Origin of the sequence: Enterobacter sp. A8 (genome assembly GCF_004296595.1) — a bacterium.
GTDB lineage: Bacteria > Pseudomonadota > Gammaproteobacteria > Enterobacterales > Enterobacteriaceae > Enterobacter > Enterobacter cloacae.
This window is the reverse complement of record NZ_SCMF01000002.1, coordinates 344371-459713: the sequence shown is the minus strand read 5'-3', so window position 1 is coordinate 459713 and position 115343 is coordinate 344371. Positions and strand designations below refer to the sequence as shown.

The window sequence follows — 115343 nt, the reverse complement described above, 5'->3', positions numbered from 1 at the left end:
CGCAGGAGGTAATCTTCTCCCCTGCGATCAACTGTTCAACCAGATACGAAGGCAGTTCGGCATCGCAGCATTCCCGCAGCCGCTTTAGCGCAGCCAGCAATCGCTTACAGAGTGTGGCAAACGTCACCGCGTCGTCAGTTTCCACCAGCACGCTAACATACGCAGTGCAGGCATCAGCCAGTTCGAAGAGATCCGCAGAATCGGAATGTTGCAGGTGGAGATGATGATAAACAATGCCTTCTTCAGAAAGCGCGTAAGACAGGGAAGGGATAGTTGTCATGTGATGATTTCCTTTTTAAATTTACTCCAGACCACCACATAAGTTCCTACGCTCATGGGTGGTAGCGCTGACGGAGGTAGGAATGCCGCACATGACATAACGGCCAACCTTTCGGTTGCTCCGCCAGCGCGACCGTATTTTAACGGGATGAGCGCCGTCGCGACAAAAATAATTGCCGTGTCATGTTATGCGGGTTCCTACGCCCGGTTGCGGATGTGCCGCAACGCAGGCACTTTACGGCGGCAAAAAAAGGAAGAAAAGGGATGCCCATGAATTACATAAGGTTGCTTGCAGGTTTGCGAGGCGGCTTCCAGAAGGGCATTGCCGGATGGCGGTTACGCCTTATCCGGCCTACAAAAACTACCAACCAAACCGGCCGCTACTCCTCGCTTATCATCGTCAAGAACCGCCTCACCGTCCGCGAGCGTTCAAACCGCCGCCAGCAGAGCGCGATATCGGTATAAAGCTCGGGTGAGCTCAGCGCGTGGTAGGTGACATTCGGCGGAGAGATGGCCGCCATCGATTTCGGCACCAGCGCGAATCCACCGCCTGCAGAGACCATGCTCAGGGAGGACGAAAGTTGAGACGACTGCAGCGCGTGCTGTACGTCTATTCCGGCCCGTTCGCAACAGCTGTAAACCCGGTCGAACAGGCCGGGCGCGACCTCCTGCGGGAACAACACCACTGGCGTATCCCGGAGTTGCTCCAGCGCCAGATCGCCGCTTGTTGCGAGCGGATGGTCGCGATGCAGTGCCACCACCATCGGCTCCCGGTCGAGGATTTTTAACTCGAATGCCTTGCTGCTCTCACACGGCAGCCGCACGAAGGCGATATCCAGTTCCCCCTCCGCCAGCATCGCCGTCAGAGAAGACATATTGGCCTCCACCTGGTGTACCTGCACCGCCATGTTCTGTACCTGAAACTGACGAATGAGCGCGAAAATTTTGGGATGAAAAGCATCTGAACTGGTGATGCCAATCGACAGGTTGCCGTTCAGACCGCGCGCGATGCCGCGGGCTTTCTCCAGCGCGGCGTCGCTCAGCGCCAGGATCTTACAGGCGTCCTCGTAGAAGGCTTCTCCCGCTTCGGTTAGCTCCACACCTCTCGTCAGACGCCTGAACAGCGGCGTGCCCACTTCCTCTTCGAGCCGTTTGATCTGCTGACTCAGAGGAGGCTGTGAAATACCCAGCGCTTTGGCCGCCCTGGTGAAGTGTCGCTCGCGTGCAACCGCGACAAAATACCGCAGATAACGAAGTTCCATATCTAAAACGTCTCAAACCAGCATGGATTCTATATTGGAACTCTCTGCTGAATCGGGTCAACATTTATTTAACCTTTATAAATAAAGTTGAAGAGGACGAGCATGATGATGCACTCATCTGCCTGCGACTGTGAGGCGAGCTTATGCGAGACCCTGCGCGGGTTCTCCGCTAAGCATCCTGACAGCGTGATCTATCAGACATCGCTAATGAGCGCCCTGCTAAGCGGCGTCTACGAGGGGGACACCACCATCGCCGATCTGCTGGCACATGGTGATTTTGGTCTGGGCACCTTCAACGAGCTGGACGGCGAAATGATTGCCTTCAGCAGCCAGGTGTACCAGCTGCGCGCCGACGGCAGCGCACGCGCCGCGAAGCCAGAGCAGAAAACGCCGTTCGCGGTGATGACCTGGTTCCAGCCGCAGTACCGCAAAACCTTTGATGCGCCGGTCAGCCGTCAGCAGATCCACGACGTGATCGACCAGCAAATTCCCTCGGATAACCTGTTCTGCGCGCTGCGCATCGACGGCAACTTCCGCCACGCCCACACCCGTACCGTACCGCGTCAGACGCCGCCATACCGCGCGATGACCGACGTGCTGGACGACCAGCCGGTGTTCCGCTTTAACCAGCGCGAAGGGGTGCTGGTTGGGTTCCGCACGCCGCAGCATATGCAGGGCATCAACGTGGCCGGCTATCACGAACATTTCATTACCGACGACCGTCAGGGCGGGGGACATCTGCTGGATTACCAGCTGGAGAGCGGCGTGCTCACCTTTGGCGAAATACACAAGCTAATGATTGACCTGCCCGCCGACAGCGCGTTTTTACAGGCCAACCTTCACCCCAGCAACCTTGATGCAGCGATCCGTTCCGTCGAAAACTAACAGGAGAACTACCGTGAACAGTGAGAAACAGTCACGTCAGTGGGCGCACGGCGCCGATATGGTTGTCGGCCAGCTGGAAGCGCAGGGCGTGAAGCAGGTGTTCGGGATCCCGGGGGCGAAAATCGACAAAGTCTTTGACTCCCTGCTGGACTCGTCCATCGAAATCATCCCGGTACGCCACGAGGCGAATGCGGCGTTCATGGCGGCGGCGGTAGGGCGTCTGACCGGCAAGGCAGGGGTGGCGCTGGTTACCTCCGGGCCGGGCTGTTCCAACCTGATCACCGGCATTGCCACCGCCAACAGCGAAGGCGACCCGGTGGTGGCGCTGGGCGGAGCGGTGAAGCGGGCGGATAAAGCCAAACTGGTGCACCAGAGCATGGACACGGTTGCCATGTTCAGCCCGGTCACCAAATACGCAGTGGAAGTCAGCTCTCCGGATGCGATTGCTGAAGTGGTATCGAATGCGTTTCGTGCCGCCGAGCACGGCAGGCCGGGGGGCGCGTTCGTCAGCCTGCCGCAGGATATTGTTGACCAGCCCGCCACGGGCGCGATTTTACCGGCCAGCGGCCCGGCGCTGATGGGCCCGGCTCCCGAATCGGCCATTAACGATGTGGCGAAGCTCATCGACAAAGCCAAAAACCCGGTGATCCTGCTGGGGCTGATGGCGAGCCAGCCTGCCAACAGCGCGGCGCTGCGTAAGCTGCTGGAGAAAAGCCGTATTCCGGTCACCAGCACCTATCAGGCCGCCGGGGCGGTGAACCAGGAGCACTTCACTCGCTTTGCCGGACGCGTCGGTCTGTTCAATAACCAGGCGGGCGACAGGCTGCTGCATCTGGCGGATCTGATTATCTGCATCGGCTACAGCCCGGTGGAGTATGAGCCTTCCATGTGGAACAGCGGCGACGCCACGCTGGTACACATTGACGTGCTGCCGGCCTATGAAGAACGCAATTATGTACCGGATCTGGAGCTGGTGGGGGATATCGCTGAAACGCTGAACCTGCTCGCTAACCGGATCGATCACAAGCTGGAGCTGAGCCAGCGTGCGTCAGAGATCCTGGTCGATCGCCAGCATCAGCGCGATCTGCTCGATCGCCGCGGTGCCTCGCTCAACCAGTTTGCCCTGCATCCGCTGCGTATCGTGCGGGCCATGCAGGACATCGTGAATAACGACGTGACCCTGACCGTCGACATGGGCAGCTTCCACATCTGGATCGCCCGCTACCTCTACAGCTTCCGGGCGCGTCAGGTGATGATCTCCAACGGTCAGCAGACCATGGGCGTTGCGCTGCCGTGGGCCATTGGCGCGTGGCTGGTCAACCCCGGGCGCAAAGTGGTCTCGGTGTCCGGCGACGGCGGCTTCCTGCAGTCAAGCATGGAGTTGGAAACCGCCGTGCGTCTTAACGCCAACGTGCTGCACATCATCTGGGTGGATAACGGCTACAACATGGTCGCCATTCAGGAAGAGAAAAAATACCAGCGCCTTTCCGGCGTGGAGTTCGGCCCGGTCGATTTCAAAGCCTATGCCGATGCCTTTGGCGCCAGGGGCTTTGCCGTGGAGAGCGCCGATGCCCTTGAACCGACGCTGCGTGCGGCGATGGATGTGAATGGCCCGGCCGTGGTGGCCATTCCCGTTGACTACAGCGATAACCCGCTGCTGATGGGCCAGCTCCATCTCAGCCAGATTTTGTGACTCACTATAAGGACAGAGAAATGCAAAAAGTTGCTCTCGTAACCGGCTCAGGCCAGGGGATTGGTAAAGCGATTGCGCTGCGCCTGGTGAAAGATGGCTTTGCTGTCGCTATCGCCGACTATAACGATGAGACGGCGCGAGCCGTTGCCGATGAAATCATCCGTAACGGCGGTAACGCCATCGCCGTGAAGGTGGATGTCTCTGACCGTGACCAGGTGTTTGCGGCGGTTGAGAAAGCCCGCACCGCGCTGGGCGGTTTCAACGTGATTGTGAATAATGCCGGGATTGCGCCGTCTACGCCCATCGAATCCATCACGCCGGAGATTGTCGACAAGGTCTACAACATCAACGTCAAAGGGGTGATCTGGGGCATGCAGGCCGCGATTGACGCGTTTCGCAAAGAGGGACACGGCGGCAAGATCATCAATGCCTGCTCCCAGGCGGGCCATACCGGTAACCCCGAACTGGCGGTATACAGCTCCAGTAAATTCGCGGTTCGTGGCTTAACCCAGACCGCAGCACGGGATCTCGCGCCGCTGGGGATCACCGTTAACGCCTACTGCCCGGGCATCGTGAAAACGCCAATGTGGGCGGAGATTGACCGCCAGGTGTCAGAGGCGGCAGGTAAACCGCTTGGCTATGGCACCGAAACCTTTGCCAAACGTATTACGCTTGGCCGCCTGTCCGAACCGGAAGATGTCGCCGCCTGCGTTTCGTATCTCGCCGGGCCAGATTCCGACTACATGACCGGCCAGTCTCTGTTAATCGATGGTGGGATGGTGTTCAACTAAAAACGTAATACTAATAAGCTCTGACATGAGTTTTCCCCTGCCCCCGTGCAGGGGCTTTTTTTTGTCTCCTCCGCCATTGTGCATTACACTGCGCGCTGCAAAACTTTAGTCATGACGATTTGACAGGCGGTAACAGCGATGAACGGTACAATCACAACGTGGTTTAAAGATAAAGGCTTTGGATTTATCAAAGATGAAAACGGTGACAACCGCTATTTTCATGTGATTAAGGTCGCCAACCCTGATCTGATCAAGAAAGATGCGGCGGTGACTTTTGAGCCAACCACCAATAACAAAGGCCTTTCCGCCTATGCGGTGAAGGTGATCCCGGAAAGTAAATACCTCTATATTGCAGGCGAGCGCGTGAAGCTCACCTCCATCAAATCCTTCGTTGTGTTTAGCGAAGAAGAGCCTGCGGATACGGGCATCGACAAAGAGAACGCGGTGCTGTCTGTCGGGCTGCTGATGAATAACATCAAACCGAAAACCGACAAAAAGCCGGGCGAAATGCGCACGGTGAAGAAGCTGGCGATCACCACCTTCCAGAACACCACGCTGATCTTTACCGAAGATGAAATCGATATCGACGCTACGGTTAAGCTGCTGAAGTAATCTGTTGCCGGGTGGCGTTTCGTGCATTCTGACCCTCTTCCCTGAAGAGAAGAGGGTAAAATGGTTGCCTGTTCAGGCGATCCACATCATTCCCGCAGGGGTTATTTCTCGATCATCTGAACAATTTGGTCGCGGTTGATGGCATGTTCATTTCCGGCAACATCTTCATAGGTAATTAAACCGTTATCATCATCAACTTCTGGTTTTCCATGCGTAATAATCATCTCACCATTTTTCTTCTGTAAGACATAGTCACTTGAACATCCTGCAAGGGTAAGTGACAGAAATACCAGACTAAAAACTGCAACTAACTTCTTCATCTTCATACCTGATTTAAAAAAGCCACGACGGGCCGAAAGACGTTACTGATAATCCAGTCATTAAAATTGAGTCATCAGTAACACTGCATAGATTATGAATATAAAAATGAGCGAGCCTATGACGGCGCGGCGTTCAAGTGGCGTGACAACTTTTTCCTGTTTGTCATGGGGTTTCGTTAACATTCTTTTCTCTCCGTTATCCAGCCAGCGTACCCGAGACGTTCACCGTCAGGTGATAGTGCCCGGCAATATGCAGGAAGCGATCGACATTGGCGGAATGGCAATTCCAGCCGTAATCCCTGCTGAGTAATTTATATTTCCCTGTCCCGAAGCGGTGGTAGGGCAATAACTCGACACCCAGAAAATTGCGCCGTCCGTGGGTCAGTGAAGCAATTAACGCCAGTAACTTCGCCGCCTGATCCGATGCGTCATTAAATCCAGGGATCACCGGGATGCGGATAATGATCTGCTGATCTCCCTGTAATAACCGGGCAAGATTGCGGACAATCGTTTTATTGCTGACGCCGGTAAAACGTTTATGCAGCGTGTCGTCTGCACTTTTTAAATCGTACATAATCAGATTGCAGCCAGCGGACGCCTGATGAAGCGCATGCCAGGAGGCATAGCCAGCAGTTTCAAGGGTGATATGAATATCCTCGGTCTTCAGTCGATCAATAAGCGCCCGGGCAAAATTGGGCTGGGTAGCCACTTCGCCGCCGCTCAGCGTGACGCCGCCGCCGGACTGCCGGAACCAAATCTCGTCCGCCATCACCCGTTCAAAGACCGTCCCTGCGCTAACATGCTCACCAACTACGCCGATCGCGGCGGTGGGGCAGTGTGCTTCGCACAGGCCACAGCCTGTACAGCTACGGTCGCGTTCCAGGGTGTGAATATTCTCCATCCGCCGATGAAGCCCTGTCGGGCACAACGCCGCGCATTTGCCGCAGTGCAGGCAGCGGTCAGCGTGGTAAAAGAGCTCCCTGCCGGGGGTTATTCCCTCCGGGTTGGCGCACCAGGCGCAGCGCATCTGGCAACCTTTGAAAAAGACAATACTGCGGATCCCTGGCCCATCATGTAACGAAAACCGCTGAATGTTGGAGATCCAGCCGGACACCTGATCAGAAGGATCGCTGAGTGGTTCTGCTGATAATCTCATCCTGGACCTCTTTACTTAATTCAACGAAGAACGCGCTGTATCCCGCTACCCGAATCATCAGGTTGCGATAGTCGGCGGGATTTTGCTGGGCCTTACGCAGCGTCTCATCGTCCACGTAGCTGAACTGCAGCTGGGCATTTCCCAGAACGCTGGCGGTGCGCAGCAGGTGGATCAGGCTGTTCTGCCCCTCTGTCGTTTCCAGCATGCCGTACATCAGCTTGATGTTATGCACCATGCCAATGTCCATCTCTTCAACGTTAATCCGGCTGACGGAGTTGATAATGGCGGTAGGACCGAGGTAATCCGTTTGCTGAGCCGGGCTTATCCCGTCCGCGAGCGGTTTACCTGCCAGACGCCCGGAGGGCAGTGCGCCGGTGATAAGCCCGAACGGCGTGTTATTAGAGATAGAGAGCGTGCCGAAGGCGAACGGCGCATACAGCATCCGGTACCGGCGGTGCTCCTGCTCAAGAAAACGCACCAGCTCCCGTGCGATCTCGTCCACGGCCAGAATGTCGTTACCGTACTTCGGTGCCCGCAGACAGGCGGTCTGGATCTCGTCGTAGCCGACAAAATTGTGGTCGAGTGCTTCTACGATCTCCGGCAACGTGAAGCGGGAGGTTTCATAGACCAGAGTTTTGATCGCCATCAGCGAGTTCACGCAATCGGCGAGGCCGGTCCAAATCAGGCCCGGTCCGGCATTCAGGGAGGCGCCGCCCTGGGTGACATCTTTTGCCTTCGCCATACACCCGTCGATAAAGCATGACATCAGGGGCTTACGGGCATGCTCGGCGTGCAGTTTCTGTACAACCCGCGTGGCCTGTGCCGCGTTGCGAACGATGGCGGAGAGCTGGCTTCGCACCGCCTGTTCTACCTCTTCATACGTGGTAAATTGCGTCACATCGCCGGTTGCCGGGCCGCACGGCTTTCCGGCACGATTGTGGCCGTTGCGCAGCGCCAGCTCGATGGCGGCCGTAAAGGTGGTGTAACCCACCGAGGTCCACTGGTACATTTTTCCTGACTTCTGCGGCTCGACGCAGCCCATCAGACAGTAGTCGCGGGCGTCTTCGTAGCTGAAGCCTTTATGTAGCATCATCCTGATATGCGCATCGTCAAAGTGGCAGGCCGGGAATCCCATCCCGCTGCGCACGACGTCGACCACTTTGCGCATAAACGGCTGGGGAGACTGGTTGTGGATACGTACCGCCAGCCCGGGCTGGTAGATTTTTAATTGTGCCGAGCAGTCCATGATCATCAGGGTCAAGGGGTTGGTGGCGTCGCCGCCTTCGCGTTTCTGCCCACCCACCACAAGATTGATAAAAGGCTGGTAACCCGCAAAATACATGGCCGTCGGTTCACTGCAGATCCACAGGGTTTCGGCCATTTTGATCATCCAGCAGCAGAGCAGCTCTTCTGCCTGCTGCCGTGTGAGCGTACCGTCGTTGAGATCGCGCGCCAGCAGCGGCCAGAGATATTGATCGACGCGGCCAAGAGAGATGCCGGTCTGGTTCTCCTCCAGCATAAAGAGAGAGTGAACGAACCAGATAGCCTGTAGCGCATCGTGAAAATGGCGCGGCGGATGTTCCGGTACGTGACGACAAATGTCGGCAAGCTGCAGCAGCTCGTCCCTGCGCAGAGGGTCATTTTCCGTTTCGGCAAGCTGCGCCAGGTAGCGCGAGTAGCGTTGTGCATAGGTCACTACACCGTCGCAGGTATGCAGCATGGCGGTGTAAAAATTAAAGGCGTCGCTATAGTCGGGCGTAGTCGCATCGAGCGCAGCCAGACGTGCCGATGCTTCGTCCCGAATCCCTTTTATGCCTTTGCCAAGCAGGAGCGTGTCGTAGCCCGGGCAGGAGTCGCCACCGCCGTTTTGGGTTTTGATGGTGACATCGCAGATCCCGTCGTCGTGGCACCACTCCCATAGCCCGAGCGTCGTGAGCCGGGTTTGCGCCATCTCGTCCAGCGAGCGACCTTCCCAGTAAGGAAACACCTCTTCCCGCAGCAAACGCCGTGTTTCATCATCAATCTGGTACGGGTCCTGCGCGCGATGGGGGAGGTTATCCAGCTCCCCGGCCACCCAGCGCCAGCTTATTTCAGGCGAGACTTCGCCGCCCCGTGCGCCCCCGGCCGGATGGCTGACGATCAGTTCATTATCGGCCACATACAGGGGAGCCTTTTCACAGGCGCGGCGGAAGGCCAGCGCCCTTAACAGGGTGTTATCCATCCCGGGGTTTTCTTTATACACTTCGGTGACGCTGACGGCCCGGCGTGCAGAGATAAAAGGCTTTGCCTGCAGGTACTTATCACGAAGCTGTATCACTCGCAGGGAAAGATGTTCTGTGTTCATGCTGTCTCTCCTCAAATGGCGATGACGATCAGTCCTGCCACAATGCAGCAGATCCCAACTTTTTCGAGAATGCTGCTGCGCAACTGGTAAAACAGGCTGCTCATAAGCGTAATCATGACTATCCCCATACCTGACCAGAGGGCGTAGGCCGCTACGGGTGAAATGGCTCCCATAAGCATCGACAGGGCATAAAATGAAATGACGTAGCACACCAGACATTGAATGGTTAGCGGGATATTTTTAAAGTTATCCGTTTTAGGGAGCAGAAGCGTGCCGATAACTTCCATCGTGACTGAAATAATCAGCCAAAACAGATAGGTTAATAGAGTAAACATAATTGTTCGCTGTGTTATTTATTTTGCTTAATCGCCAGGTTTAATATGATTATTCCGCTGATGACCAGGCATAAACCCATCCATGCATTCTGCCCGAGCGTAAAATGAAAAATACGCGTCTGAATATAGCTAATGCTGAATATGCCGAACGCAGACCAAATTGCGTACGCCACGCCAATATGAATTCTGCGTAATGCGAGGGATAAAAAATAATAACTGATTCCGTAGCATATTATCGCAGCGGTTCCCACAGCAGGACGCTGAAAACTGTTTGAGAGCGATAATAATGTTGTGGCAATCACTTCAATGGATACCGCCGCAATCAGTGCGGTAACGCTTTTGGATAACGTCATTGAATTATTCTCACAAAATAAAATAGTACGTGGGGATTACAATAAAACCGATGCCGTGTGTTCACCTCCTGGAAATGAATAATTTAAATATAAGAAATTAAACACACATCCGTGTGCTTACAGAATAAAGGTCCCTTCAATAATCAGACACGCTTCACCCGTCAGCGCGATACGCTCGTTATCCTTAATATGGCAAATCAGCTCTCCTTTACGGCATCCCCCCTGTTGGGCATGCAGCGTTTTCTTGCCCAGCTTTTCACTCCACAGCGGTGCCAGAAAGGTATGCGCGGAGCCCGTCACCGGATCTTCGTCCACACCTACCTGAGGGCCAAACCAGCGAGAACGAAAATCATAGGTGCGTGATGCAGCGGTAACGACCACGCCACGCGTGTTAAAAGTATTCAGGGCGGCAAAGTCAGGGTTAAGGGTGTCTAACTGTGCTTCGTCATCAATCACCACGATGAGATCGGCGGCTTGCCAGATTTCGCCTGTCCCTTCTTCCAGCCCCAGCGCGCTAAGCAACCCCTGCGGAGCCTCAATGAGAGAGGGGATGGACTGTGGAAAATCGAGCGTGAATTTGCCGCCGTTTGAGGTTACCGTCAGTTCACCGCTGCGCGAGAAGAAGCGAATGCTGTCGCCAGCACTTTCGTCACCTAACAGAACGCTGGCCGCCGCGAGCGTTGCATGGCCGCAGAGATCCACTTCCACCGCAGGCGTAAACCAGCGGATCCTGAAACCGTCGTCCTGTTTAACCACGAACGCAGTCTCAGAAAGGTTATTTTCTGTGGCGATATGCTGGAGAACAGAGTCTTCTGGCCAGGCGTCCAGCAGGCAGACTGCTGCTGGGTTGCCGGTAAAGGGGCCGTCAGAGAAGGCGTCAACCTGGTAAAACGGGATGCGCCGGGGGCTGTTATTTTTCACCCATCACCTCAAGATCGTTATAGACCGTATAGCGGGTCACTCCCAGGGCCTGCGCCGCGTGCTGGACACCGCCTCGCATTTTGAAAATGCCTTTAGCATGCATTTCCGCAACAATTTTTAGCCGCTGTGCTTTCTGGACTTTTTTACCCGGGACCGAATGCTTATCAATAATTTCCTGGATTGACTGCTCGATGATACCTCCCAGGTTCATATCCTGCGGGTCCGTCTCTGCAAGCGGGCTGACCGCTATCGCGTCCAGGTACTTGCGCATTTGCTCATAAGGGGAGGTATCGACATTGATGCAAAAGGCCATTAACGGTACCCCTTCATCACTGTAGTAAATGGTTGAGGCGCTGTTCAGGATCTTCCCGGATGCAGTGACGGTTTTATAATTTTTGACTGTAACCGGGGTGCTGTCCTGGCTGTTTTTCAGCAGCAGAGCAAAGCCTTTGTCCTTTTCAGGACCGGATAAGAGATTGTCACCCGCCTTTCTACCGCTCACATGCCCGTTGATAATTTTTACAACGGACTGTTCAGGTGTGGTCAGGTTATGTAACACAATCTCCTGGTTCGCCGACAACGTACCTGCCAGTGCTTCCATTGCCGCTTCCAGTGGCCCGGAAATCAGTTCAATATGTTTCGCGTAATCTGATTTCATTCGTGTTCCTCTCTATCCGGCATGGTCAGATGTTCTGTTTAATCGCTCGTTTTCATTTCCGTCCCTTGCCATTCCTGGCTGAGACGGCCTCTCCGTAGCGTCAAATTATACCTGTTATGTTTAAATATCAACAAAAAGTTGATGTTGGTGTTATGTGCGCGTAGATTCCAGGGCTCACCGTACGGTTAAAGAGACCGGAACAGCATAATTTTAAGGAATACGATGAAGATCCTGAGCGTAATGGTGGCCGTAGTGCTGCTGACAGCATGCCAGCTGGTACGGCCTTTTGGCGAGGCTACGACCTATCAACCCTTCACTGTTTCTGCCCATCCCGGGCTGGATGGGCGCTATCACTGTATGCGAAGCGCACTCGTCGCGGACGGCTACGACGTGGAGCTGATTTTCCCTGAGCGGGATACCCCCAACTTTTTTGATATTGCTAAAGGGGACAGGCTGATTGCCCAGATCGATATGTCTCATACAACAGGAGCAAACTTTATCGATATTACCCTCATCTCTGGCGCAAAACAGACCAATGAAGAACTTGCTCGGGTGTTAACACCCTGTGTTGGCTGGTGATTGCCGGAATCGTGGGATATGTGGGTGGTTCCCCTTCCCGTATCGTCCGCGTAACTGAAAAGCCATAATTCAACAAAAAGTTGATTATTACTCATTGTGTTTATAATATACCCCCACTGGCATCCGTTAAGGGGGGTATATGAACAGCGATCGTCAAAAGAACACCAGCTGGAGCAAATGGTCAGAGCGAGGCTTCGTTTATGCCGTCGTTCTGCTTTGCATCATCAACTACGTTTACCAGCTCTTTCGCATATTTTCTGCCTGAGGTTCGCCGCCTTATGTCTGACGGGTGAGAAAGAGACATTCCCCCCTGACAAAAATAAATGAAGCATTGGTTAAGCTGTTATTACTTTTCGTAATCAGTATAAATCGCTAAAAAAAATAGTTTTTCAGACAAAAAACCTCACAAATTTAGTGGTAATTACAATTCAACATTATCATTTATAAACTGTGGAATTATAAATTGGAGTGGTTTTTTGCTTTGTTTTTCTTTCTTTTGCTGGTGTGTTTGACTGCCTTTTTGCATTTTATGTGGTTAAAGGGGTTGGTTTTTTCACTGATTGACACATTTATCGTTACTAAACACAATATAACCTCACAGTGATAGTGGTATTAATCCTGAAGCCAGTTTTAGGGAGGTATTCGTATAAAAAAGAATAGGGATCTTGTCGCCTGTCAGGCAGTGTGTAGCGGTTATATTGTGGAATTTAATAATGGCTCCCGCCTCTGGATAAACCGGGAAACATTGCTTGTCGGATGGATTGATAATTCGCAGGCACCCCGAAAAGGAGGGATGCGCTTTCAGAAGACAAAGATGAATCTTTTTGCCTATCTTCTGGAGCACGCAGTCCGAAAAGAGATCAGCCGTGATGAATTATTACATCAGGTATGGGAAAAGTACGGCCTTAAGTCATCCAGCAGGCAATTGTGGCATGCAATAGGCCAGCTGAAACTCAGCCTGTTTACATTGGGTATCCCTTACGAATTTATTTCGTCAAATAAAGGGAAGACCTATTCGCTCGAAAAAGTGAAGGTCTTCTTTATTACCCAGGCTGAGATTAATGATGAAGCATTTTAAGAATGCATAAGCAACTTAACTTTTTTTAAATGAGATTGTAAGGATGTCTAATCAATTTAAGATATTTCTGGCGGTATGCACTTATGCCATCACCAGCACTCTGGTTTATGCCGCGAGTTCTGGCACGATCACCTTTACCGGTTCGGTAAACAGTGAGACCTGTGCGGCGGTGGTAAATAATGGTAGTGCTGATGGCACGGTATCTTTACCCGCCGTACCGACCTCAGCATTAAGTGCAGCAGGAGCGACAGCGGGGGCAACCGCGTTCACCATTAATTTGACCGGTTGTGACCCTGCAAATACTAAAACCCGCGCTTTTTTTGAAGCGGGGGGACAGGTTAACAGCGCCGGGCGCTTAAACAACTCGGATACCGCCGGGGCAACAAACGTGGAGCTGGAATTGCTTGATGTGGATGACAACAGCTCCGTCATTATGGCGGGTGACTATGCTTCACAGTCCACGTCCGGAACCACGATTGATGCGTCGTCAACAACCGGCACGCTGAATTATGCCGTCCGTTATTATGCGACCGGGGCGGCGACATCCGGGGCAGTAGCCAGCTCTGTGACGTACAGTATTATTTATCTCTGATTTAATCGCACAGTACGGATATAACAATAATTAAACAAGGAGTGTGTTCTTCTTGAGGTCTGTCGTCGGCCTGAGGAATCAGGCCGTTTTTTACCAGAATGGAAAAATATGAAATTAAAATTTATCGGTACGTTTATTTTATTCTGTTTTTTTAACCATATCGCTGCGGCAGCGATCTCTCTTTCCGGAACGCGCGTTATCTATCCGCAGGGAAAAAAAGAGATAGCGCTGGAAATTAAAAATCATGGCTCACAGCCGGTGCTGACCCAAAACTGGATAGATGACGGAAACAGTGAGGCATCACCCGACAAATTAAATACGCCTTTTGTAATTACGCCGCCTATCGCCAGAATTAATCCGGAACAGGGGCAGTCATTGCGTATATCTGCTGTGGAAAATACGCTACCCCGGGACCGGGAATCGGTTTTCTGGATCAATGTACTGGAAATTCCGGCGGTCAATAAAACGGCGGTAAATAAACTGCAAATGGCTTTCCGGACACGCATTAAATTATTTTATCGCCCTGAAGGCCTTGCCGGAACACCTGAAAAAGCCGCGCAGCAGCTCAGCTGGCGAAAAGTATCTGCCACGCAGCTGGAAGCAATCAATAACACGCCCTGGAGCGTTTCTCTGGCAGGGGTGGCATCCGGCAACTGGAAGACGGTGGGGGATGTCGTGCCTGCCTGGGGTAAAAAAACGTTCACGATAAAACGCGGACATGCTCTCGCCTCCGGCGGAGATATCACCTGGACATATATCAATGATTATGGTGCTGAGCGTTCCGCAAATGGTCTCCTGAAAAATTAATTCACAGGACTCGGATGTTATGAAGAAGGGATTATCGGTATGGCCACCGCTTTCAGGCGTGGCTTGCGGGGTGATTTCTGCGCTGTTTTTCTCTTCCGGCGTTCAGGCTGACGATGACATACAGTTTGACAGTAATTTTTTGCGCATCTCACATCCGGAAAAAGTCGACCTGTCGGCGTATATGAAAAACGGACTGCCGGCGGGCCGGTACCGGGCGGATATTTACCTGAATAATAAGCTGGTCATGATCGATGATATTCGCATTAGCGGAAAAGAGACTGACTCGCAGAGAATTCTGTTGTCGCCAGCGACCATCGCAGGATTACAGTTAAAACAGAACAGACTGTGTGTAAATAACGACGGGCAATGGTGCGATCTGCAGGCTGTCCTGCCAGAAAGTCATCTGGAATTTAACGGCGGCAGACAGCGGCTCGATGTCAGTATTCCCCAAGCCATGCTGCAGCATGCCGCGCGCGGCCAGGTAAGCCCGGCGCTCTGGGATGTCGGGATCCCTGCGCTATTACTGGGTTATAACGTGAATGGCTACCGTAGCGAGAATAGCGGCGGAGAATATAACAACCTCTATGCGGCGCTGAACGGTGGGCTGAATATCGGCTCCTGGTATTTTCGCCATAACGGGACGTTAAGCTGGCAGCAGCAGAATGGCACGCAGCAGAAAAAATATACCGTGCTCAACAGCTACGTGCAGCATCCACTGGCGGGTATTGAGGGAAACCTGACGTTAGGGGAATCGAACACCTCCGGGCAGCTATTTGACTCTGTGGCGTTTACGGGGGCATCGGTCGCCAGCGATGACCGGATGCTGCCCGCCTCCCGGCGAGGCTACGCGCCGGAGATCCGTGGCGTGGCGCAAACTAACGCGAAAGTGATGGTTCATCAGAACGGTAAACTCATTTACGAGACGTCTGTTTCGCCCGGGGCCTTTGTTATCAACGATCTGTATCCGAGCGGTTATGGCGGCGATCTGAACGTCACGGTACGTGAGGCGGACGGCTCACAACATTTTTTTGACGTTCCCTATGCATCGGTTGCGCAGTTGCTGCGTCCGGGAACACACCGTTACAGCGCGACGGGGGGCAGGCTGAGGGGGGATTATCTCAGTGAACGTCCGGCATTTGGTGAAGTGACCTATCAGCGGGGGCTGACGAACCGCCTGACCGGCTCAGGAGGGATACAGGCGACGTCATTTTATCAGGCCATGCAGGCCGGCTTTGCGGTGGGAACGCCTGTTGGCGCGGTGTCATTCGATACCACCTGGTCGCAAACCCGTCTAAGAGAACAGACGCTGCGGGGAGAAAGCATCCGGCTGAGTTACAGCAAATTTATTCCGGCGAGCCAGACGCAGTTTTCCCTGGCTACCTGGCGATACTCGACGGGAAATTATCTTTCTCTGATGGATGCCGCCCTTTTACATCAGCAGCGGCCCGGTGAGGGAACAGACGGACGGACAGGTAAAACCCGCAATCGTATGACGCTGACCCTCAACCAGGGGTTACCCGATAAATGGGGACAGCTGTATGTGACGGGTATTCTGCAGGACTACTGGGGTCGAAAAGGCCACGACCAGCAGTATCAGGCGGGCTACACCCTGACCACGGGCAGGGTGAACTGGAATCTGGGGGTTAACCGCAGCCGCACGGCCGGGGGCGATTTTCAGAATATCTGGACACTGAGTTTCAACATGCCGCTGGGAGGGATCTCCTCGCCGCTGCTTACCGGGCAGATGTCGCGTGACGGTCAGGGACATTTCAGCGAGCAGGTTGCGCTTTCCGGCAGTGCAGGTGAACGACAGCAGTTCAGCTGGAATGCCGGGGCATCGCATCAGCATCAGTCGGGAGATGCCGGGCAAATTGGCGGAACGTGGACCGGGCCGGTTTCCACCCTCACGGCAAACTATGCCCAGGGTCAGGCGTGGAAAAGTGGCTCTCTGGGAATGAGCGGTACCGCAGTCGCGCATTCCGGCGGAGTGACTTTCTCTCCCTGGACCGGCAACACCTTCGCGCTGGTGGAGGCGAAAGGTGCTGAAGGGGCTGAAATACCGGGCTACGCCGGAACGCGCGTTAACCGTGCTGGTTATGCGCTGGTGCCAAATCTGATGCCCTATCAGAAAAACAGCGTGTCGATAGATCCCACCTCGGTAGAGGATGACCTGGATCTCGACAGCACCAGCCAGCAGGTGATCCCGTACGCGGGTGCCGTGGTGAAAGTGAAATATCGTGCCGCTGAAGGCGTGCCCGTACTGGTGACGGTACGTCGGAGCAACGGAGAAGGTGTGCCTTTCTCGGCTCGTGCCATTGATGCCAGTCAACAGACAGTGGGATATGTCGGGCAGGGGGGGCGCCTGTATGCCCGTCTGGCGCAGCAAAGCGGAGTACTGGAACTTCGCTGGGCAGATGACGCAGCGTCCCGCTGCAAAATGAAGTATTCGCTCCCGTCCACGGCGGGAAAAAAATTGCTGACCTTCGACGCAATCTGTAATTAATACGACGTAACAACGTCAGGACGCTAATGAAAGTTTTAGTTTGTGTATTTACTGATAATGAATTTTTCTTTTCAGCCATGGTGGAACTGATCGCCTCGCATCCACTTTTAGCGAAAAAATATACGCTGTGTAAAATCCGTTCAGATGAGACGGGGGCGTGGATGCGGACAGCCAATAATGAACATATGATTATTGCAGGGCCGGACATGGAATCGCTGGTCAGAATTTTTTGTCTGGAAAAACAATGGGATTATTTGACCGCGCGTTACAATGCCCGCGAAATGCAGGAGTTTCTGTCCCGGAGAATAAACCGACAGCATGAAGCAAAAAAACACCTTGTACGAACAAGAACACACTTAAAACTTTCAACGCAGGAGTTACGCGTACTGTCATGGTTTATTCTTGGGATATCGCCGCATAACATGTCCAGACACTATGGTTTATCAATTAAAACGATCAGCACCTATAAGCGGCGCCTGATGGATAAACTGTATATTAAATCTGATGCCGAGCTGTTTAAGGTGGGCTTGATGTATCAAACATACCGTAACCATTTTGGCTGATTGATGAGGGTTGAATGAACATTTCCGTAAAGGCAGGGGTGGTGATATTTCTGTTTCTGATGGTAATTTCAAAAGCGGTAATGGCTGTAACCTGCTCGCTCGACAGTTCATCCGTTTTTAAAACGGCCAGTAGCGTAACAATGCCGCTTAATTTATCAACCATTTCGGTGAGTAATGATATTCCGGACGGTACTATCCTTTATCAACAGAGATATACTCCTGGCTATGCAAGTGCTACGGTTAATTGTGATAATAATGATACCTGGTTATATGTTACATCTTTGCCAAACGTTCCTATGCCACTCTCTTCCTGGACCGGTAGCATAATATCCCCTGAAGAATGGAAAGGGTCCGATTCCTGGGACGGGCATATATACGAAACAGGTGTTGCTGGTATTGGTGTGACAATAACGATGATGAGTTCTCGTACACCTGCTCCGGGCATTGTTGGGACCAACTGTGCAGCAAGTAATAAAAAGTGTACCGACCTCGGTGGAGATGCCCGGGCATATATTGCACTGGTAAAAACGGGCCCAATTAGTGCAGGGGTAATTAACGCCGGTAATTTCCCTACCTTTTCGGCCGCTCTGGGCAGGCAAGAGAGTAATATTCTCCTCTATACACTGAATTTTTCGGGATCGATGAACGTGACCCTGCCAACCTGCACGACCCCTGATTTCAGCGTTTCATTAGGACAATGGCCAACAGAGCGCTTTACCGGTAAGGGGATTGCCACGCCATGGATTGCAGCAAACATTACGTTGACTAACTGTGGAACATTTAGTGGGAGTAATGTCAGTGCTGCCAAAAATTATTGGTCAGATGATAATAGTTCGGACTCCTCAACCATGCAGTGGAATACTTGGTCAGTGTCATTATCTCCCGTCACTTCGATAGTGGATGCAGCCAACGGAATTATGTCTGTCGATACCAGTGATGCCTCTGCTGCAACGGGAATCGGTATTCAACTCAGTTCCGGCGAAACAACTTCAGCAGATTCATACATTATTGACTTCAGCAGCAGTTTTTCCGGTACTTTCACCTCTGATGGTGCCAGCAGCGTAATTATTCCGCTATCAGCGAGATATATTCAAACTGAAGATAGTGTCACGGCAGGTACAGCGAACGGTAAGCTGGTTTATACTGTGAGTTATTTTTAAAAAATTAACGAAAGCAACGGGTATTTGTACGATGATATGATCTGCTAGCTCCAGGGAGCAACGCTTATTGTCATCGCGGGAACCATTCAGGGACGGTAATTCCACTCTGTTAAAACATTCCCCTCTTAACATAAAATAATAACATTAGCGCCCAAAAAAGCCTCTGCTAAAAGAGGCTCAGGCAATCCTTTCTCACTGTTATGGCGTTAAGCGTGTTTTGCCGTGAGGGCAGGTTTTGAAAATGCATCGTGTTGTTGAAGCGCAATACGGGGTTTCAGGCTCTCTGTCACCCGGGCAGCTGGACATGTTGTGCATGACTCGCCAGAGTGTCGGACTGTATTTATCAATTTGTATAATGTTTACGGCACGTAATTTTTCGGAAATAATAAAACCGTTGTTGTTAACCGTAATTTTATCACCCGGTTTGATAAGATAATCACCTTTATACCACAGCAAATATTTATGATTATGTTGCGTGATTATTTTGGTAAAGAAGGTGCCTGTGATGGGACTGACAATAGTGCCTAATGAAATCCATAATTTTGTTATTTCCACTCATCTACCTTTTTTAACAAATAAAATACTCTATAAATACAGTTTAGCCACCTCAGTAGAGAGTACATAATAGTTATTGCCTATTCATAAGATTAACGCTGATAAGCATCTGATAAATCTGCTGTCAAATATACGACAATACTTTACATTGATAAAACATCACGTTGAATTTTTAACAAAAGTAATAATATGTTTGTGTTGCGGCGGTAATAAATGTTTAAATATTAAACGACAGTCCGGATTTAATGTTCCTCCCACAAAGATAACACCTCCTCAACGTTTCTTACGCCATCGCGAAAATAATTAACATGGCGTTTTTCGATAAAAAAGACTTCAAGGGATAAGAGGAGGAACAGCAACACCACAAAAATAACGAGAAAATTTTTGATCATAATTTGTACCGTATGACGTAAAACCAGGCGGGATAGCGCTTTTCAATGACCTGATGAATTTGAAAACAGGTTTATCACTACCACGCCCGCAATGATCAGCCCTATCCCTGCCAGGGCGGCCATATCCAGTTTTTGGCCATAAACAACCCATCCCACCAGACTAATCAGGACAATTCCGGCTCCTGACCATATCGCATAGATAATGCCCGTCGGTATGGTTCGCATGGGAATGGTTAACGACCAAAACGCAAGAAGGTAGAAAAGAACCGTAACGGTGGCAGGCCATAGCCGGGTAAAGCTGTCGGATAATTTTAATGCTGTTGTTGCAATAACTTCACAAACAATTGATATAAAAAGAAAAAGGTAGCTATTCATATAAAGGCCTGTCACAACATACTTCTGTATCACCCAAATCGGGTGGAAAAACAATATCAACATTTAGTTGTAAATTAAACTTGGTGTTTAATTTTGTGTGAGCCAGCGCACCTTCTCAGGCCAGCTTAAAAACGGAAAATTTCCTTGTTATCGGCGCTATCGCTTCCGTATCCCCGTAGAGCGCAATGGCGACAAATTCCAGTGCTTCAAGCGTGGTTTCTTTCGTTGCCTGAATCTGGGCTTCAGAGGAGGGGCCAAGCATCGTCGTCGTAAAGAAATTAAACGGGATCCCCGCTTCCTGAGATTTCAGTGCCGCGGTTTTTAACTGATTGCTGTTTTTGGCCTGCAGGATCACGACCGGGTAATGGCTAAGATAAGCGTTCAGCCCGCTTTCAGCGTTTGGGTAGTCATGGAAGAGGACATCATCCGCCTTGCGCATGATCCCGGCGGCCAGGTGGGCCGTGGCATTCAGCAGCAACGCCGGATCCTGCGTGCGGTTAACAACGACATAGAGTTTTTTATGATTGTCTTCAAACATCTCGATTCCTCAGTGATTTTTTGATTTATACCGTAGCTGGTCATTCACGAACGTTACGCAAAGTATGCCGGCAGCAGGAAGCAGCCAGGCCAAACCCTGATTATGTAGCGGCATCCTGGCACTGAGCGTTGTCAGCCATAAGGGGCCGCCCGCGGCGCTAAGTGCCTCAGCCAGACCAAACAGAAAGGTGACGAATGCCGCAGGGACAATGACCCGCGCTGGTGAGTGGAAGGTTGTCCGCATGAAAAAGGTCACGATAAGTACAACAAACACCGGATAAATCGCCGTCAGAACCGGCACCGATAACGCAATCAATTGGGTCAACCCGATATTTGATATCAGCATGGAGACGATGGCAAAAAACCAGATGCAGGTTCGATAGCTAAAGCGGGTATGGTCGCTGAACCAGGCGCCACAGGCCGATGTCAGCCCGACAGCGGTAACCAGGCAGGCAAGGGTCATCAACACCCCCAGAAAAATGTCGCCGCCAGGTCCATAGCTAAAGTGGACATAAGCACTGAGCACCTGAGCGCCGTTTGTTGCCCCATCAATCAGCCCGCTGCTACTTAGCCCAAGCCGGAACAGGCCTGCATAAACCACGACAAGGCCCACGCCTGCAATCAGGCCGGAACAGAACGCATAACGAGTAATAAGGCGGGGAGAGGTTACCCCTCTGGATTGAATCGCTCTGACAATCACCAGCCCAAAGACCAGGGCTGCCAGCGTATCCATCGTCAGATAACCATTGGTGATCCCCTGAGAAAAAGGGGAGGTGGCATACAGACCCTGTGGAGGCAGGGGAGCCCCAGCTGGAACGAGCATCGCCGTGATTGTCAGTACCAGAAGCGCCACGATTTTCAAAGGCGACAGGAACTTGCCTACCGTATCGAGAAGGCGGCCGGGATGAAGGGAGATCAGAACGACCAGCGCGAAAAAGCTCAGGCTCCACCAGGCTAAGCCATACGCGCCAGGATGATAATGTTGTAATGCCAGCTCGTACGAGACGGTGGCGGTTCGCGGAATGGCGAACAGCGGTCCGATACAAAGATAACAGGCAATAGTCAGGACCAGACTGCAGAGGCGTCCGGTGGGCTGGGTTATTGCCTGCAGCGATCCGCCGGCTTTAGCCATGGCAATGGCGGTCATCACCGGCAACCCGACACCCGTCAATAAAAAGCCCATTGCGGCATACCAGACGGATGTTCCTGCCTGTAAGCCGATCAGGGGCGGAAAAATGATATTACCGGCCCCAACAAACAAGGCGAAGTTGAGAAACCCCAGGATAAAAATGTCTCTGACGCGGAAAGTTGTCATGTGGATATCGTCTTCACTCTGGTTGTCGGCAGCGCCAGGGGTTAATTATAAAACACGCCCTGAAACCGGGCGTGCCAGCCGTGCATGGGGATCAACGATGGCTGTGATGCCCATGAAAATCATGCCAGCCATGTGCATGGGAAGGATCATGGTGCCAGTGATGATGATCCGGATGATGGCGATCGGTGGAGTGATGATCCCTGATCACGCAGCCGCTGAGCATCAGGCTCAGGATAACCAGGGAGACATTCAGGCATAACTTACTGTTCGGCATACTGCCATCCTCTCAAGAGTGCTTAATGAGTTGAGGGCAATGATATAGATTAAACAAAAAGTTGTAATTTCAACATTTGTTGTATGTTGAAATTAAAGGTAACAAAATTATTCAATGCGTAAAATCTTATGAAAATAAAATTACAATTTAACTTATTGTTTTTTCGGTTGTTTTGTTTTGATGGACTTGTATGGCTGTATAAAAATCGGCCTTTTCTTTCACTTCTGTAAAAAGCGTAATAATAAGTAATGGAGATTGTCACGCAGCGGAATAAAACGGATAGTGCGCCCCACAGGAACAAAACCACATAAGGAAAATGGTTATGAAAACGTTACTCTCTCTTGCTGCACTTCTCGGTCTTGCCTCGTCTTCTGCTTTTGCTGCCACTGCACAGGACTGTGTAAAGGCAGATAACCCGCAAATTGAAGCACTCTTTGACAGATGGAATGCCTCATTACAAACAGGCGATGCCCATAAAGTGGCGGAAAATTATCTGAGTGATGCGGTTCTGCTGCCGACAATTTCAAATCAGGTGCGACTGACCGATCAGGAGCGCGTGGATTACTTCCAGGATTTTCTTAAGAAGAAGCCTTACGGGAAAATTGATAGCCGCACCATTCGTCTGGGCTGCAATAAAGCCATTGATACCGGAACGTATACCTTTACTTTCGCCGATAAATCGACCGTGACTGCCCGCTATACCTTCACCTATGCGTGGGACGGAAAAGAGTGGAAAATTTCCTCCCATCACTCTTCCGCAATGCCTGAAGGATAAGATCTGTCCCCTCTCCCTTTGGGGAGAGGGGGAACCACTCAGCGTCTTACCGGCGCTCCGTTCGCCACGTAATATGCCGCTGTACTCTTCGCCAGCGGCTCGCGCCCGCGAATGGCATCAGCAATTTTCTCACCGATCATAATGGTGGTGGCGTTCAGGTTGCCGGTGATGATCTGCGGCATGATCGACGCATCCACCACGCGTAACCCTTCCAGCCCGTGAACGCGGCCTTCGCCATCAACTACCGCCATCTCGTCATAGCCCATTTTGCAGCTTCCACACGGGTGGAAGGCGGTTTCGGCGTGGTTGCGCACAAACTCGTCCAGCTGTTCGTCGGTCTGGCACTCAACCCCCGGGCTGATTTCGCGGCCACGGTATTTGTCCAGCGCGGGCTGATGCATGATTTCGCGGGTGATGCGGATCGCATCGCGGAATTCCTGCCAGTCCTGCTCGTGGGACATATAGTTGAACAGGATTGCCGGATGCTGGTGCGGATCGCGCGATTTAATACGCACGTGCCCACGGCTTGGTGAGCGCATCGACCCAACGTGACACTGGAAGCCGTGCTCTTTCACCGCGTTGGAGCCGTTGTAGTTAATCGCCACCGGCAGGAAGTGATACTGAATGTTCGGCCACTCGAACTCCTCGCGGCTGCGGATAAACCCACCTGCCTCGAAGTGGTTGCTCGCCCCCACGCCGGTGCCGCCAAACAGCCACTCGGCGCCAATCTTCGGCTGGTTCCACCACTGCAGGGCAGGGTAGAGGGAGACCGGCTCTTTGCATTCGTACTGGAGATACATCTCCAGGTGATCCTGCAGGTTTTCGCCCACGCCGGGCAGGTCATGCACCAGCGGAATATCAAACTGCTTCAGCAGTTCCGCGTTGCCCACGCCGGAGCGTTGCAGGATCTGCGGAGAGGCAATCGCCCCGGCGCACAGCAGCACCTCTTTGTTTGCCGATGCTTTGGACGGGATGGTGCTTTCGCCTTCCAGCCACTCAACGCCCACGGCGCGCTTGCCGTCAAAGAGAATGCGATCGGTCATGGCGTGGGTGCAGATGGTCAGGTTCGGGCGCTGCTTCGCCTGATCCAGATAGCCGCGCGCGGTGCTGGCGCGTCGGCCCTGTGGCGTAACCGTTCTGTCCATCGGGCCGAAGCCTTCCTGCTGATAGCCGTTGAGATCGTCCGTGCGCGGGTAGCCCGCCTGTACGCCCGCTTCCACCATTGCCTCAAACAGCGGGTTCACGCCCGGTTTGGAGGTGGTGACGCTCACCGGGCCGTCGCCGCCGTGGTAGTCGTTTGGACCCACGTCGCGGGTTTCAGCCTTACGGTAGTAGGGCAGGCAGTTGAGGTAGCTCCAGTGGTCCAGACCTGGCTCTTTTGCCCAGTTGTCCAGATCCATCGCGTTGCCGCGCACGTAGCACATGCCGTTGATGAGCGATGACCCGCCCAGCCCTTTACCGCGTCCGCATTCCATGCGGCGGTTATTCATATAGGGCTCTGGCTCGGTTTCGTACGCCCAGTTGTAGCGCTTGCCCTGCAGCGGGAATGCCAGTGCGGCAGGCATCTGGGTGCGGAAGTCAAAGCGGTAATCCGGGCCGCCCGCTTCAAGCAGCAGAACGGTTGTATTCGGATCTTCAGTCAGTCGTGTTGCCAGAACGTTGCCGGCAGAGCCGGCACCAATAATGATGTAGTCAAATTGCAAAAAAACCTCCCGGTTAAAATATGGACTGGAATTTACCCATCTCAACCTGGATGGACTTCACCTGGGTGTAACTCTGGAGCGTCATCACGCCGTTTTCGCGGCCGATACCGGAGTGTTTGTAGCCTCCAACTGGCATCTCTGCCGGGGATTCACCCCAGGTGTTGATCCAGCAAATACCCGCCTCAAGCTGATGAATAGCGCGATGGGCCCGGTTCAGATCGGCCGTCACGATGCCTGCCGCCAGCCCGTAGTCGGTATCGTTGGCGCGGCGAATGGCTTCTTCATCGGTTTCGTAGGTGAGAATGGACATCACCGGCCCGAAGATCTCTTCGCGCACAATGGTCATCTCGTCGGTGCAGTCGGTGAACACGGTCGGGGCGACCCACGCGCCGTTGTCAAAGCCTTCACCCTTCAGCACGTCACCGCCGCACAGCACGCGCGCGCCTTCCTCTTTGCCTTTGGCGATATAGCGCAGCACATTGTCGCGGTGCGGGAAGCTGACCAGCGGGCCAAAGTTGGTGTTTTCATCGAACAGATCGCCCGCGCGGATGCGGCCCACGCGCTCAACAATTTTCTGCTCAAACGCGGCCTTGAACTTCGCGGGTACGAACACGCGGGTGCCGTTGGTGCAGACCTGGCCGGAGCTGAAGAAGTTGGCCATCATCGCGATGTCGGCAGCGAGATCGAGATCCGCATCGTCAAATACAATCAGCGGGGATTTGCCGCCCAGCTCCATCGTCACCTCTTTCAGGGACGAGGCCGCCGAGTTCGCCATCACCTTTTTGCCGCTGGCGACGCCGCCGGTGAAGGAGACTTTCGCGATGCCCGGGTGTTCGGTCAGGTACTGGCCGGTCTCCGCGCCCACGCCCGGCAGAACGTTAAATACGCCGTCCGGCAGGCCCGCTTCGGTGTAGATTTCCGCAAGCTTCAGGGCGGTGAGGGGGGTGACTTCGCTCGGCTTGAAGATCATCGCGTTGCCCGCCGCCAGCGCCGGGGCGGATTTCCACAGGGCGATCTGGATCGGGTAGTTCCACGCGCCAATACCCGCCACCACGCCCAGCGGCTCGCGACGGGTGTAGACGAAAGAGGTATCGCGCAGTGGGATCTGGCTGCCTTCCAGCGCCGGGATCAGCCCCGCGTAGTACTCCAGCACGTCCGCACCGGTGACGATATCCACGGTTGAGGTTTCCGAATACGCTTTACCGGTGTCGAGGGTTTCCAGCTTCGCCAGTTCGTCGTTCCGCTCGCGCAGGATATCGACGGCGCGACGCAGAATGCGCGAGCGCTCCATGGCGGTCATTGCCGCCCAGATTTTTTGCCCTTGCCGGGCACTCTGGACGGCGCGATCGACATCTTCGCGCCCGGCGGCCTGTACGGTCGCCAGAACGTCGCCGTTAGCCGGGTTAATGGTCTCGAAGGTGCGACCGCTGGTGGCGGATGTATAACCACCATTGATATAAAGCTGCTGTTCTGCCATTCGGGACATAAATTCTCCTCGGTTATTCGGTCGGTAAATGCTGGCTGATAAAGTGGCTGGTGAGCGACTGGGCTACGTTTTTATCCAGCGGTTTGCCGCTTAGCGCGGCGCGCAGCCACAGCCCGTCGATCAGCGCTGCAAGCCCGTAACCCGCCTCCTGCGCCTGTTCACGCGGCAGTTCGCGGCGGAATTCGTACACCAGGTTTGAAAGCAAACGGCGGCTGCTTACCTGTTGCAACCGGTAGAGCATCGGCTGATGCATGCTGCTCGCCCAGAAGGCCAGCCAGGCTTTCATTGCCGCGCTGCTGATCTGGGTTTCATCAAAGTTGCCGCCGACAATCGCCTGCAATCGTTGCTCTGCGCTGCCATCCGGCAGGGCATGCAGGCGGCTCAGAACCGCGTCGCGCAGCTGGCCGGTGATGTCGCGCATGGTCGCTTCCAGCAGGCCATTTTTATCTTTGAAGTAGTGACTGATGATCCCGGTTGAGACTCCCGCCCGACGGGCGATCTGCGCGATGGTTGCGTCATGCATTCCCACTTCATTTATTGCTTCCAGCGTGGCGTCGATCAGTTGCCTGCGCCGGATCGGCTGCATCCCCACTTTGGGCATTTTTGCCACTCCATTCATCAGCGTTGGTTAACCATTAAAGCGGTTTTTGATTGGACGTTCAATATAAAATGTGTCTTAATTGTTGCGGATTTGGATTTTAATAGTTACAAAAACAGTGGGGATACTGGATGACAGATCTTTCGCAAGACAGAGAAAAGGACAAAATCAATCCGGTTGTTTTTTATACATCCGCAGGACTGATTTTGTTGTTTTCCCTGATGACGATCTTCTTTAGCGACTTCTCTGCCGAGTGGATTGGGCGCACCCTGAACTGGGTGTCGAAGACCTTCGGCTGGTACTATTTGCTGGCGGCGACGCTCTATATTGTCTTTGTTGTCTGCATTGCCTGTTCGCGCTTTGGCTCGGTGAAGCTCGGGCCCGAGCAGTCAAAACCCGAGTTTAGTCTGTTAAGCTGGGCGGCGATGCTGTTTGCCGCCGGTATCGGCATCGACCTGATGTTCTTCTCCGTGGCCGAACCGGTCACGCAATATATGCAGCCGCCGGAAGGGGCAGGGCAGACGATGGAGGCCGCGCGCCAGGCGATGGTCTGGACGCTGTTCCACTACGGACTGACCGGCTGGTCGATGTACGCCCTGATGGGCATGGCGCTCGGATACTTTAGCTATCGTTATAATTTACCCCTCACCATTCGCTCTGCGCTGTACCCCATTTTCGGTAAAAAGATTAACGGCCCGATAGGACATAGCGTCGATATTGCGGCGGTGATCGGCACCATCTTCGGTATTGCCACCACGCTTGGCATTGGCGTGGTGCAGCTCAACTACGGGCTGAGCGTGCTGTTTGATATCCCGGATTCGCTTGCGGCGAAAGCCGCGCTGATCGCGCTGTCGGTGATTATCGCCACCATCTCGGTCACTGCCGGCGTGGATAAGGGGATCCGCGTGCTCTCCGAGCTGAACGTCGCGCTGGCGCTGGGGCTGATTTTGTTTGTGCTGTTTGTGGGCGACACTTCGTTCCTGCTCAATGCCTTAGTGCTGAACGTGGGTGACTACGTGAACCGCTTTATGGGCATGACGCTGAACAGCTTCGCCTTTGACCGCCCGGTGGAGTGGATGAACAACTGGACGCTGTTCTTCTGGGCGTGGTGGGTGGCGTGGTCGCCGTTTGTCGGCCTGTTCCTGGCGCGTATTTCACGTGGTCGCACCATCCGCCAGTTTGTGATGGGCACGCTGATCATTCCGTTCACCTTTACCCTGCTGTGGCTGTCGGTCTTTGGCAACAGTGCGCTGCATGAGATCATCCACGGCGACGCGGGGTTTGCGCAGGAGGCGATGGCGCACCCGGAGCGCGGATTTTACAGCCTGCTGGCGCAATATCCGGCGTTCACCTTTAGCGCCTCCGTGGCCACCATTACCGGTCTGCTGTTTTACGTCACCTCGGCGGATTCCGGTGCGCTGGTGCTGGGGAACTTCACCTCGAAGCTGAAGGACATCAACAGCGATGCGCCAAACTGGCTGCGTATCTTCTGGTCCGTCGCCATCGGCCTGCTGACGCTCGGCATGCTGATGACCAACGGGATTTCCGCCCTGCAGAACACCACGGTAATCATGGGTCTGCCGTTCAGCTTTGTGATCTTCTTTGTGATGGCCGGGCTGTATAAATCGCTCAAGGTGGAAGACTACCGTCGCGTCAGCGCCAGCCGCGATACCGCGCCGCGCCCGTTGGGCGCCCAGGACAGACTGAGCTGGAAGAAGCGTCTCTCGCGCCTGATGAACTACCCGGGCACTCGCTACACCAGCCAGATGATGGAGACGGTCTGCTTCCCGGCAATGGAAGAGGTGGCGCAGGAGTTGCGATTACGCGGTGCCTACGTGGAGCTGAAAAACCTGCCGCCGGAAGAGGGCGAGACCCTGGGGCACCTGGATCTGCTGGTGCATATGGGCGACGAGCAGAACTTTGTCTATCAGATCTGGCCGCAGCAGTATTCGGTGCCCGGGTTTACCTACCGCGCGCGCAGCGGCAAATCGACCTACTACCGGCTGGAGACCTTCCTGCTGGAAGGCAGCCAGGGGAATGATTTGATGGACTACAGCAAGGAGCAGGTGATTACGGATATTCTGGACCAGTATGAACGGCACCTGAACTTTATCCATCTGCACCGGGAAGCGCCGGGGAATAGCGTGATGTTCCCGGATGTGTAAGCGAATCGCATTCTAAATTGATGCCGGGTGGCGGCTTCGCCTTACCCGGCCTACCGCGAGCCAACTTTGTAGGCCTGATAAGCGAAGCGCCATTAGGCTTGTAGCAGCGTCAACACGCTGTCATCCCTTTTGTGCCAGAAGAGGGTGAAACGTGTGCCCTCCGCATATTCTCCAGCCGGGCGCGAAAGCACCAGCACAAGGGTTTTATCATCTAACGCTGCGACTCTCGCACAGTCAAAACCCATGTAAATCTTTACCTGCGGAAACAGCGCTTTAAACAAACTTTCTTTCGCGCTAAACGCGAGCGTCAGCGCCTGTGCAAAAGGGTAGCCTGAACGCGTTAAACACGCCGCTTCCTGCGCATTGATGATACCGTCCTGGATTTCATGGGCTTCACGGTCGGAAAGGATCGCCTCTGTATCGATACCTACAAGGGCATGAGGATGGTGAACCACAACCGCCATCGCCTGCGTGCCGCTGTGAGTGATGCTACCCGAAACCCCGTGCGGCCAGAGCGGTTCGCCGCTGGGGCCGATGCCGGGAACGGCGTGGCCAGGTAAGGCATGCGCGGCGGCGATGCGGCCCGCCAGATGTTCGGCTTTGCGTTTGCGTCCGGCGTCAGCCAGCTGTGCGTGATGGGGGAGCCAGAGGAGATCGGCGTCGGTGAAGGTGGTGGGGTCGAAGGTGATGCGGTGAACGGTGAGGCTGGCGAGAACGAACGTGCTGTGGGTTGTGTGCATGGTTTTCCCTTCAGAATTGTGCGGCCTGTTGCCCTCACCCCGGCCCTCTCCCACAGGGAGAGGGTGGAAGTCACTGCCTGTATCAGAATCGGGTATTCACGCTCATATACCACGTGCGGCCTGGCTCATTATAGGTATAAGCCCCCGCGCCGTACATATAGGCACCCGTCGAGGTATTCCCGGTGGTCTGGGCATTACCCGCACGCCACTGGCGTTTGTCGAAGACGTTATCCACGCCGCCGGTCAGGCTGACGTTTTTGGTCACGTCCCACGTCGCGCTCAGGCCAAGGATGCTATACGGGCTGACCTCGTCTTTCTCTGACCCGGTCACCGGCTGACCTTTGTAGTTGTACTTCTTCGGCTGCTGCTTGCCGTACCAGGTGAAGGTCGACTGGAGCGACACATCCTGATGCACCTGCCAGCTCAGGGTAGAGTTCAGTGTGTACTCCGGGATGATCGACAGACGGTCGCCGGTCTCCTTGTTCTTGCTCTGCAGCATGTAGGTAATGTTGTTGGTCCAGTTGATGGTATCGCTGACCGGCACGTTCAGGGAACCTTCCAGGCCTTCAACCACTGCCTTCGGCACGTTCTCCCACTGGTAGATATCGGTGGTGACTTTGCTGGTGGAGGTCTGGCCGATTGGCGCATAGCCCGCTTCAATCTTGTTGCGATAGTCGTTGCGGAACCAGGTCACGCCCGCCAGCCAGCCGTCGCGTTTCCACTCCAGACCAATCTCTTTGTTGATGCTGGTTTCGGCTTTCAAATCGTCGTTACCCATCATGTAGCAGCCCACGCCGTCAGAGCTGGCGTAGCAGCCCTGGCCCTTGCTGTATAACAGGTAGTTCGGGTTGGTCTGGTACAGGCTCGGTGCTTTGTAGGCACGCGCAATACCCATCTTCAGGGTGAAATCATCCCCCAGACCCTGCGACAGGTTCAGGGACGGGCTCCAGTTGTTACCCACGATGGTGTGATGGTCGAAGCGCAGCGCCGGGGTCAGCATGGTGCTGTCGGTCAGCTCCATATTGTTTTCCGCAAACAGGGAGAAAATCTCTGCGGAGGTATAGGGGCTGCGATCGTCGCTCATCCCTGGAATGGTCCCGCCCTGCAGGGTTTGCGAGAAGGAAGTGGAATCCTTCATGCGCTGCTGGTTCCACTCGGTGCCCAGCGTCAGGTTCTGGTTGACGATGAAATCAATCGGCAGGTTGATCTCACTGTGCAGCATGACGTCGGCCAGGTCGGTATCGGTGAATTTATCGCTGTTGAATAGCCCTTCGGTTCCTCCGGCCAGCCCTTCACCCAGACGCGAGTTGCGGGTGTGTTCGTACTGCGCCCAGTTGCTGGTGGTAATGCCGTTATCCCAGCCGCCGTTCCACGTGACGGCGAAGTTCTGACGATAGATACGGTTGGTCTCTTTACCGTAGTTCTTCTTCACCAGCGCATTGTCGTTGTTGGTGTTCTGGGTATCCCCGGCGTAGAGGTTGTTCTGGCGACTGTAGCCCGCTTCAAACTCCAGAGACTGCATTGGCGCAAAGTCCCAACGCACCACGCCATTGATGTCTTTGTTTTCTACCCCTTCACGGCCTGCAGGCAGGGTGTTGGCATAGGCGCCGGTACGCTCGGACTGATGGCCCTGGTTGATGTCCCACGCATCGGCCTGGGTTTTGTCAAGGTTACCGTACATGCGGAAGCTGAAGTCGCCGCCCAGCGGGCCGCTCAGGCTGAAGTTGGTGCGTTTTGTGGAACCTTCATCCTTGTGTTCAGGCGCGTTCAGATAGGTGTTCCAGGAGCCGTGCCACTGGTCATCGAATTTTTTGGTGATGATATTCACCACGCCACCTGCCGCACCGTTGCCGTAACGCGCGGCGGCCGGGCCACGGATCACTTCAATACGCTCGATCATCTCAGGCGGCACCCAGCCGGTATCACCGCGGGTGTCGCGCTCGCCGCGCCAGCCCAGACGAATCGAGTTACGGCTGGTGACCGGCTTGCCGTCGATCAGGATCAGGGTGTTTTCCGGGCCCATACCGCGGATATCAATCTGGCGGTTGTTACCGCGCTGGCCGCTGGTGGAGTTACCGGTCAGGTTAACGCCCGGCATGGTGCGGATGATTTCAGACACGTCACGCGCGGGCGGATTTTTACGGATCTCATCCGCGGTAATGGTGGAAACCCCCGGCGCCTGCAAATTCTGCTCGGCGGCGGTGATCACCATGGTGTCTTCATGCTGCGCGGAGGCGGTGTTGTCGTCTGCCATGGCAGGCAGCGCGACGCCATAAATCCCTAAATTGACCAGCAAGGCCAGAGAGTGAATCTTCTTATTCATTGGATGTCCCGCTTTTATGGTTTCTTATGAACGCGCTTCCCACAGCGCGGGCATTACGCTATTGCAAATGCAAATAGTTATCAATAATATTATCAATAAAATTTTTCCTGAAACAAAAAAGACTGTTAAACATGAGGTTAGAAGGGTGACGGTGTTAACAACGGGAAGTGAAGCCTGGTGGCAGTCGAAAAACGGCCCGGAATGGGTGCGTGAACAGGGGAAATATCGGGTCACCTTCTGGTGGCGCGATCCGGCGGGAACGCAACAGACGTCGGCGGTGAAACGCGTCTGGCTGTATATCACCGGCGTAACCGATCACCATAAAAATGCCCGCCCACAATCCCTCGAACGCATCCCGGATACCGACGTCTGGCAATGGCAGGGCGAGTTCAGCCCCCAGTGGCGTGGCAGCTACTGCTTTATCCCCTCAGAGAATACAGACGATTTTGCGCCCGATGTGTTTCACGGTGAGCAGCCGGATCGCCTGGCGCTGCGCGAAGGCTGGCGCAAGCTGCTGCCGCAGGCAATGTCCGACCCGCTTAATACCCAGAGCTGGCGAGGCGGGAGGGGACATGATGTCTCTGCACTGGAGATGCCCGACGCTCCGGTGCAGCCCGGCTGGGATCGCCCCAATACGCCATACCGGCAGCCGGTCTGCATTGACTGGCAGAGCAAGCGGCTGGGTAACCGTCGTCGCGTCTGGATATTTACCACCGGCGATGACGAGCCGGAACGCCCGCTGGCGGTGCTGCTCGACGGCCAGTTCTGGGCCGAGAGCATGCCCGTCTGGCCAGCGCTGACGGCGCTAACCCTCGGACGTAAACTGCCGCCTGCCGTCTACGTTTTAATCGATGTGATAGATATGGCGCATCGCAATAACGAATTGCCCTGTAACCCCGATTTCTGGCTGGCGGTGCAGGAAGAACTTCTCCCTCTTGTAAAACAACGCACGCCATTCAGCGACCGCGCAGACCGTACGGTGGTCGCAGGCCAGAGCTTCGGCGGTCTCTCCTCGCTTTATGCCGCACTAAACTGGCCGCAGCGTTTTGGCTGCGTGCTGAGCCAGTCCGGCTCTTACTGGTGGCCGCATCGCGGCGGGCAGCAGGAAGGGCTGCTTATCGCGCAACTGAAAGCGGGTGAAAAAACCGCACGCGGCCTGCGCATCGTCCTTGAGGCCGGGCGCAACGAGCCGCTGATTTACCGCGCGAATCAGGCCATTTACGACGAACTGCACACACAGCAGCAGGTTTACTGGCGTCAGGTTGACGGCGGACACGACGCGCTTTGCTGGCGCGGTGGGCTGACGCAGGGGCTGATGACCCTCTGGCAGCCGCTTATTCACTAACGGAGTCTGTATGGAATTCAGCAATCCTTTCGATAATCCGCAGGGGCAGTTTGCTATTTTGCGTAACGATCAGGGGCAGTACAGCCTGTGGCCGCAGCAGTGCGAATTGCCCGCAGGCTGGCGCGTGGTATGCGAAGCGCAATCGCAGGACGCATGCCAGCAGTGGCTGGCCGAACACTGGCAGACGCTCAGCCCCTCTAATTATACGGGGGAGCATGCATGAACCGTCTGCCGCTTGTTGCCGCCCAGCCGGGCATCTGGATGGCGGAGCAGCTTTCCAGCCTGCCGAACGCCTGGAGCGTGGCACACTACACCGAACTGAAAGGCGATATTGACGCACCGCTGCTGGCAAAAGCCATTGCCGAAGGCATGATGCAGGCCGACACGCTGCGCATGCGCTTCACCGAGGATAACGGTGAGGTGTGGCAGTGGGTGGATGCATCAATGACGCTGCCTGAACCGGAAATCGTGAATGCCGGTTCCCATGACGCCGCCGTGGCGCTGATGGACGCCGACCTTAATCAGAACCTTCGTGTCGACAGCGGTCAGCCCCTGGCGTTTCACCTGCTGATTCAGATCGGTCCGCAACACTGGTACTGGTATCAGCGCTATCACCATTTAGTGGTCGATGGCTTCAGCTTCCCGGCGATTACCCGCCAGATCGCCGCGATTTATGCCGCGTGGAAGAGGGGCGAGCCCACGCCTGACTCCCCGTTTACGCCGTTCGCCGGGGTGGTGGAGGAGTATCAGCGCTACCGCGACAGCGAGGCGTATCAGCGCGACGGTGCTTTCTGGGCTGAGCAGCGCAAACAGCTTCCTTCTCCGGTCTCGCTTTCCTCTGCGCCGCTGCCGGGGCGTGCCGCCACCACCGACATCCTGCGCCTGAAAATCGCCGCCGATGGCCGCGCCTTCAGCCAGCTTGCGCAGGCCGCAGGACAGGTACAGCGCACCGATCTGGCGCTTGCGCTGGTGGCGCTGTGGCTGGGCCGTCTCACCGGACGGCTGGACTACGCCGCCGGGTTTATCTTTATGCGCCGCATGGGCTCCGCTGCGCTGACCGCGACCGGCCCGGTGCTCAACGTGCTGCCGCTGGCGGTGAACATTCATCCGCACGAGAGCCTGCCGGAACTGGCGCAGCGCCTGGCAAACCAGCTGAAAAAAATGCGTCGCCACCAGCGCTACGACGCCGAGCAGATCGTGCGCGACAGCGGGCGTGCCGCGGGTGATGAAGCCCTGTTCGGCCCGGTGCTCAATGTCAAGGTATTCGATTATCAACTGGACATCGACGGCGTGGAGGCCACCACCCACACGCTGGCCACCGGCCCGGTGAACGATCTGGAGCTGGCATTGTTCCCGGACGAGCAGGGGGGGCTGAGCATTGAGATCCTCGCCAATAAACAGCGCTACGATGAAACCACGCTGGCCCGTCACGTGGCGCGCCTGAATGCGATGTTGACGCAATTTGCCGCTAACCCGGACCTGCGCTGCGGCGAGGTTGAAACGGTCTCAGAGCAGGAATACCAGCAGCTTACACGCATCAACGATACCGGGCTGGCGCTACCGTCCACCACGCTTGCGGAACTGGTGGCGGAACAGGCGAGCAAAACGCCGGACGCGCCCGCACTGGCGGATGCGCACATCGAGCTCAGCTATCGCCAGATGCGCGAGCAGGTGGTGGCACTGGCGCATCTGTTGCGTGAGCGCGGCGTGAAACCGGGCGACAGCGTGGCGGTGGCGCTGCCGCGCTCGGTATTCCTGACGTTAGCACTGCACGGCATTGTGGAGGCGGGGGCCGCGTGGTTGCCGCTGGATACCGGCTACCCGGACGATCGTCTGCGGATGATGCTGGAGGACGCGAAGCCGTCGCTGCTTATCACCACCGACGAACAGCGTCCGCGCTTTAGCGATCTGTCCATTGGGACGTTTAGTTACAACACACTATTACCGGCTGCGGATGCTGAACCGCTGCGGCTGGCGAAGCCGGAGCAGACGGCGTACATCATCTTTACGTCGGGCTCGACAGGGCGTCCGAAGGGGGTAATGGTCGGGCATACTGCCATCGTTAACCGTCTTAAATGGATGCAGGATCACTACCCGCTGACGGCGTGCGACGTGGTGGCACAAAAAACGCCGTGCAGCTTTGACGTGTCGGTCTGGGAGTTCTGGTGGCCGTTTATCGCCGGGGCGAAGCTGGTGATGGCCGAGCCGGACGCGCACCGTGATCCTCAGGCCATGCAGCAATTCTTTGCGCACTATGGCGTCACCACCACCCACTTTGTGCCGTCGATGCTGGCGGCGTTTGTCGCCTCGCTGACGCCGGAAAACGCCGACTGCTGTAAGAGCCTCAGGCAGGTATTCTGCAGCGGGGAAGCACTGCCGACGGAACTTTGTCGCGAATGGGAGCAGCTCACCCACGTGCCGCTGCATAACCTCTATGGCCCGACGGAAGCGGCGGTGGACGTTAGCTGGTATCCGGCATTTGGACCAGAGCTGGCGGCAGTTGTAGGTAACAGCGTGCCGATCGGTTTCCCGGTATGGAACACTGGGTTGCGGATCCTGGATGCGATGATGCGCCCGGTACCGTTTGGCGTGGCGGGCGATCTCTATCTCACCGGTATTCAGCTGGCGCAGGGGTATCTGGGGCGTCCGGATCTCACCGCCTGCCGCTTTATTGCCGATCCGTTCGCGCCGGGCGAGCGGATGTACCGTACCGGTGACGTCGCCCGCTGGCTGGACAACGGCGCGGTGGAGTATTTAGGCCGCAGCGACGACCAGCTGAAAATTCGCGGCCAGCGCATCGAGCTTGGCGAAATCGACCGGGCTATGCTGTCGCTGCCCGACGTGGCTCAGGCGGTGGCGCACGCCTGCGTGTTCAACCAGGCGGCGGCCACGGGCGGCGATGCCCGTCAACTGGTGGGATATGTGGTTTCTGAATCCGGTTTACCGCTGGATCGCGACGCGCTGCTTGCCTCACTCAGATCGCAGCTGCCGCCGCATATGGTGCCGGTGGTGTTACTGCAAATCAGCGCGCTGCCGTTAAGCGCAAACGGCAAACTGGATCGCAAGGCGCTGCCGCTGCCGGAGCTGACCAGCAAAACCATCGGACGCGCACCGGAAAGTGCAACCGAAATTGCCGTCTCGCAGGCGTTTGCGTCTTTGCTGGGCTGCGCGGTAAACGACATCGAAGCCGATTTCTTTGCCCTCGGCGGCCACTCGCTGCTGGCGATGCGCCTGGCCGCACAACTCAGCCGTACGTTCGCCCGCAAGGTGACGCCGGGGCAGATAATGGTCGCCTCTACGGTCAGCAGGCTGAGTGCTCTGCTGGATTCGCCGATAAGCGACGAGCAGGCACAGCGTCTGGGTTATGAAACCTTGCTGCCGCTGCGCGTAAGCGACGGCCCGACGCTGTTCTGCTTCCATCCGGCTTCCGGTTTTGCCTGGCAGTTCAGCGTGCTGGCGCGCTACCTTAGCCCGCGCTGGTCCATTACCGGAATTCAGTCGCCGCGCCCGGAGGGGCCGATGCAGCAGTGTGCGGATCTGGATGGGGTGATTGAACATCATCTGACTACGTTACGTGGCCGGCAGCCCCACGGGCCGTATTACCTGTTCGGCTACTCGCTTGGCGGTACGCTGGCGCAGGGGATTGCTGCGCGTCTGCGTGAACAGGGCGAAACCGTCGCCTTCCTGGGTCTGCTGGATACCTGGCCACCGGAAACCCAGAACTGGGCGGAAAAAGAGGCCAACGGACTCGACCCGGCGGTGTTGGCCGAAATTGAGCGCGAGCGTCAGGCGTTTATCGCCGCCCAGCAGGGGCAGGGCTCCAGCGCGCTATTCAACGCCATTGAAGGTAACTACGCCGACGCGGTGCGGCTGCTCACCACGGCGCACAGCTCGCGGTTTGACGGGAAAGCAACGCTGTTTGTTGCCGAGCGCACGCGAACGATGGATCCGCAGGTGGCGTGGTCGCCGTGGGTAAATGAACTGGAGGTATACAGCCAGGATTGCGCCCACGTGGACATCATTTCGCCGCAGGCGTTTGAGAAGATTGGGCCGGTGTTGCAGAAGATGTTGGGGGAGTGATTTCCCCTCACCCTAACCCTCTCCCACGGGGAGAGGGGATGGTTTGCTCCCTCTCCCTGTGGGTGAGGACATCAGCGCGCACGCTTTCCAAGCGGCACCACCAGCGGCGTGCCCGCCACCGGGTCGTCAATAATTATGCAGCGCATGCCGTAGATCCGCTCGATAAGCGCTGGCGTCACAATCTCCTTCGGCGCGCCCTGCGCCACAATTTCGCCGTCGCGCAGTGCAATTAAATGCGTGGCATAGCGGCAGGCCTGATTCAAATCATGCAGCACCGCCGCCAGGGTGTAACCCTGCGTGCGGTTGAGCTCGCTCAGCAACTCGAGCAGATCGATCTGATGGCTGATATCAAGCCAGGTCGTCGGTTCATCCAGCAGCATAATGGAGGTCTCCTGCGCCAGCACCATCGCGATCCACGCCCGTTGACGCTGGCCGCCGGAAAGCGTGTCCACGCTCTGCCGGGCGAGGTCCGTAATGCCCGTAGCCTGCATCGCGCGGTTTACCGCGTCTTCATCTTCCTTGCGCCAGCGGGTAAACAGCGGCTGGTGTGGATAGCGTCCGCGTGAGACCAGCTCCTGCACCGTGATGTCTCCCGGCGTGGTGGCGTTTTGCGCCAGCAGCCCGATGCGCCTGGCCACCTCTTTACTGGCAAAGCGCTGGATCTGCTCGCCGTCGAGGAATACGTGGCCTTCGACCGGTGTCATCAGGCGACTGAGGGTGCGCAACAGGGTCGACTTGCCGCAGCCGTTCGGGCCGATAATCGCCGTGAAATGGCCGTCAGGAATGTTGACGGTTAAGTCATGGGCAACGATTTTTTTGCCGTAACCGAGAGTAAGGCTTTCGCCGCGCAAGCGGGGGGTTGAATCGGTCATTTCTTGCGTGACTCCTGAACGAGCAAGACGATGAGGTAAATCCCGCCAAGGCTGACGGTGACAACGCCCACCGGAAGTTGATAAGGCATAAACAGCCGCTGGGCGCAGAGATCGGCGGCCAACAGTAACATTGAGCCGCACAGCGCCGCCTGGGTTAAGCCCCAGCGGGCCGTACCGCTAAGACGACGCGCAATGTGAGGGGCAACAAGGGCGATAAAGGAGATGGGGCCGGCAATCGCAGTGGAGGCCGCGGTGAGCAACACGGCGACCAGCATCAGCATCAGGCGCGAACGCTCAACGCCGACCCCCAGCGCACAGGCGCTGTCGTCACCCATCTCCAGCAGCCGCATGCGCCGCACCAGCAGCAGCGCGGCGATAAACATCAGCAGAATCAATGGCGCGGCAGGCCAGACTTTGCCCCAGGTCAGGCCGTTGAGGGAACCGGCATACCACAGCCCGGCCGACAGCGCCGTTTCCAGCGAAGCCTGCAAGAGCAGCCAGGTATTGAACGCCATCAGCATGGCACGCACGCCGATACCGATAATGATCAGGCGGAAAGTGTCGATACCGTTGCGCCAGGCGAGCAGCCAGATCACCAGCGCGGTCAGTATCCCGCCGGTCATCGCCGTCACGGTGATGGCCGTCAGATGCTGACCAAACAGCACCATCGCGACCAGCACGCCGCTCCAGGCACCGGTGTTGAGACCCATTACATCCGGGCTGCCGAGCGGATTGCGCATCAGCGACTGGAAAATCGCGCCGCTGACGCCAAGCGCGGCACCCACCAGCATCGCCATTGCCACGCGCGGCAGTCGCCACTCCGTCACCACCATCGTGACAGCGCGCGGGGCGCTGCCGGTGAGCGCGTTAAACACCTGGGCGAGATCGAGCGTCACCGCGCCGCTGCACAGGCTTGCGATCGCCAGCATCAGAATGGCGATAACCAGCAGCGAAACGCTGAGGATCAAACGACGAGAGGGGGCCATCATGCGTCACCTCCGCGTTTACGTCGTACCAGGAAGATCAGGACCGGCGCGCCGATAAAGGCGCTTACCACCGAAACGCGCAGTTCGCCGGGAACCAGAAGACGCCCGACAACATCAGCGAACAAGAGCAGGGCCGGGGTGGCCAGCAGCGTCACCGGCAGCGACCAGCGGTGATCGGCCCCCACCAGCCAGCGCGACAGATGCGGCATCATCAGCCCGATAAAGGCAATCGGGCCGACCACTGCCGTCGCACTGCCGCACAGCACGGTGATGACCACTAATCCCGTCAACTGGGTTCGCGCCACGCGGTTGCCGAGCGCGGTGGCGGTGTCGCTGCCAAGGCTCAGGCTGTTCAGCGCCCGGCTTAAACCGAGTGCCACGGCGGCGGCAATCATCACCGGGATGACCACCACCTTAAGCGTCTCCAGCGTGCGGATATCCAGCGAACCGGCCTGCCAGAAGCGGAGCTGGTCGTAAACATCCGGGTTAAGCAGGGCGATGCCGTTAGATAACCCTTCCAGCACGGCGGCAAGCGCCACGCCCGCCAGCGTCAGACGTACCGGGCTAAGCTGCCCGCCGCCCTGGCTGCCGGTAAAGGCGACAATCAGCGAGGCCGCCAGCGCGCCGCAAAAGGCCATTACCAGTTGTTCTGAGGGAGAGGTAAACCCGAACAGCGCCGCACCAAGCACAATGGCAAAGCTGGCACCGCTATTCACGCCAAGAATGCCGGGGTCAGCTAGCGGGTTGCGGGTGAGGGTTTGCATAAGTGCCCCCGCAAGCCCCAGTGCGCCACCGGCAAGTAATCCGGCCAGGGTACGGGGCAGGCGGGCATCCAGCACGATGGTGCAGTCGGCGCTCTGACAGGTACCAAAGAGCGCATCAACAATCACGGAGGCGGGCAGCGGTTTCGCACCAACCAGCAGACTGAGCGCCATCGCAAGGATTAACAGCAGCAATAACACGGGCACGGCAACGGCGCGCACCGCAGAAGAAGAGGAAAACGACATAGCAACATCCATGATTTGATAATGATAGTGATTATCGTTATCTATCTTATTTGGCTATGTTAGCATGTGCGCCCATGGAATGGGTAGAAATAGACTCAAGGTCTTGTCATGAATCAAAAATCCTGGCTGATTAACCTCAGCCTGCTGAAGACGCACCCGGCGTATCGCGCCGTGTTTATCGCGCGTTTTATCTCCATTTTGTCCCTCGGCCTGCTCGGCGTTGCCGTCCCGGTACAGATCCAGACGTTGACGCACTCCAGCTGGCTGGTCGGGCTGTCGGTCACCTTAACCGGCGGGGCGATGTTTATCGGTCTGATGATCGGCGGCGTGCTGGCCGACAGGTACGAACGCAAGAAGCTGATCCTGCTGGCACGCGGCACCTGCGGGGTGGGGTTTGTCGGATTGTGCCTGAACGCGATGCTGCCGGAACCCTCCTTACTCGCCATTTACGCCCTCGGGCTGTGGGATGGTTTCTTTGCTTCGTTAGGCGTGACGGCGCTGCTGGCCGCCACACCCGCGCTGGTAGGGCGCGAGAATCTGATGCAGGCGGGGGCAATTACCATGCTTACCGTCCGTCTTGGCTCGGTGATATCGCCGATGGTGGGCGGCCTGCTGCTGGCCACCGGTAACGTGGCGTGGAACTACGGCCTCGCGGCGGCGGGGACGTTTATCACCACCTTAACCCTGCTGCGTCTGCCGCTTCTGCCACCGCCACCGCAGCCGCGTGAGCATCCGCTGAAATCGCTGATGGCGGCGATCCGGTTTCTGTTCAGCAACCCGCTGATTGGTGGTATTGCGCTGCTCGGTGGCCTGCTGACGATGGCGAGCGCCGTACGCGTGCTGTACCCGGCGCTGGCGGGGGTGTGGCAGATAAGCGCCTCAGAGATTGGCGTGCTGTACGCCGCCATTCCGCTCGGCGCGGCGTGTGGTGCGCTAACCAGCGGCAGGCTGGCGCAGAGCGCGCGTCCAGGGTTGATTATGCTGTTGACGACACTGGCATCGTTTATCGCGATGGGGTTCTTCAGCCTGATGCCGGTCTGGGCGCTGGGTGTGCTGTGTCTGGTGCTCTTCGGCTGGCTGAGCGCCATCAGTTCTCTGTTGCAGTACACCCTGATCCAGACTCAGACGCCGGAGGGGATGCTCGGGCGCATCAACGGCCTGTGGACCGCGCAAAACGTGACGGGCGATGCCATTGGCGCGGCGATCCTCGGTGGGCTGGGGGCCGTCATGACGCCGGTGGCTTCGGCGAGCACCAGCGGGTTTGCGTTAGCCGTTGTAGGTGGGATCCTGTTAATGGTATTAGCAGAATTGCGCCGGTTCAGGCAGGAGGTTGTATTGAACGACGGTGCGGCCTGATGCCCTCACCCCGCCCCTCTCCCACGGGGAGAGGGAGGGAAAATGCCTACTTAAACAATGCATTTAATCTCTCTAACACCAGCATCGCGCTGTAATAATCCAGGCGGAACGTCTCCGTTCCCAGTGCCCACACGCGTTTATTCTTCACCGCAGGCAGGTGAGCCAGCAGCGGGTTGGCGTAAATCGCCTCGACGTCTTTTTGATCGCCGGCAAACAGGAACAGGCCTTCACCGTTCAGCCCGGTAGCCAGATTTTCACCGCCTAACTGGATGATGTCGTGACGTTTGCCCTGACTTTTTGATGTGTGCAGCCCGGCAGGCAGTTCGGCCAGGGTAAAGCCTAACTGGTGCAACAGCTGGCCCTGGGCAGACTCCGCGGTCCACAGGTTAGCGCTGTGCGCGGCAGCGGTGTAAACAATGGCGTTCACCGGCTGCGGCGGCAGCGTCATCTGCTGTTTCACCTGCGCGAGTTGTTTATCGAATGCTGCAATGCGTTCGGCGGCCTGTTTTTCCTGTCCGGTTATCGTGCCTAACTGCTTCAGCAGTTCCTGCCAGCTTTTGTCGTCGTAGTTGATGATGAGCGTCGGCGCGATGGCGGAGAGCTGATCGTACAACGCCAGGGCCGAATCTCCGCCGGTCGCGCTAATCAGAATCAGATCCGGCATCTGCGCCGCCACCGCTTCCGCACTCGGCTCGCCAATGTACAGGCGCGCCACGTTGCGCTGTTTCGCAATATCACCCCACTGACGTAAAAAGCCCTGCGCATCCGCCACGCGGTTATTGGGCGTGGTCGCCCCGCTGGCCACTACCGGAGCGTCAATCGCCAGCAATGAGCCGGTCAGGGTCACGCTGGTGGAGACAATGCGCGTGGGTTTGCTCTCCAGGGTATGCACGCCGCGGCTGTCGGTTACCTGACGCGGCCAGTCGGCGGCGATGGCTGAGGTTAGTCCTAAAACAAAACATCCCGTTAAAAGAAGGGCATTACGGCAAACGGCGGGGAATTTCACAACGCGGCATCCTGTTCTCTTTGAAGTTAATGCTTCTCATTTTCATGATTGCGGCGAGGGGATGCAAGCGATACTCGCACAAGATGTTCGCTCTGCGGTTGACACCGGCGCGATGTGGGATTAGGTTAGCCAACGAAAATATAAATGATAATCATTATTGCTTCTTTTATCATTTTATGGAGGATGATATGGATACGTCCCTGGCTGAGGAAGTTCAGCACACCGCGACCACGCTGCCATCAGACAGCTTTTTCTTTATGTCGCCTTACCGCAGTTTTACCACGTCAGGCTGTTTTTCCCGTTTCTCTGAACCCGCCGAGGGCGGTGATAACCCGTCGGGGGCCTTCCAGCAGAAACTGGCTCAGGCTTTCCGCAACGCGAAGGCCAGCGGCATTGCCCATCCCGTGATGGTGGGAGCCATCCCGTTCGATACCCGCAAGCCCTCATCCCTGTTTATTCCGCAGCACTGGCAGACCTTTTCGCGCCCGGCGCGTCAGCAGTCCGCGCGCTATTTTTCCGCTTCCCAGGCGTTGAGCGTGGAAACCCGCACTGAGATCCCGCCGCAGCCCGTGTTTGAAGAGATGGTTGCCCGTGCGGCAGCGCTCACCGCCACGCCACAGGTGAACAAAGTGGTGCTGTCGAGGCTGATTGATATTGCGACGGATAAAAAGATTGATAGCGGCGCGCTGATGGAGCGACTGATCGCCCAGAATCCGGCCAGCTTCAACTTCCATGTGCCGCTGGAAGATGGCGGCGTGCTGCTGGGCGCGAGCCCGGAACTGCTGCTGCGTAAAGAGGGGACACACTTTAGCTCTCTGCCGCTGGCGGGCTCTGCGCGTCGTCAGCCGGATGACGTGCTGGATCGCGAGGCGGGTAATAAGCTGCTGGCCTCCGAGAAGGATCGCCACGAGCACGATCTGGTGACCCAGGCGATGAAAGCCATTCTGGCACCGCGCAGCCATCATCTCAGCATGCCAGCTTCCCCGCAGCTGATCACCACCCCAACGCTCTGGCATCTGGCGACGCCGGTGGAAGGGGAGGCCCGTGAAAATGAGAACGCCCTGACTCTGGCCTGTCTGCTGCACCCGACGCCTGCGCTGAGCGGTTTCCCGCATCAGGCGGCAAAAGAGCTGATTGCCGGGCTGGAGCCGTTCGACCGCGAACTGTTTGGCGGCATCGTTGGCTGGTGTGACAGCGAAGGCAACGGCGAGTGGGTGGTGACCATCCGCTGCGCGCGTTTGCTTAAAAATCGCGTTCGCCTGTTTGCCGGTGCGGGCATTGTGCCAGCCTCCTCCCCGGTGGGCGAGTGGCGCGAAACCGGGGTGAAGCTCTCCACCATGCTCAACGTTTTTGGTTTGCACTGAGGAATCATCATGACCATCCCCTTTACCCGTTGGCCTGAGGAGTTTGCCCGGCGCTACCGTGAAAAAGGCTACTGGCAGGATCTGCCGCTGACTCACATTCTGACCGACCACGCGGAGAAAGATACCGTCGCCATTATTGACGGTGAACGTCACCTGACCTGGCGCGCGTTCAACCAGGCGGTGAATAACCTGGCCTCCGTCCTGCAGGGGCAGGGCGTGCGTCGTGGCGAGACCGCGCTGGTTCAGCTCGGCAACGTGGCTGAGTTTTACATCACCTTTTTCGCGCTTCTGCAGGTGGGTGTGGCTCCGGTGAACGCGCTTTTCAGCCACCAACGTAACGAGCTGAACGCCTACGCCGCACAGATCAAACCCGCGCTGCTGATTGCCGACCGCGAGCATGCCCTGTTTGCGGGCGATGATTTCCTGAACCGTTTTGTGGATGAACATCGCTCTGTGCGTGTTGTCCTGCTGCGTGGCGATAACGGCGCACATGCCCTGGAGGCGGCCATCGCCCACCCGGCGGATCATTTCATCCCCAACCCCACGCCCGCCGACGAAGTGGCGTTCTTTCAGCTTTCAGGCGGCAGTACCGGCACGCCAAAGCTGATCCCGCGTACGCATAACGATTACGACTACAGCATTCGTCGCAGCAACGAAATTTGCGGCATTACCGCGGATACCCGCTATCTGAATGCGCTACCGGCGGCCCATAACTACGCCATGAGTTCCCCGGGTTCGTTAGGGGTATTCATGGCTGGTGGCTGCGTGGTGCTGGCGCACGATCCGAGCGCCACGATCTGCTTCCCGCTGATTGAACGCCATCAAATTAACGTCACCTCGTTGGTACCCCCGGCGGTCAGCCTGTGGTTGCAGGCGATTGCCGACGGCGCGGGCAATGCGCAGCTTAAATCGCTGAAGCTGCTGCAGGTGGGGGGCGCACGCCTCTCCGCCACGCTTGCCGCGCGTATTCCGGCGGAAATTGGCTGCCAGCTACAGCAGGTGTTCGGCATGGCGGAAGGGCTGGTGAATTACACCGCTCTCGACGATACCCCGGAGCGCATCATCCACACCCAGGGCCGTCCGATGTGCCCGGATGACGAAGTATGGGTGGCGGACGAGCAAGGCAACCCGCTGCCGCGTGGCGAAACAGGGCGTCTGATGACCCGTGGGCCGTACACCTTCCGCGGCTATTTCAACAGCCCGGAACACAACGCCAGCGCCTTTGATGCCAACGGGTTTTACTGCTCCGGCGATCTGATTGCCATCGACGAGCAGGGGTACATCACCGTGCAGGGGCGCGAGAAAGATCAGATCAACCGCGGCGGGGAGAAGATCGCCGCTGAAGAGATCGAAAACCTGCTGCTGCGCCATGAGGCGGTGATCCACGCCGCGCTGGTGAGCATGGAGGACAGCCTGTTGGGCGAGAAAAGCTGCGCGTTTCTGGTGGTGAAACAGCCGCTGCGCGCGGTTGAGGTGCGTCGCTTCCTGCGCGAGCAGGGCGTTGCCGAATTCAAACTGCCGGATCGCGTGGAGAGCGTGGATGCGCTGCCGTTAACGCCGGTCGGCAAAGTCGATAAGAAACAGTTGCGCCTGTGGATCGCTGAACGCGCCCGGGCCTGAGGAACAGAGTATGGCTATTCCAAAATTAACCGCTTACGCGCTGCCAACTGCCGCAGAGTTGCCGACAAGTAAAGTGAACTGGGCGTTTGAGCCTGAACGTGCCGCGCTGCTGATCCACGATATGCAGGAGTATTTCCTGAACTTCTGGGGCGAAAACAGCGCGATGATGCAGCAGGTGGTGGCGAACATCGCCAGGCTGCGCACGTACTGTAAAGCACACAACATTCCGGTTTACTACACCGCCCAGCCGAAAGAGCAGAGCGACGAAGACCGCGCCCTGCTGAATGACATGTGGGGCCCGGGCCTGACCCGCTCCCCGGAGCAGCAGCGCATCGTCGCTGAACTGACCCCGGACGAAGCGGACACCGTGCTGGTGAAGTGGCGCTACAGCGCGTTTCATCGCTCGCCGCTGGAGCTGATGCTGAAAGAGACAGGCCGCAATCAGCTGCTGATCACCGGCGTGTATGCCCACATCGGCTGCATGACCACCGCCACCGATGCGTTTATGCGCGACATCAAACCCTTCTTTATTGCCGACGCGCTGGCAGATTTCACCCGCGAAGAGCATCTGATGTCGCTCAACTATGTGGCGGGGCGTTCCGGCCGCGTGGTGATGACCGATGATCTGTTGCCGTCGGTTCCGGCCTCAAAAGCGGCGCTGCGTGAGCTCATCCTGCCATTACTCGATGAAACCGACGAACCGATGGATGATGAAAACCTGATCGACTACGGCCTGGATTCGGTGCGCATGATGGCGCTCGCCGCACGCTGGCGTAAAGTCCACGGCGATATCGATTTCGTGATGCTGGCAAAAAATCCGACCCTCGACGCCTGGTGGGCGCTACTCTCCCGCGAGGTGCAGTAATGGTTTTTGATTTCACCGGCAAAACCGTCTGGGTGACAGGGGCGGGTAAAGGGATTGGTTATGCGACGGCGCTGGCCTTTGCCGACGCGGGCGCGAAGGTGACCGGATTCGATCTGGCTTTCCCGCAGGAGAATTATCCGTTTGCTACCCAAACGCTGGACGTATCTGACGCGGCGCAGGTGAGCGATGTCTGCGGGCGCTTGCTCGCCGTAGAGGAACGTCTGGATATACTGGTCAACGCCGCCGGCATTCTGCGCATGGGCGCCACGGACCAGCTTTCGCAGGAGGACTGGCAGCAGACGTTTGCGGTCAACGTTGGCGGGGCGTTTAACCTCTTTCAACAGACGATGGGCCAGTTCCGTCGTCAGCAGAGTGGGGCGATTGTCACCGTGGCGTCCGACGCGGCCCACACGCCGCGCATCGGGATGAGTGCCTATGGCGCCTCGAAAGCGGCGCTGAAAAGCCTGGCCCTCACCGTCGGGCTGGAGCTGGCGGGCAGCGGCGTGCGCTGTAATCTGGTGTCGCCGGGGTCAACGGATACCGATATGCAGCGCACCCTGTGGACCTGCGACGATGCGGAGCAGCAGCGCATTCGCGGTTTTGGCGAGCAGTTTAAGCTGGGGATCCCGCTCGGGAAAATTGCCCGTCCTCAGGAGATTGCCAGCACGATCCTGTTCCTGGCCTCCGATGCTGCCAGCCATATCACCCTGCAGGATATCGTGGTGGACGGCGGCTCCACGCTGGGGGCGTAATGATCTGGAAACGCCATTTATCGTTAGATGCGCTCAATGCCACCAGCCAGAACACGCTGGTGGCGCATCTGGGCATCGTTTATACCCGCCTTGGCGACGATATGCTGGAAGCGGAAATGCCGGTGGATGCGCGCACCCATCAGCCGTTTGGCCTGCTGCACGGTGGCGCGTCGGCGGCGCTGGCGGAAACGCTGGGCTCGATGGCCGGTTTTCTGATGACCCGCGACGGGCAGAACGTGGTGGGAACGGAGCTGAATGCCACCCATCATCGTGCGGTAGCGCAGGGGACCGTGCGCGGCGTGTGTCAGCCGCTGCATCTGGGTCGATCCAGCCAGAGCTGGGAGATTGTGGTGTTCGACGAGCAGGGACGGCGGTGCTGTACCTGCCGGTTGAGTACGATGGTGCTGGGGTAATGTTGTGCGGCCTGTTGCCCTCACCCTAACCCTCTCCCACAGGGAGAGGGGACGGTGTAGTACAAAATTAGAGCATTGAGACGACGCGTTTAAGTAACCGAATTCGCGGCGCAATGGACGCTTTGTCCAGCCACTCCGCCGGGCTGTGGAAGCCCGCGCCAATCGGCCCTAAGCCGTCAAGCGTGGGGATACCCAGCGCAGCGGTGTGGTTGGCATCGCTGCCGCCGCCGACCGCCTGCCAGGTAATGGCGATGCCTTCCGCTTTACCTGCCGCTTCAACCTGCTGCATCAGTGCCTGAGTCGCAACGCTTGCTGCCATCGCCGGTTTGTGATTGACCCGCGTCAGCGTCGTCGTCACGCCGTCTAAAAAGCCTTTTTCACATAAGGCTTCCAGCGCCTGATTCACCCGGTCGTACTCGTCGTTTTCCCAGAAGCGAACGTCGAGCTCGGCCACGGCGTGGTCCGCCACCACGTTTGCCGCGCTGCCGCCGCTAATCACCCCTACGTTGAGCGTGGTGCCGCGCGACCCGTCGCTCAGCGCATTCAGGGCAACGATGCTGTTTGCCAGCGCTGTGATTGCCGAACGGCCTTTTTCCGGGTCGTTACCCGCATGTGCCGCCACGCCCTTGAAGGTGAGGTGATAGCCCGCCATACCTTTACGGGCTTTCACCAGAGAGCCATCAGCACGGGCAGCTTCGCACACCAGCACACAGCGGGAGCGTTGTGCCAGCGCACCGATCCATTCGTGGGAGTATACCGAGCCCGTTTCTTCGTCCGGGTTCATCGCGACCGCGATTGCCAGGCGATCTTTATCTGCAGGATCTAGCTCGCGCATTGCCCACAGAATATTGAGCAGTCCGCTTTTCATATCAGACACGCCGGGGCCGTAGAGACGTGTATCGTCCTCGCTCAACGGGCGTTCGGCCACGGTGCCGGGGGCAAAAACGGTATCAAGATGGCCGACCAGCAGCACGTCGAACTGCTCTGCCTGCGGCTTGTTGCTGACGAAGAGGCCCGGGCCAACCTTCTCGCCCAGGTTTACCTGCCCGGTATGCCAGCCTTCGCGTTGCCAGAGTGATTCTAAAATGCCAGCCACGGCGGCAACGCCCGCGATGGTCTGGGTACCGCAGTCCACGTTCACCAGGCTTTTCAGCTCTTCAATGTAGCGATCCAGATTCATTTCCTTTTCCTTGTAAGCGGTAAGCGCGCGATCGCGCAGGGTCATTCTGGCGAGGTTGAGCGTAAAAAAAATGATACAAATCATCCCGTAAGGTTGAGCCAGGACGAAAAACGCAGAAGTGTGACCGATGACAGCGACGGGGTTGTTTCAGCCTGAAAGTGATCGACTTAACACTGTGGTGTAAATCTCTGGTTTGACCACGCATTATTGCGTTTCAAAGTTGTTAAATTTTACGCGTTGTTCTAGAAACAAAATGTAACATCTCACTGTTCCACAACAACGGACAACAACTATGAACAACTCAGGGAAATACCTTACATGGGCACTGCTTTCCGTTGTGGGAGCTTTTGCCCTGGGCTATATCGCCCTCAACCGGGGGGAACAGATCAATGCGCTCTGGATTGTCGTTGCCTCCGTCTGCATTTATCTGATCGCATATCGTTTTTATGGTCGCTATATCGCCAAAACGGTGCTGGCGGTTGACGGCACGCGCATGACGCCCGCCGTTCGTCATAACGACGGGCTGGACTACGTTCCGACCGATAAGAAAGTGCTGTTCGGTCACCACTTTGCGGCGATTGCCGGGGCAGGCCCGCTGGTGGGGCCGGTGCTGGCGGCGCAGATGGGCTATCTGCCGGGGATGATCTGGATCCTTGCCGGCGTGGTGCTGGCGGGGGCCGTACAGGACTTTATGGTGCTGTTCGTCTCCACCCGTCGCGACGGCCGTTCGCTTGGCGAGCTGGTGAAAGAGGAGATGGGCGCGACGGCCGGGGTGATTGCGCTGGTGGCGACCTTTATGATCATGGTGATCATCCTTGCGGTGCTGGCGATGATTGTGGTGAAAGCGCTGACCCACAGTCCGTGGGGGACTTACACCGTCGCGTTCACCATTCCGCTGGCCATTTTTATGGGGATCTACATTCGCTACCTGCGTCCGGGACGCATTGGTGAGGTGTCGGTGATTGGTCTGGTGCTGCTGGTGTTCGCCATTATCTCCGGCGGCTGGGTGGCAGAGAGCCCAACCTGGGCACCGTTCTTCGACTTTACCGGCGTACAGCTAACCTGGATGCTGGTGGGGTACGGGTTTGTGGCGGCAGTGCTGCCGGTATGGCTGCTGCTGGCCCCGCGTGATTACCTTTCCACGTTCCTGAAAATTGGCACCATCGTCGGGCTGGCTATTGGTATTTTGATCATGCGCCCGACGCTGACCATGCCAGCGTTAACCAAATTCGTTGACGGTACGGGCCCGGTCTGGACCGGTAACCTGTTCCCGTTCCTGTTTATCACCATCGCCTGTGGTGCGGTGTCTGGCTTCCACGCGCTGATTGCCTCCGGGACCACGCCGAAGATGCTGGCGAATGAAAATCAGGCCTGCCTGATTGGCTACGGCGGCATGCTGATGGAGTCCTTCGTGGCGATCATGGCGCTGGTCTCTGCCTGCATTATCGACCCGGGCGTCTACTTCGCGATGAACAGCCCGATGGCGGTTCTGGCTCCGGCGGGCACCGCCGACGTGGTGGCGTCCGCAGCACAGGTGGTAAGCGGCTGGGGCTTTGCCATTACCCCGGATACGTTGACGAGTATCGCCAGTGAAGTGGGCGAGCAGTCGATTATCTCCCGCGCGGGTGGCGCACCTACGCTGGCGGTGGGCATGGCCTACATACTTCACGGTGCGCTGGGCGGGCTGATGGATGTCTCGTTCTGGTATCACTTCGCCATTCTCTTTGAAGCGCTGTTTATTCTGACGGCGGTGGATGCGGGGACGCGTGCGGCGCGCTTTATGCTGCAGGATCTGCTGGGTGTGATCTCCCCGAATCTGAAGCGTACCGATTCGCTCCCGGCGAACCTGCTGGCAACGGCCTTGTGCGTGCTGGCGTGGGGGTACTTCCTGCATCAGGGCGTGGTGGATCCGCTTGGCGGTATTAACACGCTGTGGCCGCTGTTCGGTATCGCTAACCAGATGCTGGCAGGGATGGCGCTGATGCTGTGTGCGGTGGTGCTGTTCAAGATGAAGCGCCAGCGTTATGCCTGGGTGGCGCTGCTGCCTACCGCCTGGCTGCTGATTTGTACCCTGACGGCGGGCTGGCAGAAAGCCTTCAGCCCGGACAATAAAGTGGGCTTCCTGGCGATTGCCAATAAGTTCCAGGCGATGATCGACAGCGGTAAAATCCCGGCGCAGTATACGGAATCACAGCTGTCGCAGCTGGTGTTTAACAACCGTCTGGATGCCGGGCTGACCATCTTCTTTATGGTGGTGGTCGTGGTACTGGCGTTGTATTCTCTGAAGACCGCGCTGGCGGCGCTGAAAGAAGACAAGCCGACAGCGAAAGAGACACCGTATGAACCGATGCCTGAGAACCTGGACGAGATTGTGACCCAGGCGAAAGGGGCGCATTAACCTGTGTGCCGGGTGGCGCTAGCGCTTACCCGGCCTACATTTCTTATCCTCCCTCTCCCTTTGGGAGAGGGCCGGGGTGAGGGAAACAAACGAGAAATGACTTATGTTCGACACCCTTTCCAAAGCAGGTAAATACCTGGGCCAGGCCGCCAAAATGATGATTGGCGTGCCGGACTACGACAACTACGTCGAGCATATGCGCGTCAACCATCCGGACCAGACGCCAATGACCTACGACGAATTTTTCCGCGATCGCCAGGACGCCCGTTACGGCGGCAAGGGCGGGGCGAAGTGCTGTTAACCCTCTTTCGGTAAATAGAGGCTGATCTGTTCCTGTTTACAGCCGTAGATCGCCGCCAGCTTTTCACGGGTGCGCTTTTGCGGACGGGAGTCCAGCGCTTCCAGCTGTGATACGGCAGACTGGCTGATGCCGAGTTTCTCTGCCACCTCCTGCTGGGACATGCCGCGCAGGATGCGCCAGGCGGCCTGCAGGCTGACGTTCTGCCAGGTCATGATGCTGCAAACCTCACCTGGAAGTTCAACGTCATCCAGCTCATCGTGTTCGACTTCAATATCCTCCAGATCGTCGTCGGTTTCGTCGTCGATTTCCGCCATCTGCAGGCACATACGAAAATATTCATCATAGGGAATAACCACGTACTGCGTTTTTCCGTTATCGTCCTTAATTAGCTGAACAGCCATAGGTGGCTTTCTCCTCGTGCAGGTAAGTTGTTGATGTTCTGCGCTTAACGGCCAAAACATAACAATGGTTATCGGGTTCGTCCCGAAGCGTATAGACGATGCGGTAATCGCCAACGCGTAGCCGGTAGTGATCTTCTGTCGCCGATATTTTTTTGATATCGGGCCGGGGAGCCGAGCGGTCATCCAGCTCAACAAGCTTCAACTCAATGCGACGCTGATATCGCTCGTCAATCTTTAAAAATGCCTTCTTTGCCCCATTGGACCAGACAATCTTCATCCGTACCTCCACTGTACGCCCACACAAAGTATAAGGAAATAATAAGACTATTAGATAAATTCCGAATTTCTTATGGGCTACTGTAGAGCGGAGAACAAATGCAGGTAAGAGGCAAAACGCAAACCGTCGAGGCGGTGCGAAAACGCCTCTGCCGGGCGACAGAGGCTTGCAGAAAATGTGCGATCAGGCGTTCAAACCGCCGTCCACATCCAGCCCCGTACCGGAGATCTGTCCGGCGGCCGGGCTGGCGAGGAAGGTGACCGCCGCCGCGATATCTTCCGGTTGCCCGTAATGACCGACGGCAATCATCCGACGCTGGGCTTCTGCCTGTTCGCCGTCCTCCGGATTCATATCGCTGTTGGTTGGGCCGGGATGCACCAGGTTCACGGTAATACCGCGGGGCCCCAGATCCCGCGCCAGACCGCGCGTGAAGGAGTTAAGCGCGGATTTGGTCATGGAGTAGACGGAGATACCCGGCATCGCCACGCGGTTTGCCAGACAGCTACCGATATTGATAATGCGTCCGCCGTCAGACATGTGTACCAGCGCTTCCTGAGTGGCGATCACCACGCCGCGAATGTTGACGTTAATCAGGGCATCGATATCCGCCAGCGTCATGGACTCCAGCGGGCCGCCGCGGGCGATACCGGCGTTATTGACCAGAATGTCCAGCCCGCCGAGGGTGCGCGCCGCATGGGTGACCGCGTCCTGAATAGCCTCTGCACTGGCGCTGTCGGCCTGAACCGCCTCACTGTGCCGCCCCAGCGCGCTTATCTCATCGACCACGGCCTGGGCTTTATCGACGGACTTTTCATACGTGATAACCACATCGGCACCGGCGCGTGCCAGCGACAGCGCGATAGCACGGCCCAATCCCCGGCTGGCACCGGTAACCAGCGCTTTCTTACCTGTTAAATCGATCTGCATGATGACCTCGTTGCGAGAGTGGTGAGAATCATCATTAGGTATAGTCGCTCGGCGCGTTTAACGGCTGAAGGATTCCACTTTCTCGAATGCCGCGCGCAGAACGTCAGGCGTGAGCGCCACGGGCAAATAGTGAATCGACTCCACCGGGCGCAGGGTGTGATTGATGACCTTGTCCAGTTCGTCACGGTTGTTGATATCCACCTCCAGCTCGCGAAGCCGGGTCGGCAGGTTAAAGCGCTGATACGCGGTGATAAGCTGCGCCAGCACGTCGTCCTGACCGAGCAGGGCGCTTTGCACCAGAATGCCGTAGGCCACTTTGGTGCCGTGCAGGTATTTTTCCGTCTGCGGCAGGATGGTTAAGCCGTTATGCACCGCATGTGCCGCCGCCACGCGTGTATAACGTTCGCCGAGCCCACCGACCATGCCGCCACCGGCAATAATGGCATCCACCACATCCCTGAATGCCTGCGTTGCTTCGCCGCGCTGCTGGTCAGCCAGCGCGTCCTCGCTGCGTTCCAGCAGCACGTCGCGGATAGCCAGCGCGCCGTTAATCCCCAGACGTACGGTCAGCGGCAGGTGTTCAGGCTGCGGTGCGAGTACAACCGCTTCATACCACTTCGCCAGGGTATCGCCGATACCAGCCAGCAGGTATTCCGCCGGGGCGTTAAGGATGATTTGCGGCTCCACCAGCACCAGGAAATTGGCATCGTCGAAAATTTCAAACTGCAGCGCCTGCCCGGCATCGTTGTACCAGACGGAGAGCGGCGTCCATGCCGCACAGGTAGCGGCGATAGTCGGGATACCCACGAACGGAACGCCCAAACGACGCGCCACGGCTTTAACCGTATCCATCACCGCTCCGCCGCCAACGCCAATCACCACGACCGCCTCGCTGCCGGATTCATTCACCAGATGGGTGACGTCACGCTCGCTGCAGTGGCCTTTGAACAACAGGTGTTTTGCGCCGGGGGCCGCAAAGCTCTCCGGCAGGTAGGGACGTGCGCCTTCAAGCGCGCGTTCGCCGTAGATCCACACCGCGCGGGAAAGCTGCTCCGGGGTGAAGAAGTCATGCAGATGCGCAAGGCTTCCGGGATGAGAAAAGTAGTTCGCCGGGCCGGGAACGACGCGGATATCGGTGTTGCTCATGGTGTTGTCCTTTTTTAGCAAGCGCTAACCCGATGTTATGTCTGGACATCCGGATGGCTAATAATATTTGGCTTTATCTTATGCCTTTTCTGTCGTTGTCAGTCAACCGGAGCTGTGAAAAATTCAATAAATCAAACTATTAATGAGGATCCTACGCGGATGGTTTCCAGTCGCCTTGAGATGCGCGGTATCAGCCTGGCCTTTTCCGGCTTTCAGGCGCTGTCGCGCGTGGACTTTACCCTGAACGGCGGATCGGTGCATGCATTGACCGGGGCTAACGGCGCAGGGAAATCGACGCTGATGGCGGTGCTGTGCGGAACGCACGATCGCTATGAGGGGGAGATCTGCATTAATAACCAGCCGGTGACGATCCGCGAACCGCTCGATGCCAAACGGCTGGGGATCCACCTTGTGCAGCAGGAAGTGGACGTGGCGCTGGTTCCGGGGCTGAGCATCGCTGAAAACATCATGCTCGACCAGCTGGCGCAGCCGGGACATCGCTACCGCTGGCGTGCTATTCGTCAACAGGCGAAGCAGGCGCTGGCGCAGCTCGACGTTGCGCTGGACGTTCGCCGTTCCATCGACAGCTGTTCGTTGGCTGAAAAACAGCAGATCCTGCTGGCGCGGGCGCTGTCGCATCACTGCCGTTTTTTGATCCTCGATGAACCTACCGCACCGCTGGATGCCCACGACAGTGAACGCCTGTTCGCGGTGGTGCGACGTTTAAAGCAGCAGGGCATTGGCGTGGTGTTTATCTCGCACCGCATTCATGAGCTGAAAGCCATCTGTGACACCTTAACGGTGCTGCGTGATGGCAAGCTGATTGAGACCGGCCCGATGGCGGATCTCAGCGGCGAAGCGATCGTCGAGAAGATGCTCGGCCACGAACTGAGCGATATCTACCCGCCAGCACGTCCTGTGCATAGCGACGAGACGCTGCTGCGGGTGGAGGGGCTGCACGACGACGCGTTGCTGAAAGATATCTCCCTGCATCTGCGTAAAGGCGAAATCCTCGGCATTGCCGGGCTGGCGGGCGCAGGCAAAACCGAACTCTGCAAGGCGCTGTTTGGTGCCAGCAAAAGCCGGGTGGAGCGTGGCGAGCTCAATCATCAGCCCTGGAAACCGCGCGATCCGGCCGATTCTGTGCTGCGGGGGCTGGCGCTGGTACCGGAGGAGCGGCGCAAGGAGGGGATTTTCATCGACGAGCCGGTGAGCATGAACCTGGCCGTGACGGCAGATAACAGCTTTTCGCGCTGGAGTCTCTTTGGTCATCGTCAGGCGTGGCGCTGGGCGGAAGAGGTGATTGCCCGCGTCGGCGTGCGAACACGCGGGCCGGGGCAGGTTTTACATCGGCTTTCTGGCGGTAACCAGCAGAAGGTTGCTATTGGCAAATGGCTGCGCAATGACGCCAGCGTGCTGATATTTGACGAGCCGACCAAGGGCGTTGACGTCAAAGCGAAGACCGATCTGTTTCAACTGATTGACGGCCTGGCCCGCGAGGGCAAAGGGGTGATTTACGCTTCGGGCGAGTTTGCCGAACTGGTAGGGCTATGCGACCGCATCTGCGTGCTCTGGGACGGACGCATCGTGGCGGAAATCCCCGGGGCCGAGGCGCGGGAAGAGACACTACTTTATTATTCAACCGGAGGAACGGCGTCGTGAGCAAGGCCCTTTCAGTGACTGCGGCGGCGTCTGGCCGTCAACAGATTTTCGATTTTCTCTACCGGTGGGGCATGTTGCTCACCGTGGTGGCGCTGGTGGTGGTTTTTGGCCTGGCCTCAGACAGCTTCCTCGACCCGAACAACATCATCAACATTCTGCGCTCGATTGCCATCGTCACGGTGATCGCCATCGGCGTATCGATTTCACTCACCGTGGGCGGGTTTGATCTCTCCGTCGGCTCAACGGCGTCGCTGGCGAATGCGCTGGTGATCTCGCTCTTCGTCTGGCACGGCTTCGGCACCACCGAGTCGATCCTGATCACCCTCGCGCTCTGTACCCTGGTCGGGCTGTTTAACGCCTTTCTGATCGTCATTCTGCGTATTCCGGACATGCTCGCGACGCTTGCCAGCCTGTTCGTGATACAGGGCGTGGCGATGACCTACAGCTACGGCGGGTCGATTACCGAGAACATGGTGCTGCCGAGCGGTGATATGGCGGAAGGAACCATTCCGGCGGCGTTCGGCCTGCTGGGGCAGGTGCCGACCATCGTCATCATCATGCTGGCGGTGACCCTACTGGCACAGCTGGGATTGTCACTGACCACCCACGGCCGGCGCATGTATGCCATCGGCGGCAACCCGGAGGCGGCGCGCCTTTCAGGCATTCGCACCACGCGCTACAAGGTCGCGGCCTACGTGCTTGCCTCGCTGCTGGCCGGTCTGGGCGGGATTTTGCTGGCCTCGCGCATTGGGTCGTCGCAGGTGAATGCGGGCGGCGGGTATCTGATGGACGCGGTGGCGGCAGCGTGGATCGGCTTTTCGCTGGCCGGTTCCGGCAAGCCGAACGCACTGGGAACGCTGGTGGGGGCGGTCATTCTGGGCGTGCTGTCGAACGGGCTGGTGATGCTCTCCGTACCGTATTACGCCATGGACATTATAAAAGGGCTGGTGCTTGCCGTGGCGCTGGCGATTACTTACATACAAAAACGCTGACAACACAACGGGATAAAAAATGAAAAAGATTGCACTCTCTTTGGTGGCTCTTGGGTTACTCACCTCTCTGCCGGGCTTTGCGGCCACGCCTGCACCGGTTCCGGCGGCCATTGCCAACCACGACGGCCCCATTCGCATTGCGGTGATCCGCAACCTTGGCTCGGATGACAACACCACGCAGTTTGTCGCCGGGGCGATTCAGGAAGGGAAAAAACTTGGCTTTAAGGTCAGCACCTTTTTAAGCAACGGTGACGACGCAAAATTCCAGGACTTTGTGAATCAGGCGATCAGCCAGAAATATGACGGGATTATTCTCTCTCAGGGGCGTGATCCGTATGCGACCGCGCTGGTGAAGAAGGCGGTGGATGCCGGGATTAAGGTTTCGGTGTTTGATACCGCCGTCAACGGCGAGATCCCAGGTGTGACGGTCACCCAGCAGGACGATGCCTCCCTGACGAATCTCTCCTTCGGCCAGCTGGCGAAAGATTTCAACGGCAAGGCCAATATCGTCAAGCTGTGGGTCGCCGGTTTCCCGCCGATGGAGCGTCGTCAGGCGGCGTATAAGGAACTGCAAAAACAGTACCCGAATATCAAAGAGCTGGAGTCTATTGGCGCGGTGTCGTCGGACGTGCAGGGCGATACCGCCAACAAGGTCGGGGCAATTCTGGCGAAATACCCGAAAGGTAAAATCGACGCTATCTGGGGCACCTGGGACGCCTTCAGCCAGGGGGCGTATAAAGCCCTGAAGGAGAATGGCCGCACTGAAATCAAGCTCTACAGCATCGACATCTCCAACCAGGATTTACAGCTGATGCGCGAGCCGGGAAGCCCGTGGGCAGTGAGCGTGGCGGTGGATCCAAAGCTGATTGGGGCAACTAACGTGCGTCTGATCGCTAACAAGATTGCCGGAGAGCCGACGCCTGCGACCTATGATTTTAAAGCAGCGGCGATCCCGCAGGCGCTGCTGACCGCTCAGCCGGGTGCGGTGAACGTGGCGTCGCTGGGGAAAATCATTCCGGGCTGGGGACAGACCGAAGACTTTATTGCGCCGTGGTTTGCGACGCTGGAAGCGAAGTCAAAATAGTGCCCGGTAAGGCGCTGCCGCCACCCGGCGAAAGGAGCTAAAGGTGACAACATTACCCACCCCTGAATACAGCCGCAATATGCGGCTGATTGGCCATAGCGACCAGGGCGGTCGCCCGGACGGCGTGCAGCTGATGGTGCACCGCGGTTATGCGTATATTGGCCATATGGTGTCGCAGGGCTTTTCGATTGTTGACGTGCGCGACCCGAAAAACCCGAAAGCGGCGGGTTATATACCTGCGCCGCCCGGCACCTGGAATGTGCATTTGCAGGCACACGACGATTTACTGCTGGTGATTAACGCCCGGGATCTGTTTGCCGATGCCCGTTTCGCCGATGAAAAGGTCTACTACACCCGTCAGGTGGGGGAGACCGTCAGCGACGTGCAGGACAAAGGCTGGAGCGCCGGGCTGCGCGTGTTTGATATCTCCACGCCGGACAGGCCGCGTGAAATCGGTTTTCTGTCGTTAAATGGCATTGGCATTCACCGCATCTGGTACGTTGGCGGTCGCTGGGCCTACGTATCGGCGCTGATCGACGGCTTTACCGACTATATCTTCCTGACCATCGACCTGGCCGATCCGCGTAAGCCCGAAGTGGCAGGGCGTTGGTGGTTGCCGGGCATGAATCAGGCCGCAGGTGAACGGCCAGATTGGCCGGAAGGCAAACGCTACGCGCTGCATCATGCCATTATCGCCGGGGATACGGCATACGGCAGCTGGCGTGACGGTGGTTTAACGCTGCTGGATGTGAAAGATCGCACTCAGCCGAAGCTGATTAGCCACCGCAACTGGAGCCCGCCGTTTGGTGGCGGGACGCATACCGCGCTGCCGCTGCCGGACCGCGATCTGCTGGTGGTGCTCGACGAAGCGGTGCTCGACAACCAGGAGGACGGCGAGAAGTTCATCTGGCTGTTTGATATCCGCGAGCCGTCGAACCCGGTAAGTATCTCCACCTTCCCGCAGCCAAATGAAAGAGACTACGTGGCGAAAGGCGCGCATTTCGGCCCGCATAATCTGCACGAAAACCGGCCGGGAAGCTTTGTCAGTTCCACGCTGATCTTCGCCACCTTTCAGAATGCAGGGGTGCGTGCGTATGACATTTCGAATCCCTACCGCCCGGTGGAAATGGGGGCGCTGGTACCTGCTGCACCTGAAAGGATGATGGATACACGCCCGAATCGCCCGCAGGTGATCCAGTCGTGTGATGTTTTTGTGGATGCGCAGGGAATTATTTACAGCACGGATTATAACGGCGGTTTGTCGGTGATTGAATATTTGGGCTGAAGGGGAAAGGGGGGCTGTAATATATTTATAAGGTGAATGCTTATATTTATAGATTCTTAAAATAAACGCGCCGACTTTATCTTTAAGTCCTGATACGTACTATGGCTCTTTTTTATTCAAGGATGAATTTAATGAGCCTGAAAAAATGTGCAGCCTGGTTGCAAATAGCACTGCAACTCCTTCCGCCGTCGTTATTTTCGCTGGGCGCGACGCCCGTCGCCGCGCAGGATAAGGTAGCCGAGCCGCAAACCACCGAGCGGGTAGTGGCACAAACCGCCGTGCAGGCGGGGTCACTGCTGGAGAGCGGTAGTGGCCGTTCTGTCGCCAGCGCAATTACGTCCCAGGCAACAAATACCGCCACGCAGGAAATTGAGTCCTGGTTAAATCAATTTGGTACCACGCGTCTGAATATCGGTACTGATGAGCATTTTTCCATTCAGGACGCGGAGTTAGATCTGCTTATCCCTTTATACGAGCAAAAAACGTCGCTGGTGTTCACCCAATTGGGTGGCCGTCGTCACGACGACAGAAATATCGTTAATGTCGGGTTTGGCTACCGTGAATTTAATACCGCATGGATGTGGGGCGTGAATACCTTTTACGATCGCCAGGTTTCGGCGAATCAGCATCAGCGCCTTGGTGTTGGAGCCGAGCTAGGCTGGGACTATCTGCGTCTTTCAGCCAACGGCTACTACCGTTTAAGCGACTGGATGTCTTCGTCCCGCTATCGCGATTATGACGAGCGCGTGGCGAACGGCTTTGACCTGCGTGCAACCGGGTATCTTCCCGCCTATCCGCAGCTTGGGGCGAACCTCGTCTACGAACAATACTATGGTCAGCACGTCGGGCTTTTCGGTGACGATGAGGACGATCGTCAGAAAGATCCTTACGCCGTAACCGTTGGACTGAGCTATACGCCCGTTCCGCTGGTTACCCTGGGTGTAAACCAAAAAATGGGTAAGGGCGAGGCATCGGATACGCAGTTTAACCTTGCGGTCAACTGGGCGCCGGGCGTGCCGCTGCGCACGCAGCTTGATGCGGACCAGGTGGGGGCACGCCGTACGCTGCTGGGGTCACGTCAGGAGCTGGTCGATCGTAATAACAATATTGTCCTGGATTACCGTAAGCAGGAGCTGATTTCGCTCGCACTGCCAGAAAACATTGCCGGGAATGAAAATGCCCGCCAGACCGTAACCGCGAAGGTTAAAACGAAATACGGGCTCGAACGCATCGACTGGCAGGGTGACAATTTGATACGTAACGGCGGCAAAATCACACCGGGTGCCGATCCGGCCCAGGTGGTAATTACGCTTCCAGCCTGGAAAAATGGCGGTTCCAACGCGTATACGTTAACCGCAACGGCCTGGGATAAGCACGGTAACGCTTCTGATACCGCGAGGATGACGGTGAACGTAAACGGCATGGACGTGACCACGCTGCAGCCCAGCCTGACGGCGTCTCCGTCCCGCTTACCGGCGGATGGCACCAGTCAGTCGGTATTAACATTGGCGCTAAAAACCGCATCCGGCGAGGCTGCAACCGGGCTATCGGAGCGTCTTGGCGCATCGATCACCCTGAAAAATGCCGTTACAGGCACCGCGGCGCCTGTCGCACCGCAAATAAGCGCGTTTCGCGAAACGAGCAGCGGCGTATACAGCGCAACGCTTATCAGCGGAACCGCGCCTGCCACCCTCACCATTCAGACGTTCATCGACGGCAATATTAAGCTTGCTACCGCCTCTGTGACTGAAGAGGCGGTGTCCGAGGTTGTGGAACTTGCATCACTCAGTCCGTCGACCGTAAGCGCACCGGCAGACGGCGTAACGCCAATTGTCGTAGTAGCAAGCGTTGTCGATCGGTCCGGCAATCCCGTTTCGGGGCAAGAGGTGAAATGGACAGCGGATAACGCTGCGGTTCAGCTGTCTGCTGAACGCACCCTCACCAATGAGCAAGGGCAGGCCAGCATTCAACTCATTAGCCGTGACGTGGTTGCGACGACAGTGAGTGCGCAACTGGCGGACGGTAACCCGCTCTCTACCCCGACGCTAAAATTCGTTGCGGACAGCGCCAGCGCACAGGTGAGATCGGTCAATGTCGATAAAACCCGCATTGTTGCCAATAACAGCGACAGCGTAACGTATACCGCGCAGGTCGCAGATAACAGCAATCATCCGCTTGAAGGCGTGACGGTTAACTGGACGGTGAAGCGGGAAGATGGCACGACCGCAGGAAGCAAAACCTCGGTTACCGACGCTGCCGGAAACGCAACGCTGTCGCTGTCGTCAGCAAAAACGGGCGTTGCCTGGGTTTATGCCGATGTAAATCAGCAGAATGCGGTGAAAGCAGAAGCCGTAACGTTTGTCGCTGACACCAGCACGCAGCGTATCGCCGCCGTAGTGGCCGATAAGCAACAGGCCGTGGCCAACGGCAGCGACAGTATTACCTGGACGGCGCAGGTGCGCGATCTACAGGGTAACGCCATTTCGGGCGTAGAGGTTAACTGGTCGGCAGATAACCCAGACGTTAAGCTCGCCGCCAGCAGTACGCGGACGGATTCGCAGGGCAATGCCTCGCTGGTGGTTACCTCGCTGAAATCAGGCAACGTTGTAATCACGGCTCAGACCGCTGAAAGCGCACCCGTTCGTGCTGACAGCGCAACCTTCACGGCCGATCTCACGACCGCGAAAATGACGGAGATGGCCGCCGATAGCGTAACGGCGGTAGCCAATGGCACCGACGGTATCACCGTGCGCACTACCGTTGTGGATGCCAATGACAACCCGGTTGACGGAGCGAAGGTTGGCTGGGCGGTGAGCCCTTCCGGCGCGACGTTGTCCGATACGAGCAGCGTGACGAATGCATCGGGTGAGGCGAGCGTGACCTTACGTTCTGAAACCGCGGGGGAATATTCTCTTCAGGCCACGTTCGGCAGTAACACGTTACGCGTGACAAAACTGACCTTCACCGGTGACACCACCACGGCAAAGCTGGCTACCCTCACGGCGGATAAAACGACCGGCATTGTGGCTGACAGCGATACCGTACTGTTAACCGCAACCGTGGTGGATAGCCATCAGAACCCTGTACCAGGCGTTGCCGTTAACTGGAGCAGCAGTGATGCGGCTGATGTGACCCTGACACCCGTTTCAGCAATGACTAATGCGCAAGGGCAGACTGAAACGCGCTTCTCATCGCGCAAAGCGGGCAACATGACGGTTACCGCGACGGTGAATGGTAGCGGTCAGACGCTTACTCTCTCCGTGACCGGTAATCCGGCGACAGCGCAATTTACGAGCCTGAGTGCGGATAAAAAAGAGGCGGTGGCTGACGGGAACGCGACCATACGCTGGACCGCCACCGTCGAAGACGCCAACCATAACCCGCTTAGCGGTGTGGATGTGGCGTGGCGTGTAGATAACAGCAGCGTGAAGCTTGCCAGCGCCAGCACAAAAACCAACGAAGCGGGTCAGGCGGTTGTAACGGCGTCAACGACAACGGCCGGAACGGCAACGGTTAGCGCAACAGTTGTCGGTTCAACGGCGGCGATAAACGCGGAGCCGGTAACATTTATTGGCGATGCGACTACCGCCAGGGTTGAGAGCCTCAAGGCCAGTTCTGACCACGCGGTAGTCAACACCGACCGCATTACCTACACCGCAGTGGTGAAAGACGTAAACGGTAATGCCGTCAAAAATGCGACGGTCAACTGGAACACCACGCTTAATACCCTTTCAGCGCAAACCAGTGTGACCAATGGCAGCGGCGTGGCGACCGTGAAGCTGAGTGGCCCGGATACCGGTACGGCAAAGGTGAGTGCAGAGAGTAATAACACCACTAAAACCGATCAAACGGTTGTGTTTATTGCCAGCTATTCAGCCATGTGGAGCGTTACCGGTTCGACAAGCGCATTCAGTACGGGCGCAATATTTGGCTTCCCTTCGCTTGGGTTTGTGGCAACGGGAAGTACGCAGGGGCCGACGTCCCTGGTATGGACCGCCGAAGGTTACAGCACGCTTGTCGTGCCGATGAAGGACGAACAAGGCAATACCCGGGACGTGAAGATTCGCGCGCAGCGCAGATCGGATTGCTCCACCCGTCCGTTCAATGTGGCGGTTCTGTGTAGCAGTTGGGAAACCACAGGCTATAGCGCCAGCCTTAAGTATGTTGAGGCCGATAACCCGGATCTCCCGAGCGGGGTTTACCGTGGGGATATCAAGTTTGCCGGTAAAGACTGGCATTCATCGTGGTCTCTCGATTACACCGTGACCACCACGCTCACCAAAAACTGATGCAAAAACCTCCCGAAAGGGAGGTTTTTTTTAACTGTACTGGCGCACTCTTGCCACCAGCTCTTCCACGCTGTCGATGCGATCGGCAATCACAATCAGCGCTTTACCCAGCGTGATGGCGTGGCGCAGACATTCGTGGCGCATCGCGTCGTCCTGAATGGTATCGATGTCCGCGACGTGAGACAGCCCCACACTGCGGCGGATCAGCTCCGTTCCGCAGAAACCAATGGTATCTCGCCAGACCTTTTTCAAAAATTCAGAGGCATAGCCCGGCGCACTCAGCGCGGCATCCCGGGTTTTCTCGTGCGCCAGCGCCTGGAAGCGCTCCGCAAAGGTATTCCATAACGCCTGAATGTCGATCAGACGCTGTTCCCGGGCGGCCGCGGCATCGCGGATGCCTAAATGCCCCGGCAGGCCACAGAAATTCAGCAGCAGGTTGCCGATGGCGGTACCCACGTCAAACCCAATCGGGCCAAAGTAACCGAATTCGGCGTCGATCGCTTTCAGGCTACCCTCGGCCACGAAAATCGATCCGCTGTGGATATCCCCGTGCAATAGCGCTTCGGCGTGGGAGAAGAAGCGATGCTTCAGGGAGGCCACGGCAATTTTCAACTGGGCGTCATCGCGCAGGGCGGCGACATCGTTTTCCAGCTCAGCCGGATAGTTGTTGCGCTCGTGGATCTGGTACGGATCGTTAAAGAACAGATCTTCAGTGATCTCGCACATCTCCGGGTTAATGAACTGGGCAACCTGCGCTTTTTTCTCGTGCGGGTGCAGGTAAAAATCGCTGGTGTGGAACAGCGTGTGCGCCAGGTACTCACCCAGTTGACGCGCAGCCTGCGGGTAGGCGTTATTCTTAATCAGCTCCCCGCGCCAGATGCGATGGTCGGAGAGATCTTCCATCACCATGATCGCCAGTTCCGGGTCAAAATGATGAATTTTCACGGTATGCTGCGGGCTGTGCTTGTAATGCTCCACCAGCGTTTGCGCCTCAAGACGGGCGCGGTCCAGCGTCAGCGGCCAGGACTCACCGACGCAGCGAACGTATGGCAGCGCCTGTTTTACGATGATGCGGCTCACGCCCTGAGCATCGAAAATTTTGAAGACCAGATTGAGGTTGCCGTCGCCTACTTCCTGCGCCTCTACCAGTGATGATGGATTATCAAGGCCGCCAAACTGCCTGGCATACTCCAAGGCGTCCTGGGCGGTAAAGGTACGGTATTGCGACATTGCCTGCTCCTCACTGATTTGCGAATAAAGACATTTAGACGTCTATACATCTGGATTTCATCCTGACACAATGTGCTACAACAACGCAACAGGGAATTAACGACATGCAGACATTACAGACGACCAGCCTGCGGGTGGCGGATAATCAGCTCTTTATTCTCGACCAACAGGCCCTTCCGCAGGAGAAACGCTGGCTTGACGCCTCAACGGTTGAGGCGCTGGTGGGGCATATTCACGCCCTTAGGGTGCGCGGTGCGCCGCTGATTGGTCTCTCTGCAAGTCTGCTGCTGGCGCTGCTGGCGGAAAAGGGGAAAAGCCGCGACGAGCTGGCGCTGGCGCTGGAAACGCTGCGCGCTGCCCGCCCAACGGCGGTCAACCTGATGAACAATCTCGACCGCATGAAGCAGGCGCTCTGGCAGGAAGATTTCGTTCCGGCGCTGGTGACGGAAGCTCTGCGACTGATTGACGAAGACAGGCAGCTTTGTGACGCCATTGCGACAGCGGGCAGCGCGCTGGTGAAGCCCGGTAGCCGCCTGCTGACCCACTGTAACACTGGCGGTCTGGCGACCGCAGGCGTCGGCACTGCGCTGGGTGTTATTGCTCGCGCACATGAGGAGGGCAACGTCAGCAACGTCTGGGTGGATGAAACCCGTCCGCTGCTGCAGGGCGGCAGGCTGACCGCGTGGGAGCTCGGCGAGCTGGGCGTGCCGTATCAGCTGATTACCGACTCCATGGCCGCCAGTCTGATGGCAAAAGGGGAGGTGGATGCCGTGTGGGTGGGGGCAGATCGTATTGCCGCCAACGGCGATGTGGCGAACAAAATCGGCACCTATTCCCTGGCGGTGCTGGCGAAATTTCACGGCATTCCGTTTTATGTCGCCGCCCCGCAAACCACCCTCGACCCGGCCTGCCCGAACGGTGAGGCGATCCCGATTGAGCAGCGCGCGGCCAGTGAAGTGACGGGCGTGGCGGGAAGCTTCGGCGCGGTACAGTGGGCACCGGAAAATGCGCAGGTTTACAACCCGGCGTTTGACGTCACCCCAGCCTCGCTGATAAGCGGCTGGGTACTGGATACGGGCGTGGTCACGCCGGAAGCGGTAGCAAACGGGAAATTCGCCTGAGTCCGGCTATCCTTGTAAGGGGTTCCCCTGAGAGGACAACATCGTGACGCTCGATCCCGAAACAGACTTAAAACTGGAACGCGTGGTGGATGCACCGCGCGACCTGCTGTGGCTTTGCTGGACGACGCCAGAGCACATCAAAAACTTCTTTATTCCTGCCCCCCATAAAGTGACCGAATGCGACCTCGACCTGCGCGTGGGTGGACGGTTCAATACCGTTTTCGACGTGGACGGGCAAAAAATGGACAATAAAGGTGTTTTCCTGGAAATCGATCCCGGTAAAAAGCTGGTCTTTACCGACGGCTATACCGAAGGGTGGAAACCGGCCGAAAAGCCGTTTATGACGGCGATTTTGTTGCTGGAAGATCTCGGGGAGGGCAAAACCCGCTATACGGCGATTGCGCGCCATCCCACGAAAGAAATCCGTGAGCAGCATGAACAGATGGGCTTCCATGAAGGCTGGGGGATCGTGCTGGATCAGCTGGTGGGGTATGTGAAGGGATTGAAGCATTGAAGATAAAGCGGCCTGATGCCCTCACCCCAGCCCTCTTCCACAGGGAGAGGGTTCCCCGGTAATTTTTTTACCGAAAGCGACGAAAGTTGTTTCAGGAAAATAAATGACTTACAGCGACGCCCTGGTCCGGTTATAAATCGCTGAGGCGTTTCCTGCAGGCCGGGGCGAGGCGCATGGATGCGCCGAGAGGGCGGCTTTACAGGGACGTTACATCCGCCCGTCCCCGATAAGCCGGAAGGAATAAGCCGAAGGCACCGCGAAGCGGCGATTTACCGCCGGGAGCCCGGGTCGCCAGGGCGGCGGCGATTGAGCCGCCCTGGCACGTTCACAAGTCATGCCGTTACAGAGTAGCAAGGAACATAAAGTGAACGGAATTACCTCTACAGCCATATGTTCCCCCTCACCCCAACCCTCTCCCTCAAGGGAGAGGGGGGCCTCCGTGCAGGCATTATTTTATGGGGATCCCTCAGCCTACAGGGAGAGGGAGCAATATTCACCTATGCCAGACGCGGATACGCTTCCGCAATCGCATCACCGGTAAACTGCGCCACCCAGCCCTCCGGATTATCGAATATACGGATGGCCGTAAAGTTTGGCTCTGAGCCCATATCAAACCAGTGCGGTGTGCCCGCTGGCACCGAAATCAGGTCGTTTTTTTCGCACAGCACCTGATACACCTCATCGCCAATGTGCAGGCAGAACAATCCCGCGCCTTCCACGAAAAAGCGCACTTCATCTTCGCCGTGGGTGTGCTCGTTGAGGAATTTCGCGCGCAGCGCTTCTTTTTGCGGATTGTCGGCGCGCAGGCTGATCACATCCCAGCTCTGATAGCCTTTCTCCGCGACCAGCTTGTCGATGGCATGCTGGTAAGCGTCAATGACCACTTCTGGGGCAGGGTCGCGCCCTAAATCACGGTCAGCCGCCCAGCGTTCAAAACGCACGCCTTTGGCGTTGAGCTGTTGGGCGATCTCGGCGGCGTCGGTGCTGTGCCACAGGTGCTTACTGGCGTCTTTATCGGAATAAATGGTTAATGCGCTCATGAAGGGATCTGCTCCGGGTTAATCTCGTCGAACTGGTGAACCTGATGATGGTGGCTTGCGCCGTCATCATCACCGCGAATCAGCTGCAGGGTGCGAAAACCGGCCTGTTCAGCAGCGTCCAGCTCCTGATGGATATCCGACAGGAACAGGATCTGCGACGGGGCGATGCCCGTCTGCGCCGCAATATTCTGATAAGACTGCACCTCACGCTTGGCACCAATATGGGTATCAAAGTAGCCGCTGAACAGATGAGTAATATCACCTTCATCGCTGTAGCCAAATAACAGTTTCTGCGCAGCGACGGAGCCAGAGGAATAAACATAGAGATCAATACCTTGCGCTTTCCACTTTTCCAGCGCGGGTAGCACGTCCGGGTAGAGATGGCCGGTAAAGTCGCCGTTGACGTAACCGTCGTGCCAGATAATTCCCTGCAGGGCCTTCAGCGCCGTCGATTTACGGTCTTCATCCATAAAGGTGAAGAGGGTCTCGATAAGATCGCTGACGCTGGCGTGCGGAGTGTCGATTTCATCGCGCAGGTTGTCCAGAATCGATTTGACCGGCTCGGCGTACTGCTGGGCGGTGACGAAGGCCGCCAGACGCTCACGCGCATAAGGGAACAAAACATCATGGACAAAACGGATATCGCTGGTGGTTCCCTCAATATCCGTCACAATCGCGCGAATCATATCTTCTCCAGTTGTCGTAAACGCATTTCGCATTCAAATAAGAATTCTAATCCTTCCAGATGACGGCGGGCTTCGGCCACATCACGTCCCCAGCAGGTTAAGCCATGGCCGCGCAGAAGAAAACCATAATTAAGCGGGCGCTCCTGGGCGTAATGGGCGATTCGCGAAGCGAGGGCGTCTATATCCTGGTCGTTATCGAATACCGGAATGGCAACCGTAGCCAGATGCGTGGTCTGCCCGGTGAGGGATTTTTGCATCTCAAAGCCGCTGATGTGCAACTCCGCCTCTTTCACCAGCCGCGAGAGCACCGTGGCGTTCACCGTGTGGACGTGCAGTACGGCATTGGCCTCCGGGAACAGGCGATAGATGAGCGTGTGTAACCCGGTTTCGGCCGAAGGTTTACGGCCAGAGGGGGCGCGATTGGTGGCGATCTCCACCTGCAGAAAATCATCCGGCGTGAGGCTGCCTTTGTCTTTGCCGGATTCACTGAGCCAGCACAGGTTTTCATCCTGACGTACCGACATGTTGCCGCCGGTGGCGGGGGCCCAGCCTTTGGCACCAATCCAGCGGCAGGCTTCGACCAGTTGCGTGAGTTGCAGGTTGTCTGTCATTTCCTTTTACCCTCTCGGTCAGGAATATTCATATTGTTTAGACGTCTAAGCGTCTTGATTGCCAAAGACTAACATCGTGTTATAGTGGCAGCAACATAAGTATTACAAGCAGGCACCCCACAATGAGCAATAACGCATTGATTCCGCAAAGCAAACTTCCCAACCTGGGCACCACTATCTTTACGCAGATGAGCGCTCTGGCCCAGAAGCACAACGCCATTAACCTCTCGCAGGGGTTCCCGGATTTTGATGGTCCAGGCTATTTGCAGGAGCGTCTGGCCTGGCACGTTGCCCAGGGGGCGAATCAGTATGCGCCGATGACCGGTGTGCAGGCATTGCGTGACGCCATTTCGGATAAAACGGCGGAATGCTATGGCTATCAACCGGATGCCAACAGCGACATTACGGTGACGGCAGGTGCGACTGAAGCGCTGTATGCGGCCATCACCGCGCTGGTTCGCGCGGGCGATGAGGTTATCTGCTTTGACCCAAGCTACGACAGCTATGCGCCTGCCATCGAACTGTCCGGCGGCGTGGTGAAGCGCGTGGCATTACAGCCGCCGCATTTTCGCCCCGACTGGCATGCGTTTGCTGCGCTGCTGAGCGACAACACCCGGCTGGTCATTCTGAATACACCACACAACCCGTCGGCGACCGTGTGGCAGAAGAGCGATTTCGCCGCGCTGTGGCAGGCCATTGCGGAACATGAAATTTATGTCCTGAGCGACGAAGTGTATGAGCACATCTGCTTTGCCGGGGAAGGGCACGTCAGCGTGCTGGCCCATCCGCAGCTTCGCGAGCGCGCTGTGGCGGTGTCGTCATTCGGTAAAACCTATCATATGACCGGCTGGAAGGTGGGGTACTGCGTGGCACCGGCGGCCATCAGCGCGGAGTTGCGTAAAGTGCACCAGTACCTGACGTTTGCGGTGAACACGCCTGCCCAGCTGGCGCTGGCCGATATGCTGCGCGCTGAGCCTGAGCATTACCGTGAGCTGCCCGAATTTTACCGCGCACGCCGGGATCGGTTTGTGAGTGCCCTGAGTCAGAGCCGTCTGGAGATCCTGCCGTGTGAAGGCACCTATTTTCTGCTGGCCGATTACAGCGCCATCTCCGATCTGGACGACGTCAGTTTTTGCCAGTGGCTGACCAAAGAGGTGGGCGTGGCGGCGATCCCGTTATCCGTCTTTTGCGCCGATCCCTTCCCGCATAAGCTGATTCGTCTCTGCTTTGCGAAACAGGAATCGACGCTGCTGGCGGCGGCAGAGCGTCTTAACGCGATCTGATTATTTGACCGTCCAGGCTTCTGAATAACGGCGGTCTGCAAAGAGTTCCAGCAGACCGTTGATTTGCTTGAGGCGTAATACCTCGTCGCTATCCATTCCCAGTTCCTGACTGATTCTCTCGTCGTCCCAGCCAAGCTGCACCAGCTCGCGGACGATATCGGACATCGCATTAATTTGATGGCGGCCGCGCGCCCGATTGTGACGAATGGTGGCCGCTATCCGGTCGAACTTTTTCTGCCGCTCTTTACGCAGACAGGTAACAGGCAGATAGCCTTTAAGCTGGCGTTTCAATACCGCCCGGTTGGACCCAATTTCATGGCGATGGAAGCCGTCGACAATTTCATAATGCCGGGCCTCACTTTCTGTCACCACAATCGGTTGGGTAAAACCGTCCATCTCCAGGGATTTACAGAGCAGCCGTTTTTCCGGCGGGGCAACGTTGTTGGGGTTGTAATCGTTCGCGGTAATCTCGTCCTGTTTGATCCACAGTACGCAGTCGACAGGCTGTTCGCGAAAAGGGCTATTTTCATGGATAGCCTGGCGAAAGGCGTTAATGGCTTCAATGCGTTTATCTTCGGGAAGAGACTGAAGATAATTTTTCATCTCGTTAATTAATTGCTGCTGCATAAGATCCCCCACTCCTTGCGTTTTGATTTTATCCGTTCGCTGTAACGCTGGTAATGCCTGGGTTTGTTCGGACTGAATGACAGCGCCCGGCACCAGTAGTCATTGTTGAGTAATACCTTGCACACGCGTCGCCAGGACGGGATATCTTTGGCGCCGATATCGCCCTCCTGGGTGTCGGGAATATCGGCCATGCCTCTCTTCTGATACCAGTGCAAATAGATCGCGATTTTATTGCGGTAATGTTCCGCGGTGGTGTGCGGCATGCTGTCGAGAAGCAGCATGGCGTATTCCCGCCAACTGAGCGCGTCGGGTTTCAGAATTTTGCGGTGGCCATAGAAATGATTGTCCTGCCCCGCGTAGACCCCGCCACTGTGCACGCCGTTTACCCGCTCACACATCGCCGCCCAGCGTTCGGGCTCCACAACATGATAGAGCCACAATCCCTGACGCTGCTCCGGGCCAAAGGGTTCACAGATGCGCATATAGCGCGGCGGCACGCCAGCCTGAAACATCAGGTCGTAAAGCGGGTTATAGCACCCGCCTGTTTTCGCAAACCAGGTCCAGATATCGGCGGTTTTCCAGTCATAAAGCGGATAGACATACCAGGCGTGCCCGCCGGGGGCGACGGTGGTCCAGGGTTTGTCATCGGCAAAGCGCTGCTTTCGTGCGTTGGCGATAGTCAAAAAGCGATTGTAGGATTCATCGGCACGAATACCGATCATCATTGCTGCCGGGCGCCTTTTGGCAAACCAGTCGGAAAATTCGCGAACAAAGGACTCGAAGGTCATGCCGGGCTGGTAGAACGAGAAGTAATCTGGATCGGTTACCGCCTCTTCCTGGGGCGTGCGTACCCAGTTTTTACCCGGCTCCCAGCACTGCCATTCGGGCTGGAATTGTGAAAGTGAATTTTGCGTGGTCAACGGGAGCGCTACCCACCAGCATTTTTCAATCACATCGGCGTATTGTGCGATCATGTTATTCACATGCTGAATGGTACAGGTGAACTGTGCTTCCCAGTCGATAAATAACAGACAGATTTTTTTTCCCATTTTTCGGGCTTGTTGGGCCGTTAAATGGAACATAATGGTGGAATCTTTTCCGCCAGAAAATGAAACACAGACCCTTGGCAGATTCTCAAGCGTCCATGTTATGCGCTCTGTGGCAGCGTCAAGGACATTTTGATTAAGTGGATGCTTATAAATTGACAAAGGCAACTCCTCCTGGAAATAAATACCGGACGTTCATGTCAATGCAGGAGAGAGAATAATAGTAGTGAAAATAAAGGCAGGTAAATCAAAAAAGGCAGATTTTTTATTATCTATAAATGAGGGTTATATTTTGAAGAGAGAAATGGCTGTAAATATCACAGCCATTCGGATTTATTTTTGCGTAATCTGCTCAACAAACCTCGAGAAAACCGAGCTGTTAAGCGCTGAGCGGTTATAAACCATGAAGACTTCCATTTGAGGCAGCGTAAAGGGGGCGTCCACTTTTTTCAGTCGCAGTACGTCTCGGTATTTTTCATACAGGACTTCCGGGATATATCCCACTAAATGCGATGCGCTGATCATGGCCATGATTGAAAAGAGAGAGTCACAGCGAAAACCGATTGTCCTGTCGGCATGCACTTCCTCAGTCTTTGACTGATAGTGTTTCACACCCGCTTCATCGCTCAGGAAGATCGAAAACTTCTCTTTCTGCAGCTCTTCCAGGGTAGCGGTCTCCTGCAGACGGGGATGATCCTGGCTGCACACCAGAATCATTCGGTAATTAACATAGGGAACGCACACCATTGAGCGATTGTTGATAGGCGCAATGGAGAAAATTAAGTCTGCTTTACGGTAGGCAAGCAGGTCTTCTGCAGAATCCGCGGACAGCAGCATGTCATGAAGCTCTATTTCATAATTGTGCTCTCGCATCAATAGCTTCATGGGGCTGAGCAGATTGTCGGTTGTCAGAACCTGCGGGCAGTAGATGACAAAATTCTTTTTGAGCGATGAGCCATGCATGATGTTGATGGTCTGCTCAAGCTGATTGAGGTTTTGCTCAAGATGATGATGCAAATTTGCCCCGACGGTGGTGGGAGTGATCCCTTTTCCCGAACGGATAAACAGCGGATCGTTCAGCTGGTTACGCAGCCGCTGCAGGGATTGACTGACCGCGGAAGGCGTTATGTAGAGCGTTTCTGCTGCCTTGCTGATGCTCAGGTGTTGGTAGATGCATTCGAAAATGACCAGCAGATTGAGATCGAATTTTTTTAAGTCGTAAAGATTTGCCATGTTTCATCCTGAGTGTGCTGCGTTGCGTTATCACATCACTGATAACTATAGAAGGAACGTAACCATTTACCATCCTTGATGGTTAGCTCGCTTAATTATGATTGAAAACCAACTTAATATATCACGAACGTAGATTAATGAAATAGAACTTCAATAATGGTTAAGATATTTTTACCTTTAAAATAGAAAACGGAACTGAATAAAAATAGTCAGATTTATATATGGACAAGTAATTATCACTCATTTTTATTTTTACTGGCGTGAGCATTAGCGGCGATGGGGAATGCTTAGTTTGGTAAAACCTATCACAGCCATAGATATGATTATCCCTTCAATCCATTGCCCTGTCCCGACACGAGTGCTGTAATCGGGGGGCTGTAACGACCTTGATATAAAGGTATGTAGAGCGCAACGCAACGCCAGTCTCACTGGCACTGAAAGTTCCTGTGGAAAGTTCAGGTATCAGGGCCGCCCACCAGGGCGGCCTTTTTACTTTCGGGCTTTTATTCATTGGGTTCACAACGTTGTCTTGTTCGGGTTGTTAGGTATGGCTGATTGATTTGATAAAGCAAACGCATTAGCCCATGTAGCGAAAGTTCGTTACCTTACATCTCAACGAAAACACGGAGGAAGTACAGATGTCTTTGATTAACACCAAAATTAAACCTTTCAAAAACCAGGCGTTCAAAAACGGCGAATTCATTGAAGTCACTGAGAAAGATACCGAAGGCCGCTGGAGCGTGTTCTTCTTCTATCCGGCTGACTTCACTTTCGTTTGCCCGACCGAACTGGGTGACGTAGCCGATCACTACGATGAACTGCAGAAGCTGGGCGTAGACGTGTACTCTGTCTCTACCGACACCCACTTCACCCACAAAGCGTGGCACAGCAGCTCTGAAACCATCGCGAAAATCAAATACGCGATGATCGGTGACCCGACTGGCGCCCTGACCCGTAACTTCGACAACATGCGTGAAGATGAAGGCCTGGCAGACCGTGCGACCTTCGTTGTTGACCCGCAGGGCATTATCCAGGCTATCGAAGTTACCGCTGAAGGTATCGGCCGTGATGCATCTGACCTGCTGCGTAAAGTGAAAGCAGCTCAGTACGTGGCGTCTCACCCAGGCGAAGTGTGCCCGGCGAAATGGAAAGAAGGCGAAGCGACGCTGGCTCCATCTCTGGACCTGGTCGGCAAGATCTAAGTCTGTAAAGCTGGCGGCGCTGCGCTTGCACAGGCCTACAGTATCGTAGGCCGGGTAAACGACGTGCCACCCGGCAACCCATGGGCGCCCCCCGCGCCCATTTCATTCCAGCACCATGATGCAAGTTGCATTCAGGCCGCCCGTATAAGGCAGCTTGCATGATGACGTTTTTAGAGAGGGAAGAACAATGCTCGACACTACAATGAAAACCCAGCTCAAGGCATACCTTGAGAAACTGACCAAACCTGTTGAGCTGATTGCCACGCTGGACGACAGCGCTAAATCGGCAGAAATCAAGGAACTGCTGGCGGAGATCGCCGAACTGTCACCGAAAGTGACCTTCAAAGAAGCGAACGATCTGGCGGTGCGTAAGCCATCTTTCCTGATCACCAACCCGGGCTCTGATCAGGGGCCGCGTTTTGCCGGCTCACCGCTGGGCCACGAATTTACCTCACTGGTGCTGGCTCTGCTGTGGACCGGTGGGCATCCGTCGAAAGAGGCGCAGGCGCTGCTGGAGCAGATCCGCGATATCGACGGGGATTTCACCTTTGAAACTTACTATTCGCTCTCCTGCCACAACTGCCCGGACGTGGTGCAGGCGCTGAACCTGATGTCAGTCCTGAACCCGCGTATTAAACACACCGCAATTGATGGCGGCACTTTCCAGAACGAAATCACCGATCGCAACGTGATGGGGGTTCCGGCAGTGTTCCTGAATGGTCAGGAGTTTGGCCAGGGCCGTATGACCTTGTCCGAGATTGTGGCCAAAGTGGATACCGGCGCCGAAAAACGTGCCGCAGAAGAGCTGAACAAGCGCGATGCGTATGATGTACTGATTGTCGGCTCTGGCCCGGCGGGCGCCGCGGCAGCGGTCTATTCCGCACGTAAAGGTATTCGTACCGGTCTGATGGGCGAACGCTTTGGCGGCCAGGTGCTGGATACCGTGGATATCGAAAACTACATCTCTGTGCCGAAGACCGAAGGCCAGAAACTGGCTGGCGCACTTAAAGCGCACGTCAATGATTACGCAGTGGATGTAATCGACAGCCAGAGTGCCAGCAAGCTGGTTCCTGCCGCAGTCGAAGGTGGCTTACACCAGATTGAAACCGCTTCCGGCGCGGTGCTGAAAGCCCGCAGTATTATCATTGCCACCGGTGCCAAATGGCGCAACATGAACGTGCCGGGTGAAGATCAGTATCGCACCAAAGGCGTGACCTACTGCCCACACTGCGATGGTCCGCTGTTTAAAGGCAAACGCGTGGCGGTGATTGGCGGCGGTAACTCCGGTGTCGAAGCGGCTATCGACCTGGCGGGCATTGTTGAACACGTTACCCTGCTGGAATTTGCACCAGAGATGAAGGCAGACCAGGTACTGCAGGATAAAGTACGCAGCCTGAAAAACGTCGACATCGTGCTGAATGCGCAGACCACGGAAGTGAAGGGCGACGGCAGTAAAGTCACCGGTCTGGAGTACCGCGACCGCGTCAGTGGCGATGTGCACAGCGTTCCGCTTTCGGGGATCTTCGTGCAGATTGGTCTGCTGCCAAACACCACCTGGCTGGAAGGCGCCATTGAGCGTAACCGCATGGGCGAGATTATCATCGATGCCAAATGTGAAACCAGCGTGAAGGGCGTATTTGCGGCGGGCGACTGTACTACCGTGCCGTACAAGCAGATCATCATCGCGACCGGTGAAGGGGCGAAAGCGTCTCTGAGCGCGTTCGACTACCTGATTCGCACCAAAACAGCATAATAAAAGTCAGTAAGACTGCACCTGCACCAGGAGAGGCCACCAGAAGGTGGCCTCTTTTTTTTATCTCACGACCATCACCGGAATGTGGGTGTGACGGATAACGCTGGAGGCGTTTGAACCCAGCAGATGCGTGGTAATGGACGGATTGCGTGAACCGATAACCACCACGTCGGCGTTCAGCTCGCTCGCCAGCTCGTTAACGGCATCGCGCACGCTGCCAAACCGGACATGCGTTTTAATGCGGGAAGGATCGATGGTGAAGTGCCCGACCATCGTTTGCAGGCGATTTTCCGCCTCGTGCTGCAGATGCTCTTCAAAGCGGCGTACATCGGCGGCAAAGCGATGCAGACTCAGGCTGGCAGAACCCGGCAGCACGTGTAGAAGATGAATAATCCCGTCCTGCTGCGCCAGAAATTCCGCATGGCGTACGGCCTTGTCGCTCAGCTCCATCTCAAAAACATCAACCGGCATAATAATTCTTTGATACATACCCGTTTCTCCTTGTTTATAAACGCTGGAATCATTCAACCATAAAATAAATATGGTTTTTGTAAGCGCTGCGGCACTTTTCTGTTTTTCCCAGGATAAATCTCAAAAGCCCGCTAATCCCGGGCAGGTCGTCAGGGAACGCTACCCTTAAATACTTACCCGGATCCTTTCGGAGGTCGCATGAAAGCACTCACGTACCACGGTCCACATCATGTTCGTGTCGAGAATGTCCCCGATCCTGTTATTGAACAACCTGACGATATTATCCTGCGCGTAACGGCCACGGCGATCTGCGGATCGGATCTGCATCTCTACCGCGGGAAGATCCCCAAAGTTGAGCACGGCGATATTTTTGGCCACGAGTTCATGGGCGAAGTGGTGGAGACGGGCAGGGAAGTGAAGACGCTGCAAAAAGGCGACCGGGTGGTGATCCCGTTTGTCATCGCCTGCGGTGACTGCTTCTTTTGCCGCCTGCAGCAGTACGCGGCCTGCGAGAGCACCAACGCCGGGCAGGGCGCCGCGCTGAATAAAAAGCAAATTCCCGCGCCCGCCGCGCTGTTTGGCTACAGCCATCTTTATGGCGGCGTGCCCGGTGGACAAGCGGAATACGTTCGGGTGCCCAAAGGTAACGTCGGGCCGTTCAAAGTGCCTCAGCTGCTCTCCGATGATAAAGCGCTGTTCCTCTCCGATATCTTGCCTACCGCGTGGCAGGCGGCGAAAAATGCCCAGATTGAAAAAGGCTCCAGCGTCGCCGTTTTTGGTGCAGGGCCGGTGGGGTTACTGACCATCGCCTGCGCGCGGCTGTTAGGTGCCGAACAGATCTTTGTGGTTGACCATCACCCGTATCGTCTGCGTTTTGCCGCAGAGCGCTACGGCGCTATCCCCATCAACTTTGATGAAGACAACGACGCAGCGGAAAAAATCATTGAGCAAACCGCAGGCCAGCGCGGCGTGGATGCCGTCATTGATGCCGTGGGGTTTGAAGCCAAAGGCAGCACCACGGAAACCATCCTCAGCAACCTTAAAATTGAGGGCAGCAGCGGTAAAGCGCTGCGTCAGTGTATTGCTGCTGTGCGAAGGGGCGGGGTGGTGAGCGTGCCCGGCGTGTATGCGGGCTTTATCCATGGCTTCCTGTTTGGTGATGCCTTCGATAAGGGGCTCAGTTTTAAGATGGGCCAGACCCACGTCCACGCCTGGCTTGGCGAGTTGTTACCGCTGATCGAAAAAGGGCTGCTGACGCCGGAGGAGATTGTCACCCACTATCTGCCGCTGGACGATGCCGAACGCGCCTACCGGATCTTTGAAAAACGGGAGGAGGCGTGCCGGAAGGTGATTCTGGTGCCCGGTGCAGAAACGCCGGAAGCGGCGGAACAGCAGGTTAAAGGGCTGGTGAATGCGTTTCCGGGTGGGGTGGTTTAAGACGGTTCCCTTACCTGCGGCACGATATAGGACGTCCCGGTGAATCTGCGGAAAGAGGATGCGCAGGCATCCTCTGTGCAACGCGGGTCGCGCTTGTTCAGATGGGATTAACGCAGGTAATCGCCTGCCGCTTCTGGCTGGTAGAGCAACGCCAGCACTTCCAGATGGGTCGAGGCACCGCCCGGCAATTCCCAGTGAATGGTATCCCCCGTACGCAGGCCCAGCAGGGCCGCGCCGACCGGTGCCAGCACGGAAAGCTGAGCGCTGCTGTCGGTCATTTGCGCCGGGTAGACCAGCGTGCGGGTTAACTCTTCGCCCGTTGTCAGGTTGCGGAATTTGACCTGGCTGTTCATGGTGACCACGTCATGCGGCATGGACTCCGGGGTACACATCTGCGCCCGGTCGAGCTCTTCATTCAGGGCATCGGCTACCGGGAGCGAGGCGAATTCTGGTTTCTCCAGAAGTCGGTCAATACGTTCTGCGTCAAGTTCATTGATAATGATGGTGGGTCTGGACATTTTTTACTCCATGTCGTTAATGCTGCGTGTAACGCAGAAACCAATCCAAAAGAAAACCCTCGCCGTCTGGCAGCGAGGGTTTAACTCTCCCGATGATACTGTCTGCGCACGCAACTTTGAAGTGATAGAGGTCACATTCATGGGCCATATGAATTTTCGCTGAAATTTATTCAGTCTGCATTTCTGGCGGATTGCGTTACGCTGAACGTTCTGAATCAGGATAGTGGGTAAACGCAGTTCGCGTCTGCCCCTTATAAGAGAGCGCTATGTACTTTTATCAACCGTCACAGGGGCATGGCCTGCCGCATGACCCGCTGAATGCCATTATTGGTCCGCGTCCGATTGGCTGGATCTCCTCCTGCGACCAGGCAGGACAGATCAACCTGGCACCGTATAGCTTCTTTAACTGCTTTAACTACCGCCCGCCGATTATTGGCTTTTCCAGCAACGGCTGGAAAGACAGCGTGCGTAATATTAACGAAACGGGTGAGTTTGTCTGGAACCTTGCCACGCGCGATCTGGCTGAGGCGATGAATCTCACCTCCGCTACGCTGCCTCACGATCAAGACGAGTTCTCTTTTTCCGGATTGACGCCAGCGGCAAGCCAGCTTGTAAAGGCGCCACGCGTGGCCGAGAGTCCGGTGAACTTTGAGTGCCGCCTGTCGCAGTGTATTCAGCTGACCGGCGCCGACGGCACGCTGGTTGACACATGGCTGGTGCTGGGCGAAGTGGTGGGGATTCATATTGCCGAATCGCTGCTGGAAGAGGGGATCTATCAGACGGCGAAAGCGCAGCCCATCCTGCGTGCGGGTGGGCCGACGGCCTATTATGGCATCAGTGATGAACACCGCTTCGATATGGTGCGCCCGATTGTGGATCAGTAACCCACTTTATCGATAACAAACTGTTTGCCACAGTTACCCGGATGTGGCTGTGGCGCAAAAGAGCCGGCAGACAGCGGGTTATTAATGGTGCTGGCCTTAAGCGAGATCTGCATTTCGGTCAGATAGGCCGGATTACCATTGCAAGTCAGTTTGAATGCTTTGACGTTGTCTTTGCTCCAGCTTCTCGCCACGGCGTTATCAAAATCTTTACGGCTTACCGTTTTACCGTAGTTATCCGCCAGGAATTTACCCACCGCGCTGCTTTTTATCTCCTGATTCATCCGCACCATGGTGCCGAAATAGGCGTCAGGATCAAAGCCGAAGCAGACGCCGTGTTTGGCGTACTCATAGCGTTCCAGGCAGGAGTTACCGCCAGCACCGGGCATGACGCTGTTCAGCTTTGCGGCACCCGACAGTGATAGCCCGGTTTCGGCGGCTGAGCATTTGCGGCTGGCTTTGGCTTCCGGCATGTTCGGGATTGGGCGGGTCGCGCAGCCAAAACGCATCCAGCGGCGTTCATCCACGCCGCGTGCGGCGATGGATTTTGGCAGGCCAGGCCATAATCCGTGTACGGTCAGATAATCGGTCTTGTTATTGCTCTCTTTTTGCAGACGGCACTCTTCGGGTTCGTTACGGTTACGTTCAGCCATGCTCTGGCAGAACCCGGTTTGCCAGGAAAGCGCCAGAACGTAGCGATCGAAATCGCCATACTGCGTGGCTTTGAGCGGATCCGCCTGCGCGGAGAAGACACAGAGTGCAAGCGCCATGGCGCCAGACGGGATAACGATATCCTTCCTGAACATGTGATTTCCTGATGGGTTAACGCGATAGATTTCTGGAAGTTATTAAAGCACAAAAAGCGCCCGCAGGCGCTTTTTGGATATCGGTCATTTTACTCAGGCTGCGCCAGGAACCAGCACTTCGGTTGCGATAATCACGATGATCAGGCCCACAAGCACCGGGACCGACGTGCGTTTTACCACTTCGAATGGCGAGATTTTTGCCATCCCGGCGACCGCGACTACGACACCTGATACCGGCGAAATGGTACGACCGAGGTTAGACGCCTGAAGCATGGGAATGGAGAGGTAAGCCGGGTTAATACCGGAGGAGTGAGCCAGTTTTGGGATCATCTCAACGAAGGCGTAGAACGGCGCGTTACCTGAACCGGTGGTCATTGCCGCCAGCATGGTCAGCACCACCAGTACCAGCATCAGGATAATGCTGGCAGAGCCGAACGACGTGGCGATGGAGATGAGGCTCTGAATAAAGCCGATAGTGCTCAGACCCTGCGCGAAGACGCCTGCCGCCACCAACAGCATCACGACGCCTGCAAACGCATCGGCCATACCGCGATACGCCACTTCCAGGCCAGAAAATACCTTCTGAGTGTTGAAACCGCGAATAAATTCCAGCATGGCGGCCAGCAGCATACAGATAACCAGAATGGTAATGATGTGCAGCTGTGGTCCCCATTTGCCGTCAAAAATCAGCACGCCGATGATAGGCGTGAACGGCAGAATGGAATAGAACGCCGGGGCGGTGGTGGTGATTTCATTCACGTCCATCATTTCGTGGCTGATGTGCTCTTTTTTATCGAGATAACGCTGCCAGAAGAAATGCGCGATGCCCATGCCCACGATAGCCACAATGGAAATCGGCAGCGTGGTTTTAAAGGCGAAATCGATGAGTGACATTTCCGCGGCTTTCGCCGCCAGTACGACGTCGCCAGAGGTAGGGGAGAGAATAATGGCCGCCGGAGAGGCGCAGATAGCCGCCGCTGCACCACGGCTAATGCCGACGTTAACCATCACCGGGAACAGGGTAGCCATTAACAACACCCCAAGGCCAGTCGCGGACGACACGGCCAGCGACATCAGACAGGCGAGGAAGTAGGCTGCCACCATCAGCAGATACGGGGAGTTGATGTACTGCAGCGGTCTGGAGGCCAGCTTCACGACCATATCGTTGGCACCAATATGGGTCATGTATGCGGCAAAACCGCACAGCATCATGATCATCATGCCCAGATCGCCACCGCGGCTCATGAGCAGAATTTTAATGTATTCAACAATGTCTGTGGCGGTATACCCGGTGCTGGCTGCGCTGGCGGGTAAGACCTGGTGACCCATCAGGGCGCTAACGATCAGCAAGGCCAGGCCGCCGACAAATAACACGCCCGTGGCGGAATACCCCTTAATGATGTAGCGTGCTACACCGACAATGACGACGACTCCGATAAGGAGCTCGAAAAACGTAAGCATGATTTCCCCTGTATCCTTGCTGCCCGAGAGCACAAATAATCAATAAAAAAGAAGGATGAGAATGTGCCGAATTAATGGCCAGTCCTTGCTGATTAAAATCAATAAATATACTACTAAAGCAGATGTTAGCGATATTTTTGCCATGGTGATGGCAATAATGACATATGGGTATTGACCGGTGACAACAGTGGAGTATGTCATTTAAATGCTAATGAGTTGTTAATTAATTGGTTTTATATTAACACGTTCCTGAATAATAGGGGAAAAGACTTTTCCTGCCGGTGCGCGTTGGTGAGTGGGTCCGTACAGCGTTTCGCGGGAAAGGGGCTGAGCAGCACGAAAACACTGGCTGTAGAGGCTAATGATAATCTTTATACCTTGCAGACAGGGCGTTATGTTTGTCCTGAAAGCCATATTAACTGAAGGGTTATTTTTACCGGTAGGCATTATTAAAAAAGGTTTGAACGCGCCCGTGAGATGATTATTCAACAGGCCACCGTGCCGCTCTCAGAATATTCTCGCAAAGTGGCTGATTAATTAGGAGTAATGCCGATGCCGTTAAGGCTCCATTCAACTATTGTATGGTAAACTTTGCCTCGTATACTAAGAATGGTAATTGCATTGTGATCGTACGTAATAAATTTTTCTTCATTTTTCTGTTTATTTTTGCACAGTTAACGCTCTCTTCTGTGGCACAGGCTGAAGAGAACGCGACGGATAAGGGCTGGTTCTCCACCTTTACGGATAATGTTTCGCAGACCTGGAATGCGCCAGAGCACTATGATCTCTACGTGCCGGCCATCACCTGGCATGCACGCTTTGCCTACGACAAAGAAAAGACCGATAAATATAACGAGCGCCCGTGGGGGGCAGGTTTTGGTCAGTCGCGCTGGGACGAAAAGGGCAACTGGCACGGTATTTATCTGATGGCCTTTAAAGACTCCTTTAACAAATGGGAACCGATCGGTGGCTATGGCTGGGAGAAAACCTGGCGTCCGTTAGCTGACGACAACTTCCACGTTGGCCTGGGCTATACCGCCGGGGTGACTGCACGCGACAACTGGAACTATATCCCCATTCCGGTTCTGCTGCCGCTGGCCTCAATTGGTTATGGTCCTGCAACGTTCCAGATGACCTACATTCCCGGTACGTACAACAACGGTAACGTTTACTTCGCCTGGATGCGTTTTCAGTTTTAACTGAAAAAAGCTGACAAAGCGGTGAAAAAATGCGCAGTCGTTGATTCATATGGGATAAAAATCCGCCAGCGAAAATTAACGCGACTTTAGTCACTTTTTATCAAAGATCCGCTGGACAAAAGGTCCCACAATTGTTGTACTGGTAACCGACACAGCATTTGTGTCGTTTTTTAATGTAAAGGTAATTTTGATGTCTAAGATTAAAGGTAACGTTAAGTGGTTTAATGAGTCCAAAGGATTCGGTTTCATTACTCCTGAAGATGGCAGCAAAGACGTGTTCGTACACTTCTCTGCAATCCAGTCTAATGGTTTCAAAACTCTGGCTGAAGGTCAGCGTGTAGAGTTCGAAATCACTAACGGTGCCAAAGGCCCTTCTGCTGCTAACGTAATCGCTCTGTAATTCAGACGCGTCAGCAAGAATTTCAAAACCCGCTCACTGAGCGGGTTTTTTTCGTTTTGCATCAGCCAAGCAGATACATCTTCAGGAAGCTGGCAACGATCAGCACGCTCAACAACACCACGCCTGCGCTCATCAAACTCTCTTTCATTCTGTCACCCTCGTTCTGTATTGGCACCAGAGTGACAGAGAAAAATTAAGCCAACATTAACGCTTCGGCAGTTAGTGGGGGCTGGCGGAAGAAAATAGCCAGAATGCGATCCCGGTCATCGCAAAAGAGCCGAGCATATTTATCGCAACGTTCAGCAACGCCCAGCCGATACGGCCTTCCTGAAACAAAAACACCGTTTCCGCAGAAAAGGTGGAGAAGGTGGTTAAACCGCCGCAGAACCCGGTGGTAATCAATACTTTCCACATGGGATCGATGTGCGTCATACGGTTAAACCAGGCCAGACCCATGCCAATGATAAACGCACCAATCAGGTTTGCGGCCAGTGTTCCCATTGGAATCGCCTGATGCAGTGGATTAAACCGCATACTCAGGAACCACCGCGCAACGCTCCCCGTCCCCCCACCAATAAAAACAGCTAAAAGGAGTTGTAACACTGTAAATACCTGCTATTTGATGTGTAAGAGTGGCGAGTTTAACGCTGTTTATAATCAGGGGACAAATATGTATGTTGCGGTAGGTCAGTTTGCGGTCAAGCCTCGCTGGCATGAGAATGCGGCGCAGTGTGTTTCACTGATGATGCAGGCACAACAGAAGGGGGCGTCGTTGCTGGTGCTGCCGGAAGCCTTGCTGGCACGCGATGATAACGACCCGGATTTATCGGTGAAATCCGCGCAGCCGCTGGATGGCGCGTTTTTACAGCAATTACTGGCCGAGAGTGCGGGTAATGACATGACCACAATGTTGACGGTCCATGTGCCGTCAACGCCTGGCCGGGCAGTTAACACACTGGTAGCCATCCGTGGCGGCGTCATCATCGCCAGCTATGCCAAGCTTCATCTCTATGATGCGTTCAGTATCCAGGAGTCGCGCCTGGTTGACCCGGGGGAGTGCGTTCCGCCCCTGATCGCGGTTGATGGTTTAAACATTGGGCTGATGACCTGCTACGATTTGCGTTTTCCTGAGCTGGCGTTGAGCCTGGCACTACAGGGAGCGGATGTGCTTGTTCTGCCTGCCGCGTGGGTTAAAGGGCCGCTGAAAGAGCATCACTGGGCCACGTTGCTTACGGCGCGCGCGCTGGATACCACCTGTTATGTGGTCGCGGCAGGGGAGTGCGGCAATAAAAATATCGGGCAGAGCAGAGTGATTGACCCGCTGGGCGTCACGATTGCCGCCGCAGCGGAAGGTCCGGTTTTACTGATGGCGGAGATAATTTCAGAAAGGATAGCGCTTGCACGGCAGCAATTACCTGTTCTTCGCAACCGACGTTTTGCGCCACCGCAATTATTGTGATGTTTTTTTCAACAATGCTTGATTCACCTTGTTACAGGTTGCTATTGTGTGCACGCGCCAAATGACCGTTAATATGATCCGGTTTTGACGCTGAATGCAGCCTGTTTTAAGTAAAGAAGGTATCTATGGGTGAGATTAGTATTACCAAACTGCTGGTGGTTGCCGCACTGGTCGTCCTGCTGTTTGGTACCAAGAAGTTACGCACGCTGGGTGGTGACCTGGGTGCCGCCATCAAAGGCTTTAAGAAAGCGATGAACGACGATGACGCGGCAGCGAAGAAAAGCGCCGACGATACCGTTCCGGCTGAAAAGCTCTCTCACAAAGAGTAACGGCAATGCCTTAAGGCTTGCGAAAAAAAACCGGCTCAACAGGCCGGTTTTTTGTATTCCTGTAAGTGAATATTACAGGGTTATTTAACTTCTTCGCCTTTTGCCTGCATATCGGCATGGTAAGAGGAGCGCACAAACGGACCGCAGGCAGCATGGGTGAAGCCCATCGCCATCGCTTCCGCTTTCATCTCATCAAATTCATCCGGGCTAACGTAGCGCTGCACCGGCAGGTGATGACGGCTTGGCTGCAGATACTGGCCCAGCGTCAGCATGGTCACGCCGTGGCGACGCAGATCGCGCATCACTTCGATGATTTCGTCATTGGTCTCACCAAGACCAACCATCAGACCTGACTTGGTAGGAATATGTGGATGCGCTTCTTTAAAACGCTCCAGCAGCTTCAGGGACCAGTTGTAGTCAGCACCTGGACGCACCTGACGGTAGAGACGCGGTACGTTCTCCAGGTTGTGGTTAAAGACGTCTGGTGGCGTTGCGGTCAGGATATCCAGCGCGCGGTCCATACGACCACGGAAATCCGGCACCAGCGTCTCAATCTTAATGTTTGGGCTTTTCTCGCGAATGGCAGTAATGCAGTCAGCAAAGTGCTGAGCACCCCCATCACGCAGGTCATCACGGTCAACGGAGGTAATGACCACATAACGCAGCGCCATATCAGCAATGGTCTGCGCCAGTTTTTGAGGTTCGTTTGCATCCGGCGCCACCGGGCGGCCATGAGCAACATCGCAGAACGGGCAACGGCGGGTACAGATAGCACCCAGAATCATAAACGTCGCGGTGCCGTGGTTGAAACACTCAGCAAGGTTCGGGCAAGAGGCTTCTTCACATACAGAGTGAAGGCCATTCTTACGCATCGCCGCTTTGATCCCCTGGATACGCGAAGAGTCGGCCGGAAGTTTGATTTTCATCCATTCCGGTTTTCTTAACAGCGCCTCGCGCTCTGTAGCCACGTTTTTAACCGGGATAAGGGCCATTTTATCGGCATCGCGGTATTTAACACCGCGTTCCATCACAATGGGTTTACTCATAGCGTGCGTGTTCCAGTTGCGAATATCGAAGGAAAGCGTTTCAATTCAAGGGAATGTTGTATTTATCAACTATTTTTGAACGAACGACAGGCAGTATATCATTGAAACGGTCGTTAAAGCAGCCTGCCAGGTCGCCAATTTGTAAAATAGTTGTTGTTTTGTGCCTTTTGCCCTGCGTGCGGCAGGGGCTTGTGCTGTGTCAACCTGTCAGAAGGCCTGGCGGATGATGCGGATCACATTTTCAAGTACCGGATCGCGCAGACTGAGCTTATTGTAATGCAGTGAAATCTCGATAGATTCTGCATTCAACTGGCTGAGCGGAATGCTCTCCAGCGGCCAGCATTTCCGCAGCAGATGATACAGGCGCGAAGGCATGATGCAGAGCATGTCACTGCTGCCAATCAGGGACGCGGTAGTGAACATATTGTAACTGCTGAAGCTTATCTGGCGCTCCGGGAAAATGTCATCGATACGCTGGCGCAGCGCATGATGTGACTGTCCTTCCGTCATAAATGACGAGTGATCGTAGTTACGCAGATTTTCTATGGTGAGCGGCTCGCTGAGCACCGGATGCTGCTGGCGACAGACCAGCACCAGGTTGTCGGCATAGAGGACATTTTGCCCCAACGCGCGGGCGCTGAAGCTGCCGCTGTCGATAATTAAATCGGTCTGGAACTGGGCAAGCTGCACGTCAGGTTCGCTGATCGGTACATTACGCAGCAGCAGCTGCGGCGCATGCTCTTTTACGGCCTGGTAAATGGCAGGCATAACCAACACCCCCACAGAGGGAGAGCAGCCGATGGTGATGGTTCGCTGTTTGTCGTAGCTTCCGGTTAAATCCAGCGCGCCCAGAATCGACTCCAGCCCCTGGCTGATGTACTCATGCAGATGCGTGGCGTAAGCCGTGGGGGTAACACCCTGTCCCTTACGAATAAATAACGGGTCCGGAAATATAGCGCGCAGCTTTTGAATTGACTGGCTTATTGCAGAGGGCGTGAGATTAAGAATTTTCGCAGCGTTAACGATACCCTTATGGACATATACCGCCTCAAAAATAGTCAATAAATTGAGATCAATATTACGTAAAGTCCGAAAAATTTGCGGCTTGTCTTCGCCACCGGGTTCATTCAGGCGTTTGGCTGGTAAATTATTATACTCCACGCTTTTACTCCGTACACATTCACAACATGAATGATAGTTGAATTTATTTATTATGCTTGTAGAGATTCGTAAAGTGTTGGTTTTGTTTCACTTGTTTATCAAAAACAACCAGTTGAGTGATTATCACGCAAGTTACTTAGGTCCTGCACGCAGCGCTGACGGGAGGCTAAATAATATGGATCGGTAATATTCGAGCGCTTCGAAAATATAGAATCTGCGGATTATTGTAAAGTGTAAAAGCGGCAATTAAATCGTGGCCCGTCAAATTATCGAGCCACAATGTATAATATATTAAGCAGTGATATATTCGTGTGGGGGATTGTTAAGTAGTGCTAACATATTAGCTAAAAGCACAGGACGGATATTTTCTGTTGTTGCCGTATCAACCCACTGGCACATTTGCGTCATTTCCATCCCGGCATAGCCGCAGGGGTTGATGCGCTGGAAGGGCTTCAAATCCATATTAATGTTCAAAGCCAGCCCGTGAAACGAGCAGCCTTTACGGATACGCAGCCCCAGCGAGCAGATCTTCATCTCGCCCACGTAGACTCCCGGTGCGTCGGCCCGCGGATGCGCATCAATACCGTATTCCGCCAGCGTGTTGACGACCGTTTGCTCAAGCAGAGTGACCAGTTCACGTACGCCCAGCTTTCTGCGTTTGAGGTTCAGGAGAACGTACATCACCTGTTGCCCTGGGCCATGGTACGTAACCTGCCCGCCGCGGTCGCTCTGAATCACCGGGATATCGCCCGTCATCAATAAATGTTCCGCTTTTCCCGCTTGCCCCTGCGTAAACACCGGCAGGTGTTCTACCAGCCAGATTTCATCAGGGGTGGTGTCATCGCGTGAGTCGGTGAAGTCATGCATAGCCTGGGAGACAGGCTCATAAGGTTGCAGCCCGAGATGACGGACAAGAATTTTATCCTGATACAAAACGACGTCTCCGAAGACGAGGGACAAAAGATGAGGGGGAGTATATCACAGCGGGGAGAGGGGTTACCCGGCAAACCGGGTAACCGCAGAGGGACTACAGCACCATACGAACAATTTCGATATTGCCGAGCTCTTCGTACAGCGTCTCAACCTGTTCAATGTGTGTTGCGGTAATGGTAATGGATACCGAGTGGTAGTTGCCCTTGCTGCTTGGTTTTACTGACGGAGAGTAGTCACCCGGCGCATGGCGCTGTACCACTTCAACCACCTGATCAACCAGCTCAGGTTTCGCCAGACCCATTACTTTGTAAGTAAATGGGGTAGGGAATTCAAGCAGTTCGTTAAGTTTGGTTTTCATGTCAGCTCCGGCGTAACGTCAAAAAGAATAACTCCCACGTCAGGTGGGAGTTATCAGGATACTTAGTATATGGGGATCAAAATCACACTTTCAAGTGTTCGATTTTTAGCCAAACCAGTGATGGAACATCAATTTAATGTAATCAATGATTTTGCCGAAGAAATTGCCTTCAGGAATTTCCTGCAGGACAACCAGCGGGCGCTGATCGATAGTTTTGCCATCCAGCTGGAAGTTAATGGTGCCTACAACCTGGTTTTTCTGCAGCGGTGCATGCAGCTCGGTGGTGTTCAGCACGTAGCTGGCTTTCAGGTCTTTCATGCGTCCGCGTGGAATGGTCAGGTACAGATCTTTGTCCACGCCCAGGGAGGCGCGATCGTTATCACCGAACCAGACCGGCTCAGAGGCAAACTCTTTGCCTGCTTTCAGCGGGTTCACGGTTTCGAAGAAACGGAAGCCCCAGGTCAGCAGTTTTTTGCTTTCTGTCTCACGGCCTTTAAAGGTACGACCGCCCATCACGGCAGAGATCAGGCGCATCTGACCTTCGGTAGCAGAGGCGACCAGGTTGTAACCCGCTTTGTCGGTATGACCGGTTTTGATGCCGTCAACGTTCAGGCTGTTATCCCACAGCAGGCCGTTACGGTTGGTCTGGCGAATACCGTTGAAGGTAAACTCTTTCTCTTTATAGATGGCGTATTCGTTCGGTACATCGCGGATCAGCGCCTGGCCAATCAGCGCCATATCGCGCGCAGAGCTGTACTGACCCTCCGCATCCAGGCCGTGAACGGTCTGGAAGTGGCTGTTTTTCAGGCCCAGCGCAGAAACGTAGCTGTTCATCAGGCCCACAAACGCATCCTGGCTGCCCGCAGCGAAATCGGCCATGGCGACACAGGCGTCATTACCGGACTGCAGGTTGATACCACGAATCAGTTGAGAGACAGGAACCTGCATACCCGGTTTCAGGAACATTAAAGAGGAGCCTTTAAAGACCGGGTTCCCGGTTGCCCACGCATCGTTACCGATGGTGACCAGGTCTGTTTCTTTAAATTTACCTGCCTTCATCGCCTGGCCGATAACGTAGCTGGTCATCATTTTCGTCAGGCTGGCCGGATCGCGGCGGGCATCGGCATTCTGTTCTGCCAGAACTTTGCCAGAGTTGTAATCGATCAGGATGTAGGATTCCGCATCGATTTGCGGAACGCCAGGGATCATGGTCTTGATGTTCAGGTCATCGGCGTGAGCTGCGGAGAGCGCAGCAGCGCAAAGGGCCGTGGTCAGCGCCATGCGCTGCACAAAACGAGCAGAAAAAGTGGTCTTCATGGTCAGAACTACGACATCCGTGATGGAATTAAAAAAAGTGCCTTACTATAGCAAATGCTATTCAGGCAGGCATCCGACTTTAAGCATGAGTTTGTGAATGACTTTTACACAAACTGACAATTCGGATGCCGCCGATACATTACTTCGCTACAGCGATAAATGACTGGAGTTGCGCTTCATTTTGCAGACGCTGCTGCAGGATCGCTGCCTGCGATTTGCTGGCAAACGGTCCCATCTGAATACGCCACACCGCCCCGTTTTGCTCAACGCGACCTGGAACGCCAAACTGCTGGCTCAGGCGCTGTTGATATTGCTGCGCGCGGGCCTGATCGCTGACGGCGCCCACCTGAACGACAAAGCCGCCGCTGGAAGCGGCAGCAGGCGCTGCTACCGCTGCGCTCTGGGTCGTTGCCGGAGCGGTGACGGGGGCTGGCTGCTGCGCGACGGGGGCGGCAACAGGCGCTGGGGTAGGCTCACTGCCTTCGAGCACGCCGGAGGCCAGGGTCGTTGGAGCCCCCAGGAAACCGCTACTCTTTACCGGTGCGCCAGTGCTGTCATCGCTTTGCAACGTGTCGTTGCTGATAGGACGCACTTCGCCTGCTGGCTGAGAAGGCTCGGCCGGCGATGAGACGCTCCCCATGCCACCGTCAAGATTCGGACGATCGGGAAGGGCGTAGGTCTGTTTCGCCACTGTCGTACACGCGGTACCCGGCCCGGAGAGCGAGCCATCCGGTGCCACGATAATGGGGTCGATACGAACCTTGGTATTGTTCGAGGTGTTCAGGCGGTCGGCGGAGGCGCGCGACAGCGAAATCACACGGTCGTTACCGTACGGACCGCGATCGTTAATGCGGACCACGATCATACGGCCATTCGCCAGGTTGGTGATACGCGCGTAGCTTGGGATAGGCAGCGTCGGGTGTGCCGCAGTAAGTTGCGTCGGGTCGAACGCTTCTCCTGATGCCGTCAGGTTGCTCCCGGGTTCCGCATCATAAATGGCGGCGAAACCCGCCTGGCTGAAACGGGAAGGGTCCTGAACGATTTTGTAGCTTTTGCCGTCGCGCTCATAATCCTGATTCGCGCTGGCGTTGAGCGGTTCATAAACGGGATCGGCGCCGCTGATTTCAACGATTGGGCCATTACACACCGCAGGCTGCGGCGGCGCGACGGTTGCCTGTTGCTGACCATCATCACTTGTGCACGCCGCAAGTAAACTTGCCGCAATGCAGATCCCCAGCCACTGCTTACGCATTCCGAACCCCTTATTTTTATACGCTTTTTGACAACATTTTTCTGTGGGTATGGATCGACATCACGATACCAAACCCGGCCATCAACACGATCAGTGCCGAGCCTCCGTAACTCACCAGCGGAAGCGGAACGCCTACAACCGGCAGAATACCACTCACCATACCAATATTTACGAAGACATAAACGAATAAAATCAACATTAACCCGCCCGCCATGACGCGGCCAAAGGTGGTTTGCGCGCGCGCGGCAATCCACAACCCGCGCATGATTAACAGTACATACAGCGCGAGTAAGATCAAGATGCCGACCAGCCCAAGCTCTTCCGCCAGGACCGCAAAGATAAAGTCGGTATGGCGCTCTGGTAAGAACTCCAGCTGCGACTGGGTGCCGTGCAGCCATCCTTTACCGCGCAGGCCTCCGGAGCCAATCGCGATCTTGGACTGAATAATGTGATAGCCCGCACCCAGCGGATCGGTTTCCGGATCGAGCAGCATCATCACGCGCTGGCGCTGATAATCATGCATCAGGAAGAACCAGAGAATAGGGATGAACGCGGCAACCAGCACCACCGCAATACCAATCAGACGCCAGCTCAGGCCCGACAAGAAGAGAACAAACAGGCCGGAGAGGGCGATGAGGATCGAGGTACCAAGGTCAGGCTGCGCCGCCACCAGTAACGTTGGCAGGAAAATCAATACCAGCGCGATGGCCGTGTTTTTCAGTGATGGCGGACAGACGTCGCGGTTGATAAAGCGTGCCACCATCAGTGGAACGGCGATTTTGGCAATTTCCGAGGGCTGGAAACGAACTACACCCAGATCCAGCCAGCGCTGTGCGCCTTTGGAGATGGCCCCAAAGGCATCTACCGCAACCAGCAAAATAATACAGAAGATGTAGAGATAGGGGGCCCAGCCTTCGTAGACGCGTGGTGGGATCTGCGCCATGACGACCATAATGACCAGCCCCATCGCGATCTGGCCAATCTTGCGCTCCATCATGCCGATGTCCTGGCCGCTGGCGCTCCAGATAACCAGAGCGCTGTAGACCAGCAGAGCCAGCAGGATCAGCAGCATGGCTGGGTCGATGTGGATTTTATCCCACAGCGATTTTTTATTTGGATTATCCGTCATGATTATTGGTCCTCCGCCGCAGCGGCCGCCGGGTTTTCAGCCGGCAGTTCGGTGTTGTTATCACCCAGCATGATGTGGTCGAGGATTTGGCGCATGATGGTGCCCACGGCTGGCCCTGCGCCACCGTTTTCCAGAATCATTGCCACCGCCACCTGCGGGTTATCATAAGGTGCAAATGCCGTCATGAGCTTATGGTCACGCAGTCGTTCGGCAATGCGGTGCGCGTTATAGGTTTCGTTGGCCTTCAGGCCGAAGACCTGCGCCGTACCGGATTTGGCGGCCACTTTATACGGCGCACCGGCGAAATACTTATGCGCGGTACCGTTCGGGCGGTTTGCCACCCCGTACATCCCGTCTTTGGCGATCTCCCAGAAGCCGGAGTGAATATCCCCCACTGGCGGTTCATGCGGCTGGATCCACGGCACTTTTTTGCCCTCTTCAACGGTACTTTGCAGCAGGTGCGGGACTTTCACCACGCCATCGTTGATGAGGATCATCATCGCTTTGTTCATCTGCAGCGGGGTTGCGGTCCAGTAACCCTGGCCGATACCCACCGGAATGGTATCACCCTGATACCACGGCTTCTTAAAGCGCTTTAGCTTCCACTCGCGGGTTGGCATGTTGCCGGAGCGTTCTTCGGCGAGATCGACCCCGGTGTAATGGCCGTAGCCAAATTTGCTCATCCAATCTGACAGGCGATCAATACCCATGTCGTACGCCACCTGATAGAAGAAGGTATCCGCAGACTCCTCTAGCGATTTCGTCACGTTCAGATGACCGTGGCCCCATTTTTTCCAGTCGCGATAGCGTTTCTCTGAACCCGGTAACTGCCACCAGCCCGGGTCAAACAGGCTGGTGTTGCGGTTGATGACACCCGCGCTCAACGCCGAGACGGCGACGTAAGGTTTCACCGTGGACGCCGGCGGATAGACCCCCTGCGTGGCGCGGTTGACCAGCGGCGTGTTCGGGTCATTAAGCAGGCCGGAGTAGTCCTTACTGGAAATTCCATCGACAAAGAGGTTAGGGTCGTAGCTTGGCATGGAGACCATCGCCAGTATGCCGCCGGTACGCGGATCGGTCACGACAACTGCCGCACGGCTGCCCGCCAGTAAGGTTTCAATATACTGCTGGAGTTTCAGGTCGAGCGTCAGGTAGACGTCATGCCCTGCCTGCGGCGGCACCTCTTTCAGCTGACGAATAACGCGGCCACGGTTGTTAACTTCCACCTCTTCATAGCCGGTCTGCCCGTGCAGGACATCTTCGTAATAGCGTTCAATTCCCAGCTTACCGATATCGTGCGTCGCGGCGTAGTTTGCCAGCTTGCCGTCTTTATCGAGACGCTCAACGTCTTTGTCGTTGATCTTGGAGACGTAGCCGATCACGTGCGTCAGCGCGGAACCGTAAGGGTAGTAGCGACGCTTGTAGCCTTTCACTTCCACACCGGGGAAACGGTACTGGTTGACCGCAAAGCGGGCGACCTGGACTTCCGTCAGGTTGGTTTTAACCGGAATGGAGGTAAAACGGTGAGAACGGGCGCGTTCTTTCTTGAAGGCAGCAATATCGTCATCGTTAAGATCGACAACGCTTCGCAATGCTTCCAGCGTATCCTGCACGTTGTCGACTTTTTCCGGCATCATCTCAATCTGGTAGATGGTGCGGTTTAAGGCCAGCGGGGTGCCGTTTCGGTCGTAAATAATGCCGCGGCTGGGGGCGATAGGCACCAGCTTGATGCGGTTTTCGTTTGAGCGCGTCTGGTAATCGGTATAGCGGACAATTTGCAGATTATAAAGGTTGGCGATCAGCACGCCGGTAAGCAGCAAAATCCCCGTAAAGGCGACCAGCGCCCGGCGCACAAACAGCGCGGACTCAGCCGTATAGTCGCGAAAAGAATTCTGTAGTTTCATCCGCTGCTTAATCTACCCTGGTCAGTCATTACTCGCGGTGATAGGGGTGGTTGGTAGTAATGCTCCACGCGCGGTACAGGCTTTCTGCCACCAGTACCCGAACGAGCGGGTGGGGAAGCGTCAGCGCGGAGAGAGACCAACTTTGTTCTGCCGCCGCTTTACAGGCAGGAGACAACCCTTCAGGCCCGCCAATCAACAGACTGACGTCACGACCATCCTGCTTCCAGCGCTCCAGTTCGTGCGCCAGCTGCGGCGTATCCCAGGGCTTGCCTGGAATATCGAGGGTCACGATGCGGTTTTTGCCTGCGGCAGCCAGCATCAGTTCTCCCTCTTTATCAAGAATGCGTTTAATATCCGCGTTCTTGCCGCGCTTTCCGGCGGGGATCTCCACCAGCTCGAACGGCATATCTTTAGGGAAACGACGCAGATATTCAGTAAAACCGGTTTGTACCCAGTCCGGCATTTTGGTGCCGACGGCGACCAGCTGCAACTTCACGCATTAACCCCAGAGTTTTTCCAGCTCATACAGGCGACGGCTCTCTTCCTGCATGACGTGGACAATCACATCGCCAAGATCGACAACCACCCAGTCAGCGGTTGCTTCACCTTCAACACCGAGCGGTAACAGCCCTGCTGCACGTGATTCCTGCACAACATGATCGGCAATTGAAACCACATGGCGAGTAGACGTACCGGTGCAGATGATCATGCAGTCGGTGATGCTGGATTTACCCTTAACGTCGATAGCGATGATGTCCTGACCTTTCAGGTCATCAATTTTGTCGATAACAAAATCCTGGAGTGCTTTACCCTGCAAGTTTTCCCCCTGGGTGAATGAGATTGTGCAACTATGAATTCGTAGCCAGACAGTATACCTGAACTGACGCCCCTGTCGGGACAAATGTCACCGGCCGGGCTTTTGAAGGCGGGTATCATCCCACCCTCCGCCGGAGATTGCATCGCCATTTTTGTAAAACAATTTCTGTAAAGCAATGAGCGGCGGGAAAGTCTGGCAGCGGAGGATAACAGTATGGCTTACTCTGTCAAGGCAGGATAATCAATAAGGCGCTTTTTGTGCGCCCGGATTATGCGTCTGCGCTTTTCTGATACAACCCGTGCGCGTGGATATAGTCCAGCACTGACGATGGCAGGAGATCGTCACAGGCTAAACCGTGCTGAAGCCGGTCGCGAATGATTGTCGCAGAAATATCAAACCACGGCGTCTCCGCCAGATAGATCTTCCCGGCAGGTAGATTATGCAGATCTTCCACATTGTCGGTCAGATGAGCCTCCAGCCACTGCTGATACTGCTCTTCACGCATGGTCAGCGGATAGCCCGGACGGCGGCAGACGAGGAGATGGCTGTTCTCCAGAATGGTTTCATACTGGTGCCAGGTGGGGAAGTTGAGCAGAGAATCCTGGCCGATGATAAAGGCCAGCGGTTTGTCCGGCCCCTGTTCGGCCCGCCACTCCTGTAGCGTTTGCGAGGTCCAGGACGGGGTGTCGCGACGGAGTTCACGCTCGTCCAGGCTGAAGAGCGGTTTATCCGCAATGGCCAGGGCGAGCATCTCTTTTCGCTGCTCGCTGGTGGCCTCAGGCTGAGGCCGATGTGGCGGAACGTTATTGGGCATGATAATCACGCGCTGAAGACCAATCAGATTCGCCAGAATTTCAACCGGTTTCAGATGACCGTAATGGACCGGGTCAAAGGTGCCACCGTACAGGGCCTGTAGAGAGTGCATGCTATCCATCGATAAATACATCTGCCAGCGCCTTGTGGCAGAGCAGCAGAGAAAGGCTTTCCAGCTCCGCCCAGACGGACTGGCCGTAATCTTGTTTTAACGTGAGCTCCGCGCGCATCAAAAGCTGTACCGCCTGGCGCAGCTGTTCATGGCTCAGACGATTAATGGCCTCGGTGGTCATCGCCCGACGGTTTTGCCAGATACGGTGTTTGTCGAACAACGAACGCAATGGCGTATGAGCAGACTGGCGCTTGAGCGTGATGAGCATCAGCAGTTCACGCTGCAGCGTACGCAGCAATATAACCGGTTCGCTACCCTCAAGGCGTAGCTGCTGCAAAATATGCAGGGCGCGCTTGCTCTTTGCCATCAGCAGCGCATCAACCCAGTGGAATGGCGTGAAGTGTGCAGCGTCGTTAACCGCCTGCTCCACGCGCGGCAGAGTCAGCTTGCCATCGGGCCAGAGGAGGGCGAGCCGGTCCAGCGCCTGAGCCAACGCCAGCAGGTTGCCTTCATAGCAGTAGCACAGCAGCTGATTCGCTGCGTCGTCCAGTTGCAGGTTATTCTGCTTCGCTCTTGCCGCCACCCATTTCGGCAGATGGGCCTGCTCAGGCGTCTGGCAGGTGACCAGCACGGCATGAGTGGCGAGTTGGGTAAACCACGCGGCGTTTTCCTGCGCTTTGGTGAGCTTGTTGCCACGTACGATTAACAGCAAATCGCTGTGCAACAGGCTGACCAGCGTCGCCAGTTGTTCATTGATGGCCGCGTTCGGACCATTCTCTGGCAGCAGGATCTGGATGGTCTGGCGTGATGCAAAGAGACTCATCGCCTGGCAAAGGGAGAAGAGGGCATTCCAGTCGGTATTGTTATCCAACTGGACGGTGTGGTGTTCATCAAAGCCCTGAGCGGCGGCGGCATGTCGCACGGCATCCAGGCTTTCCTGAAGCAAGAGCGGGTCGTTACCCAGTAACAGATACGCCGCGCGCAGCCCTTCATTGAGCTGCGCGCGGAGTTGTTCAGGATACAGCCTGATCATCAGTTACCCATGGAGGTAGAAACAGGAGGCGTGTTGGCATCCGGTTTGTCGATGATGTCAGAACCCTGTCTTGTCGTTGCGGCAATGCCTGGCAGCTTACGGATCAGCTGTTCTGCGGCCTTGTCGTACATTTCGTTAATGATAATCTGCTGCTCAGCATCTTTTGCCAGCGCCGTTTGCGGGTTATCAAAGAACGAGCGGTACACTTTGGTATTGATAGGGAAAATGTCTTTACCCGGGATCAATACTGCCGCGTTCACCGTCAGCACCATCTGATATTCCGCAGTACGTCCATCCTGGAAGATCGACGCGGTATCTTTAGCCAGCGATGAACTTAAGATACGTAATGACGGTACATCCTGGCGCAGGGTGCCTTTTTCGATCAGTTGAACATCGTTCAAACGCAGCTGGTTACGCACTGCCCGGCTGAGTGGACCATTCGGATCCCCTGAGTCGAAAATCATCGTTTTCATCTCAGCGGGCACCGCCGTGGTATTGCGCAGATGCCAGCCACACCCCGCGGTGACCAGCACCGCCAGAGATAAGAGTATTGTTGCCAGTTGTCGCACGTTTCCTCCCGCGCTTAGCCAACGACCAGATTCAGCAGTTTACCTGGTACGTAGATCACTTTACGTACGGTAACGCCCTCAAGATATTTCGCCACCAGATGTTCCTGGCCAGCACGCTCACGAACCTGTTCTTCGGTTGCATCAACGGCGACGGTAATTTTACCGCGTACTTTACCGTTGACCTGTACCACCACCAGCGTGGTGTTTTCCACCATGGCGGATTCATCAGCAACCGGCCACGGCGCGTTGTCGATATCGCCTTCGCCTTTCAGCTCCTGCCACAGGGTGAAGCTGACATGCGGGGTGAACGGGTTCAACATGCGCACGACGGCCAACAGTGCTTCACGCATTAAGGCACGATCCTGCTCGCCTTCCTGCGGTGCTTTCGCCAGCTTGTTCATCAGTTCCATAATAGCCGCAATTGCGGTATTGAAGGTCTGACGACGACCAATATCATCGGTCACTTTTGCAATCGTTTTATGAACATCACGACGCAGCGCCTGCTGATCTTCAGTCAGGGCAGCAACGTTCAGTGCTGGTGCGTCGCCCTGAGCGGTGTGTTCGTAAACCAGTTTCCAGACGCGTTTCAGGAAGCGGTTCGCCCCTTCAACACCGGACTCCTGCCACTCCAGGGTCATGTCTGCCGGAGAGGCAAACATCATGAACAGACGCACGGTATCCGCGCCGTAGCGCTCAACCATCACCTGCGGGTCGATGCCGTTGTTTTTGGACTTGGACATCTTGCTCATGCCGGTATACACCAGTTCATGACCTTCGGCGTCTTTCGCCTTCACGATACGGCCTTTCTCGTCGCGCTCAACAATCGCATCAACCGGAGAGACCCAGTTACGTTCGCCGTTCGCACCCACATAGTAGAACGCATCTGCCAGTACCATGCCCTGACACAGCAGCTGTTTCGCTGGCTCGTCAGAGTTCACCATGCCTGCGTCACGCATCAGCTTGTGGAAGAAGCGGAAGTAGAGCAGGTGCATGATGGCATGTTCAATACCACCGATGTAGATGTCTACCGGCAGCCAGTAGTTTGCCGCGTCGGAATCCAGCATCCCTTCCTGATACTGCGGGCAGGTGTAGCGGGCGTAGTACCAGGAAGACTCCATAAAGGTGTCAAAGGTGTCGGTTTCACGCAGCGCAGGCTGACCGTTAACGGTGGTTTTTGCCCACTCAGGATCGGCTTTGATCGGGCTGGTGATGCCATCCATGACCACATCTTCCGGCAGGATCACCGGGAGTTGATCTTCAGGGGTTGGCATCACGGTGCCGTCTTCCAGTGTGACCATCGGGATTGGCGCACCCCAGTAACGCTGACGGGAAACGCCCCAGTCGCGCAGGCGGTAGTTCACTTTACGCTCGCCCACGCCCAGCGATGCCAGTTTGTCGGCGATGGCGTTGAAACCCTCTTCGAAGCTCAGACCGCTGAACTCACCAGAGTTAAACAGCGTGCCTTTTTCCGTCAGCGCTTGCTCAGACAGGTCAGGTTCAGAGCCGTCAGCCGCCAGAATAACGGCTTTGATCGGCAGGTTGTATTTGGTGGCAAATTCATAGTCGCGCTGGTCGTGACCCGGAACAGCCATCACGGCACCGGTACCGTATTCCATCAGCACGAAGTTTGCTGCCCAGACCGGAATCGCTTCGCCAGTCAGTGGGTGCTTCGCATAGAAGCCCGTGGCAACGCCTTTCTTCTCCATGGTCGCCATGTCGGCTTCTGCCACTTTCGTGTTGCGGCATTCGTCGATGAAGGTAGCCAGCTCCGGGTTATTTTCGGCAGCTTTCTGCGCCAGCGGGTGACCTGCGGCCACGGCCAGATAGGTCGCGCCCATGAAGGTATCAGGACGGGTGGTGTAGACGGTCAGAGTCTGATCGTAGTTCTCAACGTTGAAGGTGATCTCCACGCCTTCAGAACGGCCGATCCAGTTGCGCTGCATGGTCTTAACGGTATCCGGCCAGTGGTCCAGCGTGTCCAGATCGTTCAGCAGTTCGTCAGCGTAAGCGGTGATTTTGATAAACCACTGTGGGATCTCTTTACGCTCAACTTTTGTGTCGCAGCGCCAGCAGCAGCCGTCGATAACCTGTTCGTTCGCGAGAACGGTCTGGTCGTTCGGGCACCAGTTAACTGCAGACGTCTTCTTATAGACCAGGCCTTTTTTGTACAGCTCGGTGAAGAACTTCTGTTCCCAGCGGTAGTATTCCGGGGTACAGGTCGCCAGCTCGCGGCTCCAGTCATAGCCAAAGCCCAGCATTTTGAGCTGGTTTTTCATGTACGCGATGTTGTCGTACGTCCACGGCGCTGGCGCCGTATTGTTTTTGACCGCCGCGCCTTCAGCTGGCAGACCGAATGCATCCCAGCCGATTGGCTGCAGCACGTTTTTGCCCAGCATACGCTGGTAGCGTGCAATCACATCACCGATGGTGTAGTTACGCACGTGGCCCATGTGTAGTCGACCAGAAGGATAGGGAAGCATCGACAGGCAGTAATACTTCTCTTTGCTCTCGTCTTCGGTTACTTCAAAGGTACGCTTCTCGTCCCAGTGTTGCTGGACTTTTGATTCTATCTCTTCCGGGCGGTATTGCTCTTGCATGGCAGCCAGTGGTCCTGTTTTCAATACAGCTACAAATGTAGCCAATGGATGTGGTATTTCAGATCCGCATAGCATAGCCCAAACGCCCGCGTCAAAACAGCCTTTCGCACAAATGCGCTTTGCAGGAATTTACCGGGTCTGTGGTTCACCTGACAAAGCGGCGATGAAATAAGGTCTATTATTAGAAATAGTTACTTACCCGGGAGGCAAAATGATGAACAAGGTTGCTCAATTTTACCGCGAACTGGTGGCAACACTGACGGAACGGCTGCGTAACGGCGAGCGAGATATCGACGCGCTGGTGGAACAGGCGCGTGCGCGCGTGACGCAAACGGGTGAGTTAACGCGAACCGAAGTGGAAGAGGTGACGCGCGCCGTGCGTCGTGACCTCGAAGAGTTCGCGCGCAGTTACCAGGAGAGCCAGGACGAGGTGACCGACAGCGTATTTATGCGGGTGATCAAGGAGAGCCTCTGGCAGGAGCTGGCGGATATTACCGATAAAACACAGCTGGAGTGGCGTGAAGTCTTTCAGGATCTGAATCATCACGGCGTGTATCACAGCGGCGAAGTGGTGGGGCTGGGAAATCTGGTCTGTGAGAAATGCCATCACCATATTGCCGTTTATACGCCGGAGGTGCTGTCCCTGTGTCCGAAGTGCGGGCACGATCAATTCCAGCGTCGGCCGTTTGAGCCCTAGGTAAAAGCAAAACTGTTTGCGCCCTCTCCCTGTGGGAGAGGGCTGGGGTGAGGGCATCAAGCCGCAAAAGGTAAAAGCAAAACGGCAACCACGTTGCCGTTTTTAGTGTTTGCTCCCTCTCCCCGTGGGAGAGGGTTGGGGTGAGGGCATCAGGCCGCACTATAGTATGCGAGCCTCTCCGCCAGCAAATCCACAAACGCCTGCCGATCGATATCCACCATTAGCGTGGTATTCGGTTTATTGCCCGTCAGCGAATAGTAATCCACCACCGTCATCCCCTGGGTGTATTTCCCCTGGGTCTCCACACCAACCCAGCGCTCTACCGTGGTAAACATCTCAGGCTTCAGCAGCCAGGCAATGGTGCACGGGTCATGCAGCGGCGCGCCATGGAAGCCCCATTTCTCGGCTTTGTGATATTCCATAAAGAAGTCGAGCAGCTCGGCCACGGTCGTGGCAACCGGGTTGCCAATCGCACGAAAACGCTCGATGTCATTCGCCATAATCTGCGCCCGGTGGGTAACATCCAGTCCGGCCATCACAATCGGCAAGCCCGACTGGAAGACGATCTCCGCCGCTTCCGGGTCAACAAAGATGTTGAACTCCGCCGCAGGCGTCCAGTTACCCAGCCCCATGGCTCCGCCCATAATCACGATACGGGCAATTTTACTGTGCAGTTCAGGATGGCTGTTCAGCAGCAGCGCAACGTTGGTTTGCGGGCCCGTTGCTACCAGCGTGACGGGTTCAGCACTCTCGCGTAGTACCTTTGCCATCAGCTCCACGGCGGTACAGGATTGCCGGGCGAAACCCGGTTCCGGCAGCGCCGGGCCGTCCAGGCCGCTTTCTCCGTGTACGTTGTCGGCAATGATCAGTTCACGCATCAGCGGTTTGACCGCGCCACCGGCCACAGGAATATCGGGGCGCTTTAGCAAGGTCAGCATACGCAGGACGTTGCGCAGGGTTTTATCCGGCGTCTGGTTGCCGGCAGATGAGGTGACAGCTTTGACTTCAAGTTCAGGGGAGGCAAGTGCAAGGACGAGGGCAATCGCGTCATCATGACCCGGATCGCAATCGAGAATAATAGGCTGTGCCATAGCGTTCTCCATACGTAGCGTTATTTTGTGACAAGGTTAACGCTGCAATGTGACGCCGACGAGAAGCAGAGATTGAAAGCGTGAGACAGTGCGCAATCCGAAGATTGCGCACTGAGAAGATTAATGCAGGATTTTAGCCAGGAAGTCTTTAGCGCGTTCGGATTTCGGGTTGGCGAAGAACTCTTCTTTCGGCGAGTCTTCAACGATCTTGCCTTCATCCATAAAGATCACGCGGTTTGCCACTTTGCGGGCGAAGCCCATTTCGTGGGTCACCACCATCATGGTCATCCCTTCGTGGGCCAGTTCAACCATGACGTCCAGCACTTCGTTGATCATTTCGGGATCGAGTGCGGAGGTCGGTTCGTCGAACAGCATTGCCACCGGATCCATACACAGTGCGCGAGCAATCGCCACACGCTGCTGTTGGCCGCCGGAAAGCTGTGCCGGGAACTTATCGGCGTGCGCAGAAAGCCCCACGCGATCCAGAAGCTTCAGCCCTTTCTCACGCGCCGCTTTTTTGTCACGCTTAAGCACTTTCACCTGCGCCAGCGTCAGGTTCTCGATGATGGAGAGGTGAGGGAACAGTTCAAAATGCTGGAACACCATCCCCACGTGGGAGCGAAGCTGGGCAAGGTTGGTTTTCTTGTCGTTCACTTTGGTGCCGTTAACAACAATTTCACCCTGCTGCACAGGCTCCAGACCATTAACCGTTTTGATCAGCGTCGATTTACCGGAACCGGACGGCCCGCACACTACCACCACATCACCTTTTTTGACTTCGGTGGAGCAGTCGGTCAGCACCTGAAAGTGCCCATACCATTTAGAAACATTTTTCAGGGAAATCATTATACCGTCCTTTTCTTCAGCCAACTGACCAACAGCGACGCGCTTAAACTAATCACAAAATAGACCGCACCTGCGAAGAGCACCATCTCAACCTGCGTACCATCGCGCTCACCGATGGTGGACGCGGTACGGAAGAAGTCTGCCAGGCTCAGGACATATACCAGAGAGGTATCCTGGAACAGCACGATGCCCTGGGTCAGCAGGAGGGGAACCATGGCGCGAAACGCCTGAGGCAGAATAATGAGCTGCATGGACTGCCAGTGGGTCATCCCCAGCGCCAGCGCCGCGCTGGACTGCCCGCGTGAGATACTCTGTATGCCCGCACGGATGATCTCGGAATAGTAAGCGGCCTCAAACATGGAGAACGCAACCATCGCGGAAATCAGGCGGATATCGGTTTTCGGTGACAGTCCCAGAACGTTTTGCAGGAATCCGGGAACAATCAGGTAAAACCACAGCAGCACCATTACCAGCGGAATAGAACGGAAAACGTTAACGTAGGCAGTGGCAAACCAGGCGAGTGGTTTGAAGCTCGACAGGCGCATTACCGCCAGCAGGGTGCCCCAGACGATACCGACGATGATGGCGATCGCCGTGATTTTTAAGGTGATCACCAGGCCATCCAGCAAGTACGGCATGGAAGGAACAATGGAACTCCAGTCAAATTCGTACATTATTTGCCCCCCAGATTGCCCGGCAGGCGAATTTTGCGTTCAACCAGGTTCATCACCAGCATGATGAAAGCGTTAATCAGAACATACGCGAGCGTAATTGCCGTGAAGGATTCCCACGCGTGGGCGGAATAATCCAGCAGTTTACCCGCCTGTGCCGCCATATCGACCAGACCGATCGTGGAGGCGATGGCCGAGTTTTTGACCAGGTTCATCATCTCTGAGGTCATCGGTGGAACAATGACGCGGTAGGCGTTAGGCAGCAGGACGTAGCGGTAGGTTTGCGGCAGCGTTAACCCCATCGCCAGACCCGCGTTCTTTTGTCCACGCGGCAGCGACTGAATAGCGGCGCGTACCTGCTCGCACACGCGTGCGGCGGTAAACAGCCCCAGACACATCATCGAGGAGACAAAGAACTGTACGTTAGGATCCAGTTCCGACTTGAACCACATGCCAATATTTTCCGGCAGCAGTTCAGGAACGACCAGATACCAGGTAAAGAACTGCACGATCAGCGGAACGTTACGGAACAGTTCCACATACAGCGTGCCGATAGAAGAGAGAAAACGGTTAGGGACGGTGCGCAGAATACCGAACAGTGAACCGACAAGGAACGCAATAATCCACGCCGTTATCGATAACGCAACGGTAACCTGAAAGCCGCTCCACAGCCAGCCAAGATAGGTTGTGTTGCCGAACGGGGCTTGTTGCAGAAATATGCCCCAGTTCCAGTCTATTGACATAATAAACTCCAGAAAAAAAAGGGTAGCAGCGCTACCCTCGAAGATTGGTGAGAAGCTCATTTTTCGCGCTGAGTGGGGAACGACCACTCAACGTATAGTCTGTCCATGCTTCCCGACAATCGAGAGGGCAGGAGATCCCGCCCCTGTAGTTCTAATTAGTTAAGAGCCTTGTCATTTGGTGATTTGAACAGTGCTTTCATGTCGTCAGACAGTTCAAAGTTCATGTTGAGATTTTTGGGTGGAATTGGGTTCTTGAACCATTTGTCGAACCATTTTTCCGCTTCCCCGGACGTTTGCACCTGGGCGATGGTGTCATCGATCAGCTTCTTAAACTGCGGATCGTCTTTACGCAGCATACAGCCGTAGGCTTCTTTCGACTGGGGGGTACCAACGATATCCCAGTTGTCCGGTTTCTTCGCTTTTGCACGTTCGCCAGCCAGCAGAGCATCATCCATCATAAACGCGACGGCACGGCCACTTTCCAGCGTACGGAAGGAGTCACCATGGTCTTTCGCGCTGATGATGCGCATATCCATTTTCTTCTCGTCGTTCAGCTTGTGCAGCAGCACTTCTGAGGTTGTCCCGGAGGTCACAACAACGGCTTTGCCTTTCAGGTCAGCAAAATCTTTGATGTCGCCGCCTTTTTTGGTCAGCAGACGGGTCCCCACCACAAAGATGGTGTCGGAGAAGGCGGCCTGTTTCTGACGCTCCAGGTTGTTGGTGGTTGAGCCACACTCAAAATCGAAGGTGCCGTTTTGCAGCAGTGGGATACGGTTCTGCGAGGTGATTGGAATCAGTTTTACCTGCAGGTCGGGTTTGTTCAGCTTTTTCTTCACGGCCTCAACGATGGCGTTAGAGTAGTCCTGTGAATAGCCCACGACTTTTTGCGTGTTGTCGTAGTAAGAGAACGGGACAGAAGATTCACGGTGGCCGACCACGATCACGCCGTTTTTGGCAATCTTGTCGAGAGTGCTGCCGGCTGCCGGCGCGTCTTCAGCGTGAACGACGCCTGCGGACATCCCCATTACCAGCATTGCTGTGGCCAGTTTACGTAATTGCATACCCAACTCCTTTCTTATCAGCGTCAGTGACGCATTGATACCCATTGTGATGTTGTTATATCTCGCGCTATGCGAGTGCAGTGTTATGCAAGCTTGTTAACATTTAGTCTGGCTTAATGTAAAGATTTTGCTGCGTTATTGTTTATTTTTGCGAAGCGCGCCGCACCATTCCGAGGCAGAAATCTCTCGTTGCACCGTTTCGGTGCTACCGGCGATCTATGCTGGTGCGACAAGGTTGCACACGAAGCCAAACTGCGTTTACCTGAATAAACAAAGCAATAGGCGTGCCAGAATTGAAATTTGGGAGGGAACTGTCGGGTGGCGGCTACGCCTTACCCGACCGACGAAGCAAATGTAGGCCGGGTAAGCGTCAGCGCCACCCGGCAACAGAAGGTAAGATTAGCGACGACGCTGACGAAGGCTCATCAGCACAGCCCCAAAGCCAAACAGGGCGGTCAGGATCCACAGCGGCCAGTTGCCGGTGCGGGCATATGGCGTCAGGCCGCTTGTCGGCGTGACTTTAGCCGTCAACACGTCGCGCGTAAACTGCGGGATCATGGCCTGAATTTCTCCCCGCGGTCCAATCACGGCGGTGATGCCATTGTTGGTGCTGCGCAACAGCGGACGCGCCAGCTCCAGTGAACGCATCCGCGCCATCTGGAAGTGCTGCCACGGACCAATCGACTTACCGAACCAGGCATCATTAGAGATAGTCAGCAGGAAGTCCGTATCCGGACGGAAGTTGTCGCGCACCTGTTCACCGAGGATGATCTCGTAGCAAATGGCCGCCGTCAGGGCAAAGCCGTGTGCATGCAGCTGCGGCTGCACATACGGACCCCGACTGAAGGAGGACATTGGCAGGTCAAAGAACGGTGCCAGCGGACGCAGTATCGATTCCAGCGGAACAAACTCGCCAAACGGAACAAGGTGATTCTTGTTATACCGGTCAGTCGAGGTGTAGCTGTAGTCGCTGTCTTTGCCGAGCGTAATGATGGTGTTGTAGGTATCGTAGCGGTTCTGCTGATTCAGACGCGCATCCACAATCCCGGTGATCAGCGTACTGCCGCGCGCGCGCAGCAGATCGTTCATCATGTTGAGAAACGGCTGCTGGTTAATTTCCAGATCCGGAATGGCAGATTCAGGCCAGATGATCAGCTGTGATTTACCCATCACCTCTTCAGTGGCGTTGGCGTAAATTTTCAGCGTGTTCAGCAACTCTTTTTCATCCCACTTCATCGCCTGCGGAATATTTCCCTGCACCATCGATACCTGTGTGGCGCGCTCTGGCACCAGGGTATACCACTGGATATAACGCAGCGGGAAGGGCAGAGCGAAAAGAACCAGCGCCACCACCAGTGGTTTCCAGTTACGCGTGACCAGCGCCAGCACCAGCAGGCCGCTCACCACCATCAGCAGGAAGTTAATGGCTTCAACGCCCATTACTGGCGCCAGACCTTTCAGCGGGCCGTCAATCTGGCTGTAGCCAAACTGCAGCCACGGGAAGCCGGTCAGCACCCAGCCGCGCAGAAACTCGGTGATCTGCCAGACCACGGGAGCCGCAATGGCAACGCGCAGCCAGCTGGTTTTAGGCCACAGGCGGGAGAGAATGCCCGCAAACAGACCGGTGTAGAGCGAGAGATAGGCGGCCAGCAGAACCACAAGGAAGACGTTAACCGGCCCCGGCATACCCCCAAACTGGGCGATGCTGACGTAGACCCAGTTGATGCCGGATCCAAACAGCCCCAGCCCCCAGAAGTAGCCAATGGCTGCAGCCTGAACGGGACGACGATTCAGGGTTAACCCCTGTAACCCCATCAGGGAGAGAATGGCTGCAGGCCAGATATCGTAAGGAGAAAAAGCCAGCGTACCGCTGGCTCCGAGTAACAGCGCCAGCAGCAAACGGACGCGCTGGCGTTCAAGCAGTGGGGCAAATGCCATTTACATTAATCTTCCAGTTTTGGCACCGGTGAGTCGTCCGGCGTTCTGACATGAACCTGTATAATACGTCGACTGTCGGCCATCGCCACTTTGAACTGGTAACCATCGATGTCAACGGTTTCGCCGCGGGCAGGAAGATGACCAAAGGCCTGCATCACCAGCCCACCAATGGTATCCACCTCTTCATCGCTGAAGTGGGTGCCGAAGGCGTCGTTGAAATCCTCAATGGAGGCCAGAGCGCGAACGGTCCACGTATGGCGGCTAAGCTGACGGAAGTCGATATCTTCTTCTTCGTCATACTCGTCTTCGATCTCGCCCACGATCAGCTCAAGAATATCCTCGATCGTGACAAGGCCTGACACGCCGCCAAATTCATCAATCACAATCGCCATGTGGTAACGCTGGGAGCGAAACTCTTTCAGCATCCGATCCACACGTTTACTTTCCGGCACAACCACGGCCTGGCGTAACACTTTTTCCATGCTGAAGGCTTCGGCATCGCTGCGCATAAACGGCAGCAGATCTTTGGCCATCAAAATCCCTTCGATGTGATCTTTGTCTTCGCTGATGACCGGGAAACGGGAGTGAGCGGATTCGATAATCACATCGAGGCATTCATCGAGGCTCTGGTTACGTTTCAGGGTAATCATTTGCGAGCGGGGGATCATGATATCGCGAACGCGCTGGTCGGCGATGTCCATTACCCCTTCGAGCATTTCGCGCGTATCTTCGTCGATAAGATCGTTTTGCCCGGAATCACGAATCAGCTCCAGCAGTTCATCACGGTTTTTGGGCTCACCATGGAAAAGCTGGCTCAGAATGAGGGAGAAAAATCCCTTTTTACTGTTTGTCGTGTCGCTACTGTGTGAATTGTCGTCGCTCATGGCGTTTGTTAAGGGTTCTCTCGTCAGTTCAATGTTTACCGCCGCGCTATTTCCTTACGCGGCGGCATGTTAGTCAGTCGGTTGTCTGACTATTCTTTCTCGGCAATGTACGGATCCTCATAGCCCAGAGCAAGCATTATCTCTGTCTCAAGGGACTCCATCTCTTCCGCTTCGTCATCTTCAATATGATCGTAGCCCAGCAGGTGCAGGCTTCCATGGACGACCATATGCGCCCAGTGGGCCTCGAGCGGCTTTTGCTGCTCTTTGGCTTCCTGTTCCACCACCTGACGGCAGATGATCAGATCGCCGAGCAGCGGCATTTCAATACCCGGTGGGGCTTCGAACGGGAAAGAGAGCACGTTGGTTGGCTTATCTTTCCCGCGGTAGGTCAGGTTAAGCTCATGGCTTTCTGCTTCATCCACCAGGCGAATCGTGACTTCTGACTCTTCCTGAAACTGGGGGATAACAGCATCCAGCCATTTCTGAAACTGCGCCTCTTCTGGCATGCCGGAATTATCTTCACAGGCCAGCTGTAAATCGAGGATCACCTGACTCATTTCTGTTCTTGCTCCTGCGCTTCGCGCTTACGTTCTGCGGCCAGTTCGGCCTTACGCTTCTGATCGGCCTCTTCCCAGGCTTCATAGGCGTTAACGATACGCGCGACCACCGGGTGGCGTACCACGTCTTCACTGTGGAAGAAGTTAAAGCTGATTTCGTCCACCTCAGCCAGCACTTCGATGGCGTGGCGCAGGCCCGATTTGGTGCTGCGCGGCAGGTCAATCTGGGTGACGTCACCGGTGATAACCGCTTTCGAATTGAAGCCGATACGCGTCAGGAACATCTTCATCTGTTCGATGGTGGTGTTCTGGCTCTCATCCAGAATAATGAACGCATCGTTAAGGGTACGGCCACGCATGTAGGCCAGCGGGGCGACTTCAATCACGTTACGCTCAATAAGCTTCTCAACTTTCTCAAAGCCCAGCATTTCGAACAGCGCGTCGTACAGTGGGCGCAGATAAGGATCCACCTTCTGACTCAGGTCCCCCGGCAGGAAGCCGAGTTTTTCACCCGCTTCAACCGCCGGGCGGGTCAGCAGAATACGGCGGATCTCCTGGCGCTCCAGCGCATCAACCGCAGCGGCGACGGCCAGATAGGTTTTACCTGTACCCGCCGGACCTACGCCGAAGGTGATGTCATGGTCGAGAATGTTGGCAATGTACTGCGCCTGGTTCGGTGTACGCGGCTTAATGACGCCACGTTTGGTCTTGATATTGATGGCTTTGCCATAGTCCGGCACGCTTTCTGCGCTCTGCTCAAGCACGCGCGCCTCTTTAATGGCGAGGTGAATTTGTTCCGGTTCGATATCCTGAATTTCGCCACGCATCGGGGCGGTATCAACATACAGGTTACGCAGGATGTCCGCAGCCGCATTGACGCAGATAGGGCGTCCGGTGAGTTTGAAATGATTATCGCGACGATTGATTTCGATACCCAGACGTCGCTCCAGTTGTTTGATGTTGTCATCAAACGGCCCGCACAGGCTCAGCAGGCGAGCGTTGTCTGCGGGCGTTAGGCTAATTTCAAGCGTGTCTATGTTCAAACTGTTCCTCTTTGATTGGTTAACTGGCCCGGCGCCCTCAGGCGTAATAAAACGGCCATTACCGAAATTATTCACGCCATGGAAAAAAGGCGCAAGCGTTGCGGAAGATATTGGGGACGTTGAGAGGAAATACAAGGCCTGCCGGGAAGGCAGGCCTGAAGGATTATGGCTGGTAAACCCGAACGCCAGAATCGTTTTCTTTACGCGTGCGGGAAATGACGGATTCAGGAGATTGCGCAATGCGCAGCCCCATCTCATCTTCGGTGCGCACCAATTTTCCGCGCAGCGAGTTGGTCAGCACTTCCACAATCTCGACGTCCACAAATTTACCGATCATGTCCGGGGTGCCTTCGAAATTCACCACGCGGTTGTTTTCGGTACGGCCTGAGAGTTCCATGATGCTCTTACGGGAGGTGCCTTCCACCAGAATACGCTGCACGGTGCCGAGCATGCGGCGGCTCCAGGCGTTGGCCTGCTGGTTGATACGCTCCTGCAGAATATACAGACGCTGTTTTTTCTCTTCTTCCGGGACATCGTCAACCATATCGGCCGCCGGTGTGCCAGGGCGCGCAGAGAAGATGAAGCTGTAGCTGACGTCAAAATTCACTTCGCCGATGAGCTTCATGGTGCGTTCGAAGTCGTCAGCGGTTTCACCTGGGAAGCCAACGATAAAGTCGGAACTTATCTGGATATCCGGACGCGCTTCACGCAGCTTACGAATGGTGGATTTGTACTCCAGCACCGTATGCGGACGCCCCATCAGGTTCAGCACGCGGTCAGAGCCGCACTGAATCGGCAAATGCAGGAAGCTCACCAGCTCCGGCGTATCGCGGTAAACGTCGATAATATCGTCGGTGAATTCCATTGGATGGCTGGTGGTAAAGCGAATACGGTCGATACCGTCAATCGCAGCCACCAGGCGCAGTAGTTCAGCAAAGCTGCCGGTGGTGCCGTCGTAGTTCTCACCACGCCAGGCGTTCACGTTCTGACCCAGCAGGTTCACCTCGCGTACGCCCTGTGCGGCAAGCTGTGCGATTTCAAACAGAATATCGTCTGCCGGGCGGCTCACTTCCTCACCACGGGTATAAGGCACCACGCAATAAGTGCAGTATTTGTTGCAGCCTTCCATGATTGAGACGAACGCGGTCGGGCCATCCGCACGCGGCTCGGGCAGACGGTCAAATTTTTCGATCTCCGGGAAGCTGACATCAACGACCGGGCTACGATCGCCGCGCACCTTGTTGATCATTTCCGGCAGGCGGTGCAGGGTCTGGGGGCCAAAGACAATATCCACATAGGGGGCTCTCTGACGAATCAGCTTACCTTCCTGCGACGCGACGCATCCACCCACACCGATGATCAGGTCCGGATTTTTTCGTTTGAGAAGTTTCCAGCGACCTAAAACGTGAAAAACTTTTTCCTGCGCTTTTTCACGAATTGAGCAGGTATTCAGCAGCAGCACATCGGCTTCTTTCGCATTTTCAGTCAGCTGGTATCCGTGGGTGGTATCCAGCAGATCGGCCATCTTGGATGAATCGTATTCGTTCATCTGACAGCCCCAGGTTTTTATATGGAGTTTTTTAGTCATCGACTTGCTCAGCTCAGGATTGCAAGCCGTGTATTGTAATGCTTTGGTGGGGTTGTGACCAGTATGAAGGTTATGCGTCTCAGGACCGCAAAAATCCGGTAAACTTAAGGGATTCTCCAATAAGGAAAAGTGACCATGACACTCCAACACACCGAAATTGCCGTTGTCGGCGGCGGTATGGTCGGCGGCGCGCTGGCGCTGGGGCTGGCGCAGCAGGGATTTGAGGTAACGGTTATTGAGCAGGCGGCACCTGCTGAGTTTGACCCGACGGCAAAGCCGGATGTCCGCATTTCCGCCATCAGCGCGGCCTCTGTTGATTTGCTTCGCGGGCTGGGCGTCTGGGAGGCGGTGCTCGATATGCGGGCTCACCCTTACAGTCGCCTTGAAACCTGGGAATGGGAAAATGCCCACGTCGCGTTTGATGCCGCCGAGCTGAAGCTGCCGCGTCTGGGCTATATGGTGGAAAACAACGTCCTCCAGCGGGCGCTCTGGCAGGCGCTGGAGGCGCATCCGAAGGTGACGCTGCGTGTTCCTGCGTCGCTGAAGGCGCTGCATCCTCACAATAGCGGCTACACGCTGACGCTCGACAGCGGCGATGAACTGGCCGTGAAGCTGGTCATTGGGGCTGACGGTGCTCACTCGCAGGTCAGACAGATGGCGGGCATCGGTGTTCATGCCTGGCAGTATGAGCAGTCCTGTATGCTGATCACCGTTCAGTGTGAAAATGCGCCGCGAGAGAGTACCTGGCAGCACTTTACCCCGAATGGTCCGCATGCCTTTTTACCGCTGTTCGATAACTGGGCATCGCTGGTGTGGTACGACAAACCGGCGCGCATTCGCCAGCTACAGGGGCTGTCAATGGAGCAGTTGCAGCGTGAAATTCTGCAACACTTCCCGGTCCGTCTGGGACATATCACGCCGGTTGCCGCAGGGGCGTTTCCTCTTACACGTCGCCATGCGCTGCAGTATGCCCGTGAAGGGCTGGCGCTGGTGGGCGATGCGGCGCACACCATTCATCCCCTGGCGGGGCAGGGCGTGAACCTCGGGTATCGTGACGTTGACGCTTTACTGGATGTGCTGGGCAATGCACGCGCGCATGCTGAAGCCTGGTCAAGCCATCATGTACTCAAGCGCTACCAGACGCGACGTATGGCGGATAACTTCATCATGCAGTCGGGGATGGATCTGTTCTATGCCGGTTTCAGCAATGATCTGGCCCCGGTGCGTATTCTGCGAAACATTGGATTGATGGCGGCGGAACGCGCCGGCGGCTTGAAGCGTCAGGCGCTTAAATACGCCCTGGGACTCTAATCCTTTTACCCTCTCCCCGTGGGAGAGGGCCAGGGTGAGGGCATCAGGCCGCACAATTCTGTACAAAAACAAAAAAGCCCGCAGAGCGGGCTTATTTGTTTTAAGTGGCTGGGGTGCAGGGATTCGAACCCCGGAATGCTGGTATCAGAAACCAGAGCCTTACCGCTTGGCGACACCCCAATTGCGTTAAACGTACTGCTTAACGACTTTTAAATTGGCTGGGGTACGAGGATTCGAACCTCGGAATGCCGGAATCAGAATCCGGTGCCTTACCGCTTGGCGATACCCCAACAATTTTTTATTACCGAAATAGATCGATAATCTTAATATGGTGGCTACGACGGGATTCGAACCTGTGACCCCATCATTATGAGTGATGTGCTCTAACCAACTGAGCTACGTAGCCAGTACTGCGTTCTTCGATGGCTGGGGTACCTGGATTCGAACCAGGGAATGCCGGTATCAAAAACCGGTGCCTTACCGCTTGGCGATACCCCAATACCGCGGAGAACCGCATGATCGAAGAAATATGGCTGGGGTACCTGGATTCGAACCAGGGAATGCCGGTATCAAAAACCGGTGCCTTACCGCTTGGCGATACCCCATCCGTGCAACGCTTACCTGGGAATGGTGCGGGAGGCGAGACTTGAACTCGCACACCTTGCGGCGCCAGAACCTAAATCTGGTGCGTCTACCAATTTCGCCACTCCCGCAAAAAAGATGGTGGCTACGACGGGATTCGAACCTGTGACCCCATCATTATGAGTGATGTGCTCTAACCAACTGAGCTACGTAGCCATCTTTTTTTCGCGTTACCTTATCGGCGTTGCGGGGCGCATTATGCGTATAGACCCTTGCAGCGTCAACACCTTTTTCAACGAAAATGGCCGGAATGTGACTGTTTGGTTAGGTTGCGAACAGCGTGACCGAATATTCGGCAATTATTGGTTATTAATCGATTTTAGACGGTGAAATGTAAGGCAAATAAAAACAGGCCCCGCAGGGCCTGATGTTCAAATACGTGTTTATTTATAGGCAGACTGGTGAACGCCTACCGCACGTCCTGATGGATCGTTCATCGCTTTGAAAGATTCATCCCATTCAATGGCTTTCGCTGAAGAGCAGGCCACTGAAGGACCGCCTGGCACACACTCAGCAGCACTCGGTACCGGGAACAACTCTTCGAAGATCTCACGGTACAGATACGCTTCTTTAGAGCCTGGCGTGTTGTACGGGAAGCGGAAGCTTGCTGTTTCCAGTTGTTGGTCTGAAACCTGTTTCGCCGCCACCTCTTTCAGGGTGTCGATCCAGCTGTAGCCAACGCCATCCGAGAACTGCTCTTTCTGACGCCATGCCACGCTCGCCGGCAGGTAGGATTCAAAACATTCACGCAGGATATGTTTTTCCATTTTACCGTTGCCGCACATTTTGTCCTGCGGGTTAATGCGCATGGCCACGTCGAGGAATTTTTTATCCAGGAACGGAACGCGCGCTTCAACACCCCATGCGGACATCGCTTTGTTAGCACGTGCGCAGTCAAACATGTGCAGCGCCTGCAGTTTACGTACGGTCTCTTCATGCAGCTCTTTCGCGTTCGGCGCCTTATGGAAGTACAGGTAACCGCCAAACACTTCATCAGAACCTTCACCTGACAACACCATCTTGATGCCCATTGCTTTAATCTTACGGGACATCAGATACATAGGGGTGGATGCACGAATGGTCGTCACATCATAGGTTTCAATGTGATAGATCACGTCGCGGATCGCATCCAGACCTTCCTGCACGGTGAAATGAATTTCATGGTGCACGGTGCCGAGGTGGTTCGCCACGTCCTGCGCGGCTTTCAGATCCGGTGCACCTTCCAGCCCGACGGCAAAGGAGTGCAGCTGTGGCCACCAGGCTTCTGAACGCTCTTGATCTTCAACACGACGCGCCGCAAATTTCTTGGTGATGGCTGAAATAACGGAGGAGTCCAGCCCGCCGGAGAGCAGCACACCGTAAGGCACGTCTGACATCAGGTGGCTTTTAACGGAATCTTCCAGCGCCTGACGCAGCTCGGCTTTGTCAGTCACGTTGTCTTTTACCGCATCATAGTCAAACCAGTCGCGCTGGTAGTACTGACGGATTTCGCCATCTTTGCTCCACAGGTAACTACCTGCCGGGAACTCTTTAATGGTGCGGCATACCGGCACCAGCGCTTTCATTTCAGACGCAACATAGAAGTTGCCGTGTTCATCATGGCCCATATACAGCGGAATGATACCAATGTGGTCGCGGCCGATCAGATAAGCGTCTTTTTCGCTGTCGTACAGGGCGAATGCAAACATACCCTGCAGGTCGTCCAGGAACTCAGGGCCTTTCTCCTGATACAGCGCCAGAATGACTTCACAGTCAGAGCCGGTCTGGAAGGCGTAACGATCGCCATATTCGGCACGCAGCGCCTGATGGTTATAAATTTCACCGTTTACAGCCAGCGCGTGTGTTTTTTTCTCGTTATACAGCGGCTGTGCACCGGCGTTGACGTCTACAATCGACAGACGTTCGTGAGCCAGAATTGCTTTGTCACTGGCGTAAATACCGGACCAGTCCGGGCCGCGATGGCGCATCAGGCGGGACAGCTCGAGTGCTTTTTTACGCAGTTCGCCCGCGTCAGTTTTAATATCCAGTACGCCAAAAATTGAACACATAACCTTCTCCGTTAACCCTGTTGCTTTGTAATGTTGCTTGCTTATGAAAATGCCGCAAAGGAGAAGAGCGCGCAAGGGTTTTACCGGGTTAAACGAAAATAGTGCAATGGTGATTGCGGAATGTTGAAAAAAGAGTAT

Annotated in this window: 108 protein-coding genes and 7 tRNA genes (1 of these 115 running past the window's edge); 43 read left to right on the top strand and 72 right to left on the bottom strand. The window is 55.6% G+C overall.

The annotated features are described in order from the left end of the window. Positions 1–280, bottom strand: the 5' portion of a protein-coding gene (locus tag EQV24_RS10250) for a hypothetical protein (protein WP_130626533.1). It extends 176 nt beyond the left edge of the window; 280 of the gene's 456 nt are visible here — the first part of the coding sequence; its start codon is at positions 278–280; the stop codon falls past the left edge of the window. Between the two features lie 379 nt (positions 281–659). Beyond that, complete coding sequence (locus EQV24_RS10245) at positions 660–1541, bottom strand: LysR family transcriptional regulator (protein ID WP_023620404.1); 882 nt, start codon at positions 1539–1541, stop codon at positions 660–662. Between the two features lie 105 nt (positions 1542–1646). Between EQV24_RS10245 and budA the strand changes: the two genes are divergently transcribed. The 4 genes from budA (at position 1647) to EQV24_RS10225 (ending at position 5522) form a co-directional block, all read left to right on the top strand. Continuing rightward, a complete protein-coding gene (budA, locus tag EQV24_RS10240) occupies positions 1647–2426 on the top strand; it encodes an acetolactate decarboxylase (RefSeq protein ID WP_014831009.1) in 780 nt (259 codons plus the stop codon). Between the two features lie 13 nt (positions 2427–2439). After that, positions 2440–4119, top strand: a complete 1680-nt coding sequence (gene alsS / locus EQV24_RS10235; RefSeq protein ID WP_013097652.1) for an acetolactate synthase AlsS — start codon at positions 2440–2442, stop codon at positions 4117–4119. Positions 4120–4139: 20 nt separating this feature from the next. After that, positions 4140–4910, top strand: coding sequence for a (S)-acetoin forming diacetyl reductase (locus EQV24_RS10230; protein WP_013097651.1), 771 nt, complete (start codon positions 4140–4142; stop codon positions 4908–4910). A gap of 138 nt (positions 4911–5048) precedes the next feature. Then, the gene (locus EQV24_RS10225; protein WP_013097650.1) at positions 5049–5522 is read left to right on the top strand and encodes a cold shock domain-containing protein; all 474 of its coding nucleotides are present in this window, start codon (positions 5049–5051) and stop codon (positions 5520–5522) included. 101 nt (positions 5523–5623) lie between these two features. Here EQV24_RS10225 and EQV24_RS10220 read toward each other — a convergent pair whose 3' ends face one another. The 7 genes from EQV24_RS10220 to EQV24_RS10190 form a co-directional block, all read right to left on the bottom strand. Then, positions 5624–5842, bottom strand: a complete 219-nt coding sequence (locus EQV24_RS10220) for a YgdI/YgdR family lipoprotein (protein WP_029883734.1) — start codon at positions 5840–5842, stop codon at positions 5624–5626. A 196-nt stretch (positions 5843–6038) separates the two neighbouring features. After that, a complete protein-coding gene (locus EQV24_RS10215) occupies positions 6039–6998 on the bottom strand; it encodes a glycyl-radical enzyme activating protein (protein ID WP_130626532.1) in 960 nt (319 codons plus the stop codon). Beyond that, on the bottom strand, positions 6961–9342 hold the full coding sequence (cutC, locus tag EQV24_RS10210; protein WP_130626531.1) for a choline trimethylamine-lyase: 2382 nt from the start codon (positions 9340–9342) through the stop codon (positions 6961–6963). The genes EQV24_RS10215 and cutC overlap by 38 nt, the downstream gene beginning before the upstream one ends. Positions 9343–9353: 11 nt before the next feature. After that, complete coding sequence (locus EQV24_RS10205; protein WP_058651695.1) at positions 9354–9677, bottom strand: SMR family transporter; 324 nt, start codon at positions 9675–9677, stop codon at positions 9354–9356. 14 nt (positions 9678–9691) lie between these two features. Beyond that, positions 9692–10030 carry an SMR family transporter gene (locus tag EQV24_RS10200; protein WP_029883738.1) on the bottom strand — a complete coding sequence of 113 codons (339 nt, stop codon included), beginning with the start codon at positions 10028–10030 and terminating at the stop codon, positions 9692–9694. A gap of 117 nt (positions 10031–10147) precedes the next feature. Beyond that, a complete protein-coding gene (locus EQV24_RS10195) occupies positions 10148–10951 on the bottom strand; it encodes a PhzF family phenazine biosynthesis protein (protein WP_058683884.1) in 804 nt (267 codons plus the stop codon). Further along, positions 10941–11609 carry a helix-turn-helix transcriptional regulator gene (locus EQV24_RS10190; RefSeq protein WP_029883740.1) on the bottom strand — a complete coding sequence of 223 codons (669 nt, stop codon included), beginning with the start codon at positions 11607–11609 and terminating at the stop codon, positions 10941–10943. The genes EQV24_RS10195 and EQV24_RS10190 overlap by 11 nt, the downstream gene beginning before the upstream one ends. Before the next feature lie 222 nt (positions 11610–11831). Between EQV24_RS10190 and EQV24_RS10185 the strand changes: the two genes are divergently transcribed. The 8 genes from EQV24_RS10185 (at position 11832) to EQV24_RS10155 (ending at position 18891) form a co-directional block, all read left to right on the top strand. Next, complete coding sequence (locus EQV24_RS10185) at positions 11832–12188, top strand: hypothetical protein (RefSeq protein ID WP_130626530.1); 357 nt, start codon at positions 11832–11834, stop codon at positions 12186–12188. A gap of 139 nt (positions 12189–12327) precedes the next feature. Continuing rightward, on the top strand, positions 12328–12453 hold the full coding sequence (locus EQV24_RS23885) for a hypothetical protein (RefSeq protein WP_279388635.1): 126 nt from the start codon (positions 12328–12330) through the stop codon (positions 12451–12453). A 435-nt stretch (positions 12454–12888) separates the two neighbouring features. Next, positions 12889–13266 carry a hypothetical protein gene (locus EQV24_RS10180; protein ID WP_130626529.1) on the top strand — a complete coding sequence of 126 codons (378 nt, stop codon included), beginning with the start codon at positions 12889–12891 and terminating at the stop codon, positions 13264–13266. A 43-nt stretch (positions 13267–13309) separates the two neighbouring features. After that, on the top strand, positions 13310–13858 hold the full coding sequence (locus tag EQV24_RS10175) for a fimbrial protein (RefSeq protein ID WP_130626528.1): 549 nt from the start codon (positions 13310–13312) through the stop codon (positions 13856–13858). 108 nt (positions 13859–13966) lie between these two features. Then, on the top strand, positions 13967–14665 hold the full coding sequence (locus EQV24_RS10170; protein ID WP_130626527.1) for a molecular chaperone: 699 nt from the start codon (positions 13967–13969) through the stop codon (positions 14663–14665). A gap of 19 nt (positions 14666–14684) precedes the next feature. Then, positions 14685–17168, top strand: a complete 2484-nt coding sequence (locus EQV24_RS10165; RefSeq protein ID WP_130626526.1) for a fimbria/pilus outer membrane usher protein — start codon at positions 14685–14687, stop codon at positions 17166–17168. Positions 17169–17194: 26 nt separating this feature from the next. Further along, positions 17195–17731: a LuxR C-terminal-related transcriptional regulator gene (locus EQV24_RS10160; RefSeq protein ID WP_058651700.1), complete on the top strand. Its 537-nt coding sequence runs from the start codon at positions 17195–17197 to the stop codon at positions 17729–17731. Between the two features lie 14 nt (positions 17732–17745). Next, on the top strand, positions 17746–18891 hold the full coding sequence (locus EQV24_RS10155; RefSeq protein WP_130626525.1) for a fimbrial protein: 1146 nt from the start codon (positions 17746–17748) through the stop codon (positions 18889–18891). 198 nt (positions 18892–19089) lie between these two features. Here EQV24_RS10155 and EQV24_RS10150 read toward each other — a convergent pair whose 3' ends face one another. From EQV24_RS10150 to EQV24_RS23710, 5 genes are all read right to left on the bottom strand, one after another. Further along, positions 19090–19446: a hypothetical protein gene (locus tag EQV24_RS10150; RefSeq protein ID WP_130626524.1), complete on the bottom strand. Its 357-nt coding sequence runs from the start codon at positions 19444–19446 to the stop codon at positions 19090–19092. 434 nt (positions 19447–19880) lie between these two features. Then, the gene (locus EQV24_RS10145; RefSeq protein WP_130626523.1) at positions 19881–20213 is read right to left on the bottom strand and encodes an SMR family transporter; all 333 of its coding nucleotides are present in this window, start codon (positions 20211–20213) and stop codon (positions 19881–19883) included. 115 nt (positions 20214–20328) lie between these two features. Then, positions 20329–20751, bottom strand: coding sequence for a DUF2000 domain-containing protein (locus tag EQV24_RS10140; protein ID WP_130626522.1), 423 nt, complete (start codon positions 20749–20751; stop codon positions 20329–20331). Between the two features lie 9 nt (positions 20752–20760). After that, on the bottom strand, positions 20761–22065 hold the full coding sequence (gene brnQ, locus EQV24_RS10135) for a branched-chain amino acid transport system II carrier protein (protein WP_130626521.1): 1305 nt from the start codon (positions 22063–22065) through the stop codon (positions 20761–20763). A gap of 91 nt (positions 22066–22156) precedes the next feature. Beyond that, a complete protein-coding gene (locus tag EQV24_RS23710) occupies positions 22157–22339 on the bottom strand; it encodes a hypothetical protein (protein ID WP_207905501.1) in 183 nt (60 codons plus the stop codon). Between the two features lie 322 nt (positions 22340–22661). Here EQV24_RS23710 and EQV24_RS10130 point away from each other — a divergent pair, with 322 nt between their 5' ends. Beyond that, the gene (locus EQV24_RS10130; RefSeq protein ID WP_029883750.1) at positions 22662–23114 is read left to right on the top strand and encodes an SgcJ/EcaC family oxidoreductase; all 453 of its coding nucleotides are present in this window, start codon (positions 22662–22664) and stop codon (positions 23112–23114) included. A 38-nt stretch (positions 23115–23152) separates the two neighbouring features. Here EQV24_RS10130 and betA read toward each other — a convergent pair whose 3' ends face one another. From betA to betI, 3 genes are read right to left on the bottom strand one after another with little or no spacing between them, the layout of a single operon-like run. After that, positions 23153–24817 carry a choline dehydrogenase gene (gene betA / locus EQV24_RS10125; RefSeq protein WP_062935462.1) on the bottom strand — a complete coding sequence of 555 codons (1665 nt, stop codon included), beginning with the start codon at positions 24815–24817 and terminating at the stop codon, positions 23153–23155. Positions 24818–24830: 13 nt separating this feature from the next. Further along, a complete protein-coding gene (betB, locus tag EQV24_RS10120; protein ID WP_038418874.1) occupies positions 24831–26303 on the bottom strand; it encodes a betaine-aldehyde dehydrogenase in 1473 nt (490 codons plus the stop codon). 13 nt (positions 26304–26316) lie between these two features. Then, entirely contained in the window at positions 26317–26904 is a 588-nt protein-coding gene (gene betI, locus EQV24_RS10115; RefSeq protein WP_058651704.1) for a transcriptional regulator BetI, read from the bottom strand. 128 nt (positions 26905–27032) lie between these two features. Here betI and betT point away from each other — a divergent pair, with 128 nt between their 5' ends. Further along, on the top strand, positions 27033–29066 hold the full coding sequence (gene betT / locus EQV24_RS10110; protein ID WP_130626520.1) for a choline BCCT transporter BetT: 2034 nt from the start codon (positions 27033–27035) through the stop codon (positions 29064–29066). Between the two features lie 92 nt (positions 29067–29158). Here betT and entD read toward each other — a convergent pair whose 3' ends face one another. Both entD and EQV24_RS10100 read right to left on the bottom strand, forming a co-directional pair. Further along, on the bottom strand, positions 29159–29806 hold the full coding sequence (entD, locus tag EQV24_RS10105; protein ID WP_061773070.1) for an enterobactin synthase subunit EntD: 648 nt from the start codon (positions 29804–29806) through the stop codon (positions 29159–29161). 82 nt (positions 29807–29888) lie between these two features. Continuing rightward, on the bottom strand, positions 29889–32129 hold the full coding sequence (locus EQV24_RS10100) for a TonB-dependent siderophore receptor (RefSeq protein ID WP_013097643.1): 2241 nt from the start codon (positions 32127–32129) through the stop codon (positions 29889–29891). A 16-nt stretch (positions 32130–32145) separates the two neighbouring features. On the opposite strand from EQV24_RS10100, the gene fes reads away from it, so the two are divergent. From fes to entF, 3 genes are read left to right on the top strand one after another with little or no spacing between them, the layout of a single operon-like run. Beyond that, entirely contained in the window at positions 32146–33474 is a 1329-nt protein-coding gene (gene fes / locus EQV24_RS10095) for an enterochelin esterase (RefSeq protein ID WP_347812679.1), read from the top strand. A 10-nt stretch (positions 33475–33484) separates the two neighbouring features. Then, complete coding sequence (locus EQV24_RS10090; RefSeq protein ID WP_048972631.1) at positions 33485–33697, top strand: MbtH family protein; 213 nt, start codon at positions 33485–33487, stop codon at positions 33695–33697. Then, on the top strand, positions 33694–37554 hold the full coding sequence (gene entF, locus EQV24_RS10085; protein WP_130626518.1) for an enterobactin non-ribosomal peptide synthetase EntF: 3861 nt from the start codon (positions 33694–33696) through the stop codon (positions 37552–37554). Before EQV24_RS10090 ends, entF begins: the two co-directional genes overlap by 4 nt. Before the next feature lie 71 nt (positions 37555–37625). Here entF and fepC read toward each other — a convergent pair whose 3' ends face one another. From fepC to fepD, 3 genes are read right to left on the bottom strand one after another with little or no spacing between them, the layout of a single operon-like run. Continuing rightward, complete coding sequence (gene fepC, locus EQV24_RS10080; RefSeq protein ID WP_130626517.1) at positions 37626–38426, bottom strand: iron-enterobactin ABC transporter ATP-binding protein; 801 nt, start codon at positions 38424–38426, stop codon at positions 37626–37628. After that, a complete protein-coding gene (gene fepG, locus EQV24_RS10075; protein WP_044158800.1) occupies positions 38423–39415 on the bottom strand; it encodes an iron-enterobactin ABC transporter permease in 993 nt (330 codons plus the stop codon). Before fepG ends, fepC begins: the two co-directional genes overlap by 4 nt. After that, positions 39412–40419: a Fe(3+)-siderophore ABC transporter permease gene (gene fepD, locus EQV24_RS10070; protein WP_023621325.1), complete on the bottom strand. Its 1008-nt coding sequence runs from the start codon at positions 40417–40419 to the stop codon at positions 39412–39414. Before fepD ends, fepG begins: the two co-directional genes overlap by 4 nt. Positions 40420–40527: 108 nt before the next feature. Here fepD and entS point away from each other — a divergent pair, with 108 nt between their 5' ends. Then, positions 40528–41775, top strand: coding sequence for an enterobactin transporter EntS (gene entS / locus EQV24_RS10065; protein ID WP_102751661.1), 1248 nt, complete (start codon positions 40528–40530; stop codon positions 41773–41775). 46 nt (positions 41776–41821) lie between these two features. On the opposite strand, the gene fepB is transcribed toward entS, so the two are convergent. After that, entirely contained in the window at positions 41822–42781 is a 960-nt protein-coding gene (fepB, locus tag EQV24_RS10060) for a Fe2+-enterobactin ABC transporter substrate-binding protein (RefSeq protein ID WP_013097635.1), read from the bottom strand. A 188-nt stretch (positions 42782–42969) separates the two neighbouring features. Between fepB and entC the strand changes: the two genes are divergently transcribed. Genes entC through entH form a run of 5 tightly spaced genes read left to right on the top strand, consistent with a single transcriptional unit; the run spans position 42970 to position 47795 of the window. After that, complete coding sequence (gene entC, locus EQV24_RS10055; protein ID WP_029883761.1) at positions 42970–44145, top strand: isochorismate synthase EntC; 1176 nt, start codon at positions 42970–42972, stop codon at positions 44143–44145. A 9-nt stretch (positions 44146–44154) separates the two neighbouring features. Beyond that, positions 44155–45765 (top strand): (2,3-dihydroxybenzoyl)adenylate synthase EntE, encoded by a 1611-nt coding sequence (gene entE, locus EQV24_RS10050; RefSeq protein WP_130626516.1) that lies wholly within the window; start codon positions 44155–44157, stop codon positions 45763–45765. A gap of 10 nt (positions 45766–45775) precedes the next feature. Then, on the top strand, positions 45776–46630 hold the full coding sequence (locus EQV24_RS10045) for an isochorismatase (protein WP_013097632.1): 855 nt from the start codon (positions 45776–45778) through the stop codon (positions 46628–46630). Further along, positions 46630–47382 carry a 2,3-dihydro-2,3-dihydroxybenzoate dehydrogenase EntA gene (gene entA / locus EQV24_RS10040; RefSeq protein ID WP_013097631.1) on the top strand — a complete coding sequence of 251 codons (753 nt, stop codon included), beginning with the start codon at positions 46630–46632 and terminating at the stop codon, positions 47380–47382. The genes EQV24_RS10045 and entA overlap by 1 nt, the downstream gene beginning before the upstream one ends. Then, positions 47382–47795 carry a proofreading thioesterase EntH gene (gene entH, locus EQV24_RS10035; RefSeq protein ID WP_047351875.1) on the top strand — a complete coding sequence of 138 codons (414 nt, stop codon included), beginning with the start codon at positions 47382–47384 and terminating at the stop codon, positions 47793–47795. The genes entA and entH overlap by 1 nt, the downstream gene beginning before the upstream one ends. A 67-nt stretch (positions 47796–47862) precedes the next feature. On the opposite strand, the gene EQV24_RS10030 is transcribed toward entH, so the two are convergent. Next, entirely contained in the window at positions 47863–48975 is a 1113-nt protein-coding gene (locus EQV24_RS10030) for a M20 family metallopeptidase (RefSeq protein WP_038420892.1), read from the bottom strand. Positions 48976–49267: 292 nt separating this feature from the next. On the opposite strand from EQV24_RS10030, the gene cstA reads away from it, so the two are divergent. After that, positions 49268–51373, top strand: coding sequence for a pyruvate/proton symporter CstA (gene cstA, locus EQV24_RS10025; RefSeq protein WP_029882113.1), 2106 nt, complete (start codon positions 49268–49270; stop codon positions 51371–51373). Between the two features lie 103 nt (positions 51374–51476). Continuing rightward, a complete protein-coding gene (locus tag EQV24_RS10020; protein ID WP_013097627.1) occupies positions 51477–51674 on the top strand; it encodes a YbdD/YjiX family protein in 198 nt (65 codons plus the stop codon). On the opposite strand, the gene EQV24_RS10015 is transcribed toward EQV24_RS10020, so the two are convergent. The 4 genes from EQV24_RS10015 to EQV24_RS10000 all read right to left on the bottom strand — a co-directional run bounded on the left by EQV24_RS10015 (position 51671) and on the right by EQV24_RS10000 (position 54425). Then, complete coding sequence (locus EQV24_RS10015; protein WP_023621328.1) at positions 51671–52075, bottom strand: helix-turn-helix transcriptional regulator; 405 nt, start codon at positions 52073–52075, stop codon at positions 51671–51673. The genes EQV24_RS10020 and EQV24_RS10015 overlap by 4 nt on opposite strands. After that, on the bottom strand, positions 52056–52352 hold the full coding sequence (locus EQV24_RS10010; RefSeq protein WP_029882114.1) for a type II toxin-antitoxin system RelE/ParE family toxin: 297 nt from the start codon (positions 52350–52352) through the stop codon (positions 52056–52058). Before EQV24_RS10010 ends, EQV24_RS10015 begins: the two co-directional genes overlap by 20 nt. Before the next feature lie 183 nt (positions 52353–52535). Then, the gene (locus tag EQV24_RS10005) at positions 52536–53279 is read right to left on the bottom strand and encodes a 3-oxoacyl-ACP reductase family protein (RefSeq protein ID WP_029882115.1); all 744 of its coding nucleotides are present in this window, start codon (positions 53277–53279) and stop codon (positions 52536–52538) included. Between the two features lie 57 nt (positions 53280–53336). After that, positions 53337–54425 carry an oxidoreductase gene (locus EQV24_RS10000; RefSeq protein WP_029882116.1) on the bottom strand — a complete coding sequence of 363 codons (1089 nt, stop codon included), beginning with the start codon at positions 54423–54425 and terminating at the stop codon, positions 53337–53339. A gap of 159 nt (positions 54426–54584) precedes the next feature. Between EQV24_RS10000 and EQV24_RS09995 the strand changes: the two genes are divergently transcribed. The 5 genes from EQV24_RS09995 (at position 54585) to EQV24_RS09975 (ending at position 63737) form a co-directional block, all read left to right on the top strand. Then, positions 54585–56087 (top strand): sugar ABC transporter ATP-binding protein, encoded by a 1503-nt coding sequence (locus tag EQV24_RS09995; RefSeq protein WP_095452935.1) that lies wholly within the window; start codon positions 54585–54587, stop codon positions 56085–56087. After that, positions 56084–57079, top strand: a complete 996-nt coding sequence (locus EQV24_RS09990; RefSeq protein WP_130626515.1) for an ABC transporter permease — start codon at positions 56084–56086, stop codon at positions 57077–57079. The genes EQV24_RS09995 and EQV24_RS09990 overlap by 4 nt, the downstream gene beginning before the upstream one ends. 19 nt (positions 57080–57098) lie before the next feature. After that, positions 57099–58163 carry a sugar ABC transporter substrate-binding protein gene (locus tag EQV24_RS09985; RefSeq protein ID WP_029882119.1) on the top strand — a complete coding sequence of 355 codons (1065 nt, stop codon included), beginning with the start codon at positions 57099–57101 and terminating at the stop codon, positions 58161–58163. A gap of 43 nt (positions 58164–58206) precedes the next feature. Next, the gene (locus tag EQV24_RS09980) at positions 58207–59448 is read left to right on the top strand and encodes an LVIVD repeat-containing protein (RefSeq protein ID WP_176471385.1); all 1242 of its coding nucleotides are present in this window, start codon (positions 58207–58209) and stop codon (positions 59446–59448) included. A gap of 131 nt (positions 59449–59579) precedes the next feature. Continuing rightward, positions 59580–63737: an Ig-like domain-containing protein gene (locus EQV24_RS09975; protein ID WP_130626514.1), complete on the top strand. Its 4158-nt coding sequence runs from the start codon at positions 59580–59582 to the stop codon at positions 63735–63737. 30 nt (positions 63738–63767) lie between these two features. Here EQV24_RS09975 and mtnK read toward each other — a convergent pair whose 3' ends face one another. Continuing rightward, complete coding sequence (mtnK, locus tag EQV24_RS09970) at positions 63768–64967, bottom strand: S-methyl-5-thioribose kinase (RefSeq protein ID WP_102751666.1); 1200 nt, start codon at positions 64965–64967, stop codon at positions 63768–63770. A gap of 104 nt (positions 64968–65071) precedes the next feature. Between mtnK and mtnA the strand changes: the two genes are divergently transcribed. After that, on the top strand, positions 65072–66088 hold the full coding sequence (gene mtnA / locus EQV24_RS09965) for an S-methyl-5-thioribose-1-phosphate isomerase (protein WP_013097616.1): 1017 nt from the start codon (positions 65072–65074) through the stop codon (positions 66086–66088). A gap of 43 nt (positions 66089–66131) precedes the next feature. Continuing rightward, positions 66132–66602, top strand: a complete 471-nt coding sequence (locus EQV24_RS09960) for an SRPBCC family protein (protein WP_020685647.1) — start codon at positions 66132–66134, stop codon at positions 66600–66602. A gap of 497 nt (positions 66603–67099) precedes the next feature. Here EQV24_RS09960 and EQV24_RS09955 read toward each other — a convergent pair whose 3' ends face one another. From EQV24_RS09955 to EQV24_RS09945, 3 genes are read right to left on the bottom strand one after another with little or no spacing between them, the layout of a single operon-like run. Next, complete coding sequence (locus tag EQV24_RS09955; protein WP_047024248.1) at positions 67100–67642, bottom strand: acireductone dioxygenase; 543 nt, start codon at positions 67640–67642, stop codon at positions 67100–67102. Further along, positions 67639–68328, bottom strand: coding sequence for an acireductone synthase (gene mtnC / locus EQV24_RS09950; RefSeq protein WP_020685649.1), 690 nt, complete (start codon positions 68326–68328; stop codon positions 67639–67641). The genes EQV24_RS09955 and mtnC overlap by 4 nt, the downstream gene beginning before the upstream one ends. After that, positions 68325–68939, bottom strand: coding sequence for a methylthioribulose 1-phosphate dehydratase (locus EQV24_RS09945; protein WP_013097612.1), 615 nt, complete (start codon positions 68937–68939; stop codon positions 68325–68327). The genes mtnC and EQV24_RS09945 overlap by 4 nt, the downstream gene beginning before the upstream one ends. A 122-nt stretch (positions 68940–69061) precedes the next feature. Here EQV24_RS09945 and EQV24_RS09940 point away from each other — a divergent pair, with 122 nt between their 5' ends. Then, positions 69062–70222 carry a pyridoxal phosphate-dependent aminotransferase gene (locus EQV24_RS09940; RefSeq protein WP_130626513.1) on the top strand — a complete coding sequence of 387 codons (1161 nt, stop codon included), beginning with the start codon at positions 69062–69064 and terminating at the stop codon, positions 70220–70222. Here EQV24_RS09940 and EQV24_RS09935 read toward each other — a convergent pair whose 3' ends face one another. The 3 genes from EQV24_RS09935 to EQV24_RS09925 all read right to left on the bottom strand — a co-directional run bounded on the left by EQV24_RS09935 (position 70223) and on the right by EQV24_RS09925 (position 73128). Beyond that, positions 70223–70849: a ParB/RepB/Spo0J family partition protein gene (locus EQV24_RS09935; RefSeq protein ID WP_013097610.1), complete on the bottom strand. Its 627-nt coding sequence runs from the start codon at positions 70847–70849 to the stop codon at positions 70223–70225. Next, the gene (locus EQV24_RS09930; RefSeq protein ID WP_130626512.1) at positions 70834–72057 is read right to left on the bottom strand and encodes a phosphoadenosine phosphosulfate reductase; all 1224 of its coding nucleotides are present in this window, start codon (positions 72055–72057) and stop codon (positions 70834–70836) included. The genes EQV24_RS09935 and EQV24_RS09930 overlap by 16 nt, the downstream gene beginning before the upstream one ends. A gap of 171 nt (positions 72058–72228) precedes the next feature. Continuing rightward, positions 72229–73128, bottom strand: coding sequence for a LysR family transcriptional regulator (locus EQV24_RS09925; RefSeq protein WP_130626511.1), 900 nt, complete (start codon positions 73126–73128; stop codon positions 72229–72231). A 638-nt stretch (positions 73129–73766) separates the two neighbouring features. Between EQV24_RS09925 and ahpC the strand changes: the two genes are divergently transcribed. After that, positions 73767–74330, top strand: a complete 564-nt coding sequence (gene ahpC / locus EQV24_RS09920; protein ID WP_008501015.1) for an alkyl hydroperoxide reductase subunit C — start codon at positions 73767–73769, stop codon at positions 74328–74330. Between the two features lie 187 nt (positions 74331–74517). After that, positions 74518–76083 carry an alkyl hydroperoxide reductase subunit F gene (gene ahpF / locus EQV24_RS09915; protein WP_029882129.1) on the top strand — a complete coding sequence of 522 codons (1566 nt, stop codon included), beginning with the start codon at positions 74518–74520 and terminating at the stop codon, positions 76081–76083. A gap of 60 nt (positions 76084–76143) precedes the next feature. Here ahpF and uspG read toward each other — a convergent pair whose 3' ends face one another. Then, positions 76144–76572, bottom strand: a complete 429-nt coding sequence (gene uspG / locus EQV24_RS09910) for a universal stress protein UspG (RefSeq protein WP_013097606.1) — start codon at positions 76570–76572, stop codon at positions 76144–76146. A gap of 180 nt (positions 76573–76752) precedes the next feature. Between uspG and EQV24_RS09905 the strand changes: the two genes are divergently transcribed. Then, positions 76753–77991, top strand: coding sequence for a zinc-dependent alcohol dehydrogenase (locus EQV24_RS09905; protein WP_013097605.1), 1239 nt, complete (start codon positions 76753–76755; stop codon positions 77989–77991). 107 nt (positions 77992–78098) lie between these two features. On the opposite strand, the gene rnk is transcribed toward EQV24_RS09905, so the two are convergent. Then, positions 78099–78509, bottom strand: coding sequence for a nucleoside diphosphate kinase regulator (gene rnk / locus EQV24_RS09900; RefSeq protein ID WP_013097604.1), 411 nt, complete (start codon positions 78507–78509; stop codon positions 78099–78101). A 266-nt stretch (positions 78510–78775) separates the two neighbouring features. Here rnk and EQV24_RS09895 point away from each other — a divergent pair, with 266 nt between their 5' ends. Continuing rightward, on the top strand, positions 78776–79393 hold the full coding sequence (locus EQV24_RS09895) for a flavin reductase family protein (RefSeq protein WP_038418896.1): 618 nt from the start codon (positions 78776–78778) through the stop codon (positions 79391–79393). Here EQV24_RS09895 and rna read toward each other — a convergent pair. Further along, positions 79387–80196: a ribonuclease I gene (gene rna / locus EQV24_RS09890; RefSeq protein ID WP_038418897.1), complete on the bottom strand. Its 810-nt coding sequence runs from the start codon at positions 80194–80196 to the stop codon at positions 79387–79389. The genes EQV24_RS09895 and rna overlap by 7 nt on opposite strands. Positions 80197–80289: 93 nt before the next feature. Continuing rightward, positions 80290–81657, bottom strand: coding sequence for an anaerobic C4-dicarboxylate transporter DcuC (gene dcuC / locus EQV24_RS09885; RefSeq protein ID WP_020685657.1), 1368 nt, complete (start codon positions 81655–81657; stop codon positions 80290–80292). Between the two features lie 623 nt (positions 81658–82280). On the opposite strand from dcuC, the gene pagP reads away from it, so the two are divergent. Together pagP and cspE are read left to right on the top strand one after the other, a co-directional pair. After that, the gene (pagP, locus tag EQV24_RS09880) at positions 82281–82856 is read left to right on the top strand and encodes a lipid IV(A) palmitoyltransferase PagP (RefSeq protein ID WP_038418898.1); all 576 of its coding nucleotides are present in this window, start codon (positions 82281–82283) and stop codon (positions 82854–82856) included. Positions 82857–83046: 190 nt separating this feature from the next. Continuing rightward, entirely contained in the window at positions 83047–83256 is a 210-nt protein-coding gene (gene cspE / locus EQV24_RS09875) for a transcription antiterminator/RNA stability regulator CspE (protein WP_002439184.1), read from the top strand. Between the two features lie 219 nt (positions 83257–83475). Here the strand turns inward: cspE and crcB are convergent, their stop codons facing one another. Next, entirely contained in the window at positions 83476–83859 is a 384-nt protein-coding gene (crcB, locus tag EQV24_RS09870; protein ID WP_029882131.1) for a fluoride efflux transporter CrcB, read from the bottom strand. A 67-nt stretch (positions 83860–83926) separates the two neighbouring features. On the opposite strand from crcB, the gene EQV24_RS09865 reads away from it, so the two are divergent. Both EQV24_RS09865 and tatE read left to right on the top strand, forming a co-directional pair. Further along, entirely contained in the window at positions 83927–84715 is a 789-nt protein-coding gene (locus EQV24_RS09865) for a deaminated glutathione amidase (protein ID WP_130626510.1), read from the top strand. Positions 84716–84840: 125 nt separating this feature from the next. Beyond that, positions 84841–85044 (top strand): twin-arginine translocase subunit TatE, encoded by a 204-nt coding sequence (tatE, locus tag EQV24_RS09860; RefSeq protein WP_100168722.1) that lies wholly within the window; start codon positions 84841–84843, stop codon positions 85042–85044. 80 nt (positions 85045–85124) lie between these two features. Here the strand turns inward: tatE and lipA are convergent, their stop codons facing one another. From lipA to leuS, 14 genes are all read right to left on the bottom strand, one after another. Then, positions 85125–86090, bottom strand: a complete 966-nt coding sequence (lipA, locus tag EQV24_RS09855; protein WP_013097595.1) for a lipoyl synthase — start codon at positions 86088–86090, stop codon at positions 85125–85127. Between the two features lie 207 nt (positions 86091–86297). Then, positions 86298–87251, bottom strand: coding sequence for a YbeF family transcriptional regulator (locus tag EQV24_RS09850; RefSeq protein ID WP_013097594.1), 954 nt, complete (start codon positions 87249–87251; stop codon positions 86298–86300). 291 nt (positions 87252–87542) lie between these two features. Further along, complete coding sequence (lipB, locus tag EQV24_RS09845; RefSeq protein WP_013097593.1) at positions 87543–88184, bottom strand: lipoyl(octanoyl) transferase LipB; 642 nt, start codon at positions 88182–88184, stop codon at positions 87543–87545. A gap of 94 nt (positions 88185–88278) precedes the next feature. Beyond that, positions 88279–88542 carry a DUF493 family protein YbeD gene (ybeD, locus tag EQV24_RS09840; protein WP_003858718.1) on the bottom strand — a complete coding sequence of 88 codons (264 nt, stop codon included), beginning with the start codon at positions 88540–88542 and terminating at the stop codon, positions 88279–88281. Between the two features lie 105 nt (positions 88543–88647). Next, entirely contained in the window at positions 88648–89859 is a 1212-nt protein-coding gene (gene dacA / locus EQV24_RS09835) for a D-alanyl-D-alanine carboxypeptidase DacA (protein ID WP_013097592.1), read from the bottom strand. Positions 89860–89998: 139 nt separating this feature from the next. Beyond that, positions 89999–91111, bottom strand: coding sequence for an endolytic peptidoglycan transglycosylase RlpA (rlpA, locus tag EQV24_RS09830; protein WP_130626509.1), 1113 nt, complete (start codon positions 91109–91111; stop codon positions 89999–90001). A gap of 16 nt (positions 91112–91127) precedes the next feature. Beyond that, positions 91128–92240, bottom strand: coding sequence for a peptidoglycan glycosyltransferase MrdB (gene mrdB / locus EQV24_RS09825; RefSeq protein ID WP_013097590.1), 1113 nt, complete (start codon positions 92238–92240; stop codon positions 91128–91130). A gap of 2 nt (positions 92241–92242) precedes the next feature. Continuing rightward, positions 92243–94144 carry a peptidoglycan DD-transpeptidase MrdA gene (mrdA, locus tag EQV24_RS09820; RefSeq protein ID WP_130626508.1) on the bottom strand — a complete coding sequence of 634 codons (1902 nt, stop codon included), beginning with the start codon at positions 94142–94144 and terminating at the stop codon, positions 92243–92245. A gap of 28 nt (positions 94145–94172) precedes the next feature. Beyond that, complete coding sequence (rlmH, locus tag EQV24_RS09815; RefSeq protein ID WP_003858701.1) at positions 94173–94640, bottom strand: 23S rRNA (pseudouridine(1915)-N(3))-methyltransferase RlmH; 468 nt, start codon at positions 94638–94640, stop codon at positions 94173–94175. Between the two features lie 3 nt (positions 94641–94643). Then, positions 94644–94961, bottom strand: a complete 318-nt coding sequence (rsfS, locus tag EQV24_RS09810; RefSeq protein ID WP_003858696.1) for a ribosome silencing factor — start codon at positions 94959–94961, stop codon at positions 94644–94646. A gap of 268 nt (positions 94962–95229) precedes the next feature. Continuing rightward, positions 95230–95895 (bottom strand): nicotinate-nucleotide adenylyltransferase, encoded by a 666-nt coding sequence (gene nadD / locus EQV24_RS09805; protein WP_133412106.1) that lies wholly within the window; start codon positions 95893–95895, stop codon positions 95230–95232. Then, the gene (gene holA, locus EQV24_RS09800; RefSeq protein ID WP_047024238.1) at positions 95888–96919 is read right to left on the bottom strand and encodes a DNA polymerase III subunit delta; all 1032 of its coding nucleotides are present in this window, start codon (positions 96917–96919) and stop codon (positions 95888–95890) included. The genes nadD and holA overlap by 8 nt, the downstream gene beginning before the upstream one ends. After that, entirely contained in the window at positions 96919–97488 is a 570-nt protein-coding gene (gene lptE / locus EQV24_RS09795; RefSeq protein ID WP_028028133.1) for an LPS assembly lipoprotein LptE, read from the bottom strand. The genes holA and lptE overlap by 1 nt, the downstream gene beginning before the upstream one ends. 14 nt (positions 97489–97502) lie before the next feature. Continuing rightward, complete coding sequence (gene leuS, locus EQV24_RS09790; RefSeq protein ID WP_020685667.1) at positions 97503–100085, bottom strand: leucine--tRNA ligase; 2583 nt, start codon at positions 100083–100085, stop codon at positions 97503–97505. Between the two features lie 214 nt (positions 100086–100299). Between leuS and EQV24_RS09785 the strand changes: the two genes are divergently transcribed. Then, positions 100300–100782, top strand: a complete 483-nt coding sequence (locus tag EQV24_RS09785; RefSeq protein ID WP_014831082.1) for a zinc ribbon-containing protein — start codon at positions 100300–100302, stop codon at positions 100780–100782. Between the two features lie 149 nt (positions 100783–100931). Here EQV24_RS09785 and rihA read toward each other — a convergent pair whose 3' ends face one another. The 10 genes from rihA to miaB form a co-directional block, all read right to left on the bottom strand. After that, the gene (gene rihA / locus EQV24_RS09780) at positions 100932–101873 is read right to left on the bottom strand and encodes a pyrimidine-specific ribonucleoside hydrolase RihA (protein WP_062730135.1); all 942 of its coding nucleotides are present in this window, start codon (positions 101871–101873) and stop codon (positions 100932–100934) included. 120 nt (positions 101874–101993) lie between these two features. Next, a complete protein-coding gene (locus EQV24_RS09775) occupies positions 101994–102719 on the bottom strand; it encodes an amino acid ABC transporter ATP-binding protein (RefSeq protein ID WP_014831084.1) in 726 nt (241 codons plus the stop codon). Further along, positions 102719–103393, bottom strand: a complete 675-nt coding sequence (gene gltK, locus EQV24_RS09770) for a glutamate/aspartate ABC transporter permease GltK (protein WP_013097580.1) — start codon at positions 103391–103393, stop codon at positions 102719–102721. The genes EQV24_RS09775 and gltK overlap by 1 nt, the downstream gene beginning before the upstream one ends. Continuing rightward, positions 103393–104133 carry an amino acid ABC transporter permease gene (locus EQV24_RS09765; protein ID WP_013097579.1) on the bottom strand — a complete coding sequence of 247 codons (741 nt, stop codon included), beginning with the start codon at positions 104131–104133 and terminating at the stop codon, positions 103393–103395. Before EQV24_RS09765 ends, gltK begins: the two co-directional genes overlap by 1 nt. A 155-nt stretch (positions 104134–104288) precedes the next feature. Further along, positions 104289–105194, bottom strand: a complete 906-nt coding sequence (locus EQV24_RS09760) for an amino acid ABC transporter substrate-binding protein (protein ID WP_133412105.1) — start codon at positions 105192–105194, stop codon at positions 104289–104291. A 399-nt stretch (positions 105195–105593) separates the two neighbouring features. Beyond that, positions 105594–107132, bottom strand: a complete 1539-nt coding sequence (gene lnt, locus EQV24_RS09750; protein WP_130626506.1) for an apolipoprotein N-acyltransferase — start codon at positions 107130–107132, stop codon at positions 105594–105596. A 5-nt stretch (positions 107133–107137) separates the two neighbouring features. Next, positions 107138–108016 carry a CNNM family magnesium/cobalt transport protein CorC gene (corC, locus tag EQV24_RS09745; RefSeq protein ID WP_013097576.1) on the bottom strand — a complete coding sequence of 293 codons (879 nt, stop codon included), beginning with the start codon at positions 108014–108016 and terminating at the stop codon, positions 107138–107140. A gap of 89 nt (positions 108017–108105) precedes the next feature. Then, the gene (gene ybeY, locus EQV24_RS09740) at positions 108106–108573 is read right to left on the bottom strand and encodes an rRNA maturation RNase YbeY (RefSeq protein ID WP_003858677.1); all 468 of its coding nucleotides are present in this window, start codon (positions 108571–108573) and stop codon (positions 108106–108108) included. Continuing rightward, positions 108570–109616, bottom strand: a complete 1047-nt coding sequence (locus EQV24_RS09735; RefSeq protein WP_020684942.1) for a PhoH family protein — start codon at positions 109614–109616, stop codon at positions 108570–108572. Before EQV24_RS09735 ends, ybeY begins: the two co-directional genes overlap by 4 nt. Before the next feature lie 163 nt (positions 109617–109779). Further along, positions 109780–111204: a tRNA (N6-isopentenyl adenosine(37)-C2)-methylthiotransferase MiaB gene (miaB, locus tag EQV24_RS09730; protein ID WP_013097574.1), complete on the bottom strand. Its 1425-nt coding sequence runs from the start codon at positions 111202–111204 to the stop codon at positions 109780–109782. Positions 111205–111339: 135 nt separating this feature from the next. Here miaB and ubiF point away from each other — a divergent pair, with 135 nt between their 5' ends. Continuing rightward, positions 111340–112515, top strand: a complete 1176-nt coding sequence (gene ubiF / locus EQV24_RS09725; RefSeq protein WP_130626505.1) for a 3-demethoxyubiquinol 3-hydroxylase — start codon at positions 111340–111342, stop codon at positions 112513–112515. A gap of 105 nt (positions 112516–112620) precedes the next feature. Here ubiF and EQV24_RS09720 read toward each other — a convergent pair. The 8 genes from EQV24_RS09720 to asnB form a co-directional block, all read right to left on the bottom strand. Continuing rightward, positions 112621–112695: transfer RNA gene (locus tag EQV24_RS09720), tRNA-Gln, on the bottom strand. Positions 112696–112730: 35 nt separating this feature from the next. Continuing rightward, a tRNA-Gln gene (locus tag EQV24_RS09715) sits at positions 112731–112805 on the bottom strand. Positions 112806–112844: 39 nt separating this feature from the next. Next, a tRNA-Met gene (locus EQV24_RS09710) sits at positions 112845–112921 on the bottom strand. A 17-nt stretch (positions 112922–112938) separates the two neighbouring features. After that, positions 112939–113013: transfer RNA gene (locus tag EQV24_RS09705), tRNA-Gln, on the bottom strand. A gap of 32 nt (positions 113014–113045) precedes the next feature. Next, a tRNA-Gln gene (locus EQV24_RS09700) sits at positions 113046–113120 on the bottom strand. A 23-nt stretch (positions 113121–113143) separates the two neighbouring features. Continuing rightward, positions 113144–113228 (bottom strand) — tRNA-Leu (locus EQV24_RS09695). A gap of 8 nt (positions 113229–113236) precedes the next feature. Continuing rightward, positions 113237–113313, bottom strand: a tRNA-Met gene (locus tag EQV24_RS09690). Positions 113314–113540: 227 nt separating this feature from the next. Beyond that, on the bottom strand, positions 113541–115205 hold the full coding sequence (gene asnB / locus EQV24_RS09685; RefSeq protein WP_013097572.1) for an asparagine synthase B: 1665 nt from the start codon (positions 115203–115205) through the stop codon (positions 113541–113543). Positions 115206–115343: the final 138 nt, after the last annotated feature.

Coding starts and splice junctions, on each gene's coding strand:
- EQV24_RS10245 (WP_023620404.1), bottom strand. CDS start 1,541: ATGGAACTTCGTTATCTGCGGTATTTTGTCGCGGTTGCACGCGAGCGA.
- budA (WP_014831009.1), top strand. CDS start 1,647: ATGATGCACTCATCTGCCTGCGACTGTGAGGCGAGCTTATGCGAGACC.
- EQV24_RS10230 (WP_013097651.1), top strand. CDS start 4,140: ATGCAAAAAGTTGCTCTCGTAACCGGCTCAGGCCAGGGGATTGGTAAA.
- EQV24_RS10225 (WP_013097650.1), top strand. CDS start 5,049: ATGAACGGTACAATCACAACGTGGTTTAAAGATAAAGGCTTTGGATTT.
- EQV24_RS10220 (WP_029883734.1), bottom strand. CDS start 5,842: ATGAAGAAGTTAGTTGCAGTTTTTAGTCTGGTATTTCTGTCACTTACC.
- EQV24_RS10215 (WP_130626532.1), bottom strand. CDS start 6,998: ATGAGATTATCAGCAGAACCACTCAGCGATCCTTCTGATCAGGTGTCC.
- cutC (WP_130626531.1), bottom strand. CDS start 9,342: ATGAACACAGAACATCTTTCCCTGCGAGTGATACAGCTTCGTGATAAG.
- EQV24_RS10205 (WP_058651695.1), bottom strand. CDS start 9,677: ATGTTTACTCTATTAACCTATCTGTTTTGGCTGATTATTTCAGTCACG.
- EQV24_RS10200 (WP_029883738.1), bottom strand. CDS start 10,030: ATGACGTTATCCAAAAGCGTTACCGCACTGATTGCGGCGGTATCCATT.
- EQV24_RS10190 (WP_029883740.1), bottom strand. CDS start 11,609: ATGAAATCAGATTACGCGAAACATATTGAACTGATTTCCGGGCCACTG.
- EQV24_RS10185 (WP_130626530.1), top strand. CDS start 11,832: ATGAAGATCCTGAGCGTAATGGTGGCCGTAGTGCTGCTGACAGCATGC.
- EQV24_RS23885 (WP_279388635.1), top strand. CDS start 12,328: ATGAACAGCGATCGTCAAAAGAACACCAGCTGGAGCAAATGGTCAGAG.
- EQV24_RS10175 (WP_130626528.1), top strand. CDS start 13,310: ATGTCTAATCAATTTAAGATATTTCTGGCGGTATGCACTTATGCCATC.
- EQV24_RS10170 (WP_130626527.1), top strand. CDS start 13,967: ATGAAATTAAAATTTATCGGTACGTTTATTTTATTCTGTTTTTTTAAC.
- EQV24_RS10165 (WP_130626526.1), top strand. CDS start 14,685: ATGAAGAAGGGATTATCGGTATGGCCACCGCTTTCAGGCGTGGCTTGC.
- EQV24_RS10160 (WP_058651700.1), top strand. CDS start 17,195: ATGAAAGTTTTAGTTTGTGTATTTACTGATAATGAATTTTTCTTTTCA.
- EQV24_RS10155 (WP_130626525.1), top strand. CDS start 17,746: ATGAACATTTCCGTAAAGGCAGGGGTGGTGATATTTCTGTTTCTGATG.
- EQV24_RS10145 (WP_130626523.1), bottom strand. CDS start 20,213: ATGAATAGCTACCTTTTTCTTTTTATATCAATTGTTTGTGAAGTTATT.
- EQV24_RS10140 (WP_130626522.1), bottom strand. CDS start 20,751: ATGTTTGAAGACAATCATAAAAAACTCTATGTCGTTGTTAACCGCACG.
- brnQ (WP_130626521.1), bottom strand. CDS start 22,065: ATGACAACTTTCCGCGTCAGAGACATTTTTATCCTGGGGTTTCTCAAC.
- EQV24_RS23710 (WP_207905501.1), bottom strand. CDS start 22,339: ATGCCGAACAGTAAGTTATGCCTGAATGTCTCCCTGGTTATCCTGAGC.
- EQV24_RS10130 (WP_029883750.1), top strand. CDS start 22,662: ATGAAAACGTTACTCTCTCTTGCTGCACTTCTCGGTCTTGCCTCGTCT.
- betB (WP_038418874.1), bottom strand. CDS start 26,303: ATGTCCCGAATGGCAGAACAGCAGCTTTATATCAATGGTGGTTATACA.
- betI (WP_058651704.1), bottom strand. CDS start 26,904: ATGCCCAAAGTGGGGATGCAGCCGATCCGGCGCAGGCAACTGATCGAC.
- betT (WP_130626520.1), top strand. CDS start 27,033: ATGACAGATCTTTCGCAAGACAGAGAAAAGGACAAAATCAATCCGGTT.
- entD (WP_061773070.1), bottom strand. CDS start 29,806: ATGCACACAACCCACAGCACGTTCGTTCTCGCCAGCCTCACCGTTCAC.
- EQV24_RS10100 (WP_013097643.1), bottom strand. CDS start 32,129: ATGAATAAGAAGATTCACTCTCTGGCCTTGCTGGTCAATTTAGGGATT.
- fes (WP_347812679.1), top strand. CDS start 32,146: ATGGTTTCTTATGAACGCGCTTCCCACAGCGCGGGCATTACGCTATTG.
- EQV24_RS10090 (WP_048972631.1), top strand. CDS start 33,485: ATGGAATTCAGCAATCCTTTCGATAATCCGCAGGGGCAGTTTGCTATT.
- entF (WP_130626518.1), top strand. CDS start 33,694: ATGAACCGTCTGCCGCTTGTTGCCGCCCAGCCGGGCATCTGGATGGCG.
- fepC (WP_130626517.1), bottom strand. CDS start 38,426: ATGACCGATTCAACCCCCCGCTTGCGCGGCGAAAGCCTTACTCTCGGT.
- fepG (WP_044158800.1), bottom strand. CDS start 39,415: ATGATGGCCCCCTCTCGTCGTTTGATCCTCAGCGTTTCGCTGCTGGTT.
- fepD (WP_023621325.1), bottom strand. CDS start 40,419: ATGTCGTTTTCCTCTTCTTCTGCGGTGCGCGCCGTTGCCGTGCCCGTG.
- entS (WP_102751661.1), top strand. CDS start 40,528: ATGAATCAAAAATCCTGGCTGATTAACCTCAGCCTGCTGAAGACGCAC.
- entC (WP_029883761.1), top strand. CDS start 42,970: ATGGATACGTCCCTGGCTGAGGAAGTTCAGCACACCGCGACCACGCTG.
- entE (WP_130626516.1), top strand. CDS start 44,155: ATGACCATCCCCTTTACCCGTTGGCCTGAGGAGTTTGCCCGGCGCTAC.
- EQV24_RS10045 (WP_013097632.1), top strand. CDS start 45,776: ATGGCTATTCCAAAATTAACCGCTTACGCGCTGCCAACTGCCGCAGAG.
- entA (WP_013097631.1), top strand. CDS start 46,630: ATGGTTTTTGATTTCACCGGCAAAACCGTCTGGGTGACAGGGGCGGGT.
- entH (WP_047351875.1), top strand. CDS start 47,382: ATGATCTGGAAACGCCATTTATCGTTAGATGCGCTCAATGCCACCAGC.
- EQV24_RS10030 (WP_038420892.1), bottom strand. CDS start 48,975: ATGAATCTGGATCGCTACATTGAAGAGCTGAAAAGCCTGGTGAACGTG.
- cstA (WP_029882113.1), top strand. CDS start 49,268: ATGAACAACTCAGGGAAATACCTTACATGGGCACTGCTTTCCGTTGTG.
- EQV24_RS10020 (WP_013097627.1), top strand. CDS start 51,477: ATGTTCGACACCCTTTCCAAAGCAGGTAAATACCTGGGCCAGGCCGCC.
- EQV24_RS10015 (WP_023621328.1), bottom strand. CDS start 52,075: ATGGCTGTTCAGCTAATTAAGGACGATAACGGAAAAACGCAGTACGTG.
- EQV24_RS10010 (WP_029882114.1), bottom strand. CDS start 52,352: ATGAAGATTGTCTGGTCCAATGGGGCAAAGAAGGCATTTTTAAAGATT.
- EQV24_RS10005 (WP_029882115.1), bottom strand. CDS start 53,279: ATGCAGATCGATTTAACAGGTAAGAAAGCGCTGGTTACCGGTGCCAGC.
- EQV24_RS10000 (WP_029882116.1), bottom strand. CDS start 54,425: ATGAGCAACACCGATATCCGCGTCGTTCCCGGCCCGGCGAACTACTTT.
- EQV24_RS09995 (WP_095452935.1), top strand. CDS start 54,585: ATGGTTTCCAGTCGCCTTGAGATGCGCGGTATCAGCCTGGCCTTTTCC.
- EQV24_RS09985 (WP_029882119.1), top strand. CDS start 57,099: ATGAAAAAGATTGCACTCTCTTTGGTGGCTCTTGGGTTACTCACCTCT.
- EQV24_RS09975 (WP_130626514.1), top strand. CDS start 59,580: ATGAGCCTGAAAAAATGTGCAGCCTGGTTGCAAATAGCACTGCAACTC.
- mtnK (WP_102751666.1), bottom strand. CDS start 64,967: ATGTCGCAATACCGTACCTTTACCGCCCAGGACGCCTTGGAGTATGCC.
- mtnA (WP_013097616.1), top strand. CDS start 65,072: ATGCAGACATTACAGACGACCAGCCTGCGGGTGGCGGATAATCAGCTC.
- EQV24_RS09955 (WP_047024248.1), bottom strand. CDS start 67,642: ATGAGCGCATTAACCATTTATTCCGATAAAGACGCCAGTAAGCACCTG.
- mtnC (WP_020685649.1), bottom strand. CDS start 68,328: ATGATTCGCGCGATTGTGACGGATATTGAGGGAACCACCAGCGATATC.
- EQV24_RS09945 (WP_013097612.1), bottom strand. CDS start 68,939: ATGACAGACAACCTGCAACTCACGCAACTGGTCGAAGCCTGCCGCTGG.
- EQV24_RS09940 (WP_130626513.1), top strand. CDS start 69,062: ATGAGCAATAACGCATTGATTCCGCAAAGCAAACTTCCCAACCTGGGC.
- EQV24_RS09935 (WP_013097610.1), bottom strand. CDS start 70,849: ATGCAGCAGCAATTAATTAACGAGATGAAAAATTATCTTCAGTCTCTT.
- EQV24_RS09925 (WP_130626511.1), bottom strand. CDS start 73,128: ATGGCAAATCTTTACGACTTAAAAAAATTCGATCTCAATCTGCTGGTC.
- ahpC (WP_008501015.1), top strand. CDS start 73,767: ATGTCTTTGATTAACACCAAAATTAAACCTTTCAAAAACCAGGCGTTC.
- ahpF (WP_029882129.1), top strand. CDS start 74,518: ATGCTCGACACTACAATGAAAACCCAGCTCAAGGCATACCTTGAGAAA.
- uspG (WP_013097606.1), bottom strand. CDS start 76,572: ATGTATCAAAGAATTATTATGCCGGTTGATGTTTTTGAGATGGAGCTG.
- EQV24_RS09905 (WP_013097605.1), top strand. CDS start 76,753: ATGAAAGCACTCACGTACCACGGTCCACATCATGTTCGTGTCGAGAAT.
- rnk (WP_013097604.1), bottom strand. CDS start 78,509: ATGTCCAGACCCACCATCATTATCAATGAACTTGACGCAGAACGTATT.
- EQV24_RS09895 (WP_038418896.1), top strand. CDS start 78,776: ATGTACTTTTATCAACCGTCACAGGGGCATGGCCTGCCGCATGACCCG.
- rna (WP_038418897.1), bottom strand. CDS start 80,196: ATGTTCAGGAAGGATATCGTTATCCCGTCTGGCGCCATGGCGCTTGCA.
- dcuC (WP_020685657.1), bottom strand. CDS start 81,657: ATGCTTACGTTTTTCGAGCTCCTTATCGGAGTCGTCGTCATTGTCGGT.
- cspE (WP_002439184.1), top strand. CDS start 83,047: ATGTCTAAGATTAAAGGTAACGTTAAGTGGTTTAATGAGTCCAAAGGA.
- EQV24_RS09865 (WP_130626510.1), top strand. CDS start 83,927: ATGTATGTTGCGGTAGGTCAGTTTGCGGTCAAGCCTCGCTGGCATGAG.
- tatE (WP_100168722.1), top strand. CDS start 84,841: ATGGGTGAGATTAGTATTACCAAACTGCTGGTGGTTGCCGCACTGGTC.
- lipA (WP_013097595.1), bottom strand. CDS start 86,090: ATGAGTAAACCCATTGTGATGGAACGCGGTGTTAAATACCGCGATGCC.
- ybeD (WP_003858718.1), bottom strand. CDS start 88,542: ATGAAAACCAAACTTAACGAACTGCTTGAATTCCCTACCCCATTTACT.
- dacA (WP_013097592.1), bottom strand. CDS start 89,859: ATGAAGACCACTTTTTCTGCTCGTTTTGTGCAGCGCATGGCGCTGACC.
- rlpA (WP_130626509.1), bottom strand. CDS start 91,111: ATGCGTAAGCAGTGGCTGGGGATCTGCATTGCGGCAAGTTTACTTGCG.
- mrdB (WP_013097590.1), bottom strand. CDS start 92,240: ATGACGGATAATCCAAATAAAAAATCGCTGTGGGATAAAATCCACATC.
- mrdA (WP_130626508.1), bottom strand. CDS start 94,144: ATGAAACTACAGAATTCTTTTCGCGACTATACGGCTGAGTCCGCGCTG.
- nadD (WP_133412106.1), bottom strand. CDS start 95,895: ATGGATAGCATGCACTCTCTACAGGCCCTGTACGGTGGCACCTTTGAC.
- holA (WP_047024238.1), bottom strand. CDS start 96,919: ATGATCAGGCTGTATCCTGAACAACTCCGCGCGCAGCTCAATGAAGGG.
- leuS (WP_020685667.1), bottom strand. CDS start 100,085: ATGCAAGAGCAATACCGCCCGGAAGAGATAGAATCAAAAGTCCAGCAA.
- EQV24_RS09785 (WP_014831082.1), top strand. CDS start 100,300: ATGAACAAGGTTGCTCAATTTTACCGCGAACTGGTGGCAACACTGACG.
- rihA (WP_062730135.1), bottom strand. CDS start 101,873: ATGGCACAGCCTATTATTCTCGATTGCGATCCGGGTCATGATGACGCG.
- EQV24_RS09775 (WP_014831084.1), bottom strand. CDS start 102,719: ATGATTTCCCTGAAAAATGTTTCTAAATGGTATGGGCACTTTCAGGTG.
- gltK (WP_013097580.1), bottom strand. CDS start 103,393: ATGTACGAATTTGACTGGAGTTCCATTGTTCCTTCCATGCCGTACTTG.
- EQV24_RS09765 (WP_013097579.1), bottom strand. CDS start 104,133: ATGTCAATAGACTGGAACTGGGGCATATTTCTGCAACAAGCCCCGTTC.
- EQV24_RS09760 (WP_133412105.1), bottom strand. CDS start 105,194: ATGCAATTACGTAAACTGGCCACAGCAATGCTGGTAATGGGGATGTCC.
- lnt (WP_130626506.1), bottom strand. CDS start 107,132: ATGGCATTTGCCCCACTGCTTGAACGCCAGCGCGTCCGTTTGCTGCTG.
- corC (WP_013097576.1), bottom strand. CDS start 108,016: ATGAGCGACGACAATTCACACAGTAGCGACACGACAAACAGTAAAAAG.
- ybeY (WP_003858677.1), bottom strand. CDS start 108,573: ATGAGTCAGGTGATCCTCGATTTACAGCTGGCCTGTGAAGATAATTCC.
- miaB (WP_013097574.1), bottom strand. CDS start 111,204: ATGACTAAAAAACTCCATATAAAAACCTGGGGCTGTCAGATGAACGAA.
- ubiF (WP_130626505.1), top strand. CDS start 111,340: ATGACACTCCAACACACCGAAATTGCCGTTGTCGGCGGCGGTATGGTC.
- asnB (WP_013097572.1), bottom strand. CDS start 115,205: ATGTGTTCAATTTTTGGCGTACTGGATATTAAAACTGACGCGGGCGAA.